This is a genomic window from Fictibacillus sp. KU28468 (genome assembly GCF_026153615.1).
GTDB classification, from domain to species: Bacteria; Bacillota; Bacilli; order Bacillales; family Fictibacillaceae; genus Fictibacillus_C; species Fictibacillus_C marinisediminis.
Genome location: NZ_CP110666.1, coordinates 3,887,359 through 3,997,655, shown reverse-complemented (window position 1 = coordinate 3,997,655; position 110,297 = coordinate 3,887,359). Strand labels below are relative to the sequence as shown.

The window sequence follows — 110,297 nt, the reverse complement described above, 5'->3', positions numbered from 1 at the left end:
TTGAGATGAATATGAAGGTGAAGAACCTGTCAGGGTCCGGCATGCCGCTTCAATACATGTGCCACACGAATTATGCGTATGTGGATGGTGCAGAGATGAAGCAGAACATTCCGGACGATTGCTTAGCGCTTCGGGAATCGATTCCAGCCCACGTGAAGCCGACCGAACAATGGCTGGCTTACAATAAGAAAATCTTGAGCGGGGAAGAAACACTGAACGTGCTGAACAAGCCGGAGATGTATGATCCAGAGATTGTCTTTTTTGCAGATCAGCTGGATGCTTACGGTGAAGAAGCAGAATTTGAGATGACATCACCGGATGGCCCGTCATTTTTCACGAAGTTCTCAACTGCGGAATTGAAATATGCGACACGCTGGCTTTTGCATAACAGCGACCAGCAGGTAGGCGCATTCGTCCTGCCTGCGACATGCCGGCCGGAAGGATTTTTGGCCGCAGAAAAAGCAGGAACATTGATCACGTTAGGTGCCGGGGAAGAGCGTTCCTTTAAGGTCGTGACCGGGAAGAAATAAGGAGGAAGAAACATGGATATTGCAGTGATCGGATCCAACATGGTGGATCTCATTTCATACATTGATAAGATGCCGAAAGAAGGAGAAACACTTGAAGCGCCGGACTTTGAAATCGGATGCGGCGGAAAAGGAGCAAACCAGGCGGTAGCGGCAGCGAAACTGGGCTCCAACGTCATGATGGTTACGAAAGTCGGAGATGATTTGTTTGCCGACAACACGATCAACAACCTGGAGAAGTACGGCATTGATACGGAATTTACCGTCAAGGTGCCTGGCACCTCAAGCGGGGTTGCGCCGATCTTTGTGGACCCTGAGTCCAAGAACCGCATCCTGATCATTAAAGGAGCGAACCAGCATCTTTCACCAGAAGATGTGGATGGGGCGGCAGAAAAGCTGAAACAGTGCTCGCTTATCGTCCTGCAGCTGGAGGTTCCGCTTCCTACCGTATACCGTGCGATTGAATTCGGTAATGAGCATGGCATTCCGGTGATTTTAAATCCGGCACCGGCCTCAAAGGAACTGGATTTTGAGTATGTCTGCAAAAGCGACTTTTTCATTCCGAACGAAAGCGAACTGGAAATCTTAACAGATATGCCGGTCGACACCGACGACCAGATTCGAGTGGCTGCCATGACCTTGATCGAACGGGGCGTGAAAAACGTGATCGTAACGATGGGAAGCCGGGGAGTGATGTGGGTGACAAAGGATGATGTTCAAACGGTCGCTTCACATAAGGTTGATGCAATAGACACAACGGGTGCCGGCGATGCGTTCATCGGCTGCTTCTCTCATTATTTTGTACAGAGCGGTGATGTGCTGGAGGCGATGAAAAAAGCGACGGCGTTTGCGGCATTAAGTGTGATGAAGCGCGGGACACAGACTTCTTATCCTGGTTTGGAAGAAGTAGAAGAGTTTTTAAAAGAGAGAGTTTAAATCTTCGGACTAGTTGACTGGTATAATAAATGAGAAGGCGGGTGTAATCACTCGTCTTTTTATTTTGGCTGTTTTAATAGATCGTTGCCTTGGATCAATCTTATTAACAATGGCGGCAGCCTGAATGAAATGATGGGATTTTTACAGGGGGAATTCGAATTCCCGTCGATGGAAGCATTTAGAGCAATGACAGATAAAGCTGTGAATGTGTACAATACGTCTACTCAGTGGTTCTTAAAAGGCCATTCTCCAATCAGCTCAAGGGAGGATGGAGGAAAGCAAGGGTCTAATATGGCAACCGTGCCAGGTTCCAATGTCATACCATTTCGGACAAGTGAAAAAACAGGCCGAAATGAGCCTTGCCCGTGAGGAAGCGGGAAAAAGTATAAGAAGTGCTGCGGGAAATGAAATTAACAGATTCATACAAAGCGCGGTACTCAAACTTCCTATCCAAGTGTGGAGGAAGTAGATGCGTTCTTTCAAACGATCGTTTAATAAGTAGAAAAACCCTGTAAAACAGCTATTTGTTTGCTGCGTGACAGGGTTTTTCTTTTAGAAATATTGGGAATTATCTCGTTTCTGTTAACGGACGATCTGGCTTAACGGCAAACCACAAAATAACAGCAACAAGGATAGGCATGATCGAAATGATAAGTGTATTTTCCCAGCCTACTGTCTGAGCCAGCCATCCGCATAGTAGAGGGGATAAAAATGCGCCAATGTTGCCCCAGAGGTTCATCCAGCCTGAAACAGAACCGGAGAACTCATTCCCTAGGTCGACGGCTGCTGCCCACGAAGTAACTACTGGAAATCCAAGAGAACCAAGTGAAATGGTTAACCAGAGTACATTCATCCAAGGCGTAGTTGCATATGCAGCCAGATACATGGAAATTGAGAAGACAATCAGTCCGCCAATGGCCAAAGCGCCGCGAGCAATAAGTTTCGACTTGCCGATTTTTACAAGATAATCAGAAATGGCACCGCCCGTCATTACGGTTACGAAAATACAGAGCCAAGGGAGACTTGCTGCAAATCCCATACTGGACAATGAGAAGTCTCTAGCTTCTTGAAGGTAAGTAGGAAGCCAAACTAAAAAGAAGGTAACAATATAAAGAACCACAAAGTACTGTATACCGAGCGCCCAAAAACGACCGTTCTTTAAAAAGAATCTCCAAGGCGCAATCTCTTTCTTCTCTTCTTGAACCGTTCGATTTTCAAGAATGTATTGGGTTTCTTCTTTACTGATATAAGGATGATCTTCTGGCTTATTGCGTCCAAGCAAGTACCATAAAAAGGCTACTATTAAGCCCAGGATTCCAAAAATGTAAAAAACAGCTTCCCATCCCCATTGTTGAAAGATAGCTACTGTAAGCACCGGCGCAATAACAGGTCCAAAATAGGAGCCGGCCAATAATGCACTGGAAGCACGCCCTTTTTCCTGCTTTGGAAACCAGTACGTATTAAACACGGCATTTCCCGGATACATTGGTCCTTCTCCAACGCCAAAAAGAAAACGAACAGCAGCTAATAGCCCGTGTGATTTTACAATGGCAGTCAAACCAGTAAAGACTGACCACCAGATTAAGGCGAAAAATACTATTTTTCTGGCTCCAAAGCGCTCAGCCAGCATTCCAGCGGGTATTTGTGATAAAGCATATCCTAATGAAAAAAAGGAAGCAAGAAGCCCAAACTGTACTTTTGTCATATTTAAATCGTCCATCATAGGTTTAGCAATGACAGCGATATTGGAACGGTCCATATATGCGATCAAACCAATAACAAAGAATAGTAAAGCGAGCCACCAGCGTACTCGTGAACGGGGCTTTGTGCTACCGCTAAATCCAATTTCCTGTTTGTTTATAGGTTGTTCCATGTTTCATTGACCTCCTCAAATTTTATACAATTCCGGCTTTCTGTCCTTTAGCACTGGCATCCTTTCACGGACTGAGGAAACGGAGTCAAGGTCTATTGTGGCATAGAGAATCGTTGGTTCTGAACCTGCTTCCGCAATAATCTCTCCTAAAGGGCTGATGATCATAGAATGTCCATTGAAAACATCATTCTCGTTTCGGCCAGCTACATTGGCTCCAATAACAAAGAATTGGTTTTCAATAGCCCTTGCACGAAGGAGTATTCTCCAGTGTTCTTCACGCTGAATGGGCCATTGTGCCGGAACAAAAAGAACCGATGCATTTTCAACCGCGTAATACCTCATAAGTTCAGGGAAACGAATATCATAACAAATAACCGAACTAGCTTTATGGCTCCCCAAATCAAATAAAGGTGAATCCAGACCACCTTTTAAGTACCGATCCTCATTCATAAGCCCAATTAAATGCATCTTGCTGTATGTATTTATTAGTTCTCCTGATGGGTTATAGCTTAGGCTTGTATTGTAAATACCGTCTCCTCGATCGGCTGTGAACGAACCGCCAATCAGCCAAATTTGATGCTGCTTGGCTTTTCTTGATAAAAAGAGGCTTGTTTCTCCATCGAGTGGTTCACTGTGTTTCCTTAAATGATTAAAATCATAACCGCTTAACCACATCTCCGGCAGGACAACAATCTCTGCTCCGTTTAGTACGGCTTCGTCAATCTTTTGTTCTGCATTTAACAAGTTGCTCTCGCGATCCCCCTGAAGCACATTTAACTGGCATACCGCTACTTTCATTTCACTGCCTCCTTTGGTAAAAGAGAATCTGATTTCTCAACAGGTACAACTTTATATTCCAGTTGGATCTCTCTATTTAAGACAGGATCAGTTAACGTCATCCGGTAGGCATCAGCATATTTAAATATACCGCCGTTGATGGGTACGGTTCCGCAGAAAAGGATTGTTCCTTCTTGATCGATGCGGTTTCTTTCTGAAGCAAACTTTAATATGTCAGTAACAGGAAGGACAGAGGAGATGCTGCCATCCTGATATGTCTCCCATTGATTTTGAGTGAAAATTTCACATTTCAGCTTCAGTTCATCCCAATGGGGAAGCAATTCTTCCAATGGCCAAGCTGCCTTTCCCACTGGCTTTGGACAGACTTGTTTTGCGTATGGAATACTTATCGTTTCAAGTGATCGGTCCGTATGGTCTGATCCTACGGTGACGTAATTTCCGTTAGGGGTAATAACTAGAACGAATTCGACTTCTCCGGATGTTTTTTCACCTAAAAGTTGAATCTGATCCTCTTGAGTTACAAGAAGGTTACTAACGGGATAGACCATAGGGATTTCTGGGGGGGCGGGAATTCCTTCATTTGCTAGCTCATCAATATGATGCTGAACCATTTCCTTGTTTCTGCCAGAATACCCAATGCATACACTTTGTTTAATCTCGATGGTTATATCCTCAGAGTTATCTACAGAAAATCTCATCATTTTTCCTCCTCGTTTAATTCTTCTAGTGCAGATTTTGTTTTCTCAAGGTGAATCCGCATGGCATCCACGGCATCACCGTTTTTTAAACCCTGAACTATTTTTTTATGTTCCGAAATGACCTCTTCACAACGGTTTTGACGGTGAATAACTTGAACTCCAATTCTGCGGAACAGATCTGATATTTGTTCAGAAATACTGATAAGCCTTTTATTTTCTGCAAGGTCATATAACGTTTTGTGAAACTCCCGGTCGAGGATAATGAATTCATCTTCATTGCCCTGACTCATTTCTCTTTCCATTAAAAGAATAATGTTCTCTAACTCTTCTAAACTCTTTTCGCTAATAGAAGAACTGATTTTTGTTACAATATGAAGTTCTACAAGCATTCTTAGCTCAAAAACATCCTCAATATCTTTTTTTGTAACAGGGCTTACAAATGTCCCCTTATAAGGGATGGATACGAGCCATCCTTCTGTTTCAAGGGATTGAACGGCTTCTCTAAAAGGTGTTCTGCTAATATTGAACTCTTCTAAAGCTCTTTTTTCTGTAATCACCTCATTTTTTTTGAAAAGCCCATTTATAATCGCTTCTTTCAGAATGTTGTAAGCTTGCACTTTTAGTGGGTTAGCATGGAAGGATCGACTTTTCATCATTTAGCACCTCAAATATATAATATATAATATATAATACAGATTATTCAGATAATTACAAGTGCATTGAGGTTTTTGCTGTAAATAAAACAAAGAAGCAGGTCCATTTTTGATCCGCTTCATCTTGTTTTTTATTCTATTTTACAGCCTATGAAGCTAGTTCCTGTTCTACCGCTAGAGTATTGCTCTGAAACGGCTAAAAGCCAGTCCTAAAACTGTATCGACAAGTGCGGGTATGATCGTACAGAAGATAGCGGCAGGGAATAACTGATTGTTTGAACAGGCCAAAAAAGCGAGAAAAAGCATGAAAAATCCTATAAAAAATTGAATTTATTCCCAGGGTTGTTATACTAGTTAATAGGAAAGTGTAAGCGCACTCAATGATTGCTGATTCTTGAAAAAATAGGAGGGAATCATGGGAAGATTAGTTCATTTTGAAATTCATGTAAGTGACATGGACCGTGCAAAGAAGTTTTATGGAGAGGTATTCGGATGGTCATTCCAGGATTGGAGTGAGTATGCAGGAATGCCTTACTTTGGAGCAGTAACTGGCAATGAGAGAGAACCTGGAATCAATGGTGCTTTGATGCAGCGGCAAAGTGCTTCTCCGGAAACCAACCAGGCGTTAAATGGATTTGCTTGTACAATGGGAGTGGAAGATTACGATTCCACGGAAGCTAAAATTATGGAGCATGGCGGCAAGGTGGCAATGCCCAAATATGCTTTGCCTGGAATGGCGTGGCAAGGATACTATATTGATACAGAAGGAAATATATTCGGAATTCATCAACCCGATGAGAATGCAAAATAGAATACTTGAAATCTGATAGAATAAATAAAACCAGAAGGTAGTGATTCCTTCTGGTTTTTAGCTGTTATTAAGAATACAACCCTTTATAAATGTCTAATGGAGCTGTTCGGCAAAAAAAGGAGAGATCAATATGTACGAATTAAAAACCAAAGAAACCGACAGCAGTGTGATCGAGTTTATTGAAAATGTGGACCTAAAAAAACGTGGACTGGGTGTATTCGTTCAGCTGGTCTTCCGGCTTTTCTCTTTTGAAACCACGGCCATCCAGCATGAGAACCTTCGGCAAACCTTTAAAGCTTAGGCTGTTTTTGAACTCCAAATTAAAATAGAAGGGGCTGTCCAGAAAGTCGAAAATTGACCTTCAGGCAGCCCCTTTTTGGCTTGAAAAATCTTCAATGAAAAGTTAATTGAAGTGGAAGATGCGAGAGTCCTCGAAAATGAACTTCACATTTTCTTCGTGCGATAAAAAGCTGCCGGAGCCTTCCTTGTCCTGCGGGACTAGCGTGACAGGTGAGACTCCCGCCGGTGCCTGCACCAAAAAGTAGGCGTTCATGCCGGTAAGGCTCACCGCACGCCCCGCGAAAGTAGGAGCTCGCGCCGGTAAAAGCGAGCAGCCTGGAACGGAAATCAACAGCTTACAGACTTCTTGGACAGCCCCTTCTTCGTATTTATGATTACTTTATGAAGCTTTCAGTTCCTCTCCTGCCGCTGAAGTATTGCTGCTGAATCGGCTAATAACCAGCCCTATAACTGTACCGGCAATTGCGGGTACGACCCATCCTAATCCTACAGAAGATAGCGGCAGGAATTCACTCATCGTTTGAACAGGACCCAGCTTCAGTCCGAACGCTTGTAACCCGCCGATGACGGCAAATAAACCTGTAGATAAGAGGGCACTTCCGTACACTTTTTTTGCATTTTTAAAGAAGCGATGGAAAAACGTCAATGTGATCAGCACGATGGTTAACGGATAAGCTGTGACAAGGAACGGCACGGAAACTTTAAGGATTTGGTTTAATCCCAGGTTTGAAAGGGTGAACCCAACCAGTGTGACGGCTAATACCACTGTCTTGTAGCTTGCTTTTGGAATCAGATTTGAGAAATATTGGCCACAGGCTGAGGTTAATCCGACCACTGTAGTAAAGCAGGCTAACGTAAAAATTAATCCGAGCAAGGTTTTACCGCTTTGTCCCAATAAAAGGGTGGAGGCCGCTGAAAGAATGTCGGTGCCATTTTCAAACGATCCGCTTGCTGCCATTCTTGCCCCCATTAACCCAAGGCTGACATAAACCAATGAAAGCAATACTCCGGCAATCAGGCCGGCTTTCAATGTATAGTTCGTCAATTGCTTTCTGTCTTTTATGCCTCTTTGCTGAATGGATGTAAGAATGACGATTCCAAATGCGAGTGAAGCAAGGGCATCCATGGTGTTATACCCTTCCAGGAAGCCTGTAGAAAAAGCCCCGGATTGATATGCCGCTGATGGTGATTGGAACGGTGCATCCAGTTTAACAAATCCGGCCACGCACAGGACAACCATCGCTAATAGCAAAGCAGGGGTAATCCAGCGGCCCATGTATTTTTCCATTTTGGATGGATTCAAGCTGACGACATAAACAAGTGTAAAGAATAGTACGGTGAATAAGAATAAAACCAATGATGAGTGTGATTGACCGAGAAATGGTTTAATCCCCATCTCATAAGCAACATTGGCGTTTCTTGGAATGGCAAGGAATGGTCCGATGGATAAATAGACGACAACCATAAATACCGTGCTGAATACCGGGTGAACACGATTGGCGATCGTTTGAGCACCTCCTTTTACAAGGGAAACGGCGTATAGTACGGCAAAGGGAAGACCTACGCCCGTAATGATAAACCCTGCCATGGCGAGCCAGTAGGATGTTCCCGATTGTGCCCCCAGGAAAGGCGGGAAGATCAGGTTTCCTGCTCCAAAAAACATAGAAAATAGCATTAATCCAATAAATAAGGTGTCCAGTTTTCTCAAAGTAATCTCTCCTTTATTGTTTTGAAAAATAAAAAAACCCGTCCCTGTAAACAGGGACGAGTTTGCGCTCGCGTTACCACCCTAATTCCGCAGCTATAATAAATAAGCATACGGCTCTCAGTCAACGTACCATCATACGTGTTCCTTTGTAACGGCGGACAACCCGGCAAAAGCTTACCATTCATCAGCTTTGCATCTCAGAGATGATTTTCGGACAAGGCCTGAACATCGGCTTTCACCAAACGCCGATTCTCTTTAGGACAGGGATCAAATCTTACTCTTCTCTTCATCGATTTTAAGTATAAAAATAATTTAGCAGAGGCAAATCAATAAGTCAATATTTTTTGACAGTTTTAACAATTCCAATTGTTTCTATTGGAACGACTGGCACCTGTTCCTTGAATAAGACATATTATGCAGTAGACCCATGCTGACAAACAAGCATGGGTCTTTGGATAAGTTTAACCATCAGCAAATAAAGCTGGTGATAGGTGGACTTAGCAGGAAATAAAAAGAAAATATGTTTTCTTATTTGTTTCCGCTTAACGATTTAAATATATCATCATCTGGAGCAGCAGGAGAAGAACAAGGAGTATCACCCTGCATAACACCAAACTCTGTTATTTCACAAATACTTATTACTAATTCTGTAAATGATATATAACCTGCCCCAAAACAACAACTCATCTTATCTGCATTCTTAAGGATAAGAACCGAATCGCACTTTACATCTTTTATAGTGCCGCGAGCTATATCGCCATTTCTTTCATAAACAACAACGAAGTCTCCTCTTCTTTTTTCTAGTTGTTCTGCAAGTTCTTCCACACAGTCACATTGACAATCTGATTTTTTATGGCTGCTTGACAAATTACCCAACTCTCCCTTCAAGAGTAATGTAAATGAAATTTCTATATTCAGGATTCTTGCCTTTTGTTTCTATGTTTAGTAGTTTAAAAGAAATTTCTATTTAAGATATTCAAGATTCATAGTTTTTGTTTGTATGCTTGTCTATTAAAATCAAAATTTGTTTACAAGATTTGTTAGGTAAAAATGCCCTTGAGAAATTGAAACTGGCAAAAAGAAAACATGCCAAAAAAGAGTGAAGGGCTGTAAGGCCAATCACTTTTTTGGAGGATTTGGTGAGATGAACGCTCGTTTTTTCCCGGCTTTTTCTCCGAGCGTGGAGGAAGTAGAAGAGTTTAATCAAACGATTGTTTAATAAATAGTAAACCCTGTAAAGCGAACATAACCAATCGCTGCTTTACAGGGCTTGAAGAATTTCATCTATTATAGGTAACCGCATCAGCCATGCAGGTTTCCCTGTAATCTGGGATGGGGCCTGAAATAGCCCAAAGGGATTTGGAGCAGGCTGGTTTTTCCCTTTTCACTCAGTTTATAGAGGTCATCATAGGATTGGACATCAAATCCGAGAAGGGGATGCCCGCCCATATTTAATGCCGAAGCTGCCAGAAGCAGGTGCTGAGACAGAATTCCAGCTTCCATGTGCTGAATACGATGTCCCCTGTATCCATAAGCGCTTTGGTAATGATCCTTATGGCCAGAGATCGTGAAGGAAAGTGGAACTTGAGTCATGTTTACAGTATCAGCAAGCAGTCCGCCTTGCAGCCGGCATCGGAAATCACCCTCCTGAATAGGTTGTAACGCATGATTGGATCCATCACAAAAATAAGCTCCGTTTGGTAAACCTTCGATGTTATACATACAGCAATAGAGTGAAACACGGTAAGGAGGTTTCTGAAAAGAATTGTCTAGATCATTTCGGTAAGAAAAAGTGGAGAAGGCTTCGAATAGAAGGGCTGATAAAGTATGTTGGTTTATGGGTTTCTGAACAAAGTCCATTCCAGGCGAATATCGATTTCGGCAGGCGGAAGAGAAATCATACGATAACCGGTCCACACGAGGCAGCAGGTGAAAGGGATGTGCTGGCTCTTCTTTCTTTTCTTTTTCCATTTGCTTATGAGTGGGGAACGAGTCCAGCATGCACGCTTCATTCATCTTAATCAGCATGGGATATTCGCAAATTTTCTTGGATCGGACGTAATGCTGATGGTCAAGTGGTTTCAGTTCACGGCATAACGAAGCAGCAGTGGAGGGTTCCTCTGTTTCATCACTCGTAAACCAGTTCATGGCTGGATCAACGGAAAGAGGAATCACCGCATATACACTTTCTTCTTGCTCGGATAGTCCTAAAAGATGATGAATGGCACGGTCAAGAAAATGGTAATACACCCCCGTCTCAAAGCCCATGCGTCTTCCTGTTTCCAGCAGCTGACCGATCACAAAGCCGCTATCCAGCCCTTGCAGACGGTAAGAAAAGTTATGGTATTTGAAAAAATTCTTCCAAAAAAACGTGGAGCTAAATACGGTACCAAAAGTGGAGGACATGTCACAGCGATTGCCCAGAGCTCTGTTCAAGTAGCTGTCAAAATTCCCTTCCCTTAAGCAAACTAAACGATGGTGTGCAGCATCATAGTGATAAATGCCTTCAGGGAGATCCTCGATTTTCAAATAGATGTAAAGTTCGGTTGGATACAGTGCACCGCCGGATGGAGCAAAGCGCCGGTATGCTGTCCATTCTTCGGTTTGTTCATCAAAAGGAAGCGTTTGGCTAACCTGTGTAAGCCCGAAGGTATATTTAAGAAAGTGACCAATTTCTTGGAGATTCGGTTTGGAGTTTCTTTTCTTTTGTTCGAGATGGAGCGGAATATCTGCGGGTAATTCCACTACAGGCAACCCTCGGTAAAGCTTATAGGGAAGGGGGGCGTCGTCCCAATTCGCCTCCCAGTCCCGGGGTTTTATTTTGTCAGATTCATAATGCAGGTTATGCAAAAATTCATCGAGGTTCATTCCTTTTCCCCCTTTGGGACTGCTATGGAAATGGATGAGGATACGGGTTAAGGCTGCTATAAGTCAGCGGCTCTCTCACATATCCGAGTTTCGCTGGTATGTTCAACACCCGATCCAATCCCTTTAGTCGAGTAAGGTGATGTCCAAATGTCATGGGCAGCATCCCGGGTATCACTACTTTTACACAATGTAACCCGTTTCGTTTCAGTTCAGGGCTTGTTTGGTCCACAACAATGACCTCCAGCTGAAGCTGTCGAAAAACTTCCAGGATCTCCACAACATCATCCAATAAATCAGCGGATTTATGAACCGGATGAAATTCCTGTTGAAAGCTCCTTTTCGGGCGCTGATCGAGAAGGAAGAATAAGCGTTCCTCCGCTTCTTTTAACCCGTATAGCATCGAATGGTCTTCCATATGATGAACGAGTAACGAATCATCATACATCTGCCTATATTTCTCCCGTTCCTTTTCCAGCTTATCGTCCATGGTGAGAAGCATGCCCGAGAGTTCTTGAACGGCTCCTTTTACAGCTCTTAATGGATCAATGTGGGCTCCAGCGGCACATAAAAGATTCATGCCCGTTTGCTTCGTGTTTTTGGCAAGTGCCCAAATGCTGGGAATGCCGTTCTCGGTCGTCGAATTAAATAAATGCACCTCATATCCGGTCACTGTGTGTATGCGCTGGATCATGAGCTGAAGCTCCTGGTCTTCTATGGAAGACAAATCCAGACGAGGAATAGGGAGTTGGCCGTACCATGTCATTAAAAATGAATCCCGCTCAACAATTTCGAAAATACCGTAAAGAATCGCTTCCTCCATGCTCCCGCCGAGTGCACAGCCGTTAGAGGTTTCATAAACAAAGCCTTCCCCGCCACCCAAGCTGTAATAGGCGAACGTCTCTGGTACCAGGATGGGCCGGTTCTGTGATAAAGAATAGCCCCAAACCCAATGAATGGGCCGGTCGGGGTCCAATGGCCTGAAAGGAAAGCCGGGCATGTCATATTGTTCTTTTGTATGAAGTCCTATTGATCGTGGGTTAAGGGCATGATTTTCCACCTTGGAATATGGTTCATAAACCATGGTCCGTTTACCCATTGGGGCATAGCCGCAGTATCTCTCCAGTCCTTCTAAGATGGCGGATTGTTCACTTTGAGCATACGAATGGGTTCGCCCACCCGTTAACTCATCGCCTGATAGTAGAGGAAGATTGACAATCGTATCGGCAAAAGGGGAAATGAAGTCATATCGTTTATGATTAAGAAGGCCCGTTCTGCTATCTAAGTAATCCTTGCCCAGAACCTTCTCCATATCTTCCAGCGAGCGGCAGCGATAGCTATCGATTGATGTCTTTGGGCTTTGTTTCAGTATGATCTCTGCGGTATCCGCTGTATCCTCTGGAAGATCGCCGCACACAGGGCAGTATGGGTCAGGCAAAAAGAAATGATAGGATAGCCGGAGCGTATTTAACTGCAGAAGAAATACATGTTCATACGTGCGGGCTTTTTCTCCTTTTAACAATCTATGGACCTCTTCTTGAATGAGATAGGAAGTTTGCAATAATCCTGAAGCGGAAGCCCAAGGATCTTGCTCGATACCAGGTTGATCCATCTTGTATTCTTTCATTTGGAATTGTTCTCTCCGGTCAGATCCCGCCATAAAACGCCGCCTATCCGCGCACTGAGAACACCCCTGTTTGTCTGGAAGAACAAGCGGTCCAATGTTGGCTTCACCAAATGATACGAATCCCCGAAGCCAAGGGATGCCAAAGAACGAAAAGGCCTCATCGGCTTCTAGGTGTTCAGCCGGAACCCAGGAATCGTGGAGCACTAATGCCAGATTTCCTTGATTCGGAACGGCTTCTTTTACAGTGGCCCAGCGTGTAATGGAATAGAGCCCGCTCAATTGTTCGCTTACGGTGTCAGCTAACATTCCGTTTCCGATGATGATGATGGATTGGCTCATGGAAGTTCCTCCCCGCTTAACGCAATCCCATAAATGCCAGCCGTATTCTCTTTAAAAATCGCTTCCAGATGAAGTTCAAAGATGTTTGCTTGTTTTTTATTCTGTCTTAATCGATGTATTGCAGAATGGAAGGTTTCGTCTAACGGCTTTTCTTCAAAAGAAGGAACCCGAACCTTCTGTTGAGCATCCTTTTGCGATGTAATGGAGGAAACCGCAACCCCATAGGGATAATGTGAGATTTCTCGATTTTGAGAATCCATCACAGCAGTTTGTAATGCTCTGCTTAAAGCCATCTGCATATTCAATCCAACGCTTCCATACCACTTGCCGTTTGATTCAACCCAAACGACAGGAAAACCCAGTACTTCACGGCCACATAAAAATTCTGGTTCAGACTTCTTGGTTCTCAGAGCCTGCAGAAAAAATTGGCAGCGATGATCATTGACAAGACTTACATCCAATGTGGCTTTTGTGACACCGTGATCTGCTTGCTTCACAAATTCTTCATGAAGTGCGTTTTGCAGTGCTCTGCATAAACCTTCTGCAGGGGTCTTGCCCATCCCGATTCCCCATGATGAAGGATGCTCACTGAAAAAGTCATTCCCAAAACTCCTGGCATATGTTTCAATTCCAATCAGACCTGCCTCCAGGCGAGCTTCTTCATGCGTGAGTCCTGAACAGACAGTCTCAGGATAGAGCTTGGCAGGGCCTTCTGAACGCGGATCAGCAACCTGGACTTTGCATTGTGATAACGGGAGCTGGAGTAAATCTGCTTCCTCCCAAAGATGAAAAACGCCACATTCTTTTGACGTAATCCGGTAAAACAGGGAATGTAAGTCCATTTGTTGATGATCGCATGTTTCAAGAAATGCAGCCGGGTCGTTAATCGGTTCGGCATAAACACGCCCAGTAACCAACGGGTGAGGGAGAAAGGTGTGCCAGCTTCCTTCGAGCGTTTCCAAGTTAAGCAAGTAAAATGGTCTTTCTCTTTTTCCCTCATGTACGCCCGTGATTTCTTTAAAAAGCTCAAAAACCGCCACATTGGCTATTAGCGCACCTGCTGTTTGTGATAAGGAGTGAGAACCATTGCCTTCTTCATTCAGCCTCTGGTGCAGTCTGCGGAAGGCAGACTCCCAGCACGAATCGGATTCAGCAAAAACGAGCGGGCCGGCAAAAGCTAAGTCTTTTAAAATAGTAACGGGAAGAACATTCTTCTTTTGTTCCTTGCAGATGGCCAGAAGGGTACGAAGTTGAGATAAATCACTGTCCTTGCATCCATATAGTATGCAATCAAACGGTTCTGCATTTTCTCTCCATGAATTTTTCCCGGAACTTAAGATGGTGATTTTGGTTTCGGGCTCTGACCTGCGTGCTTCGGCTATCATCTCATTTAACCGCTGCTGAATCGTTGGGTGTGATTCAGTGAGTATGACGCTGAAAGAAGGATGCCCTGATTGAATGAGAGATTGAACGAGAGAGAGGAGAAGTGAATCCGAACCGATTACCGCTATTTTTGCCTGACGATAGGCTTGAAATCGGTAACCGCCTGAATCACGAATATGATCTAAATATTCGATTTGGGAGGCATACTTAGCAAGGATGCGATCAGGAAGCTGATGGGGGAGATCCTGGCTTACATCACGGACAAAACCGTTCTCGTACAGAACATGTGCGATCTTATACACTTGTTCTTTATAAGCATCTGGTAAACCGTTTGTGACAGAATCAAGAGTACGGGTTCCGTCGAAAATAGGAATTAATTTTTCCAGCCATCGGTCAATGGTGCTGCCTTCCATTCTTAAAGATTTTACGTTGTTCCGGAGATATACACCTTTAGCTGAATCCGGAAAAACAAACGTGTCTCTGTTTACTTTTAAACACATAGAAGGATTTAATTTTTGCATGACCGACCTCCTCTTTAGATGCTCTACATCTTTTACATCATTTAACTCTATGGATGCCTGATGTCCATTATGCCTATCCAAACGATAAAAGCCCTGCCGAGGGATATGCAGGGCCGGTCTTTTGTTAAAATACCTATCACTGCCGATCGGAAGCTTAACTGCTTCCGCCACGACCGCAGCGGCCGCAGCCGCCACAACGGGCACAGCCGCCACAGCCGCCGCAACGGCCAAAGCAGCCGCCACAGCCGCCACAGCCAAAGCAGCGGCCAAAGCAACCGCCACAACCGCCAAAGCCACCGCATCCACCAAAGCCACCGCATACACCAACACAGAAGCCAATGCCAAAGCCAACACATAGACGAGCGGAATCACTTGTATCTTGATCCTGAGGATAATTCGGGGTAACATTGCTGACATTTACACCATCAGTGTGCAGCCCCTGAAGATCCCACTTGAATTCTTCATTCAATAAAAAAACCTCCTACTTTATTTTACGGGTTTAACGAGCTGAGAAATCGCCAGAACACAAACGTTTTTTCTGGAAAAGTACCCTCAAAATAAAATATGGGATGTGGTTGTCCCAAGTTACTGTCCATATGCCTAGTTATCATACATCAACAAATATAAACGTTTAATTCCGACAAATCTACTATGGATAGTATTGACAATGGAGGAGAATCGCTTTATTATTAGAAATGTTCTAAAAACAATAGCATAACCGTTCTTATCGAGAGTGACTGAGGGATTAGGCCCTATGACGTCCGGCAACCTCCAATTTGGAAAGGTGCCACTTCCTACAGAATGATTTTCATTCTGAAAGATAAGGTGATTGAATTTATAATCCAATGCCTCTTTCATGATGAAAGGGGCTTTTTTATTTGGAAAGAAAGAGGGGGTTGTTTCATGATTGAAGTCAAAAATCTGTTGAAGGTTTACCGTTCGAAGAAAAAAGAGATCGTGGGGGTGAACAACGTATCTCTTACGGTAAAAGAAGGAGAGATCTACGGCATTATCGGTTACAGCGGTGCAGGGAAGAGCTCTTTGATCCGATGTTTAAATTTATTGGAGAAGCCAACATCGGGTGAGGTTTGGATTGATGGGGTGAATCTTGCCTCTTTAAAAGGAGAAGATTTAAGAAAAGCCCGGTTAAAGATTGGCATGATCTTTCAGCATTTTCATCTGGTCAGTTCAAAAACCGTCTATGAAAATATTGTATTTGCCTTGAAAGCAGCGGGCAAATCAAAGGATGATGCGGAAAAGCGAGTATTGGAACTATTGGACCTCGTGGATCTTGCGGATAAGAAGGATCAATATCCGGCTCAGTTGAGCGGAGGTCAGAAACAAAGGGTCGGAATTGCCAGGGCGCTTGCCAATAACCCGAAGGTGCTTTTATGTGATGAGGCCACTTCTGCCCTCGATCCAAGCACAACAAAGTCCATCTTAAACTTATTAAAGGACATTAACCGCAAGCTGGGATTGACCATCGTTCTGATCACGCATGAGATGGAAGTAGTGAAGGAAATCTGCCATAAGATAGCCGTCATGCAAAATGGTGAAGTGATTGAGGAGGGCGAGGTCTATGACATCTTCTCTGATCCTCAGAAACCGCTGACCAAAGATTTTATTAACAGTATCCTGCAATTTGAATTGCCTAAGCAGCTCATTGAAAACCGCAAAGGGAAGATCATCAAGATTCAGTTCAAAGGCGAGATTGCCGAAGAATCAGTGGTGTCAGAGCTTTTCCAGCAATACAACGTGAAAGGAAATATTCTGCACGGGAAGATTGAGTACATACAGGATATCCCTCTGGGCATTTTCATTATGGAGCTTACAGGTGAAAATACCGAAGTAGAGAGAGCGATCGAATATATTACAAGAAAAACAAGGAGTTTGGAGGTGGTGTATGATGTTGCTTGATTCACTTGTACAGCTTCTTCCTGATTTAAACAATGCGTTCTTCCAAACACTTTATATGGTGGGCATCTCTTTAGCCGTGGCCATCATCATCGGGCTCCCGCTTGGTGTATTGCTTTTTGTAACCGATAAAGGATTATTCCTTGAAAATTCCGCTGTGAAAAGTGTTACAGGATGGATCGTCAACTTGATTCGTTCGATTCCCTACATTATTCTTTTGGTGGCGTTATTGCCGTTAACCAATTTGCTTACAGGGACAACAATTGGGCCAACTGCGGCTTCCGTATCCCTCTCTGTTGCTGCGATTCCTTTTTTTGCAAGAATGGTTGAAGCGTCACTCCGAGAAATCGATAAGGGAGTGATCGAATCAGCCGTAGCAGTTGGGGCAACCTCATGGATGATCATTAAGGATGTGCTTCTTCCGGAAGCCAAACCGGGTTTGATTCAAGGATTAACAATCACGACAATCAGCTTGGTCGGTTATTCAGCCATGGCAGGTATTGTTGGCGGGGGAGGAATCGGTGACTTGGCCATCCGATTTGGGTACTATCGCTATGATAATACCGTCATGATTACCACGGTAGTCGTTTTGATTTTACTCGTCCAAATCATTCAATTCACCGGAGATAAGATCTCCAAACTCGTAGATAAAAAATAAAACAATAGGGGAGAGAAACAAATGAAAAAGTTTACTTCAGCACTCATTCTATTACTAGCCATTGGTGTTCTGTCAGCATGCGGCTCAACTTCCAGCGGATCATCAAGCTCAGGAGACAAGAAGAACATCAGCATTGGAGCAACAGCCGGCCCATACAGTGATATGGTCAATAAAGCCATCAAACCTGAACTGGAGAAGAAAGGATATAACGTTAAAATTGTAGAGTTCAGTGATTACATTCAGCCGAACCTCTCATTAGCTAAAGGATCTATTGATGCGAACCTGTTCCAGCACAAAATCTATATGGAAAACTTCGCAAAAGAAAAGAATTTAAAGCTTTCTGAACTGATTATTGTACCAACTGCGCCAATGGGTGTATATTCCAAGAAATTCAAAAAAATTGAAGACATCAAAAACGGCAGCACGGTAGCCATTGCCAACGATCCCGTTAACCTTGCCAGAACACTGTTAATGTTCCAGGATGCCGGTCTAATTACCATCAAGAAAGATGTCAATCCATTAACCGCTTCAGAAAAAGATGTTCAAGAAAATCCGAAGAAACTTCAATTCAAGCCGCTTGAAGCTGCGCAATTGCCAAGAGCGGTTGGAAGTGCAGATGTATCGGCCGTTCCGGGTAACTTCGCGCTTGCGGCAAAAATGAAATTGCAGGATGCTCTCTTCCTTGAGAACATGCCGGATCAATACCGTAACCGGGTCGTTGTGAACACAAAAGATGTTAAATCCCAATTCGCTAAAGACATTAAAGCAGCCGTGGAATCCAAAGAGTTTGAAAAAACCATAGATAAAGAATTTAAAGGTTTTGGGAAGCCGGAGTGGATGAAGAAGTAAATTGAATGAAGAACAAGATGGGTTACATCTGCGGGTACAGGCAGAACAGGCTGGGCACTGTAACAAGATTATGCGGAGGCAGCAGCAGTATTGGCCGGAAACGGAAACGAGAATACCGTTTACGAACTTTCAGAAACTTATGACTCAAGAAGAATTGGCGTCTGCTGTTGGAACTGTATTAGGTAAAGAAGTATCCGTGCAGCAAGTCGATGATACTGCTTATGCGGCTATATGATGCTTGTCGACATCCAAAAAGGTATTCGGGATGGTGAATTAGAGGTAGAGAGCAACGATTTCGAAAAAATGCTTGGCCGCCCTGTTACACCAATAAACGAGGCTTTGAGTCAAATTGTTAATGAAATCTCTGCAAATAAGAATTAAATTTAATCAAAACAAAGGGGCTGTCCTGAAAGTCGAAAATTGACCTTCAGCAGCTCCTTTTTGTCTTGAAAATCTTCAATGAAAAGTTGATTGAAGCGGAAGATGCGAGACTCCTCGAAAATGAACTTCACATTTTCTTCGTGCGATAAAAAGCTGCCGGAGCTTCCTTGTCCTGCGGGACTAGCGTGACAGGTGAGACTCCCGCCGGTGCTTGCACCAAAAAGTAGGCGTTCACACCGGTAAAAGCGAGCAGCCTGGAACGGAAATCAACAGCTTACAGACTTCTTGGACAGCTCCCTTTTCATATAAAGGTCTTGGGTTTAAAGGAGGATTTATTGAGATTGTACGCTCGTTTCCTCCATCCAATACGCCTCCCGAATATTGATCTGCTTACGAATATCCCTGAGGATGTCATTGGTGACGTCCCCTTCTTCGTAAAGATGCTGGATTTCGTCCCTCTCTGCCTGGAACGCTTTGATCTGGAGCTCTCTTTTCATCTGGGCGTGATGGATGGATTCCTCGCTTTTTTTCGCAAGCTTGAACGTCATAATTAATCGATTGTATTCCCCTATAACCCCTAGATAAATGTGTTTATTTTCTGGCGTGATATGGTTCTTTAAATAGTGAATGGCAGCCTTCGCCATGTTGACTTTTAGCTTAATCAGTTTTTTTGTTCGCAAGCGGCGATTTTTACGGCGTTCCTTGTGTTTTGGTGTGAAAAGCTTTACGAAAGAAAGTAAACTTCTTTTAAAAAGCGTCCAAATGAACAATCTTCTATACTGCATCCGGTTTGTTTGAGCGAGCCGCCTTCGCTGGATATGTTCCTCAATGAGATTCGCCGTATCCCTGTCAATCTTTCCTGTTCTTTTTAAATTCTCAAAGTAGCGGACTTCCGCCTCAAGTGCCTTCAGCCGAACCACGGATTCTTCCAATTCCACTTGCTCCGAACTCTTTTCGCTTACCTCATTACGAATCGTATTGTAAGCGGTGATGACGGATACTGCCGCACCCCGATTCTCATCCGTTAAGGATTCCTCAACAGAATGGATGGCAGCTTCAAGGGTTCGCAGCCTGGCCGTCCGTTCCATTTCCTCTTTCAGCTTTTCACTGTTTTCTTTTTCCGTCCGTGATAGAAGCGGAAGGAAAACACTTGCAGCGATTAAGGTAACCAAGATCACTCCGGCTGCGATAAAGATGATTAATGAACGCTCCGGAAAGGGACTTCCTCCGGCGATCACATAGGGAATCGTAAACGCACCAGCGAGGGTTACCGCCCCTCGTACTCCTGAAAGGGTAAGGATGGATATGGCTCTCACAGAATGAGTTTGAGGCTGTTTCCTGTCCAGCCATCCCCAGCGCCAGGTTGCCGAAATCCAAAGGAAACGAAGAAGAATAAGGGCTGCCCATAGGATGAGGATGTAGCCTGTTGCCTGCCAATTATTAAAGGAGGGATCCTTAAATATTTCACTTGCCACCCTAGGGATCTGCAACCCTAACAGCACAAACACCAGCCCATTTAAAATATAGATGAGAACCGTCCACGTACTTTGGGAAACCAATTGCAGCTGTCCAACTGGAACCCGGCTTCGATCCTGATGGATGGTGTAGACAATCCCGGCTGCTACAACCGACAAGATACCGGAGAGATGTAAATGCTCGACAATGTAAAAAATGACAAAAGGGGTAAGAAGCTGAATGAGCATATGAATCGTAACATCCTCCATACCAAGCCTTCGAATAGATGTCTTCAACTGAATAATCAGGATGGCTAAAATGACACCGCCAAGGAATCCTCCAATCGATATGACTAAAAAACTCCAACTGGCTTGTGCCAATGAAAAAGCGCCGGTGACGGATGCGGCAAGGGCAAATTTAAAAGCAACCAATCCTGAAGCATCGTTCATTAATCCTTCTCCTTCAAGAACGTGCATAATCCGTTTCGGTATCTTCACACGGCTTGAAATGGAACCTACAGCAACAACATCGGTTGGAGAGAGAATCGCTGCAAGGGCAAAGGAGGCAGCCAATGGGATCGTAGGAATAAGCCAATGAATTAAGTTGCCAATGGCAAATACGGTGACAAAAACCAGACCGAGGGCCAGCAAAAGGATCGGTTTACGGAGTTTCCATAAAGCGTGCCTCGAAACATGTCTCCCATCGTGAAAAAGTAAAGGGGCGATAAAGAGAATGAAAAATAATTCCGGCTCCATGGGGATTTGTATTCCCAGCGGAAGGGTAGCAAGCGTTACTCCTAAAGCAATCTGAATAATGGGTACCGGTATGTAAGGGATAAAATGATTAATCAGGCTGGATAGGCCGATAAGGGACAGCAGTAATAAAATAACGAGAAAAAACTCCATGATCTACCTCCTCTCCTATCTATTTTGTAACATAATTGTATTTTTAAGTGTACCAATCGGCCTGTGGATTAAAATTTTTTAAACGGGAGTATATATCTTTATATGATGTTTTATTTCAAGGGGGCTTAGGATGAGGGAATTTCATTTCAAGCCAATGTTTTCTCTTCTATTCGGAATCTTGTCAATTATTTATATCTTGGTCTATCCACTTCTTGGTCTGTATTTTGGAATGGTTAGCTTGTTTCCTGGTTTCATATTTGGATTAATGGGTTTTTATTTTTCACGGATGTGTATCAAAAAGATAGTCATTTTTAATCAAAAGGATCAGCGGTTAGCTTCTTCAGGGAAAATTTGCAGCCTAATTGGGTTAGGGATTAATTTTTTTTATTTTCTCCCGATTGTATGGTTTGCGATCGCAGGATTTTAAGCGAAGGAAAAACTCGCCGATTTGGCGAGTTTTCTTTGTTTCTTTGATTATTGTTGAAAAGGCTGCTGCCCTTGTGCCGGCATTTGGGGCTGGCCGGTTGCTGGAATGAAGCTCTGGGTCATCTGCTGCATATCTTGGGGAGATAATTGTGGTACCTGGTAATACTGGTGCTTATTTTGGTAAAGAAAAATTTCATAAGCCATCTCGACATAGTTGGCTGCATTGTCAGCCATGACCCTTCTGACAACGGGGTTCGTTACTTCCACTGAAGTCATCGTCAGCAGGGAGGCTGTGGATTTTATGAGGCCAAGCATATGCCCAGAAAGACCTTGGTCCTTAATTTCTGAAATGGATTGATTCGGCTTTTTAGGCTGTGAAGGCTTTAGCCCATAGATAACTTTGTTGTTCTGCTTCATCCTGTATTCTGATGTCGGGTGAGAGGGATTTGCACCCGACGTAAAGCATTCACAAAGTATGTTGTAATGATCAAGAATAAACCTATATTGCCTGTCCAGGATGTCGATCAACTCTGGATCTTTCGCAAAGGATCGAAACATCATGTATTGATCAAGAACGTTGATTAACCCCGAAAGGATCTCATGAAGGTCAAACACTTCATGTCCTCCATGATTCATTTGGTTTGGTACTTGCTGTATATTGAAATTGGGCGAATTCGTTTGTTGGTTGTATTGGTTTTGCATCATAATTACCTCCTGATGTTGGTTCAAGATGAACAAGTTTATTATTCGCTTAGAGGCTTCTCTTATCATATTTGTTTTTGGTAAAAAAAGTAAAAAGGCAAGGATCTTCTTTTGAATGAACATGGTAAAATATTGGGGATTGATCGTGCTTGAAGGGAAAGAAGAATAGATATGGGGATGCTTTGCTTTTATGGAAAGGTTATTGACGAAGATTTTAGAACGTGTTACCATTAGGTCACTTATTACATGTGACCTTTTATTCACATGTTTAACCAACCTATCTATTTTACTGAAAGGATCGTTGAAATGGATGAAAACCTTTCTATTGTATTTAAAGCATTAGGACACCCGATCCGAAGGCGAATTCTCGATATTCTCAAGCAATCGCCGAAAACAACAGGTGAACTAAACGAATTCTTTCCGGAAGTCACCAGGTACGCCATCATGAAGCACTTGAAGATTCTGGAGGAAGGGAACTTGGTGCTCGTTCGGCGTGAAGGTAAATATAAAAGGAACTTTCTGAATGCGGTGCCTCTTCAAGAAGTGCATAACCGGTGGGTAGGAAAATATATGGAGACAACGGCCAGCTCGTTGTTAAATCTGCAGTCGGCTGCAGAAAAAAAGGGAGGAAAAGAAACAATGGCAAACACTAAGGATTTTCATATTGAACAAGAGGTATTTATCAGTGCATCAAGGGAAGATGTTTTCGAAGCCTTAACAGAAAAGGCTGGAGATTGGTGGGAGTTTCGTATCGCACCAAAAGGAGTGTCTTCTCATTTTACATTCGATCCGGTACCAGGAGGGCTCTTCATGGAAAAATGGGGAGAGAATGAGGGAGCAGTCTGGGGCAATGTGTATTATGTAAATGCTCCTGAAGAAATTCGTCTGCACGGACACCTTGGCATGCGGGGAGCTGTCAACAGTGCCTATACGTATCGTCTTCTCGAGAAAGAAGGAGGAACATTGCTTCAACTTTCCCATTCAGCATCTGGTATCCTGCAAGAGCAATGGGAACAAGAACACGCTAAAGGATGGGAGTATCTTCTTGGAACCCTTCTTAAAAATTACGTGGAAAATAAATGATAGCTGTGATAATCGGAGGAAGCCAAGATGGTAGACGTTTTTACCGAAATCAACATTAACCGCCCTGTATCACAAGTATCAGAGTATGCAGCAGATCCTGATCATGCGCCAGAGTGGTATGTGAATATCCATTCCGCTGAGTGGATCACGCCAAAACCGCTCAAGGTCGGTTCTCAAATCGCTTTTAAAGCGAAGTTTCTTGGCCGGGAACTTGCTTATGTTTATGAAATCATTGAATTTATTCCGGGAAGCAAACTAGTGATGAAGACAGCTAACGGACCTTTTCCGATGGAGACCATCTATACATGGCATGCGATTGATCAGGATCATACATGCATGACATTAAGAAACAAAGGCATACCAAGCGGCTTTTCCAGGATGATTTCTCCTTTTATGTCTTCCATGATGAAGAGAGCAAACATGAAAGATTTAAAGAAAATAAAAGACATGCTTGAAAAATGAACTGCAAGAAAGGCTGACCCAGGTACTCATTATGATCGGTGAGTACCTGGGTCAGCCTTCTTTTTTCTTATAGCCCCGGCACCCGGACAGGCGTATAAGACATTGCTGGATTGGAAGTATTTAAGTTATTCCATGTTACTGCATAGTAATTGGGGCAGTCTAGCCGGCTTGTTACGTTTCCGCCGCATCCTGTAATGAGGTATGGAATCTGGACGGAGGTGCCTCCGAGTGTTGTCTCGATCGTATATTCGTAGCTCGTATGACGATGATGGTTGAAGATCGCTTTTACGCTGGGGTTTATGTTTTGAAAGAAGGCATCGGTTTCGGGAGTTGAAAGAACTGCATAATGACCTTCTGGAAAGCTTCTATTTTTGCCCACTCTTAAAACAGCATGGAAATCGATGAGAACATGGCTGGATGCAGCTGTTCTTTGTTTGAGCCAGGCCAAATCGGCCGGACGAAAGTAAGGAGATCCGGCTAATCCAGGGAAATACGTCGGAATCCGAATAAGATGAACGTTTGCTCCGTGTATATGAATGTCCTGGCGGACACTTCCTATATATTTTTCAAAGATTCGAGTGGTGAGGTCGCCATTTTCCCAGATCATATCGTGGTTCCCGATACTAACAAAGATGGGGAGATTCGCAGGGAAAAGGACTTCCTTTGACACGGCCGCAAATGCTTTCATGTTTTCATCTTTATTTCCTTCTCCGATCGTATCGCCGCCATGCACAATAAAAGAGGCGGTGCTGCTGTAATTCATCGCCATGTGCTGTAAAATCCTGCGATATCTCTCTCCTGCTGTATCGAGTATATAACGATTTCGTACACGGTCATATCCTGTTGTCCTTACATGACTGTCTCCCAGCACAAGAAAGGTCAGCCGATCTGAAGGGATATCTTTATGATTCAAAAGCTGAAGAGATTCGGTAATCATTCTTGCCATCACATAACCTCGTTTCATTTCCAAAATCCATGTTGATTTATCCTATGTTCGTTTAAGGCTATTGTTTATAATAATCTGAAACCACAAGAGGAAACAGTAGAAGGTAAAAATCTAGATCGTGGCGAATTAGGAACCATAAATCAACTGACTGAAACTGAAGGGGATTAACAGGTTGTTATCGATTGTTGACATCAATGAAGAATTTGCAGTAAATATACTGAATTGGAGATATGATGCTCCTTATGATTTTTATAACAATGAAGTAAGCCCAGATTCTATGAAGGAAATGCTGGAAAACTCGTATCGAGTGATCTTGGATCGATATCAAGGTATTGCAGGCTTTTTCTGCACCGGAAGTTCGGCTCAGGTACCAGCTGGTCACCAATATGGTGCTTATTCTGATGATTTGATTGATCTTGGGATTGGGATGAATCCTGAGCTAACAGGCCAGGGTTACGGTTCTGAGTTCTTTTCGTTTATTCTTCGCCATATTCAAGCTGCCTTTAGCGGTGTTTCCATTCGTTTAACGGTTGCAGCATTTAACCATCGAGCCATTCATCTTTATGAGAAGCTGGGATTTGTTAAGCAAATACAGTTCAATAACGGTAGAACTGATTTTATTACGATGGTCAAATCCGTTTAGTGCCAGGATACGAGTTGTTTTGGCAGCTCTTTTTTTCGTAATGATATACTTTTTAAAAAAAGGGGTGATGACATGATCTTGGAAGCCGTTATGCTTCAGGTAAAGAGAGGCATGGAAGAGGAATATGAGGAAGCGTTTCGTAAAGCGTCAAACATCATTTCTTCCATGAAGGGATACCGATCTCATGAGTTGCAGCGATGTATGGAAGTGAAGGGGAAATATTTGTTACTGGTGAAGTGGGAGAGCTTAGAAGATCATACGGTAGGCTTTAGGCAATCCAGTGAGTATCAAGAATGGAAGCAGCAACTGCATCATTTCTATGATCCCTTTCCAACGGTTGAGCATTTTGAACGTGTTTCAATAGAAGATTAAGAGGGAGGTTTGATTACTATCGAATATTCCATAACACTTGAAGTCAATGGGTTAACACTGCGCGGGATGGCTCATAAACCGGAATCAGACAGCTCATCAAAAAGTCCTGTGGCTATTCTTTTTCATGGGATAACAGGTTCTAAAATTGATGATCATTTCTTGTTGGTGCGATATGCCCGTGAACTGGCAAAACAGGGGATCGGCTGTGTGCGGTTTGACTTTTCGGGTTCGGGTGAAAGTGATGGTTCTTTTTCAGAGATGACCTTCAGCGGGGAAGTGCATGAGGGAAAAGAAATCGTGAATTTCGTTAAAAAGTTGGACTGGGTGGATTCCGTGAAAGTTATGTTAGTGGGTCACAGTATGGGTGGTGCGGTTGCTGCCCAAGTGGCCAAGGAAATTCCTAATGACATACATAAAGTTTGCTTATGGGCACCAGCTGGCAACATGAATAAGCTGGCTGTTTCTTATTTTGAAAAATACCCAAAGCTTCCGAACGGAAATGTGGATTTAAATGGACTTGAGCTGGGCCATGGATTTTATGAAGATTTAAAAAATCGTAATCTCTATCATGAAATCACATCATACACTAATCCGGTCATGATTATTCACGGGACAGAGGATGAAGCGGTTCCTCATGAATATGGACAAAGGTATTACGATACGTATGTGAACAATGATCGCGGCATTCATTTAATGGAGGGTGTTAACCATGTTTTCGGAAGACTGAGCTGGATCGATGAACTGTTTAATCACAGTATTCAATTTTTGAAAAGCTAAAGAGCAACATTGAGAGACTTACCATTGAATACTAAAGTCTCTCTTTACACATTCAAATACCTTTCTTTAAGGATGTTGCAATGATGAATTTCATGGCCTGCTAAAATCGTAACAATGGCTCGTGCCGTAATTTCGCTGTGGTTCGCGGCTCCCCTGCGTTTTAATGCTTCTTCACTTAGACTATTCACTAGATATACAGTGGATTGGCGTATACTTGTTAAGTGATCTAGCAAGTCTTTGAGGGTTTGGCTATCAAAATCTGCTTCTCTTACATATTCTTCATCATGATAACTGGGCAAGGATGCCGTTTCTCCACGTGCTATACAAAGCAATCTGTAGCTCATAATCCGCTCATTATCAATCATATGCCCAATCACTTCTTTAATACTCCACTTATCAGGCGCATACCTATATTCACTTTCAGCTTCAGAAAAAGAGCTTAGCAGAGAAACGGTATCTTTTATTTGTTCCTTAAGAATGGTTACTATGTCTCCTTCAGGCACTAATTTTACATAAGAAGTGTAGTCCTCAGAGTATTCGTCAGGTTGCGGTCTGTCGATCATCATTTAGCCTCCGTTATTTGTATCTGTTTTTCAATAGTTTTCCGCTTTCTCTCATTATTAAACTCCTAAGCAGGATTCTCACATAACAAAGAGAAGTGTACACAGTGATCAAAGCTTATTCAGAAGCAAAATCTGTATTTGTATATCGTGTTGTGCATCATCCATAATGAAAGGAGACCTCATGATGCCTGAGCTATACCACACACCGGTTGTAAGAGCAGAAATGCTTATTAGAAGACCGGTGGAAGTCGTATTTGAGGCTTTTATTGAACCGGCGATTACGACCAAATTTTGGTTCACTAAAAGCAGCGGAAGAGTAGAAGAGGGAAAAAAAGTAAAATGGGAATGGGAGATGTACGGTGTATCGGATCGCGTTTTTGTAAAAAGACTAGAGGAAAACGAACGCATTCATATTCAGTCGTCGGACGGTACAGAGGTGGAGTGGACCTTTGTTTCCCGAAAAGAAAACGAGACGATGGTCACGATACTTAACTCAGGATTTAAAGGAAGTGGAGATGAGATCGTAAATACCGCCATTGATTCCATGGGAGGGTACACGATGGTCCTCTGTGGATTAAAGGCGCTCCTGGAACATAACATCATCTTAAATCTTGTGCCGGATAAAGCGCCTGACTTTCATGTTAAATAAAATATCGGTCCGTTTCGCTATATTGGTTTAAGAATGGAGTTGCTTCTGCAGCTCTTTATTTCTGTCCGTTTAAACAAGAAAGAACTGAAGGTGAATGAGTTGAACGCAAAGACTTTCTTTATGGCACTTATTACGATTATCATTTGGGGATCAACATTTGCGGCCATCCGGGCGGGGCTGCATGGCGGTTATTCGGCGGGACACTTAGTTCTCATTCGTTACTTAATAGCATCCGGTGCTTTTATCCTTTATGCTCTGTGGCCGGGTGTGAAATTTCGTCTGCCGAAAAAAGAAGATCTTTTTAGGCTTCTGCTGCTTGGATGGATTGGAATCAGCATCTATCACATAGGGGTAACGTTCGGTGAGCAGACCGTATCGGCAGGAACCGCCGGCATGCTGATTGGAGCAGCGCCTGTCTTTACGGCGCTCATTGCTTTTTTCGTATTAAACGAGCGTTTAGGGAGATTTGGATGGCTCGGTCTTGGAATCGGGTTAGCTGGCGTTATATTGATTACGTTGGGTAGTGCTGGCCCGTCCCTGACGATTTCTAAAGGAGCTTTTTTAGTATTGATGGCTGCTGTCGCTACGTCTGTCTTTTTTGTTTTCCAAAAACCGTTCTTACATCGATATACACCGATTGAACTGACGGCTTATGTGACCTGGGCGGGTACACTGCCTTTTTTCTGGTTCTCTCCTGGACTCTTTGACTCCATTCAGCACGCTACCATGGAAGCTAATATATCGGCACTTTATGTAGGGATTTTCCCGGCGGCGATCGCTTATGTAACGTGGGCGATCGCCCTCTCGTCAGGCAATGCCAGTTCTGTGGCGAGCATGATGTACCTGGAGCCGGCAATCGCCATACTTACCGCATGGGTTTGGCTGAACGAGTGGCCGAGTACTCTTTCGATGATCGGAGGATTGGTTGCCATATCGGGTGTTCTTGTCGTTAATGGCTTGGATAAGAAGTGCGTTACGGCGGAAAAGAAGACAGCATGAATGTTATATTAACTCAAGGATTAGAATCCAATGAAAGATCAACTGCTCTAAGATGGCAGCTGGTCTTTTTTTTCATATACTTTGAATATCTATGGCCTTTGAAAAAGTTTCCTTTGTTTCATATAATCAATAGCCTTCGTTTTATTCTTTTGCTTAGAAACATATTCTCCTTCGTTTTTATCTCTATAATAGTTAATAAATCTGTCTTCTGAAAGAATGCCTTCAGAAATTGCATGTTTAATTGCACAGTCATTCTCATTTGTATGAGTACAGTCAGAAAACTTACATCTCCTGGATAATTCTAATAGATCTTCGAATCCGTTATCTATGTTGTCGACAGAATCTATTATTTCAAATAGCTTTTTATTACGTTTCATATTTAACTCCTTAGACCTGTAATTTATAATATTTTACAATTTTCATTTATTCTATTATATAGCACATCCTTCGACCATGGAATTTACCAAACCGATTGCCAGAGGGTTAACGATGCATGAATGGATACGCAGCCACTGGGATGGAGTTATCGTTGGCGTAGGTGGGCTTGATGCGGAAACAGCAGAAGCCGCACTTGAAAAGGGCACGATTGATGTTGCTGCGATTGGCCGGCCGCTTATTGCCAATCCGGATTATCTGGCACGAATTAAGCAGGGTCAACAACTTGTCGAGTATGAAGCAAAGAAACATTTAACTCAATTGGTGTAATAGAGAATGTAAAGACCAGCTGCTCTAATGTAAGCTGGTCTTTTTAAATGATAAATCCTTTTCTTTTCTATTGCGAAACGTTCAGGTTAGTTAAACACGGAATAAAAGGATTTGTACCAAGAAACGCAGAATATAGACATCTATCACAGATTGAACCGGTAAGGCAGGAATATCGGCAGTAAAACTAAGACTAAAGAAAAGGAGAGAATCTAATCATGTACGAACTAAAAACCAAAGAAACCGACAGTAGTGTCATTGAGTTTATTGAAAATGTTGAAAGCCCTAAAAAACGTGAAGACGCATATAAATTAGTAGATATTTTTACAGAAGCGACAGGTTATGAACCGAAGATGTGGGGACCGAGTATTATTGGATTTGGTGCATATCATTATAAATATGAATCCGGTCATGAAGGCGATGCGCCACTCGTTGGCTTTTCACCTCGAAAAGCTAAAATCAGTTTGTATTTTGCAACGGGTGACACGAAACGTGAGGAATTATTAAAAGACTTTGGCAAACATACCACTGGAAAAGCGTGCGTGTACATAAATAAGGTAGCAGATATTGACGTTGATGTCTTAAAATTATTAATCAATCAATCTGTAAGGTTTTTGAAAGAAACCTATACAAATCATTAAATAATCGGGCAATAAGCAGGGGAATTGAGGTATAGAGATGAATAAATCGCTGCGAATCTTACGGCTTTTGTTTGGGCTTTTTTTATTTGCGTTGGGCTCTGTGATCGTTATGAAAGGAAATTTAGGCTTTGGTCCTTGGGAAGTGTTTCAGGCAGGGCTCACCAACTATCTTCCATTGACCATCGGGCAAGCGACCGTTCTAGTAAGCGTGGTTATTGTTGGTTTGATTATCCTGCTGAAAGAGAAAATTGGAATCGGCACCTTGGCCAATATGATTCTGATTGGATTTTTCATGGACTTCATTTTATGGACCGATATACTGCCGAAGGCGCCCGGTTGGCCCAGTGGCTTGGGTATGCTGATGCTGGGGCTGTTTACCACAGCGTTGGGCAGTTATTTTTACATAAGTTCTGGCTTTGGGGCGGGACCGCGTGATTCACTCATGGTGTCGATCCGTAGGCGCACGGGTCTTCCAATTGGGGTCTGTCGTTCTTCATTGGAATGTTCAGTTGCACTGGTCGGCTGGCTGCTGGGAGGGCCACTAGGGATGGGAACAGTGGTTACTGCATTTGGACTGGGAGTATTTGTTCAGTTGGTCTTCCGTCTTTTCTCTTTTGAAACAACCACAATCCATCATGAGAACTTGCGGGAAACCTTTAAAGCGTAGGCCTTTTTTGTAGTTCTTGTGTTGGGAGGATGATGTTTACTGGTCTGATGATTCATAAGGAATACCCCTTAGATTATAATCTAAGGGGTGGAATTTTCTTAGCAAAGTTGACAGCATCGCTAATACACGCGTGTGTTATGTGTGGAATAACATCTTTTTAACAATTGGAATTGGTGCGCGCATCAATAACAGTACACTGTCTGGCACCTTGGCGAATTAATCGTTTCGCTTCTTCCATGGAAATCTTTACAAATACTGCCTCATCAAAATCGTTCTCCACATCAAACAATGCAAAGGCCTGATTACGGTTAATAAATATACACTTAAACTCAACTTCAACACCGTTTCTTGATCTAGGCGCGGTGTTTTGAACTTCACACAATTCCAAACCAGCATTGTTTAATCGTCTTGCAGTCCTTTCATTTATGCGAATAATCACATATTCCTCTAGATCCACTCCAGGAACCTCTGACTCAATTTCTACTACCGCAAAAAAACGGTTTCCAAGTACCAATAGGCAATTAGCACCTATTACAAAAATTTCTTCGGTGCCCATATCCATATTCCTATTAAATAAACTCATAAACTTTTATCCCCCTTGTAGTTAAATCCGTTGAATGGATGCTGGTATAGCCACGTGGTCTTCATGGCAAAAAGATAATCTTCCTTGCATCATTCACTTTCTAATATATTCTGCACAAGCACAATTGCTACTAAAATAGTGATTTAACTATTAGGGCATTGGTTTTCCCCTATTGAAGCAGAAAGGGAGAGTTTCGTGTTAAATGTTGAAATTAGAAGACCGGCGATTGAAGATCTTTCACCGTTACATGAATTTTTCCGGATCGTCATTACAGATACCTTTGCTAAAGAGGGAATCGAAGAGAAGCTGGATGATCTAAAGGATGAAATTGAGAGTAAGAAGCGTTATTTAGAAAGTGATTTAAAAAGCGAAGGAAAGGATCGCCATTTCCTAATTGCGATAGAAAGGAATCAAATGGTTGGTTCCATCGAATACGGTCCCGCAAGTGAACTTATCTGTACTTGTACAAACGGTGCTCTAAAAGAGCTGATTGAGATCGGTACTGTATTTGTTCATCCTGACTATCAAAGAAAAGGGATAGGGAATCTTTTATTGAACACCATGTATGCCACGCTGCGGAATAGAGGCATTAACGAATTTTGTTTAGACAGCGGGTACCGCAGCGCACAAAAAATTTGGACAAAGAAATTTGGCGAACCAGATTACTGGCTTAAGGATTATTGGGAAGAAGGCTTTGACCATATGATATGGAAAGTAAATGTATCTGTTTAATAACAATAGAGGGGAAGAAAGAGTGATGACTTGATTAGGAAAGTACTACCTTTGAAAACCACACCATAAGCTTCCTTAGTAATGAAAAATACAAAAGGGGTTTTATCATGCGGCAGATAAAATTTATGCTGGAACAATTTCTAAAGGAGCCTATGTGGTTTAAATTGCTAATCATTGCAGCGTTACTTATTTCTATTATCTTTAGCAGTTCATATTTTTCACACCATGCTTATGATGAGAGCATCTCCAAATTAGCTGCGGCTATCTTTTTAGGTGCTTATGGAATTAAATTTAGGAGAAGTCCTGTAACTTCTATTATTTTATTTGTTGCAGCAGCTATAGGCATTTATCTAGCCATTTCAGCAGTAGTTTAGCAGTGAGGCGGTAAATATAAAAATACTCCGCAATTCGAATCAAGAAACTCAAATAGCCGGTAAAACCCGAACGATAAATTTATTTATGTAAATAGAATTCGTATTTTTATTGTGGTTTTTTTAGTTGTTTGCTATATTATCAAAGTAATCAACTATATATCATTACTCGTATATGCTCGGAAATATGGTCTGAGTGTCTCTACCTGGTTCCCATTGCAAGAACTGGACTACGGGTTAAAGTATTCGTTTTTCGGCTTTTTTCAGCTGATTTCATTTTTTTATACTTTGACTTTCGCCGGTCCAGTGGGTAGAACGCTACCTGTCTGGACTTTTTTCTTTGGGCCAGATCTTCGAGTATATCAAACAACCAGGAGGATCATGGATATGAAAAAGATGAAAACAGGATACGCTCTATTAGCGGTGGTTACAGCACTGTTACTTGCGGCGGTTGCAGGATGGAGATCTGATTCACCGAATGAAACAGTACAAGCCAAGTCTCATCATAAGCCGATTGTTATTCAAGGACCGATGCCGATTGAGGCTGAAAAATTTGCACAAAAGCTAAAGAATGTGAAAGTAGAAAAATCAGGCACTTTTGTATTTTATAAAGGAACTCTAAACCACTATCCTGTTATCGTTGCAAAGACAGGTAAGGGAATGGAAAATACAGCAGCCGCTACAGCGATCGCTATCGAAAAATATCATCCAATGGCCATCATCAATCAAGGAACATCAGGCGGACATGATCCAGAACTGAATGTTTTTGATATTGTATTAGGAAAACAAACAGTAAATCTAGGTTCTTTAAAAACAGGGGAGAAGGGTGAAGGCGAGGGAATGGATCCTGCAGCATGGAAGCCGATGGATCTTATGGCTTCTGAAGGAAGTGCAGGAGAAGATCCGAATGCTGAAAAACCTCGTTTCTACGCAGGGAATAAGGATTTGCTCGAAGCGGCTAATGAAGTTAAAGATAAATACACCAAGGGTAAGGTTGTGGAAGGTACAATTGGTTCTGCAGACGTTTGGAATAATGAAGTGGATCGAATCAAGTGGTTCCATTCGAAATACGGCACATCAGTTGAAGAAATGGAAGGAGCTTCAGCGGCACAAATGGCTCAAGCTTATAATGTACCATTCTTGGGAATCCGAGTATTGTCCAATAATAAAACGAATGGCGGTAAATACAACCCCAATACAGCAGAAGCATGTCAAAACTATGTTTATCAAGTAGTTGAAAAATATATTTCTACGATACCTAACAAATAATAGGTTCCAAAGGGGCTGTCCTGAAAGTCGAAAATTGACCTTCAGGCAGCCCCTTTTTATATGAACTAAAAGGAAAGTTAAATAAACATGTGCAATACAGATAGTAATATGATGTGCAGCAAAGTTGGGAGGAATAGTATGGAACATGATTTAAAAGAGTTAATTAATAAGTGTGACTTGGCAATAAAAAAGGAAGATTTTGATACGTTGATGAACTACTATACTGATGATGCAGTTCTGGTTGTAAAGCCAGGAATGATTGCACGAGGTAAAGAAGAAATCAAAAAAGCATTTATTGCCATTGCAAAGTATTTTAATAACAGTATTGTACCAACGCAGGGGGAAATGACTATTTTAGAGGCTGGAGACACTGCGTTAGTTATTTCCCAAACGCTGCTTGCTGCCGATAAAAATGATTCCGAATATTCCATGGATAGAAGAGCAACATACGTGTTTAAGAAAAATTCAAACGGCGAATGGCTTTGTGCAATTGATAACTCATATGGTACTGACTTAATTAATAAATAGAGTTTTCAACAATCAGGGAGGAAGTGGAAAGTAAAATAACTCAGCAATGGAATCAAGAAGATAGTGATTATATTTGTAATATGAAATTGCAGGTGTAGTACAAGAAAATCCTACTAAGGAACATCAGCAGTATTATTTAATGAAGAGACTCAATTAAACAAATAAAATGAAAATAAGCTGCCGAATCAGGCAGCTTATCTTCGTTAAGGTATTTTTATTTGAATTTATTAATAAGGATAGAATAGACGTTGTATTTACTGGGAGGGTTAGGAATGAATGGAGATGAAACCATATTACATCCTGATACAGGTGTAACTTCTGGAATTTTTGTTGAGCGATCATTAAATGAAATTCGTTTTTGGTCCAGAATCATGAAAGAACATTCGTTATTTCTCCGATTGGGTTTTAGAGCGGAGGATACTCAATTAATCAATGAGGCTAATCAATTTTTCCGATTGTTCGAACGCATCGAACAAACCTCACATTCCTTTACAAATCAAACAGATCCTGAGCAAATAAAAAGATTTAATACAGAAGTACAACAGGCTGCAACCAATATTTTCGGATTTAAACGAAAAGTACTGGGATTGATTCTTACATGTAAATTGCCAGGGGCAAATAATTTCCCCCTGTTAGTTGATCATACAAGCAGGGAAGCGAATTATTTTAGAAAACGATTAGGTGAATTAAATGAAGGTAAAATGAAACCTCTTCCTGATGCCATTATAAAAGAAAATGTCTTCTTCTTAAGGATTATGGCAGACCATGCTAAATTTATTGGTCATCTGCTGGATCCATCTGAAAGAAAGCTAATTGATATCGCCCGAAATTTCAGCAATGATTTTGATCAATTGATGTATCAAGCAAGAGACTTAGAATCTATGAAGCCACAATCTCAAACGGTTCCTCTTTTAGATCAATTCCTGGATCAGAATCGTGTGTCGGTCTCATCTCTTCGGGACTTCAAGAAAACGGCACGTGATTTAATCGAGCAATGTAAAATAAAGAGTATCATTCATCCGCTATTAGCAGACCATGTTTTCCGTGAAGCTGATCGATTCCTTGAAATAATAGACATGTTCGATGCTCATCTTACAAGCGGCACCCCATAACCAAAATAGTAGTCCATAAGCTGAGGGGGCTGTCCAAGAAGTCTGTAAGCTGTTGATTTCCGTTCCAGGGTGCTCGCTTTTACCGGCGCGAGCTCCTACTTTCGCGGGGCGTGCGGTGAGCCTTACCGGCGTGAACGCCTACTTTTTGGCGCTAGCGCCTGCGGAGTCTCACCTGTCACGCTAGTCCCGCAGGACAAGGAAGGCTCCGGCAGCTTTTTATCGCACGAAGAAAATGTGAAGTTCATTTTCGAGGAGTCTCGCATCTTCCACTTCAATTAACTTTTCATTGAAGATTTTTCAAGCCAAAAAGGGGCTGCCTGAAGGTCAATTTTCGACTTTCTGGACAGCCCCCTTGCCACTTCCAAAATAAATGGCTTCAGTTCGAGATATGCTCTCTTACCTTGTTTGCGAAATTGGCTTCACGTTACGCCAATCTAATATTAAATTCCTGAATTAAATCTTTAAAAGCAGGCCTTTCATTTCCATCTCTTCCGACGACATGCGTGGCTGTCACTAAAGAATTTAATACGGACTCTTCAACAGCTTCTCCAACGGCCCGAAAAGCCGTATCCATATCATCCTCATGAATCGCAGGAAGGGTTAAACAGTGATTTGGATTGTCATGAGGAATTTTAGTGGCGGTTGAAAAGCCGATGATTACTTCTCCGCTGCCATGCGTAATGATGGATCCTGTCCTTGATAGGCCGGCAACCGACCGCTTGATGATGCGATTGAGCTGACGTTCTGAAACCGGCAGATCCGTGGCAACAATGATCATAATCGATCCTTTATCCCTTTCCTCCCAAGATTGGAGCAGCTCTTCTTTCAGCTCTTGCCCAATCGCCCTGCCATTCATCATGAGATCACTTAAAATACCAAAGTTCGATAGGACGAGCACCCCAATGGTGTACTCTCCATGAGCCAGTTGAAACTGTCTTGAGGCAGTGCCGATTCCTCCTTTTAAGGAATAACAAAGCATGCCCGTTCCCGCTCCGACACTTCCTTCCCCAAATTCCGTTGAAGCGTTATGTATGGCTTGAAAAACATGTTCCTTCTCAATAAATTGAGCTCTTACATCATTGAGGAACATATCATTGCACTCCCCGATGACGGGATTGACCGTCCCAGTCGATCGGCCAATTTCCGGATTCTTCTCCAGCATGTATTGAATCAAGGCATCTGCAGCTGTACCGATACTTAAGGTATTTGTTAAAATGATTGGCGTTTCTAACACACCCAACTCTTGCATTTGAATGGTACCCATCGTTTTTCCAAAGCCATTGATAACATGGCTTGATGCTATCAGTTTTTCCTTAAACGTGTTGCCAGTGTGAGGGAGGATGGCTGTTACTCCCGTTTGCATGCTCTGATCACTAAGTGTTACGTGGCCGACTGTAACGCCTTCGACATCGGTAATTGCGTTATAGCGTCCGGTTTCCAAGCGTCCTATTTTAATTCCATAGTCGCGTATTCTTTTTTTGTAGTGCATTGAAATGATCACCATCCATCGTTAGTGTTAATAACACTTACAAATCATGAGATGATTTCCATCAGGGTCTCTAAAATTAAAATAGTGATGATGTTCAATTCCAGTGATTAAATCAACCTTCTTTTTTTTCATAAACTGATAGGCTTCTTCAATATTTTCTGTATTGAAATGAAATAAGGAGGTTTTTACGATATTTTCTTCTGAAAAAATCTTGCTGTCTAATACAATCCCTGTACCATTCATGGGTATGACATAAATATGACCAAACTGTATTTCTCCATCTGCTTGTAAACCTAATATGTCACAATACCAATCTCGAGCTTGTTCGATGTTGCTTACTGGAATAAAGACCGTTCCGATTTGAGTTAAAACAGGACTATTCAAAAAATCCCTCCTAATTATTTTCTGGTACCCTTATCTATTACATTCACTTTTTAATACAACTATCCTATCGGTTATTTGGATATTTTACATAACAATCCTGGGAAAAGTTTAATGCATTGCCTGAGGACAAGAAGCCGAAAATCTATGTTATCCCCGATCATGAAAGCGAGTTTATTAAACAGGCTGTATTATTTATTATCAAGAAGGACTATAGCCTCTTCATGCAGAAAAGGGTAGAAAAAATTTCTGACCCTTTGATTAGAGAAATGATGGAGGATGTTAAATGAATAAGTTAGTGTCTGAGCTAGAAAGTAATCTATCTTCAATGCCGAAAAGAATTAGCAAAATTTCGGATCTCGAGGCCAAACCTCTGCCGTCCAAATGGTCTAAAAAAGAAATTCTTGGACATCTTTGTGATTCGGGTAATGTGAACCACCAGCGCTTTGTTGATATCATCGCCTCAACTCAAGTGGTTACCCTGAAGAGTTATAATCAGGACTTTTTTGTGGAGATTCATGACTATCAGCATTCATTTACTGTTGAGGACATTCTTCATCTATGGATTTCAATCAATAAACAGATCGCGGCACTTCTTGTGAATGTTTCGGAGGAACAATGGAAGCTTGAATGTAAAGCAGATGCACAAAACATTCAAACGTTTGAGTGGCTGGTAAGGGATTATATTGATCATATGAACCATCATCTTGGACAAATTTTGGCGGATTGAATGAGGCCTGCCCAGAAATTGGCGATTTATTTGTGGAGAGTGAACATAAGTGTCATTTTATCCAAGATAGTGGCAATCAGGATTCCTGCTGTGTACCGAATCAGATCTACAATAAGAAAGCCTTTGCCCAGGATCAATGCACCGAGCATTGTATCACGAATAGAATTGATCCAGTTTTCCTGATACAGCTGACTGAATTCAATGCCGAAGCTGAACAAAAAACTGAGCCATAAAGCTGTGTGCAGGCTTTTACGCACCAGTAATAAACGGAATCCGAAATAGACCATCATGGCCCATAGCACATCTCCGGCGTTCTGCGCTGCAACTAACGGAAAAAGATGGCTCCACTTTCTGGAGGCGAGCCCTAAAAAAATGGTGATACCAACAGCTATACTATAAGCTATCCTCATTTTAATGTAATGCGGTTTGATCGTTGCCTTATTAGTAGTCAATCGAATCCCTCTTTAACATGATATTGATATTCATTGTACTATAATGGTTCATTTGTAAAGGAAAGTAGAGCAATCTTTTGTGTAGGGAGTGCTGATTTAAGGTTGTTATCCAACTGGAGGAAGAGTATTTAGCGAAACAGAGGGGTATTGCTATGAATCCGATATTAATGGAAGTTCCAACTCAATTAGAAACTGAAAGACTGATCCTTAGAGCTCCTTTACGTTCTGGAGATGGAGAGATCGTCAATCAAGCTATAAAAGCATCTTATCAAGAATTAAAAGCGTGGCTGCCATTTGCTCAGACCCTTCCTGCTGTAGAAGAAACAGAAATTAACTTGAGGGAGGCCCATATCAACTTCCTAAAAAGAGAGAACTTTCGTTTCCTGATTTTCCACAAGGTATCCAATGATTTTATAGGAACCACCAGTCTTCAAAGCATCGATTGGGATATCCCAAAATGCGAGATTGGATACTGGATCAATACCAAATTCAGCGGCCAAGGTTATATGACAGAAGCTGTAAAGAAATTAACGGAATTTGGTATGGAACAGCTGCAATTTAAAAGAATTGAAATCAGATGTGAGTCTACAAATACGAGAAGCCGTTCTATACCTGAAAAATTAGGCTTTTCATTAGAGGGCATTCTCAAAAACGATGATTTATCTGCAGATGGAACCAGACTGACTGATACTTGTGTTTATGCGAAAACGAGTTGAGCAGGATTATTTTTGTATGGATTTTTTTATCATGTTGAACTAGCGGATTCAGTTACAAATGGAGCTCTTCTTTATACTTCCGTCTTTGCTTATAGCCCTTTTCTAAGTATTTTACTTACTTTATTAACCTACAGGGCATACCTAAAATATGCCTCTTCAGATATGGGCCAATGACAGATGAAAACAATCGATTGCCCCAGCTTCAGGATATGCCTGTGAAAATTCTTATAAATGACTATGATGAAGTAGTTAGTATGATTAAACGTTATGCTGTGAGCTAAAGGATCAATAGTTAAACGATACGGTTGAATATGAGGGCAACCAAGTAACCATACATTGGAGCTTGTGGCATATAGCGGATCATAACAGATATGATCAAGCACATATTAACCAGCTGCTTACATGGTTTGATTATCATAAATGGGGATAATGCTTTTTTTGACAGGTACCAAAAAGTAATCAAAGAACTTAATAGTTCCTACGTCACTTTAAAGTGCGTACTTCTCATTCTGCTGTTAATATTCAATAATTATCTTGTTTGATTGGCTCTTAAACAAGAGGAGGAAAAACAGTGGCAAATCATTTACAGGATACAACCACTTTGCATAATGGAGTAAAAATGCCTTGGTTTGGATTAGGGGTATTTAAAGTTGAAGAGGGGCCGGAGCTTGTTAATGCAGTAAAAACAGCTATTCGGCATGGCTATCGCAGCATTGACACAGCAGCCATTTATGAGAATGAAGAAGGCGTCGGAAAAGGGATTCAAGAAGGTTTAGCTGAAAGCGGCGTTGAAAGGCGAGACCTATTTGTGACATCAAAAGTCTGGAATGCTGATTTGGGCTATGAATCAACAATAGCGGCTTATGAAGAGAGCTTACGGAAGCTTGGTCTGGAATATCTCGATCTTTACCTCATTCACTGGCCTGTTGAAGGTAAGTTCAAAGATGCTTGGAGAGCTCTTGAAACATTATATAAAGAGGGCAGAGTCAAGGCGATAGGGGTAAGTAATTTTCAAACCCATCATCTTAAAGATTTGATGAAAGATGCTGAAATAAAACCGATGATCAATCAAGTTGAATATCATCCTAAATTGAGCCAAAAGGAGCTTCGGGAGTTTTGTAAAGCACAGGGTATTCAAATGGAGGCCTGGTCTCCCCTCATGCAGGGGCAGCTTCTGGATCATCCTGTTCTAAAGCAGATTGCGGATCATCATAACAAGTCTGTTGCCCAAATTATTCTAAGATGGGATTTGCAAAATGGTGTAATCACAATTCCAAAGTCTACAAAGGAACACCGAATTATTGAAAATTCCATGGTCTTTAATTTTGAATTATCGGATATGGAAATGAATCGAATCAATGAGCTGAATCAAAATCTTCGTGTGGGTCCAGATCCCGATGATTTCGATTTTTAATTAAACTTTAAAGCATACAGAAAAAGACGCGAATTTCGCGTCTTTTTTGTATCCAGCCTTATATGGCGTTGAAGTTTATTAATTGCAGAATAATTGGATCTTCTTGCTCCGGCATCCTGTTTACGTTTGATCTTCGGTAAGATATGTTTTTACGGCTGGCGGTTCATAGTTGCTGAATTGATTCAGTAGGTCTTGTGGAGTGGGAGCTGTTAGTGCCATCTCACGGTACTTTTCTTGCATAAATCCTTCGGCCGTCATGTGGTTAAACAAGGAGATCAGAGGATCGAAATAGTGTTTGATATTTAACAGACCGCAAGGCTTTTGATGTAAGCCTAATTGTGCCCACGTGAAAATCTCAAAGAATTCTTCCATGGTTCCTGGTCCGCCGGGTAAAACGATGAACCCGTCCGCCAATTCAGCCATTCTTGCTTTTCTTTCATGCATGGAATCTACCACGATAAGATTGGTTAAGTTCTTATGGGAGATTTCTCTTTTTTTCAGAAAGTCTGGCATGATTCCTGTTACTTGTCCACCATGCTGCAGTACGGAATCAGCAACGGCTCCCATCACTCCTGCACTTGCCCCGCCATACACGAGTCCGATGTTGCGTTCGGCCAGTTCTTTCCCCAGTTTCGCAGCTTCTTTAACATAGATTTCCGATACACCATTGCTTGAGCCACAGAATACAGCTAGATTTTTCAAATGAATCTCCTCCTTTTATCTGCAGTTAAAATTATATCAGTTCCTTGGACTGCTAACAGGAAGGAGATTTTCACCCCTTTTGACGAATACAAGTAAGTGGAAAATAAAGGTGGAGGTTTCATAAGAATGAAGTTAGATTGGGTGAGATCAAGGATAAGATCGCTTTCGGCTGCTGAAAAAATGGAGCACATTCCTAAAGGATATTCTGGGGATCAGAAATACGCTGTGACATTAAAGGGTGGCAGTAAGGTTTTATTGAGAATTGCCGCTATAGGGGATTATGAAAGGAAAAAATCCGAGTTCCAGCTGTTAAGCAAAATCATGAGGTATCCCGTTCAGACACCGGAGCCTATTGAAATAGGAAGGCTGGAGGAGATGGACATCTGTTTTTATGTGCTTTCTTACATAGAGGGAGAAGATGCAGGTGAGGTATTGCCCAAGTACACGGAAAGGGAGCAATACGAGATTGGTCTAAGAGCGGGGAAGGACTTGTGGAATTTGCACCAGTATCCAGCACCTAAGACCATTGAGCCATGGTATGAAAGGGTGACGGACAAGTTTTACAGATATTTGGATGCCTATAAGACTTGTGGTGTCAAAATAAAAAATGATGAGAAAATCATGGCTTTTATCGAGGAGAACAAACCTTATTTAAAAAGCCGTCCAAACCAGTTTCAGCATGACGATTTCCATCCAAGCAACCTTATTGTGAAGAACAAACAATATGCAGGAGCCATTGATTTTAACCGCTTTGATTGGGGCGACCCCTATCATGACTTTTGTAAGGTCGGTTTATTCAGTAAAGAGGTGAGTGTTCCTTTTTCCATTGGGCAAATCAATGGATATTTTGAGAATATGATCCCTGAGGATTTTTGGATGATTTACTCTCTTTATATGGCTATGAATGTTATGTCTGCCATCGTATGGACGATCAGGGTTACACCAGATCAAGTCGATGAAATGGCAGACCGATTACATAAGGTGCTGGAGGATCATCAAGATTTTGAAGTGCTGGAGCCGAAATGGTATACAGCGCATTCCTTCTCGGTTAATCAGGTGTGAGCTGATGCTTATTAAACGAATATCCTCCAAAGTAAAAGAAGGACATCAAGATTTATTTTATGACTGTCAAAAACAATGGGGAACGCTTAGTCAGGTGAAAGGGTTTATCGGACAACTGGGAGGATGGAGTGATCATAAGCAATCGACTGCTTGTATCTATGCTTTCTGGGAAAGCCAACAGGATTATCAGTATTTTATGGATGAGATCCATGATCAGATTTTTTCAGCCTCAGGGCAAGGAAACACCTATACTTCGATAGAGATAGATTTTTTCCAAGAAGAGCTGAGAATCACCGGTTTGGAAAATCAATTTGCAGATGTTATAAGAAATGCCAAATATATTTATTCGGTTATACAGCAAGCTGAAAAACATGGCTGGAATGCAGGCTTGCAAAAAGCCAAGGGAATGCTGGGAGGCACATTTGCATCGTCCCAAAAAGATAGGGACACTTTCCTTGTATGGTTAGCCTGGCAGTCTGAGAAGCAGCAAAGAAGGACTCTGCCACAAGGTGGTGCGGCAGAATGGGCAGATGAAAAGTTTAGTGTCATAGAAGCTTGGCGAGTGTGTCCGAGCATTATTGATAGAGACTGAAGAATGATAAGCAGGAGGGACTGACCATGTTTCCAGGAACGCTGTACGAAACCCATGTCAAAACCAAAAATTTAGAAGCGGCTATGGAATTCTATACGAGGTTAGGGTTAGATTTGGCCCATACAATTGAAGATCGGCGTGTCGCATTCTATTGGTTTGATAAAAATAATAAGCGCGAACAAATGCTGGGCGTTTGGGAAGTACCGGAAGAAGAGTTTCATAAAAGCCATTTTGCGTTCAAGGTTACGTACGATGACATTATTCATGCAAGTGAATGGCTGCTTACTAAAGGGATAAGGCCAAGGGCTGCTTTTGGACTTGAACCTACGGAACCCATGGTGCAAACCTGGACACCTACTGCGAATCTCTATTTTTATGATCCGGATGGCAATTCATTAGAATTTCTTTGCTTGCTTCCGGAAAAGAAAAATGTGGAGAAGGATGTTATGTACTTAAGTGAATGGGAAAAACTTTCGTGAAAATGGATGAAGCAGGAGCCTTTTGGGTCCCTGCTTTTTCATGCTAGCAGTTACAGATCATTAAAACGTTGCCGTCTAAATCCTGAAAATTAAAATAGGCAAACTCTCCAATGCGTTCTATGTCCTTTACGATGGTGATGCTATTTTCTTTTATGAATTCATAGGCTTTATCAATATCCGGTACATAAAAATTAAACAGCACATGCGAAGAAGGTTTAAATACAAAGTCGGGATCAAACGTGTGGTCGTCCAATGTTAGTCCTGTTTCATTGGTAACAGGCAGGTTGTAAACGGGGGAGTCTGCGTTTTCAGGATTGAAAGGTACTCCAAGCAAATGACTGTACCATTCTGCTGATTTCTTTAAGTCCTTAACATGGATAAACACATTATTCACCTTGCAAGCAATGGGCGACACGGTTGAGTTCATGATCTTACCACCTTTTGGTTATATTTTACAATTAGTCATTCAACAATAGTAAGGGAAATCCTTTTATGAACCGATGGAAAATAAACAAAAAAGATTAAGGTGATTGAAATGCTGCTGCACGCAGAAACGAAGATAGTTATTGGGGCAGGACCCTATAATAATAATCCTGGGTGGATTCATACACAGGAAGAAGAATTGAGTTTATTGGATAAGAGGCAGTGGGAAAATGCATTTGAAAAAAATTCAGTGGCAGCCATTTTAGCTGAACATGTGTGGGAACACTTTACGTATGAAGAGGGAATAGAAGCTGCTGAAAACTGTTATGACTTTTTAATGCCGTCTGGTTACATTCGCTGTGCCGTTCCCGACGGATACTTTCCGAATGAGGAATATCAGCATACCGTACAAGTTGGCGGTCCCGGACCTGAAGACCATATCTGCGCAAGCCATAAGATTGTACATAATTATAAAACGTTATCGGCTATGTTTGAAGCAGCGGGCTATACGGTAAGGCTGCTTGAATATTTTGATGAGACTGGGAGCTTTCATTTGGAAGATTGGAACGGGGATAAAGGCGTTATTTTCCGATCAAAAAAGTACGACCCAAGGAACCAAGGAGATAAAATAGTGTTTGCTTCATTAATAGTAGATGCCATCAAGCCTCCAGCAGACTGATTTCCGGGAAAATCCAAATGAGTAAGCACCACCTTTTATTGACGAGAGGCATAAATATGATATTATAAAAATGAGTGAGTACTCACTTTAATAGGGGGCTGGTTATGAACTATAGTGTTGAAATTGAGAACGTTAGTAAAAGCTTCGGTAAAAAAGCGGTTTTAAAAGAAATCAGCTTAAATATTGAAGAAGGAAAAATTTATGGATTTATTGGCCCATCAGGTTCTGGAAAGACCACTCTGGTAAAATTGCTGGTTGGAATGGATGATCCTGACAATGGGATGGTACATGTGTTAAAGGAAAAGGTTCCAAACCTCGGACTGCTGCAGAACATTGGCTATATGTCGCAGTCTGATGCTTTGTACCTGAATTTAACGGGCAAAGAGAACCTGAAATTTTTTGCTTCACTTTACAAGATGCCGAAGTTAGAGGTGGCTGAGCGGATATCTTATGCCGCTGATCTCGTAAAGCTTACACCTGATTTAAATAAAAGAGTTTCGGCCTATTCGGGTGGTATGAAACGCAGATTATCTCTGGCTATTGCTTTAATCCAAAACCCTAAACTTCTTATTTTGGATGAGCCGACCGTGGGCATTGATCCGGAATTGCGTTTAACTATTTGGAATGAATTATTGCGGCTGAAAAACGAAGAAGGAAAGACGATCATCGTAACGACGCATGTCATGGACGAAGCGGAAAGGTGTGATTTGATTGCAATGATCAGAGAAGGCCGCATATTGGCTAACGGCACACCAGACGAATTAAAAGAGTTGTATCAAGCAGAGAATTTTGATGAAGTCTTTTTAAATGCGGGGAGGAAAAGTCATGAGAACAGCCGCTCTAATTAAACGGATCTTTCAAGAGATGTTCCGTGATAAACGAACGTTAGCGCTGTTGTTTGTTGCTCCTTTGCTGATTTTATCCCTGATGTATTTATTATTTAACTCCGACACTATCAATCCGAAGCTGGGAGTGACTGGTGCTGATCATCAGCTTGTTGAGGCACTGGAAAAAGCCGACATTCATACGGTTCACTATAAGAGAATAACCAATACGAAGAATACGATAAAAGGTGATGATCTTGATGCTATTTTACAGTATAAAGATTCTCACTGGAAATTAACCCTGCAAAATAATGACCCGACAGCCGCCAAAGCCTTGCAGATGAAGGTTCAACAAACCGTATCCCAATTTCAATCAGCACTTATGAATAAAGGGAACGCAGGCCTTCCAAAAGAAAATATCAAGACAGCATACATCTACGGAAATAGCGATACCGATTTTTTTGATGTCCTGAGTCCTACGCTGGTTGGTTTTTTTGTTTTCTTTTTCGTTTTCCTCATTTCGGGTATTGGTTTATTAAAGGAACGGACATCAGGTACATTGGAACGGTTAATGTCTACACCCATTCGCAGATGGGAAATTGTAATGGCCTATCTGGTTGGATTTGGAACGTTTGCCGTCATACAAACCGTAATTGTCGTACTGTATGCCATCAATATTTTAGATATGGTTCTGGAAGGATCCATTTGGAGTGTTATTTTAATTAACTTATTATTGGCATTGGTAGCTTTGTCATTGGGAATCCTTTTATCATCTTTTGCTGCATCCGAATTTCAAATGGTGCAATTTATCCCAATAGCAGTCGTTCCACAAATCTTTTTTTCAGGAATCATTCCCCTTAATGGCTTGGCAGACTGGCTGCAAGCCGTTGCTAAAGTGATGCCGCTTTATTATGCGGCAGATGCACTAAAAGGTATAATGTATAAAGGAATGGAATTAAGCGATATTAGTGGAGATCTTATTGCACTCGTGCTATTTGCTTCGTTCTTTACTGTACTGAATGTATTTGCATTGAAAAAGTATCGTAAATTATAAAGGTTAAAAGCTCGAAAGTAGGGATGAAAGTGTTTAAAGGCAGTCTCTTGGAGGCGATGGTTGCCCATGCATCAGATAACAAAAAACAAACGGATAAACAGCAGAAGATTTTGGAGTCGGCCATTAGAATCTTTGCAGAAAAAGGGTATACAAACACCTCGACAAGTGAGATTGCCAAAGCTGCCGGTGTAGCTGAGGGGACCATTTTCCGTAAGTATGGAACAAAGGATAATTTATTGCTCTCGGTGATCGTTCCCTTTATAAAAGACTTATTTCCTGCAATGGCTGAGGGTGTTTTTAATGAAGTGATGTCAAAAGACATTCTTAGTTTTGAAGATTTCTTGCGGGCTTTCTTGAAAAACAGAATTGTCTTCTTTAAAGAGAATATGGAAATATTCCAGATTGTTGTGAAAGAGATGCTCTATAACGTGAAATTGCGAAACGAATTACTGCCTTTTTTTAAGGGAAATGTCTCTCCGCGTCTCATTAAAGTCATCAACATCTTTAAAGAACAAGGAGATTTAGCAGATATTCCAACAGAGTTGATTCAAAAAATGGTGTTTACTTTCGTTGGCGGATATTTTGTTTCTCACTTCGTCTTGCTGCCAGAAAACTCATTTGGGGATGAGGACGAAGAAATTGAAAATATGATCAGATTTGTGATGGATGGCGTACGGAACAGGAAAGAAACTTAAATTATAAAGGCTTTACCCCTAAATTGTCCAACGCCTCATTCACATCCTGAAGGTTATAGATTTCCTTCTCCAAACAAAATTGAATGACCAGGTCTGATGTATCACTGTCAGACAAAGAGAAGCCGGCAGAGCTTAGAAGCTCACCGGCTTCTTCTATGTTTAATTGAAGAGCCAGGGCGAGTGCAATGACCGTATTTTTTCGCGGCCGGTAATCAGGATTGGAACGGATCTTTGAAAAATGGCGGCGGTCGATTCCTGCTTTTTTGTAGATTTCAGAATCACTGGCGCCTCTTTGATCGATATAGATGAACAAGAGATGGCGGAGGGAAGGTTTGCGTCTGGACTGGATAAACTCGTCAAGGTCCGATGGCTGTTGATCTTCTTCAAGGATTTCGCTCTCTAGAGGTGCACAGGCCTGTAAAATCTCTGCAGGAGAACGGTTCAGGCAGTAGTCTACATATTCTTTTAGTTCAATCAGAGTTTTTTCTGCGAGCATTGTGATAACCTCCCCAAAATGTCGCTTGCCAGGCGACCAACTGATGGCAGAATCCAGCTATTATTATAGCATGAAGAATAGAAGGGGATGGGTCGCATGAATCACAATAAAACGGAGATGATCTTTCTGCTGGACCGGAGCGGATCAATGGCAGGGCTTGAAGAGGAAACGATCGGGGGGTTTAACAGGCTGATTGAAAAACAATGCCGGCCGGAAGGAGAGACGGAAATTACGGCGATCCTTTTTGATGATCAGTATGAGGTCGTATGGACTGGCAAAAACGCCAGAGAGGCAAGGCTGTCAGACAAAGAGTATTTTGTAAGAGGCTGTACCGCACTGCTGGATGCCATCGGTAAAGCGATCGTGGATACCGGGCGCAGGCTAGCAATGACAGACGAGAGTGAAAGGCCAGGCAAGGTCATCTTCATCGTTACTACTGATGGGATGGAAAACGCGAGCACGGAATTTACCTATCCCAAAATAAAAGAGCTGATCAAGCACCAGCAGGAGATATACAGCTGGGAGTTTATATTTATGGGAGCGAACATCGACGCCGTGAAGGAAGCGGACAGCATTGGGATTTCAGTCGATAACGCCTATAACTTTGAGGCTTCATCACATGGGGTAGAGGAGATGTATGCTGTCATGTGTGAAGCGGTGGCGGAGAAAAGGGAGAAATGATTATCATATGGGCAAAGGAGCACCCACCGTTTTTTTCGGCGGGTGCTTTTTAGTTCGGATAATAGATGGTCATACTCAAGCGGGTCAAGGTATCACCGGAGTTATGGTAGACGTGGGGCCTGTCGGCTCTGAACTGGATAGAGTCCCCATTTTTCACGGTGTATTCTATGTTATTCACACGTACGGTTAATTCTCCGTCAAAAACAGTTACAAATTCTTCGGTGCCTTCTCCATGAGCGTCAGAGCTTAGAAAGCCGCCTTTGTCGATCTCGACGGAATACATTTCAAATCGGCGGTCATCCTGGAATGGAAAGTAGGGATATACTCTGTATTTTCCGTTGTCCCCTGTTAAGGCTTGTACTTCGCTTCGCAAGACTACTTTCGTATCGGGCTGCGGATCATTGATCAGGGCAGTAAACGAGATCTTTAGTCCATTGGCGATTTTCCAGATCGTCGTAATGGTAGGGCTGGATTCGCCTCTCTCAATTTGTCCGATCATTGTTTTGCTTACACCGGTCAGTTCAGCCACTTTTTCAAGGCTTAATTTTTTGTTTTCCCGAAAGGCTTTTAAATTTTTCGCAATGATAAGATGGATTTCCTCCATAAATAACCTCCAGACCTATTTACAATATAGCGACCGTTCTGTACAATATATTGAAAATCGTTATAGTGTTCAATATAGACATTATAACATACGAAACGGAGGGAAATCACAATGTCCATTTTGTCTTTTTTGTTGTACGTGTTTGTTACAAGCTTCACTCCAGGTCCGAATAACATTATGGCGATGCTGTTTGCCAACCAATACGGTTTGAAGCGAACCCTCAGATTCTGTATTGGAGTTGGAGCTGGATTCTTTATCATCATCATGCTGAGCAGCTACTTTAATCTTTGGCTGAGGAACTTCATACCAAAGATCGAGTTTGCGATGACGATCCTGGGTGCGGTCTATATGCTGTATCTGGCTTATAAGGTGTTAACCAGCAAAAGCAAGACTAAAAACAGCGAACGAGAAGACAAGAACAACAGTTTTAAAGCAGGCATGCTGCTTCAGTTTGTAAATCCAAAAGGCCTCTTATATGGCTTGACTGTCATTTCCACGTTTGTGATTCCCTTTTACCATTCCAATGCCAGCCTGCTGCTGATTTCATTATTTCTAGCGTTTATCGGCTTCCTGGCTACGTTTAGCTGGAGTCTGTTCGGTTCCATGTTTCAAGTCTTTTTATCAAAATACAGAAGAGCATTCAATGTGGTGATGGCCCTTTTGTTGGTGTATAGTGCGGTTTCGGTGGTTGTGGAATAAGATATCAATGATTTAAACGATCGTTTAAAGAGGCTGGTCATTAGGTCAGGTCTCTTTCTTCATATAATCTGGATCGATAGAAAAAAAGAGCACTGGCTGAGAAAAATGCAGCCGTGCTCTTTTGGTTACCAGAAGGATTATTTACTTTTTCGCCTTGCTGACCTTCAGTTTCTTGCCTTTAACTGTGGTATTTTCCATGGCTTGCAGGACAAGTGAGCCTTTTCCGTTAAGAATATCAACATAGGACCAATTCTCCTGGATGGTGATAATGCCGATATCATCTGCTGAGACTCCAGGGATTTTTGCGATGGTTCCAACGAAATCGACCGCTCGGATCTTCTTGTTTTTCCCGCCGCTGAAGTGGAGTTTCGTAATATCCTGGTTGATTCGGGCCGTTTTATTATTTCTCACGACTCGGCGCCCGCTGAGCTTTTCTTCAAAAGCCCGCTGCATTTTAGCCACTTCTTGTTTTGTCGGTGCTTCCGCTTCATCGATCTCAAAGCCGATGTATCTTTCGATGGCTCTAAGATATTTTCCTTCATAAGGCAATGCAAACGTAATGGCTCTTCCTTTTTTGCCGGCCCGGCCAGTTCTTCCTGTACGGTGGACATAGCTCTCTTTTTCTATAGGAACGTCATAGTTGATAACGAGGGTTACATTATCAATATCAATTCCTCTCGCAGCCACATCCGTGGCGACAAGGTAACGGAAATTCCCGATCTTGAACCCCTCCATCACTGCGAATCGATCTTCTTGTTCCAATCCTCCATGAAGCTTTTCAACAGAATACTGAGAGGCTTCGAGCTCTGCATACACGGTATCGACGTGCTCTTTCGTATTGCAGAAAATGATGCAGCTGTCCGGGTTTTCAACGACCGTCACGTCTTTCAGAAGAGCAAGCTTCGCCTCTTCCTGAACGTTGATTAAAGAATGCTCGATCGTATCTGTCGTCATCCCGGCAGAAGCTATTTCGATTTTTGCTGGATCCTTCATATATTGATGGCAGAGATTTTCGATATCTTTTGGCAATGTTGCAGAAAAGACCATGGTCACTCTGTTTGAAGGAAGCTGTTTAATAATCTTTTTGACTTCATCAATAAAGCCCATATTCAGCATTTCATCTGCTTCATCAATGATCAGGTACTTGATTTGGTCCAAGACCAGGGTTTCACGTTCGATATGGTCCATGACGCGTCCCGGTGTACCGACGACGACATGCGTTTTTTGTTTCAATTCTTCTTTTTGTTTCGCAAAAGGCTCTTTACCATATACAGCAACAGCTTTAATCCGCTTGAACCTTCCAATGTTGGTCAGGTCTTCACGAACTTGAACAGCGAGCTCGCGAGTGGGAGTAAGGATTAATGCTTGTGGCCGTTTTTCTTCCCATTCCAGCATTTCGCATACTGGAATACCAAAGGCTGCTGTTTTTCCGCTGCCTGTTTGGGATTTTACGACCAGATCTTGCTTTTCCAGAGCTAATGGTATGACTTCAGTCTGAACCTCAGTCGGAGTTTCATATTTCAACACTGTAAGTGCTCGTTTTATTTCATCGCTTATACGATAATCGTTAAAACTTCTATTATTCATGTAGGAACCTCGATTTTTTATATTATCCAGAATCAGCATAACCTGAATAGTGTTCATTATACTTGAAATGATGGACAATCGGGTTTATTTTTAAACGATTGTTTAAAGGAACCCTTCCGTACGATCGCAGGTGATAGGTAAACAATGATATAAAGAGGGCATTAAATCAAAAGTAAAAAGCTGGCAACAAAAAACAGTTGAAGGAACAACAGCGCTGTTTTATAATAACTTTTAGCGTTAACTAACTTGATATTAAAAAATCCTCATCAATCCGATGAGGTAGAGGTCGCGGCTTTTATAAGTAGGACGTACGAGATGCAGAGGACATCATAGACTCCGTGTGAAAGGAAAAGCTGCCGAAATTTGTGCTTAACTCTGGAAGTATGAATTGGGGCTGTATTCGAACAGGAACAGCACTGTCACACCCACGAATAACCGGTGGGTGGGATGCGCTATCTTACGGAAGGCATGATGCGGATTAATAATAATCGTCGCCCAATGCTTGGCGGCTTTTTTTAATTCCCACTCCTTCCTAAATCGAAAAGGAGTTTTTTTATGCGAAACACAGCACAGAATCCATCACAACCGCAGTCGCCAAACGCGGACAATGAATTAAAGCGGGGACTGAAATCCCGCCATTTAACGATGATCTCTCTTGGGGGAACGATCGGAACAGGATTATTTTTAGCAAGCGGAGGATCCATTCATACTGCAGGACCAGGCGGCGTTCTGTTTTCATATGTAGCGATTGGAATCATGGTGTTCTTCTTAATGACAAGCCTTGCAGAAATGGCGTCTTACATGCCGGTTGCGGGTTCATTCAGCACGTATGCTTCAAAATTTGTGGATCCATCACTAGGATTCGCGCTCGGCTGGAACTATTGGTACAACTGGGCAATCACCATTGCAGCTGAACTTGCTGCCGTAACATTAATCATGAAATTTTGGTTTCCAGATACCCCTTCTTTTATCTGGAGTGCACTGTTCCTAGGCATTATGTTCTTATTAAATTATTTATCAGTAAAAGGGTTTGGTGAAGCAGAATATTGGTTCTCGCTGATCAAAGTCATTACGGTCATCATCTTCTTGATCTTAGGAACACTTATGATCTTCGGCATTTTAGGCGGAGATCCGATCGGATTTAAGAACTTTACGATCGCTGACGCACCGTTCCACGGCGGATTCTTTACGACGCTTGGCGTATTTATGGCTGCAGGTTTCTCCTTTCAGGGAACAGAACTGTTAGGGGTTGCGGCAGGAGAAACAGAAGATCCGAAAAAGAACATCCCGAAAGCGATCAAAAGTGTGTTCTGGCGTATCCTTTTGTTCTATGTTCTGGCAATCTTGGTCATTTCTTTAATCATTCCCTACACAGACAGCCGATTGGCAAGCAGCGATATTACTGTAAGTCCATTCACACTTGTCTTTGATAAAGCAGGAATTGCGTTTGCGGCTTCCGTTATGAACGCGATCATCTTAACAGCAGTATTGTCTGCCGGCAACTCCGGTATGTATGCATCGACCCGTATGCTTTGGGATATGGCACGAGACGGAAAGGCACCTAAGTTTCTGGCGAAGCTGGATTCCCGCGGTGTACCGGTTCCAGCCCTAATTGTCACAGCCGCTGTTGGAGCTGTAGCTTTCTTTGCTTCACTGTTCGGTGACGGCGTCATCTACACATGGCTGCTGAATGCTTCCGGGATGTCCGGCTTTATCGCCTGGCTCGGAATTGCGATCAGCCATTACCGATTCAGAAGAGCGTATGTGGCACAGGGGCGGAATTTAAAAGAACTGCCATACTTGGCAAAATGGTTCCCAATCGGTCCGATCTTTGCTTTCGCTCTCTGTTTTGTCGTTATCCTTGGTCAAAACTATTCTGCCTTTACAGGCGGAAGCATCGATTGGAAAGGAGCCCTTGTTTCATACATTGGGATTCCGATCTTCCTGGCTGTTTGGTTAGGCTATAAATTCAAACACAAAACAAAAGTCGTACCACTTAAAGAGTGTGATTTTGAATAAGAAATAAGAGAAGCAGGAGCCTTTCGGGGTTCCTGCTTTTTTAGTGAAAAAGGTATCGTCTTCTAAACGCAAAACATATAAATTAACACTTACGTCAAGTGAAGGAGAATGGCAGCGAAAATAGAGAACGCAGGAGCATATAGGGGTTCCGAGAGTAACCTGTAGCGAAGCAAAGAGGCCAAGCTCAATATTGAGCAGGGTCTCTTTGGAAGTTGTTACCAAATGGAAGTTGTTTTACTAATTAGTAAAACAACTCTCTAAGCACATTCGGAAAATGGTAAACAGGGTTATGCATGTACCCACGTGTTTTTACATTTCTTTTGCGCTTCGATTTGAAAAGATTTTTGTTCCCGTGGTAAAGAGAGATATACCATATTTTCACCATCTGGTAGAACTCGCGATATTCACGGTTGGACAGTGAAAGATCTTGCGGAAATCCGATGTCATAAAGCCGTTCCATAAAGAAGTTTTCAGCAATCTTATCGGTTTCCTCGGAGATCTTCCCGCGCTTCACATCAAAACCTTTATGCTGCAACTGACGCTCGAATCCATTCAGTGTATTTCCTCTGCAGAGCAGCACGGCTTCATCTTTTGGAACATTTAACTGGGTGAGAAGAGACATAATGTACTCTTCTTTAGAGGTTTTTAATGATGTTTCAGAGGGGAGCGGGACATAGACAGCCGCTTGTTCTCCGGTTTCTATTCTTCTGGCTGCGAACACTTCTCCTAATATGGGGCATCCATTTCCTGCATCATCTACTTCAATCATTTAATAGATTCTCCTATTGTATATTCTTATAGAACATTAACTCTCAGCTTCAATTTCATCAGCAAAGACATTCATCTTGCTTTGAATGTGGTCGGCCAGGTCTGCATTGGTGTAGATATCTATTCCAGGCTCACCAGGACTGCCAATCTAAGCAACAATGATGAAAGCCGTCTTTTTGTTTGGCTGTTTTCGTAACCTTTGTTGCTCTTAGGGGTGGTTGATTTCCGTTTCAGGCTGCTCGCTTTTACCGGCATAAACGCCTACTTTCGCGGGGCGTGCGGTGAGCCTTACCGGCGCCAGCGCCTACTTTCCCGGCGCATGGCGCCTGTGGGTCTCACCTGTCCCGCTGCTCACGCAGGACAAGGAAGGCTGCGGCAGCGTTATATCGCACGAAGAAAATGTGAAATTCATTTTCGAGGAGTCTCGCACCTTGCACTCCAATCAACTTGTCAATGAAGGCTCTTTACAAAAATGTTCCCAAAGCAACAATCTTTTAGAAAAGAGTTTTTTGTTTTTATAGTCAACTATGAAGCGGCCCACTTCTTTTTCATCGTTGAACTTCATTTTTTTAATTCGGCTTTGTCCCGGGTTAATCTCGGTATCGGAGAATCCCCCGCTCATCAACGGTTTAATACGCTGTAAAAAGGGTTTAACGTCATTCGATTCAAAATCCAATGAAGCATCCTGAAGGTTATCTTTCTGAATCGCGTCATGAGAAGGTGTTAGAGCACACCCGCTTGTACTAAAGAGAAGCAGTAAAGCCAGGGGTAAAAACTTCACTTTCATTCTTAAAATTTCCTTTAGCATTGAAAATGTTACATCTTCCATTATACAGCAACCACTTAAATGAACAAAAAAGCAGAAGTCTTTTTTACTGACTCCTGCTTACATCGGTTTGCTTATTTTGTTTGTAATTGAGAAGAAAGAAGTTGTTCAAGTTGGAAGAATTGGAGTGGGCGCTGGCAGATACCTTGCTTTCCATACAGAAAGGGTCGCATAGCGAAAAGTGGCGAAAAGAAATTACGCTGAATGATCAGCCGTTGATAAAAACCGTCCTCTCCTTTATCCATGAACACTATGCCAGTGAACTGTCACTGGAGGAATTGGCTAAAGCATCCAGGCTGAGCAAGTATCATTTTATACGAACGTTTAAAGAGGCTGCAGGCTGCACCCCCGGCCAGTATGTTACAAAAGTCAGGCTGGAAAGGGCTATAGATCTTTTGCGTACAACTGCGCTGGATATTACAACGATTGGATTTGCCGTGGGGTTCGGCAGCTTAACGACATTTGAACGATCGTTTAAAAAGAGATATGGCTGTTCTGTATCGCACTATCGAAAGTCGCTTTAATACAAAAGAAAAGAGCCTGGAGGAATCCAAGCTCTTTATTACTTTTTGATTTGTTTTTCTAAATCAGAGACTTTCTTTTCCAGCTGCTTTATTTTTTTAGCTGCATTCATTGCCGTAACAAATCCCATTAGTCCGAAGACAAATCCTATAAGTGCGTAGGTTTGCACAATAGATCCTCCAATCGTCAGTTGATCTCCGACTGAATGCTTCGATCAAATCCAAGATACCTTGTACCCTGAAAGCTGAGTTCCCCGGTATCTCCTTCTACCAGCATACCATATTCATCACCTTTAACCTTAAGCTCTATTCTTTCTCCTTCTTCCAGCTGGAACGTTACATAGTAATGGTTATAGGCACGGGTTTCTCCGCCGCCTTGGATATCGGTTCGTTTCGTAATTACCTTGGATTTTTTGTTTGATACGGGTGAGTTATTGTTATGGCTCCATTGAGCGGCACCTTTTACAATGGAAATAACAATAGTTGAAATAACGATAATAGCAATAATTCCAATAAAAATAGGAACAAAATTAGACATGAAATCGCCTGTTGGATCGTCGAGCATCTAACATCCCCCTAATGTCTTTTTTCCTTATTTTAAACATTATTAAGTTCGTATTTGGAATAGATCCATATAATTTTGGTTTTATTTGAAACTTTTTGTTATCCTTTTCGTATAGGTAAGAGTTGAGATGTTTAAAGATTACTAAATGGAAGAAGGAATAGTGAATGCTAAAAAAGATTATTGCGGCTACCATGGTTTTGACGTTTGTGCTGATGCCGGTGAAGGACATTGTGTTCCATGACCAGTCACAAACGGTAAGTGCGAAAGGCTATCGCTCAGGGGTAAAATCCTTTAACTCTGGCGGTAAAAGCGGAGGCTCCTCATTTTTCTCAAATAAGAGCCAGCAGCCGAACAGGCAAAAAAGTTTCTTTGGCAACAATAAGAGTTATTCTGCAAAAGCTAAAAAAGGCGGCTTCATGAAAGGTCTGATCTATGGCGGTATCGCCGGTATGCTTTTCGGGGGACTGTTAGGCAACATGGGTGCATTTGGTTCATTCCTTGGGTTAATGATTAATATCATCGCGGTTCTTGTTATCATTTCCCTCATTACGAGGATCTTTGCGAACTTAAGAAACAGCCGTAAACCAAAGGATGACCGATGGAACAGATAATGCTGTACGAGCAGGACATCATTAATGCGCTTTGTTTGTTCCATGCTCATAAAAAAGAAGTAGAGGCTCAAGATGTTCAAGTCGAACTTTTGTATGATGACGATTACGGTTTTTCTGCAGAAGTGCATGTTGGCGGCAGAAAGCAAGTGTTAATTGAAGCCAACCTGATTGAAGCCATCCGCTTCTACTTGGATAACCATATGAATATTAATTCCATTTCAGCAGGCCTGGCATTGGTCCTCGATGATGAGGAAGGCATTGTGGCTAATGTTAGAACCAGATAAAACAAAGAAACACCAATCTTTTTAGGGATTGGTGTTTTTTGCGTTTTGCAGAAAAGTGTCAGGCATGACAACCGCTGTCACTTCGCCTTTGACACAAAGGGTGTTACCTGCAAAAACTTCCGTATGTACTTTCCATTTCTTCGGATGAACTTCTTCTATTGTTCCATTGGCCTTTAATGCTGTGCCGTGCGGGGTAGGCTTCATAAAATCAACCTTCAGAGAGGCGGTTACAAATCGAGGCGGCTCTGCACCGTCACCAGGTTCGTGGCCATTTTTACGATGAAGGGCGAGGGCTGCTGACCCTGTTCCATGGCAATCGATTAAAGAGGCAATAACGCCGCCGTATACAAACCCCGGTACAGCCGTATGCTCGGGCTGAGGTGTGTAGATCGTTTCGGTCTGTTCTCCATTCCATCTTGTCTTGAAATGGTGGCCATCTTCATTCAGCTTTCCACATCCATAACACCATGAATAATCGTCAGGATACACGTCCTGAACGGCCTTTTGTTCTGCCATTTTTATTCACTCCATTCTTTTCTGCTCATTTGTTTCTTTCCACAGGTTAAGGTGATATTCCTTGTATACCTTTTTTAAAAGGCTGTTTTCACAAGGTTTGTTGCTTTTAAGAGCTTCTTATAAAATAACTAGAAAAATAACAATAACTCTTATTTTATATGTAAAATAAAGGAAGAGGTTTTACATCGAAATTCCAGGAGGAGAAAATGTTAATTTTAAAGAAGAGAAATTATTATTATTTTATTGTGATTTTAGGATTTGTTTTACTGGATATATATTTAAATGTCTTTATTGCAAAAACAAGTAATATTATCTTCCAATTATTGCTTGTTTTTTTATTTTTCCCGCTATTAAAAGTGATTTTAAAAGGAACAAAGTTAAATTACTATAAAAACATTGGCATTGTTTTTCATCCAAAATGGAAGAAAAATTTGATTTTAGGATTTAGCCTCGGTTTCTCCTTTTGGTTAATAAAGTATGTTATTGTCTATTTTTTAAATGGATTTGAAATTGTTGGAGTAAAAAATTTTACCGAATCCTTAATTTTATTCTTCTTTGTTTTTTTTGCATTCTTTATCGGTTCTTTTTTAAACGATATCATAGTTAGAGGATATATATTTGGTCATTTGAAAGGTAAAATAAATGGAAAATGGATTTTTATTATTTCTATCTTTATATATGCACTAGATGATAGTTGGAATGAGGGATTCGGTTTATCGAATACATTTTTTTCTCTTGTTTTGGGTTTATCGTTAACATATGCCTTTTATCGTACAAATTCTATTTGGGCAGATACAGGCATTCATTGGGGATTAAATGTTTGTTACGGAATTTTTAATGGAATGTTAGGGAGTACAGATGGTGGAATATTTATAACTGTTGATCATCCAAATCCGCCTATATTTTTAGAACTAATTAGCTATATCATACCTCTTCTAATGTTTTTATTTCTCTATTCATTTCGAAAAAAATTAATAAAAAATAAAAACAATTAGGTGAAGGAACGAAAAGTAATCGTTTATTGATGGCGGGGCAGGGGCAATTAAAGAGTTAAAAGAACAAAATCTTATTGATGAGTACGTGATTTCAATCATTCCTGTTTTGTTAGGGAACGGAATTCGGTTGTTTGCAAAACGAAGAATGAAAGCAGACTTCAGTTTGTAGAGAGCAAGACGTTCGATACAGGACTGGTACAGCTGCATTATCGGACTGTTAAAGATTAATAATGGGGCTGTCCAGAAAGTCGAAAATTGACCTTCAGGCAGCCCCTTTTTGGCTTGAAAAATCTTCAATGAAAAGTTAATTGAAGTGGAAGATGCGAGACTCCTGCGGGACTAGCGTGACAGGTGAGACTCCCGCCGGTGCTTGCACCCAGAGGCTCACCGCACGCCCCGCGGAAAGCGAGCAGCCTGGAACGGAAATCAACAGCTTACAGACTTCTTGGACAGCCCCTATTTTTTTGAATATTCCTTTGCGAGAATATTCGATTAGGGTTATATTAGATGTGAAAGGAGAAACGATAGATGAGCGCGAACATCAATGCCACATTATCCGCACTTGCCGAGCCTAAGCGCTTACAAATGATTGAGCTATTGCGTGAAGGTCCTCTCACTGTAGGGGAAATTGCTGAACGGCTTGGGCTTCTCCAACCACAAACTTCCAAACACCTCAGAGTTTTAAATCAAGCTGGATTTGTTGAGGTTCATGCTATTGCTAATAGGCGGATCTACAAGCTGTCTCAGCAGCCTTTCAAGGATTTGAATAAATGGCTAGTATCCTTCCAGAACGTTTGGGAGGGAAGATTGGATCGTTTGGATGATTATTTACTTAAAATGCAAGAAAAAACGGATGAACCTTAAGGAGGAATTGAAATGTCTGTAAACCATGGAACAAACCCTTTAAAAACAGCCGTTGAGGGCCAGGTACTTATTATGGAGAGAACATTCAACGCTCCTAGAACTCTCGTATATCAAGCATTTTCGCAGCCCGAGCACTTGTCAAAATGGTGGGGGCCTAAAGGATGGGAAACTGAAATCCGCAAATTTGACTTTCAGCCCGGGGGCGTATGGTTTTATTGCATGAAGTGTATGGATAAGAATCAAGGAGACTTTTATGGCCAGGAGTCGTGCGGCAAAGCCGTGTATCAGGAGATTCTTGCACCTGAGAAGATTGTTTACAAAGATTACTTTACTGATGGAGAAGGAAATGAGATGGAAGGCATGCCCGAAATGCTGGTGACCCTCGAATTTGCGGAGTATGATGGCGCAACAAAAGTCATTATACGTACACAATTTGCTACGGAAGAAACCCTTCAGCAAGTCAAGGATATGGGCGTCGTTGAAGGATTCTCCTCACAAATGGAACGTCTGGATGATCTTTTGGAGCAGCTGCAATAAGCTCACAAAAGAGGCAAGAGAGAAGATCTTCTCCTTTGCCTCTTTTGTATGTATTCATTGTTAGCTGATGACCTTGAGTAACCGTTTATGATGCTGTTTCAAAAATGCCCAGACGATAAGAAGGACACAGAAGATAACAAAGAACTGCATAGGAAGCGAATAAACATCCATGTAATCCTTCATCAGTATCGAGTTGTTCATTTCATTCACAATACGAGAAGAGTCGTTATATTCATATTGAACCATCCATCCGTTCTTCGCTGATACCACCGTACCGTGGTCGTAATCACTCGGCGTAATGTTATTTTTATTAAGTTCTTTGCCGCCGTTGCCAATAACTAATGCAGCCTTTTGATAGGGAGCAGGGTAAGCATAGTCCGGTTTACTGTTTATATAATTTTCCTTCATATATTCTTGCAGATCAGGTTGTTCTTTTACATTGAAAACGGCCAGATGGTTTAAATGATGTCCATGTTCTCTGTAGATATCAAAGAATTCTCGTTTTTGCTGATAGGAAAGGTCATTTGAACCATCAACAGCAGCCAAGGCCTGGTTCATGATATCTTCTTTTTCCGTTCTAAAATCACGGATCTCATTAAATGGTTCGAAAAAGAAAAATACAGCCAACGCTAATGAGAGGAGAGAGAACAGTAAGACAAAACGAGAAAAGCGTTTTTGCATACTGAAAAACTCCGATAGCCCTTTTGAAATTTGTTTTTTATCTCCAAAATTCTCAAGAGCGATTTCAATGGCTTCTTTTTCTGATTTTCCTTTGGCTTTCCAGTCATATACTGCTTCTAGCAAGTGTGATTTCATTTCTTCTTTTAATTCATTAATTTCTTTTTTGTTTCCATCCGCATTTCGATACATTGCGTTTACATAATCATCAATTTGCTTCATACTTTTCGCCCCCGTTTAGAAAAGAATCAATGATTTTTTTAACGAATTCCCATTCTGACCGTTTGGTTTCATAGCCCTCCACACCAAGTGGTGTAAGCTTATAATATTTTCTTCTGCCGCCTGGTCCTTGTTCGTCTCCCCAATATGATTCAATCCACTCATTTTTCTCCAATCGTTTCAAAGAGAGATAAAGCGTTCCTTCTTTTAATTCAAATTGTTCGTTGCTTTTTTCGCGGACAAACTTAGCGAGTTCGTATCCATACATATCTCTGATATTTAAGAGAGAGAGGATCAATGTGTCAATATGTCCTTTTAAAACTTCTTTATTAACATCCACCAGTTTTTCCACCTCCTTCCAATATGGTAAAATATATTACTCTATAATGCAAGGTATTCATGTAAAAAAACACCTATTAAAAAATTAGTGCATTTTTCTATTCTACAAGGATCTGTATTAAAATGAGGGAGGAGACGATATAGACAGGAGCATCACTAATGAAAGAACAAGACTATGATAAATGGCTCAACATAAAAACGGTGGGGGATCAAAAATGGTTTAATCCTTCTTCCCACTATCATCGTTATGAACCAACGCCATATGCGGCATTGGAGGAATTGGCAAGCCAGTATGAACTGAAAAGCAGTGACCGGCTCGTTGATTTCGGATGCGGGAAAGGACGGGTCAGCTTTTACATCCATCATTTTCAAAAGGCAATGGTTACGGGAGTCGAGATGAATGAAGGCTTTTATCAAGAGGCTATGGAAAACAAGGAACGATACGTGGAACAGCATACAAAGAGCAAGGATGATATTCACTTTCATTGCGGGCTGGCGCAGGAGTATCCCATCCATCCGGAAGACAACCGTTTCTATTTCTTCAATCCGTTTTCCATGCCGATTTTTATGAAGGTCATCCATAATATTCTTTTATCAGTGGAAGCCTCATCAAGAGAAGTGGAGCTGATCCTGTATTATGCATCTGAAGAGTACACATATTTTTTAGAATATCAGACGGCTTTTGAATTGAAAGAGGAAGTAAGGCTGAAGGATCTTTATGAAAAGAATCCTTATGAGAAGTTTTTGATTTATAATCTTAACACATAAAAACAGGACCTGCCTCAATGAGCACGTCCTGTTATCTTTTATTCTGCAATACGTTCAATCGGTTTGTCGGACGGAAACTGGGTGATGTTTTCGTATTCACCCGGCCGCAAGACGCTTTGGTCACCTTTCATCAAATAGGTGTAGGCAAACATGGAGATAAATAAACCAAACGTCCATGCGTTATCCCATAGAAAACGAAGCCCGGGAACAATCAAGCCGAGCACGGGTATGGCGACTCCAATAATCAGTGCGTACACACCGTTTTTATTGTAGCCGGAAGTGTAGTTGTACCGGCCGTTCAGTTCATACAATTCTTTCAGGGCCATCTGTCTGCGGCGGACGAGCCAATAGTCGGCGATCGCGATACCGTCGATCGGGCCAAGCAATGCTCCGTACGTTCCGAGCCAGCCGAAGATATAGTTGCCGAAGTTGGACATGATGAACCAAGGCTGCATGAGGATGGCGAATACGCCGGTGATGAGTGCGCCGATACCGAATGTGATGCGTTTTGGATATAGATTTTCAATTGCACGGGCGGGAGCAACGATATTCGCACCGACATTGATGGTAAGGGATGCCATGGCGATAATAATGGTTCCTAAGAAGATAATGAATGGAGGGAATTTTGCAAGCAGCTGAACAGGATCCCAAATCGCTGAACCGAAAATAACAACCGTGGCTGATGTAACGGCGATTCCAATAAATGAGAAAATGCTCATGGTGAGAGGAAGAGAGAAGCTTTGTGCGATCATTTGTGATTTCTGGCTTTTGGCGTAGCGGCAAAAGTCAGGGATATTCAAGGCAAGGGTGGCCCAGAAGGCAATGACCCCTGTTAATGTAGGGAAGAACACTTTTAAGAACTCACCGGTCGTCGTGAATTTGGATGGTGTGGATAAAATCGGTCCCCAGCCGCCTGCATGAGTGAACGCCCAAATCATAAGAATAATAGCTGAGACTCCAACAACAGGCGCAGCGATCAAGCTTAAAATTTTTATTGCTTCAGGACCTTTGTAAGCCACCCCGACGTTCAACGCCCAGAATAAAGCAAAGATGATGGCGGTATGTCCGGTCAGGTTTTTCCAGGCCGGGAATGAGGCGGATAATAAGACATCGATGGCGGTTGTCCCAATCCATGTATTGATTCCGAACCATCCGGCTGCTACTACCGCACGGGCTAGGGACGGGATGTGAGCTCCCTTGGATCCAAACCACAACCGTGCAAACACGGGATAAGGTATGCCGAATTTTGTTCCGGCATGGGAGTTTAATAGAATGGGAATGAGGACAATCACATTGCCCAGAAAGATCGTTCCGATGGCTTGCCACCAGTTCATGCCGAGAGAGATCATCCCGCTCGCCATCGTGTAGGCTGGTATACACAAGCACATTCCGATCCATAACGTCGCAAAGTTCAGGCCGCTCCAGGAATGCTCCTTTTTTGTAGTAGGCCTCAGATCATCGTTCCATAGTTCACTGTCACTTAAACTTCTAGTTACATCTTCGGACAAGGTTACGATACCATTTTGTTCAATTTGCGTTTTCATCAAAGAATACCTCCTTTTTCTGGCAACTCAAATCAACTGGATCTAAAAACCGCGACGGATCAACTGACACTCCTTTCCTTTCATTATTTTGAAACTCAAACTTTTTACAAGTTCGCCATATGAAGGATAAAAACCTTCTTCCCAAAAATTAAAGGGGTATTTCCTTTGGAAGAGAATAGTATCAAGGAAGTTTCTTTAAGAAAGAGGGAAAGTGAAATTGAGCGATATCTTTACAAAAGCATTTAAACAGACAGACTATCATGTGAGCGGCCATGGTCCGAGAAACGTGCAGGTACTAAAAGAAGCTCTGGAAAGCTTTGAGGGCGGGCTGGAAAGTGATATGTACGGAAAAGGGAAGGTCATCGAAGACTTTCAGGAGAAGATGGCTAAGGTTTTAGGTAAAGAGGCAGCGGTGTTTTTTCCGAGCGGAACGATGGCCCAGCAGATTGCCCTCAGGATCTGGTGTGATGAAAAAGGACGGAAGAGGGTGGCGTATCACCCGCTTTGTCATTTGGAGATCCATGAGGAAGACGGGCTGAAGGAGCTTCATCACATCGAGCCTGTTCTGCTGGCTGATGAAAAACGGGTGATCACACTGGAAGATGTCGTGAACATGAAAGAAGAGATTGCCTGTCTATTGCTGGAATTGCCGCAGCGTGAAATCGGCGGCCAGCTGCCGGACTATACAACGCTTGAGGAGATTTCCGCTTACTGCAGGGAAAAAGGGATGAAGCTGCATATGGACGGGGCCAGGCTTTTTGAGATTCTTCCTTTCTATCAAAAATCTGCGAAAGAAGTCTGTTCGCTGTTTGATAGTGTCTATATCTCTGTGTACAAAGGAATTGGCGGAGTTGCAGGAGCGATCCTGGCTGGAGATGTGGATTTTATCGAAAAGTCGAAAGTTTGGAAAAGGCGGCATGGTGGAGATCTGATCAGCCTATATCCTTACATTCTGAGTGCGGACTATTACTTTAACCAAAGGCAAGGGAAGATGGAGCAGTATTATAAAGAAGCAAAGGAGCTTGCCGGGTTTTATAACGATTGCCATGGTGTTTCCACGAGACCTGCCGAACCTGTCTCCAATATGTTTCATGTTCATTTTGAAGCGCCGAAAGAAACGATGGAGTCTTTGTTGGCAGGCTTATATGAAGAAACAGGAATTGGTCTTAGCGGCCATATCCGAGAGGTTAATGAACAAACAAGCTATTTTGAAGTAAGTGTTGGTGATTTATACGGTAAGGTGCCAGAAGAGAAGCTGAAGGGTGCTTTTCAGAAGCTGGATGAGTTGATGAAAGGACTTTAAGATAGGAATACCAAAGATGCGCTGCATGCAGCGCATCTTTTTTGTTAAACAAATTGACTCATATAGATGTCGTCTACATAGAGGCCAGGGCGTATTTTAGCATTCTTCTTCCGTCTGCCTTCTTCTATAAAGCCAAACTTTTCGTACAGATGGAGGGCTCTTTTGTTATTGGAAAATACCTCTAGGGAAACCTTTTCGATTCGTTCGTCCTTTTTGGCCCATTCCAGAAGATGCTGCAGTAATGAGCTGCCGATGCCTTGATCGGTGTATGGCTCTTGAATGCTCATGCCAAACATTCCTTGATGGCAAAACTTCTTTCTCGTGGATAATCGAAAGTTTAAGAGACCGATCACCTTTTGCTGAACTTCAGCCACGAGCAGCAGGCCGTGCTTTTCATGAGAGGCAATCCACTGTTTTTCTTCTTCAAGAGTCGTTTTGAATTCTTCCGAACTGGTGGGCAGAAAATCAGGGTACGACTCAAAAACTTTTTTCATATGGATGAGGAGCTGTTCAGCATCTGCTTCTGTTGCCTTTCTGATCGTATAACCTTTTGACATGAAAATCCTCCTATGTAAATGGGGTAATCCTTTGCTTATAGATAATGAAGGCAGCTTAAAACCTAAACAAGAGAGCAAAAGGCAATGCCAGTAATAACAAAAGATTTGGAACCAAAGCTATAACGCTTGCGGAGGTTGTAAACGATTTTACCTGACACAATTCCGAGAATCGCGAGAAGTATAATCCGCATGTCCATCACTCATACCCCTATCTTTTTGATCTAGTGTACTTACTCTATTAAAATTCTTCGCACATTCCTCTATCCCTTTTTGAAATAGAAAGAAGGTGAAACCATATCATACGTTAGGTAAAAAAGAGCACGGGATGAGATGTGTAACATCTTCTTCCTGTGCTCTTTTTAGGACTTTTAATAGCCCTCATTGAATGTCTTTAGTTCTAATTTACATGGACAGCAGCATCATCTGTTTTAGGTTTACTTGTTGCATATTGAAAAATGATGCAGATTACAAGAATAGCCAATAAAATGGCAGAGGCGATTTGGGTACCATTTTCTAGACCCAGTCCGCCTTTTTCATGAGGTTTAATCAAGTAATCTCCGAATGTTGCTCCAAACGGACGAGTCAAAACGAATGCTACCCAGAACAAGAATACTCGGCTTATATTGGTTAGCCAATACGCTAAAAGTACGATTAAGATTAACCCGCCTGTGACCATTGCGCCTTGAGCGATGGTAAGCCCTAATCCTTGCTCGAAATAGTTGCCTCCACCGGCCAGTTTTGAAACGCCTGCAGGCTTGTGCGATAAGAAATCTCCTGCAGCGGTACCTAATGTATTGGATACAAGAATGGCAACCCAGTAAAGAACTTCAACTCGTTTTGTAGCAATACTCTTTACGTTCATTGTCGGCTCAGTGAAATACCAAAATGAAAAAATGATAGCCAGAACACTTATTAAGATAAGTGAACCTTTCATATATCCTAGACCTAATGAACGGTCCATATAGTCAGAAAATGCTGTTCCGGCTAGACTTGTTGATAAAATAACCGTCCAGTAAACAGGAGGAACATAGTTCTTAACAAACAATTGAATGGTTAAGAAGATAGCAAAGATACCTGTAAAAAACAGAAATGGAATCAAATAATTATCTTCTGTTCCTGGAACGGTAACTAAATCACTGCCGGTTTCACCTAACGTTGTTGCAGCGATCTTCATAATCCAAAATAGAAGGGTCAATTGAGGAATCTTGTTAATCGATGAGTTTACTATTTCTTTTGACATTTAAAATTTATCCCCCTTTCATTTTTAATCAACGTTTATATTCTCATAGAATGATTAAAAAAAGCTTAAAATAAGATGAAGATTTTATAAGTTTATCCTCCCCCTACACCAATTATTTGTAGCATTATAATGCGGCAGAAAAGAATGGACTAAGTAGAAATATTGGATGACTTTTTGAGAATGGCCAGAGTTCAAAGCTTTAAACTATTACGAAACAGAAGAAGAATCGGTATAAAAAAGGCGAGCGGTTATCAAAATTCCGCTCGCTTGTTGAAATATGGAGTTGGTGCCGAAATGTTAACCACAAGAGCTCAATAGTTAAAATATGGCTAGATCGAAATGGCCGGCAGGGTTTGTCCCGTTTCGAGAAAGGTTTTTAAATTACTGATGATGGCAGGCCATCCGTTGTTAAAGCCTTCAAATGTATGATGACCGTCCACTATGTCTGACTCTAAGAGATTCTCATGTTTGAGAGTAAGTTTTACAGTGTTGCCTAATGTATGTAATTCAAACGTAACAAGAGTAGGACTCTCTCGTGGGGTATTATCGCTTTTATACGTCCATGTAAAGGAAAGTAATTGATTCGGTTCACATTTTAAAATTTTGCCATAGTCCGTCACTTCGCCATTTCGGGAATAGCTGACGTCAGAACCTTCTTTCCAGTCAGATTCAACCCGGGTGCCGAAAAAATATTTCTCGGTGAATTCACCGTCTGTTAAGGCTTGCCATAGCTTTTCCGGGGTGGTGGAAATGTAAGTCACATAAACAAAAGCGGGTTTAGTCATTTTTGTTATCCTCCTCTAATCTTTTTTTCAGCTCATTCAGTGCTTCAATTTGATGGCTTTCGTATTTATGAATCCAGCGGTGATAAATCTCGCTGATCGGCAGAGGGTTGAGGTAATGAAGCTTCTCCCGCCCTTGCCAAGATATTGCTACAAGATTTGCATCTTCCAAACTAGAAAGGTGTTTTGTTACAGCCTGCCGAGACATATTAAGATGCTGGCATAGTTCGCTCAATGTCTGCCCGTTTTTCAAGTACAATTCATCCAGTAGTTTTCTCCGGCTGGCATCGGCAAGAGCCTTGAAAATCTTATCGATGAGTCTCAACCTCCCTTACTCTTATAGTATAGGCAACTAAATAGTTGCATGTCAAACGCATATAGTTATCTCCTTAAAACGTTTTTTAGTGAAAAATTTAAACATTTTTAGGTAAATACTCTTATAAAATAGTAATTTTTAGTAATTTCGTCCAATACCTTCATCTTAATTTGTTTCTTACAATAAGGAAAGATAAACAGCAAAGGATGAGGTACGTTGTTTGATAAGCAAAAAAACAGGCTGCAGGCGGAAATGCTGGAGCGGTATTATGGCAAGGTGGAGCATTTGATGCAAACGCTTGACCAGCTGAGATGGGACCGCAACCGAGTGCTGACGAAAGCACAAAGCTGGGAAAGCAGAAGCAAAGCTACCTACCAGCAGATCATGAGCGAAGCAGCCGTTACGCATTTTGCAGCCGCCAGTACGGGAGAACAGCTGAAGGATGCGTTGAAAAGAGAAGCCCGCCGGCTAAGAGACGAGGCGGACGAATTCGAAGGACGAGAGAGGCTGAAAGAGCAGAACCTTTGAAGAATAGGTGCCAGGCACCGCAATTACACAAGTGTGTAATCGTGGTGCCTGGCACCTATTTATTTTGCGATAAAACTTTGAATGTAGGGTATATCACTAGTAAATGTATATCTTGCTAGGGAGGAATTTTATGAAGTGGAAAGGCAGAAGGCAGAGTACGAATGTTGAGGACCGGAGAGGAATGGGAGGTAAAACACTGGTTGGGGGAGGTATCGGCGGTATTGTGATCGTTCTGATCGTAATGCTGTTTGGCGGAAATCCAGGTGATCTGTTGAAGGGTATGACGGAGAACGGGTCAAATCAATCTGTTCCTTATAAAGAATCAGATCAGGAAAAGGAGCTTGCTTCGTTTGTGTCTGTTGTCCTTGCTGACACAGAGGATGTTTGGACGAAGGAGTTTAAGGAAGAGGGCAAGGTTTACAAAAAGCCAAAGCTTGTCCTATATAACGGCAGTGTCCAGTCTGCGTGCGGGACTGCGGGATCGTCAGTGGGACCGTTCTATTGTCCAGGTGACCAGAAGCTGTACATTGATTTAAGCTTTTATCAAGAACTGAAGAATGAATTTCACGCTCCTGGCGATTTTGCGATGGCATATGTTATAGCTCATGAGGTAGGCCATCATGTGCAGAATCTGTTGGGAACAATTGATCAGAACTCACGCCAACACTTGAGCAAGAAACAAGCGAATGCCCAGTCGGTTCGGGTTGAACTGCAGGCTGATTATCTGGCGGGTGTCTGGGCACATCATGCACAGGGAATGGATCTGCTCGAAAAAGGTGATTTGAAGGAGGCCATTACTGCAGCAAGTGCAGTCGGTGATGACACCCTGCAAAAAAAGGCGCAAGGGTATGCTGTGCCTGAGAGCTTTACTCACGGAAGCTCCGAGCAAAGGATGCGCTGGTTTAATAAAGGGTTCATGAACGGAACAATTGAAGGTGGAGACACATTTCACGCGAAGGATCTTTAAATAACTAAAAGGTGCCAGGCACCGCAATTACACAAGTGTGTAATCGTGGTGCCTGGCACCCTTAGATTATGCGCCTTTGCGGACAGAGGCTGTTTCTTTAGCCAGCTCGTTAAACAAGTAGTCTTTGACTGGGTTGCTTGCATTCTTCGATTTCTTCACAAACAGGGGATTCAGAACGAAAACGGTCAGGAAGTTTGCAGACAGTCCCCAGAATCCTTCATAGATACCAAACGAGGTGCCGGTTGAATAGACAGTGAAAGTAACCGCTAATCCAACGATCAACCCTATGATAGTAGCTTCTCTCGTCTGGTTCCGCCAGAACAGACTGATGACGATGGCCGGGAAAATCTGCACCATGCCGGAAACGCCAAGAAGCTGCAAGGAAACGAGAGCAGTAGGGAAGACGAGGCCGAATAACAGAGCCAGTCCAATAACGACGAACACCATTCCGCGTGTGATCATTGTTAGCCGGGGCCCTTTCACCTCAGGATTAATCAAGTCACGGTAAATGTTATTGGCAAATAAATTGGATGCACCAATCGCCATTATGGAGCACGGAATGAGTGAAGCCAGTGCGATCGTTGAATACGCCAGTCCTTGAGCAACACCGCCATAAGAGGTTTGGATCAGGCTTAATAAAGCAAAGCGGGGATCGGTCCCTTTTGGCAGTACTAGAAAAGCAATAAATCCAAGGAAAACAACGAGAATCAGTACGATATTGTATAAAGGCAGAAACATCGCATTTTTCCGAAGCGCATCACCGCTTTTAGCCGTAAATACACCGGTTGCCGCATGAGCCCACATGAAGAGCGCAAGCGATGAAACTAGGGAAGCGGTAATGAACCAAGGAATTCCTTTCGGACCGGAGTTAGGAATGGTTAAGAGCTGCGGTGCTTCTTTAACAATGTGATCCACCATAGGGTTCCAGCCCCCAAAGTGAATGATCGGCAGGGATACAACCATAAACAGCATAATCGCCCAAACAAGAACATCTTTAATAATTGCCGTGTAGGTTGGACCTTTAATCCCGCTGAAAAAGGTATAAAGGGCAACCAGCAAAAACGATGTGATGACAACGACTTTTACATTAATAAAACCAGTTCCGGCTACCTGAAGCGTATCCTGAATTCCGCTTAGCTGCAGGCAGATGTATGGAATGAGCATAAGCACCCCGACAATAGCAATGAGAGCGGAAAGAAGCTTGCTGTCAAAGCGTTCTCTCGCATAATCAGCAAGAGTCGTTAATTTATGGTGATTCGCTACTTTCCAAAGTTTTGGAAGGAAAAAGTAAGAGATAAAGAATGCGAGTACGGAATATGGGATAGCAAAGAAGGCAAGGCTTCCAGCGGTATAAGCCGTGCTTGTCAATCCAAGGAATGTATAGGCCGTGTATAGATCAGCCCCTACAAGGAACCAGACGAGCAAGCCTCCAAAACGCCTTCCACCGACAGACCATTCTTCAACCGAACTTCGGACGGCCTTATCCCTTCCGGCCAGGAAACCGATTAAAACGACAGTGAGAATAACAAAGATGGTAATGGACAGTGCTGTAAGATTTCCCTGCATTTTAATGTAAGCCTCCCTTTGATTTCTGAAGATGATAGATTCCCAATGTACATATAGGGGTTAGGACGATCCATAGGAATAGCCAGAAGTGGAGAAACGGCAATCCCAGAATGATGGGGCCGATCCGATTCACAAATGGCAAAATAGCAAGTTGTGCGAGGAAAGGAAGAACAATGAATAAGATCAGTAAAAATTTTTTCATGATGCCGACTCCTTCATAGGTGATTAGTCACGAGTTTTTTTAATGGAATGTTGACTATCATATCAGCAATGCAGCCGGCAAACAAGAGAATTGTTAAAATATTTAGTATAAAAAGAAAATGATAGGGCTTACATTTAATTTATTTAATTTTTATCCATCTAAGGTATAAAAAAACTCCTGGATTCTGCATGTGAGCCACACAGATCCAGAAGTAATCATTAAGCCTATTTCTCAAAAACATACACCTTCCCATGTTCAATGCGGCGGCCGAGCTTTGGTCCGGTAAAGCCGCGCTTAAGCAATTCCTTTCGCATGAACATCATCACACCGCCATGGCAGACGATCAAAATGTCTTCGCCCTCGTTTTCAATGATTCGGTTCAGCGTTTCATTCATCAGCCGGATGATGTCTTCCTTGCCGGGGGACTGAGAAGGGTGCTTCATCAGCCAGGCGAGCCGGATGAAAAGGAGGTGAATGGCCAGCGGCAGTTTGACTTTGGAACGAAAGAAAGGCGAGAGGGGGATCTCGCGCAATTCTTTCATGAGGATAATCTCTCCATCAAACACACGGCGGGCCGTCTTTTCTGCCCTTGAAAGATTACTGGAATAACAGGTTTTCCAATCTACACCGCCAAGGTCTATCTCGCTCTCCTCAATTTCTGAAGCATCATATTCTTTAACCCATTCCATCAATTCTTCTGATGAAAAGAAACCATTTGGATACCCTCTTGTTACTTTAAAATGGCGCATCAACCCGACTTTAATAACACGCAGCCCCCATCAGCCAACCCGGCCTTATGATTTTGTGAACATCCTCATCAGCATCTCAACCCTCGGCATTTCATAGCCGTCTAATCCAGGGATGTTTAAGGTCATCAATCCTGAAATAACAGTGAAATAACAAGAAATTAATTCGCCAATGTCACCTTCTGCCAGTTCCCCGATTTTCTGGCCTTCTTCAAACAGCGGCTTGAGCATCTCAACATACATTTCCATCGAGGCGCCTTGAAGGAGCTGTTTAGCCTCCTCGGGCACTTCATCAGAGGTTCGTGCCTGATGCATCAGCATAAAATAAAGCTGGCCTTCTTCATCAAGGATCATTTCCGTCAGCCTCTTTAATTTTTCAAGAGGGGAGCCTTGCATATGATGAACCTGCTCGGTGCCAGACACCGATCCTTGGATGGCCTGCTCAACGAGTGTCGTGAAGAGTTCATCCTTTGATTTGAAGTATCGGTACATGAGACCTTGGCTGATGCCGGCCTCGGCACTGATCATGCTCATTTTTGTACCGATGATTCCCCGGCGCGCAAACACCTTTAGTGCAGCTGCAAGTATCTGTTCTCTTCGCTCATCACGGATTTGGCGGAGCTGTTCTTCGTTTAATGGTGGCAAAATAGATTCACTCCTACGTTCTCTTGTTACCAAAAGTATACCAATTTCAATCTCTAAGCTCTATTCAATTCAGCTGATCGGCTGAAAAACTTCTCCCGAGAAGGACGGAAGGATATCATCCAGGAGTTCCTCCAATGGCTTTTTGTATTCTGCAAGAAGTTCATCCAGCCATAACCGGCCTTCTGGGGAAGACGTTAGAACGGTCGAGACCATTTGAGGATTTAAAATAGCCTTTGGAGGAACTGACAAGGTGTTGACGGCCCAATACATCCCATAAAGCTTCCAATTCTGCTCTTCGGTAGCATGTTTGAGATAGAGATCCATGTATTTTTGTCCAAACTCGATACCTTTTAAAGGCTGTGAACCTTCATACTCAACATCTTCCCATTGCAGATCTGCTGTGCAATTCAGCCACCAGGCAGGGGCAATTACATCCTGGATTTTTTGAAGGACGTTCTGCTCAAAGAGAGGCTTCGGATCTGTTTGCTGTTCTCGTAGCAGCGAATGCAGGACCTCAGCTTCCATTGCTGAGACGGTCATGCCTTGGCCGAAAATCGGATCAAAATTACAGAAGGCATCACCTATAACAAGCAATCCCTCTGGCCAATGCGCCATCTGTTCGAAATGCTGGCGGAATAGTCCTGGTACACGGTAGCTCCTTGGGTTGGTCATCGGTTCAAGTTTACTGATGATTTCCGTGATGAGTGGACTTGGCAGCCTTGCGATCTCTTTTGCGTATGCCTCAGGCTCAGTTGGGGGATAGATTCCGTCGGGACGGTAAAGCAATGTTTCTGCCACCTTGTTTTCGATAAATGAAAACACGCAATGGAATGTTCCTGTAGATGGATGGCCGGCAATGACTATTGCATCCCATTTTTCTGCCAGATGAAGTAAATGCGAAGGAAGCTTATATCTGCGGGTGCTGTATCCGATGACCGCTGTCATCCGATCAGGAGCAGGTACCTCGTATCCAAGCTCCTTCAGCCATTTGGGAAGCTTGGAGGAACGCCCGCTCGTATCTATCACAAGATCGGCATGGATTTCCTTTTCTTCATTCGTTACGCGGTTTCTTCCAAGAATGCCAGTTATGGTCTGATGGTCTGCCGAGGATAACAAGTGAACAACGTCATGCTTCTGCAGGAACTGTACATTAATTATGTTCCTCACCCGCTGACGGATCACAAATTCAAGGACCGGCCTGCTGAACTTAATGTCATTCCGCGGGTATTGGGCCACCATTGTGCCATATTGATTATGCTGATGAACGGTTTTGTTTAGGGAGGAAGGCGCTCCATGAGCCTCTAAATCCTTTTCATAATCCGGAAAAAACCGGTTGATCACAGCCTTTCCGCGCCCTGTGATCCGGTGGGGATGGAAGGCCTGCGGAGTGCCTGGGCGAAGTTCGGGCTGATCGGAAAAAGCATCTTTTTCAACAATTACCACCTTGCTGTAAAACTCGGAAAGTATACGTGCAGCTAATAAGCCAGCAATCCCTCCGCCAATCACAATCGCAGAGTCCCATCTCATCGCCATCATTCAGTTTCCCCCTTCCAATACTGTTTTTAAGTTGTTCAGATCCTGTTGGCCAGTAGTGATGACCTGGGAGAATTTTTCGTGTGACATCCCGGGCATCTGAAAACCGGTTAAAAATACTTCACAGCCATCGCCGTTCGGGATGACCTGCATCGCATCACAAATTTCAACACCAGGTGCAGGGATGGAACGATGATCCAGCACGCCGAAGGAATTCTTTTGGGCAACCCTAACTTCAGAAATACAGTAAGGGGTTTCCATCATCCAGGCATCTCCTTCATCAGCCTTTTGAATCGATTGGCAAAAGGATAGGATACCCATTGAGGGAAATTCTCCATGTTGTAAGCATACTCATAAACCTCTTGGGCTGGACGGTTAATAAAAACCCTGATCGTTTGGGAAGAAAGGTAAACAGTCATTTTTAAAAGCTCCTCTCAGCTTGATGAATGAATGATTCATTCACTTTTAAGGTATGCGGTATATCGGCTCAAGTCAACCAAAATTTAGAAAAAACTAGTATTTTTTATTTTACATATTTTCAGGACAGGTGAAATTTTGGTAAGATATTAGGGAAGGATTATGAGAAACGGCGGTGGACCCTTTGGAACAGGAAAAGTTAAAGAAGGTCATTGAAGCAGCAAAGCTCTATTATTTGCTGGATTACAATCAGAACCAAATTGCGGCAGAATTGGGTATTTCGAGACCGACCGTTTCAAGGCTGCTTCAGCAGGCTAAAACCGAAGGGATCGTGCAGATCAAGATCATGGATCCCACAAATGGGATTGAACAGCTGGCCAGTGAGCTTGAAGAAAAATTTAACCTTAAAAAAGCAATTGTCGCTTCCATTCCGCAATATGAGAGTACAAGCATAAAGAAGGGTCTCGGTGAGAAAGCGGCAGAGTACCTTTATGAAATCGTAAAAGACGGAGATAGGATTGGGGTTACATGGGGAACCACTTTATATAACGTGGCCTGCCAGCTGAAGCAAAAGTTCGTCAAGGATGTTAAAGTCGTTCAGTTAAAAGGCGGCATCAGCCACTCCGAAACCAATACGTACCACTCGGAAATCCTCGATCTGTTCGGCAAAGCGTTCAACACCGTGCCGACTCATCTGCCGCTTCCGGCGATAGTTGACCACGTTGTCGTCAAGCAGGCGATGGAAGCCGACCGGCATATTAAACGAATTTTGGACATGGGGAAAGACGCGAATATCGCGCTGTTCACGATAGGACCTGTGAAGTCGGAATCCCTGTTATTCCAGCTTGGCTATTTTTCTGAAGAAGATCTGAAGCATATCCATTCAAAGGCCGCAGGTGACATTTGTTCCCGCTTTATTGATGAAGAGGGAGAAATTCTAAACGCCAGCCTCAATGAACGAACGCTTGGGATTGATTTAAAAGATTTGAAGCAGAAGGAACATTCCATCCTGGTGGCCGGCGGACAGCAAAAGATCGATGGCATTTATGGTGCGTTAAAAGGCGGATACGCGAATGTGCTCGTGACCGATCAGTTTACGGCCAGGTTTTTGCTGGATAAAGAAGAGTAAAGTTCATAAAAGTCCCTTCAACAAGGGCTTTTTTTGTTGGAAAAAAATACTTTTACATTTGTTCATTTAATTATTTACAATTGTTCAGTTGCTTGGTATAGTGTTCATGCAAGCAAGAATGCAACAGTATGACTGAAAGCGTTTTATTATATTTTCAAAATAGAAAGGAACAACCTGTATGTCAAACACAAAATTGGTTCAAATGATCGATCATACATTATTAAAAGCTGATGCAACTCAAGAACAAATTCAAGTACTTGCTGAGGAAGCAAAAGAGCACAAATTTGCTTCGGTATGTGTGAATCCGACTTGGGTTAAAACAGCTGCAGAAATTCTGAAAGACACTCCTGAAGTAAAGGTATGTACGGTTATCGGTTTCCCGCTTGGAGCATCTACTCCAGAAGTGAAAGCATTTGAAACAACAAATGCGATTGAAAACGGAGCAGACGAAGTAGATATGGTAATTAACATCGGCGCTCTAAAAAGCAAACAGTTTGCCGTTGTAGAAAACGACATCAAAGCAGTTGTTGAAGCAGCTAAAGGAAAAGCACTAACAAAAGTAATCATCGAAACTTCTTTGCTTACTGACGAAGAAAAAGTAATCGCATGTGAGCTTTCCGTTAAAGCAGGTGTGGATTATGTTAAAACGTCCACAGGATTCTCTACAGGTGGAGCAACTCCGGAAGATGTGGCGCTTATGAGAAAAACAGTTGGACCAGATGTAGGAGTTAAAGCATCCGGCGGCGTACGCAGCCTTGAAGATGCAGAGAACGTAGTAAATGCAGGTGCGACTCGTATCGGCGCTAGCTCAGGTGTTGCTATCGCAAAAGGTCAGACGTCTAATAGCTCTTACTAATATTTAAAGTGCAAGGTGCGAGAGCTTAAAAAAAAACCACTTGAATGGAGATCTGAAACATGGAAACAAAATGGTTAGTTGATCAAGCAATCAAATCCCGTCAAAAAGCATATGTTCCATATTCGAAATTCCAAGTTGGTGCAGCATTGCTGACCGAGAACGATTTATTGTTTCTCGGCTGCAATATTGAAAACGCTTCTTTTGGCATGACAAACTGTGCCGAAAGAACCGCTATATTTAAAGCGGTTTCAGAAGGGGAACACACCATTAAAGCGATTGCGGTCGTTGGCGAAACAGAAGGGCCGATCTCTCCGTGCGGCGCTTGCCGACAGGTGATTGCGGAATTTTGTAATACCGATACCAGAATCATTCTGGCCAATTTAAAAGGCGACATCAAGGAAACAACGATCAGTGAACTGTTGCCTGGATTCTTTTCTTCAAAGGACTTAACTTAATTTCAGTTCTCACACAATGATGTGAAAATAACAACTAGGGGAAATTATTATGACATATATCATTGCGATTTTAGGACTTGTTGTTGTGCTTGGATTAGCACTTCTAGCAAGCAATAACCGTAAACAAGTAAATTACAAGCCGATTGCCATTATGATCGTCTTGCAGCTTGTATTGGCCTATGTTCTTTTAAACACCAGATTCGGCTTGGTGGTCATTAAAGGATTTGCGGGTGTATTCGAAAAGCTGCTTGAATATGCAGCTGCAGGGGTTAACTTCGTATTTGGCGGAATTGCCAATGACGGACAAATGCCGTTCTTCATTAATGTTTTGCTTCCTATCGTGTTTATCTCTGTATTGATTGGGATTTTCCAATATATCAAAGTTCTTCCGCTCGTTATGAGAGGAATTGGATTCTTGCTCAGCAAAGTAAACGGCATGGGCAAGCTGGAATCTTATAATGCGATTGCTTCTGCGATGGTAGGACAATCTGAAGTATTTATTACCGTGAAAAAACAATTGGGCCGTATACCGGAGCACCGCTTATATACATTGTGTGCTTCTGCGATGTCTACGGTTTCCATGTCCATCGTCGGTGCCTACATGACGATGATTGAACCGAAATATGTAGTAACTGCTCTCGTGCTTAACCTTTTTGGCGGTTTCATTATCGCTTCCATAATTAACCCATATAAAGTGGATGACAGTGAAGATATACTTGAAGTACAAGAAGAAGAGAAACAGTCATTCTTCGAGATGCTTGGCGAATACATTATGGACGGATTTAAAGTTGCGATCATCGTTGGCGCGATGCTGATTGGATTCGTAGCATTGATGGCGGCGATCGACAGTGTGTTTAACTTGATTTTCGGCGTAACCTTCCAGCATGTGCTTGGCTATATCTTTGCACCGGTTGCCTTCATTATGGGTATTCCGTGGTCTGAAGCCGTTTCTGCCGGTGGAATTATGGCAACCAAATTAGTAACCAACGAATTCGTAGCCATGATCCAGCTTGGCAAGGTGAAAGAAGCAATGAGCCCGCGTACATTGGGTATCATATCTGTATTCCTTGTATCCTTCGCTAACTTCTCATCCATCGGTATCATTGCCGGCGCGGTGAAAGGCTTGAGCGAGAAACAAGGAAACGTGGTTGCACGCTTTGGATTAAAGCTTCTTTACGGAGCAACACTTGTCAGCGTACTTTCTGCAATCATCGTAAGTTTTATCCTGTAATTCAAAACAAAACATAAAGAGGGCATATCCCTTTCTGCACAGGCGGAGGGGATCTGCTTTTTCTTTTTTAACGAATAAAAGTGAGGTGAATAGGCTGTGAGGTGTTTTTCTCCCAGCAAACATTATGGGTGACGTCGGTTTATTTCTTTCAGGAGCGGCCCTGTTCTTAAACAGCTTTATGCTATTCGGCAAAGCGGATGGCAAGAGCGTCGGATATTTTAACTTGTTTGTCGGAGTGCTTCAGGTGGTCATTCCTTTTTACTTGATTGTGATCTCGGATCAGCAGCATTGGACGATTTTTAACCTGGCTTCGATCTTTTTATTCGGGCTGACGTATTTATTTGTTGGTGTTACGAACGTGATAGGCCTTCACGGCAGCGGCCTTGGCTACTATTCGCTGTGGGTTTCGGTTATCGCAGTCCTGTATGCTGTTGTGTCGTTCCTGAAGTTCCATGATACAGTCGGCAGCTTAACTTGGGTGGCATGGGGCTATTTATGGTTCCTGTTCTTCCTTTCCGGTGCTTTAAACAAAAAGATCGATACGTATATCGGCAAGGTAGCTTTCGTGCAATCGTGGGTGACGCTGACTTTCCCTGCGCTTCTTTCCCTGGCAGGAGTATGGAAAACACAGGCCGTATCACAGGCTTGGACGTACTTGCTGATCGCATCGTTCGTGTACTTTATCGGTTGTACTATACAGCTGATCCTGTCTACTCAGAAAGAAGAAAAACGTTTGGAAGTACAGACGGCTTCTTAAATAGAAAGAAATTCTCTCGAAGGACCGGGAGGATTTCTTTTTTCTTTGGCGTAGTACTCCATCAATGAATAGAGAGTGGAGGCGGATAGGATGGCGAAAGAAGAACTGCAGGCCGTATGGTTTGAAAGCCAGCAAGCATTGGAAGAATGGCTTGAAGAACATCATGATTCATCCCCGGGCATTCGGCTTCATATTGCGAAAAAGAATTCAGGCAAGGTGACGCCGAGCTATGCCGAAGCGGTGGAAAGCGGTTTGTGCTACGGATGGATTGACAGCCGGAAGGAAAAGTATGATGATCAAACATGGCTGCAGCGGTTCACGCCGAGAGGGCCAAAGAGCGTATGGTCAAAAGTGAATAAGGACAAGGCTGAAGAACTCCTGGCGGCAGGTAGGATGAAGCCTTCCGGACTCCGGGCCATCGAAAAGGCGAAAGAAAACAGGCTTTGGGAAAAAGCGTATTCACCGCAAAGCGATAAGTCCCTGCCGGAGGATTTTGAAAAAGAGCTTGATCAGCGGCCAAACGCAAAAGCATTTTTTGAAACATTAAACAGCCAGAACCGGTATGCCATTCTTTACAGACTTCAGACGGCAAAGAAACCGGAAACCCGGATAAAACGGATGAATCAATTTTTGGAGATGCTGGAAAAAGGCGAGAAGATTTATCCGTAAGCATAAAAATGGAAAGCAGGAAAATGATGAGGATCAATCAATACATCAGTCAGGCAATGGCCATATCCAGACGGGAAACAGACAGGCTTCTTAAAGCGGGAAGGATTACTGTTAATGGTGCAGTAAGTGAGTTGGGACAGATGGTTAGTCCGGACGACATCGTGCGGATGGATGGGAAACCGATCGAAAATAAGGTACACTCGGTATATCTTGCATTGAATAAACCGGCCGGCATCACGTGTACGGCCGCTCCGCATATTGAAGGAAATATCATTGAATTTGTGAATTACCCTGAACGTATTTTTCCGGTTGGGCGTTTGGATAAGGGTTCAGAGGGGTTGATCCTGCTGACGAATGACGGAGAGCTCGCCAATGCCATCGCGCATTCTGATCACGGCCACGAAAAGGAATATTTAGTAACACTTGATAAGACTTTCAGTGATGAGTTTATCGCGAATATGGCAGGCGGTGTTCAGATTCCGAAAGCCTTCACTAAACCATGCGATGTGAAGAGGGTGAGCGAGGATGAGTTCCTTATCATCCTGACACAGGGGCTGAACCGCCAAATCCGGAGAATGTGCCGGGCGTTTGGTTATACGGTTACGAAGCTTGAACGGGTTCGCATCATGAATATTGAACTGGGTGAACTGCCCAGAGGCGAATGGCGTGAATTAACGGATGAAGAAGTGGAGGAGCTGAAAGAACAGCTCGGCATGTAAGATAGGTAAAGGAGGGAAACAAATGAAGGCACAGCTGAAGGATATCGTATCCAAGAGCATATTGACTCCAGGTGTTGGACAGCTGGATGACTTTTCACATTCGCTGAATCCATATGCAGGCTGTACCTTTGCCTGCTCCTACTGTTATGTGAGGCAGCTGCCGATCTCTCTTTACCGTGAAGAGGAGTGGGGCACATGGGTTGATATTAAGACCAATGCGGCAGAACTGCTGAGGCACGATCTTTTAAAAGCGAGAAAAAAGGGCCCAGTCACGATCTTCATGGCGTCTTCCACGGATCCGTATCAGCCGCTCGAGCACGAGACGAAGCTGACGCGCAGCCTGCTGGAGGTTATGCTGGAAGTTCCGCCGGATTTTATTCATGTTCAAACGCGTTCGCCGTTAGTGAAGCGTGACATTGACTTATTAAAAAAGTTTGGCGATAAGGCAAGAGTGTCGATGACAATCGAAACGGATAAGGAAGAAATCCGCAAAGCATTCGCGCCAACAGCTCCTCCTATACCGGCACGTATGAAAGCTTTGAAGGAAATAAAGGAAGCAGGAATTACCACCCAGGCCAGTCTTTCACCACTTCTCCCGTGTTCAAAAGAATTTCCTCAAAAACTTCGTCCGATCGCTGACCGGGTAACGATCGATGATTTTTGGATGGGAGACGGAAGCGGCGGGAAGCGCACGGAACGTCTTGGCATCTATGAAATCTATAAACGGATGGGTATGGAAAAGTGGTACCATCCAACGGCCCATAAAGTGGTTTTGAATATGATGAAAGAACAGATCGGCGATGAGGTGGAAGTGATGCTTTCCAAGGACGGCTTTACACCGGTCGATCCCGATCGGAAACCTGCGATTGGAGAGAACTTAACATTTTTTTAGCAGAGAAAGACCAGTCGAAAAGGACCGGTCTTTTTTTTGTGAAAGAAAAAACTTCAAAAATCAATCAGTGGCCCCGGGACTTTCCTATTCAGACTAACGCACTCTTTTGTAGAATATTCTGAAAATGTATATACTTGCCGCTCTTCTCTATGAATAATGGAAATATCTTATAGAATGGAGGAAGGCATATGCGGAAGACAATGGTGCTGAAGTGGATGGGCGTTTTAGGTTTCTTGGCTGGAATCGTTTTTGGCGGAATGAATTTTACATCGGCCACTAAGAATTCGGGTGATGTGGAGTGGAACGGCAAACAGCTGAGTACGCTGGAGGTTAACGGAAAGCCTTATGTACCGGCAGAAGAACTTGCTCAGGCGTCAGGAAGTGAACTGCACAAGAAACGAAATCATTATACTGTATCCTCGAGGCTTGACCGTATTATGAAAAAAGGGGTAATCCGCGTAGGGACCACAGGGGACTATAAGCCGTTTACCTTTTATAATACCAACACGAAAAAGTTTGAAGGCTACGATATAGAGGCTGCAGAGATAATGGCCAAGGACCTTGGAGTAAAGGTCAAATTTGTAAAAACTTCATGGCCAACGCTTATGAATGACCTGCTCGCTGACAAGTTTGATATGGCGGTCGGCGGGATCAGCCGCAACACGGAACGTCAAAAGACCGCGCAGTTAACCCGGCCGTATATGAATGAAGGGAAGGCCCCTTTAATCCGTATGGAGGATAAGGAAAAATACACGAGCCTTCAAGCGATCGATCAGCCAGGTGTTACGATTGGCGTAAATCCTGGTGGCACCAATCAAAAGTTTGTGGACGCAAACATTAAACGGGCAAAAGTGGTTGTGGTGGAGAATAATCTTGAGATTCCGCACATGGTGGCAGAAGGAAAAGTGGATGTCATGATCACGGATAGTACGGAAGCGATGTACTACGCGAGCCAGGACAAGCGGCTGTATGCAGCCCTTACTGACAACACTTTTACGAAGAGCCAAAAAGGATACTTGATTCCACGGGGCGATTCCGTATTTGAAAACTGGGTCAATCTCTGGATGGATGAAATGGAGCTTCAAGGTGAGTTTACGCGGTTAAAAGAGAAATATATCTATAATAAGCAGTCTAAGTGAATGAGGTATAGGGGGAGGGCGCTAGGATTTTAAGGAATACGCGCCGATCCAGGACAAATACGAGCCAATCTCAACGAAATACGCGCCGATCTCCACAAAATACATGCCAATGTAAAAAAGCTGATCCCATTCCAAGGATCAGCTTTTTCTATGATATCAATTATTCATTAATTCTCATAAACCGTAACTTTTACGTCTTTTCGTCCCCAGTTGATCGCATCCCCGTGATCTGGGATGAACACATCAATCATTTTGCCGTTGATTCCGCCGCCAGTGTCTCCGGCAATGGCCGTGCCATATCCTTCAACATATACTTTGGATCCGAGCGGAATGACAGCAGGGTCTACTGCAATGACCTTTCCATCACTGTATTTTTGCAGATCAATGCCCATTTTGGTCTTGCCGGAACAGCCTTCACAATCTGCCGTGTAAGCAGAGCTGTTTACCGTGAAACTGCGTGTGGAGTAGGAAGGGCTCTTTTGGCGAAGCTTTTGGTATGTTTTTGGCCCTGCGATGCCGTCCGCTGTAAGGCCTTGATTTTTTTGAAAGGCTGTAACGGCCGAAACGGTGCTGTCACCGTAGATGCCATCAACCGTTGAATCGTATGTATTCCATGCTTTTAATAAACGCTGGAGCTCAATTACGGGTTTCCCCATATCCCCATTGCGCAATACTTTAATTTTATTGATGGTCGACGATCCTGCAACCCCATCAACCTTCAAACGAGACTGTTCTTGAAAACGTTCAACTGCACCTTTCGTGATAGGTCCATAGTAGCCTGTAGCTGTATGGTATGGAAAAACGCCCTTAGTGAGCAAGTATTCCTGCAGCTGTTTTACATCATTGTTGCTCGATCCTTGAGAAAGCGATTGGCTGCCTAGAGCCGCGCTGCTGTGTCCCGGAAAGAATAGACCGGTACAGAGGACAGCCATCATGAGCAACCCCGTTAGTTTTTTTAACATAACAATTTCCCCCTTTAAATTCGATTCTTGATTCATGTAAACCCTCTAGGTTTTTCGCTAAGAAATGACAAATTAGGGGGAAATCTTGAATAAACACTTCTATTTTCCTATGAACCTTACAAGAAAATCCAAAGAGCTGTTTGCGGCAAATTTCCAGCAGGGTATTTAATGAAACAGAGGAAAAATAAGAAAGACTGACCGATAACTCGTCAATCCGTTTCCATATAAGGTGAATTTTTGATATATCGATAAAAATGGTTTAAAACAATAATCCCATGACCACAGTAGAGTAATAGACCCCGTTGATGTACGTGTCGTTTCGAATCAAGCCCTCTACTTCAAAACCAAGTTTCTTGTATAAAGTGATGGCCCGGTGATTGTCTTCCCGGGTCACTAAGCTGATTCTCTTGGTGATCCCGTTATGCCTTGCCCAATCCATCAGTTCAACCATCATTTTTTCCCCAAGACCCATCCCAGTATAGTTTTGAGAGATAACAATTCCCAGGGTGCCATTATGTTTCGACCGCGCTTTTTGTGACGAGTTAATGGTGGCGATGCTGATGATGGTATCGTCTATGGTGGCAACCAGCATGATGGAGTTTTCTTCAGCAGCCACACTTTCTATGTATGTTTCATACTCTTCTGGATTTCTAGTAAACTCGTTTCCTCCAAAAGAGAGAAAATTTGTTTCACCGCCGACCACATTATAAAAATCAATGATGCTCTGTGCGTCAGCCGGAATAGCTTCTCGAATCAAAGCTTGATTACCGTTCTTCATTACATAATCCCTCATATACAAACCTCCAACAATTATTGAACGGTGCCAGGCACCGCGAACTAAGCCTTAAGTCTTAGTATTTTTACGTTTACGGGGCTATAGAGATGTTCACCATCTTAAGGTATGGTATAGATAAAGAAAAGTAAATTTTTTCTAAAAGCGAAACCCAAGTTTGTTCTATTCGTAGTATTAGAAAAGACATGATGTCAGGAGTCGATATACATGAACTGGTTTTTAGCCTTATTCGTCAAGGTGATCAGTGCGGTCAATACGATGGTCATCGTCTGGCTGCTGTCCTTTTTTGCCTTCGATCAGTCTTTCTTGATCTCGAGTGCCTTTGCGGCCGGAGGAGCGGTGATTGGCTATATGATGACAGCGATGCTATGGAATTACCGCATGCTGCGTAAATTTAAGCTGACCCGCAGTGAATTTAAATATATCAAGAAAAATTTAGATGAAGCAAAGCCAAAGATTTACAGGCTGCAGAAGACGCTGTTCTCCATCAGGGACATTCCGACTTTGAAGCAGAGAATCGAACTGACGAAAATCACAAAAAAAATCTACAGCATGACGAAAAGGGAGCCCCGGCGCTTTTTCCAAGCGGAGCGTTTTTACTTTTCTCATTTGGATTCAGCCGTTGAGCTGACGGAAAAATACGCGTTCTTATCAGGGCAGCCGAAGAAAAGCTGGGAAATTCAGGATTCTCTTTCTGAAACAAGAAGGACGTTGAAGGAACTTACCGAATACATTGAAGAGGACCTTTACCACATGCTGTCAGATGATGTGGATCAGCTGAAATTCGAGCTGGATGTGGCCAAGCATTCGATAAAAACAATCAAAGACTCAAAATTAGAAACGAAAGCAGGCGATTATAATGAGCGATAATACGTCACCTCTCTATAATCATGACGATAAACTGGATATTATGGATGATTTGCTTTCCGACCCATTCGGAGGCAATGAAAGCGTACAGGAGCTAAAGAACGAAGAACATGCCCAAAAGAAGAGGCTGATCGACGTACTGCCTGATGAAAATAAAGCAAAAGCCTACCAGCTGGCCGAACAGATCGATCCGAAGAACCACCAGGCGATGATTACATACGGAACACCGGCACAGTCTAAATTACTCTCATTCTCCAACACGATGCTGGATCAAGTGAAAAAGCAGGATGTCGGGCAAGTCGGAGAAATCATACATGACTTGATGAAAAAGCTCAGCCATGTAAACCCTGATGAGCTGCAGTCGAACAAGCCGTCCTTGATCGGCAGGATGTTCGGCAAGATTTCCGGTTCAGTTCAAGAGGTGCTTTCCAAGTATCAAAAGACTGGCTCGCAGATTGACCGGATCAGCGTCAAACTCGACAGCAGCAAGAATGTGCTGCTCGCCGACATCGTCATGCTTGAAAAATTGTATGAGCACAACAAAGAATATTTTCAGGCATTGAATGTTTACATTGCCGCAGGTGAACTGAAGCTGGAGGAATTAAACGGAAAAATCATTCCGGCTCTCCGTAAAGAAGCAGAGACAACAAACGACCAGATGAAATATCAGGAAGTTAACGATATGGTGCAGTTCGCCGATCGGCTGGACAAGCGCCTTCATGACCTAAAATTGAGCAGGGAAATTACTATTCAAAGCGCACCTCAGATCCGCTTGATTCAAAACACGAACCAGGCGCTGGTGGAAAAAATTCAGTCCTCGATCATGACCGCCATTCCGCTTTGGAAAAACCAAGTGGCGATCGCACTTACCTTGCTTCGCCAACGAAGTGCGGTAGAGGCGCAGAAACAGGTCTCCAAAACGACAAATGAGCTTTTATTGAAAAACGCCGAGATGCTTAAAGCAAATACAATTGAAACGGCGAAGGAAAATGAGCGAGGATTGATTGATATTGAAACGCTTAAGAAGACGCAGGAAAACTTGCTGACTACCCTGGAGGAGACTTTGCGGATCCAGGAGGAAGGCCGCCATAAACGCCGTTTGGCCGAGAACGAACTCGCTCAGATGGAAACAGGGCTGAGGCAGAAACTGCTTGAGATTAAGGGGCAATAATGGATTAAAAGGCTGTACCACACGACGTGGTGCGGTCTTTTTTAATGTGCATACATCTTTGTGGAATCCCCTTTTTATCCATGGAATGCGTGAACCGCATTGGCACCCGAACGCCTGGGAACTGACGCCGTTGTTTCAGGAGAAGCCATGGTATCCATTGTCGAGCAGGATTCCAAAAAGCAGCATCACGTCAAGCCAGGTAAAAGCCCACAAAGGTATGGTCTTTTACAATTCACTCTTCAGTTTTTCCACACTTTTCTATAAAATAAAAAGAAAGAATATTCTGTTAAGTGAGGAGGTTAATATGCTGACACGTGAACTGAATTCTTTTCCTTATCCGTTTAAGGGCGATCAATACCGCTATTCCAACAACTCCGTCTCCATGACTCGGCCATCCAGTATAGAAATTACTCCACGTTATACAGAAGAGGTCCAACTAAAGCGAGACCTGCTAACCCATCATCCTGAACGCTGCTTTCAATCCCTTTCTCACACGTTAAAGAGCCAGTGGGAGATCGTAGACCTGGTAACTGAAAACCTAGTAACCTATTACCCCGAGCAGTTTGCGCTTCAAAAAAAAGGGGATCACTGGACTTTTGTAAATAAGATCCTTGGAGAGATCTCTCATTTTACCTATGGCGATGAAACGACGATTCCGATTGAGCCTTTAGACTTTATCGGCAGGCATGTCCAGGAAGATCTCATTCTCATGATGGAGAGGGATGGGGATCTGTATTTGGATGCGGGGCAGCTCTGCTTTCCAGCCAATTGGTCGCTGGCGTTTAACCTTGGCATGGAATTTAAAGAGATCCATCATCCGATACCAGGGTTTAAAGAGGAAGGGCTGGACGGCCGCATTTTGCGGTTTTTAAAGAGGCTGGAGGCAGGAGCCCCTTGGGAGCGGCTGAATTGGTCTTTAATGGCGGGGAACAAGCTCGATACGTCATTGGAAACGTTTCATGAATGGGGGAAAGAACGAAAGAATGTAACAGAAGAAAATGCAGGCGAGCTCGTTCATTTGCGAGTGGAAGTCCAGAAGCTTTTTCGATTGCCGCAAAGCAACGGAATTTTGTTCACGATTCATACTCATTTATTGGCAATGGAAGACTTTACTGCCAACACAGTCTGGCTTCAGCAATTTTATCAGATTATAAAAGAACTCCCACAACATATTGCGGATTATAAAGGAATCTCCCTCTATAAAAAGCAGCTTCTGGCCTATCTGGAAGAGAAGCTAAAAAGCAGGAATCCTACATGAAGTTTGTGCCGGGAAAGCGAAAATACCTTATTTGCGGAGATACATATGGAATCAGATTGCTGCAGCCAATCACCCAAAAAATCATGGGACAAAAAACACCTTTTGAACGAATGGAGATCACTGATGAGATAAAAGTCCGCAGCTGGCTGAGCCAACAGAAAATGGGATGCTATCTTTATGTTTCGGCAGCATGGCCAGAGATTGAGAGACTTAAAAACATCACCGAAGATATCGGCTTCCTCTCTGAGGAAGAGGTGCAATTCATCGGCCATGGTGACCGCGTCATTCATGTGTTCTGCTGCCGCTGCCACAGACTGACTGAGCTGAAAGTGACCCATTCTGAGACACTTCAGGATGGGATGGAGATCACATGCTGCCAATGCGCCTTACTTCTTTCAGTAAGTGATCATTATTCATCATTAAGAAATGCGTATTTAGGCTATGTAGCCAAACTTTAATTGGAGATGAACGGTGATGCTGCAAGAAAACATGCTTCCTGTTACGGTAACAGCTATCCATCAAGAAACTCTCAAAGTGAAACACTTTGAGCTGGCTTCGCTTGACGGCCGGCCGCTTCCGCCATATAGCGGAGGTTCGCATATCGGTATTTTTATAGAAACAGAGAAAGGAGCAATACATCGCCACTATTCTTTAACCGGACATACACGCAAAAGAGGACATTATGAGATTGCTGTGGCGCTTAACGAAGATTCAAATGGAGGCTCCGCTTTTATGCACCATGGAGTAATAGAAGGAGACATGCTGTACATCAGTTACCCGAAAAATCATTTTCCTTTGAGCTTTAAAGCAAAGCTTCATGTGTTTTATGCTGCAGGGATCGGAATTACTCCCTTTTTAAGCATGATGGAAGAATTGAAAGGGAAAAATGTTCCCTTCGTATTGCACTATACCGCCAAGACCAAAGACGCCTGCGCGTTTTATTCTTTCCTGAAAAAAACTTATCCTGAACAGTGCAGCTTCTATTTTTCCCGTGAACCGTTGGGAGAAAGGCTGACTACAGATACTCTCGCTCAGCATCCTATCGGAACCCATGTGTACTTTTGCGGACCGGATTCTTTTATTACTGAATTCACTGATGCAGCAGCACAATTAGGCTATCCATCTTCCAATATTCATGTTGAACGGTTTACCCCTCTTAAATCAAATGTTCAAAACGTTTTTCACGTAAAACTGACTAACGGAACGATCCTGCAGGTAGCGGAAAACCAGACCTTGCTTGATGCTCTTCATGAGAATGGAATTAATACTCCGTATTCTTGCCGGGCAGGACGCTGTGGTACGTGTGAGATCAAAGTTAAAAAGGGGGAGGTTGATCATTGCGACTCTTTTCTGACAGAAGAGGAGAAGGGTACGAATGATACAATCTTAGCATGTGTATCGAGGGCAAAATCACGTGAGCTGGTGTTAGAGATCGAGTAACAAAAAAGAGAGTAATTCGAGTGGCTGTTTTCGGAAACAGTTTGGGCGTGGTCGTCATGACATTCATTGATTATTGGATCTATAAAGATGAAGCGGAAACGGTACGATTGGTTTAAAAAGTAGACGAACGCTCAAAAACTGCGTGTTGCTCTGGCTTTTATTATGATTCTCCTTTTCCTTATCTTACGATTTGAGAAATGATAGAAGTAATCTCAACAATTTATAAGGGGGCTGTCCTGAAAGTCGAAAATTGACCTTCAGGCAGCTCCTTTGACGTGAAAAATCTTCAATGAAAAGTTGATTGGAGTGCAAGGTGCGAGACTCCTCGAAAATGAACTTCACATTTTCTTCGTGCGATAAAAAGCTGCCGGAGCCTTCCTTGTCCTGCGGGACTAGCGTGACAGGTGAGACTCCCGCAGGCGCTTGCGCCAAAAAGTAGCGTTCACGCCGGTAAGGCTCACCGCACGCCCCGCTGAAAGCGAGCAGCCTGGAGCGGAGATCAACAGCTATCAGACTTCTTGGACAGCCCCTTTTTTTCTGTTTGTTCATGTTATTGTTTTGGTAGGGTGTGTATCACCCCTTATTTTTGGAGAAAGACTTTAGGGCTTCTTTTAAGCATCAGTATGGGATGCCCAATAGGGTTGGAAATCGATTTAAGGAATTCTTACCATGTATAATGAATAAAAAGAGTTAATATATCCCATTCAAACAAAAGGAATTTATGGAATAATATGACTTGTGTTTATTAACAAAGGAGGAGAATTCTATGAAACTAGTTAAGTCAATTTTGGTTTCAGCTTTATTATTTTCAATGTTTCTTGCTTATGGACCGAGTTCGGCAGAAGCTGCAAAAGTTAAAGGTTTTGATTACAAGCCTGGCGATGTACTGATCACAAAATCGTATAGTTCCTACAAACTGGTAGGACATGCTGGAATTGTGCTGCCTGACGGAAAGAATGTACTTTTTACAAGTACCAGCAACAACAAAAAGCCTTACGTTTGGAGTATCAGCAAATGGCTGGATCACTATGATACAACCAAAGTAGTCCGGCATAAAAGTACTACTGTAGCAGGAAAAGCAGCGAAGAACGCTTATGATAATTACTGGAAAACAGGTGCCAAATATAAAAACAGTACATACAAGGTTTCTACTGATCCTACAAATAGAAAATATCTTTATTGTTCTGAAATAGTTTGGCAGGCTTACTACTATGGAGCAGGTGTTGATTACCAAATGAAAATGTGGAATCAAGGGACTTCAAGGTACATTTATGTTAGGCCATCCATAGTAAAACCGTATTTTTATGTGGACACAGAATTACAAAAGCACAATGGATTTTCTACGGTGAAAAAAATCAACTGGAATTAAGAAAATAAGAAAAAGCAGACAACAAGTCTGCTTTTTCTTATTTTTATTTGCTTATTGTATTATAAGCAGGAATATCCAATATAAGTTTATAGGATGAAAGCAGTTTGTAAAGATTGTACATCTGGGTCGTCTGTTTGGAAGCCCAGCCGATATCGCTTGCATATTGATGAGTGGCTTTGCCTGTTAGTGAAGCAGCTAACGGATTCCATCTCATTTTATAGAGCGTATCCTGTCCTGCTTGGATATAATCGTTCGATATAAACTGAGCTCCCCCAATAATGGCAGCTTCAGGGGTAAACCAGCCTTCTTCATAGGCGCGTTTTGCACCCATGTTTATAGGGTCGCTGTCAATCGCTCCAATTCCATACATGTTGTACACCATCTTGGCACCGTTCTCGCCATTATAAAGGATTCCATTTGCCAGCTTGGAAGTGCCGTTGCCAGTTTCAAGAAGAGCATGGGAAATCAGATAGATTTCATTTACTCCATAGGCTTTCCCTGCCTCAATGAACGCATCTGCCTTTCCTGCAAGAATACCTTTGCCGGCAAGAATTCGATCATTGACTTCACTGTTAAGAACACTTGCACTTTGAGAGAGCTTTAAAAATTGAAAAGACTTTACTGCATCGCCCTTAAAATTGTTAACGTCCAGATAATATTTCACGTCATCAGGACTCGCATTGACCCACTTTTTATTGTAGACCACTTGATACCAGTTGTAGCCGTCAGCACCTTTTACAGTGTTTACGATCTGAAGGATGTCCCCATTGCTGACACTGCCTACTGCCCAGTACTGATCACCGGCACCGCCTCTGACGCGCCAGCCGGTTCCATCAACAATTCCGGATGTACTGCTCGTCAGATCAACAGCATCTTCGCGGATATACGTATTGTACTTTTTATCGGTCTGCGGGTTCACCTTCATTTGGATGGCAACCATCTCATCCAGTGTCTTTCCGTAGGCTGTATTCGTAATCCCAGGTGCTGCTTCTGCTTGATCCACAAGGTAGGAGGAGCTGACATATCCGGTATTTCCGCTTGCTGTCACTTTGGACCAGCCTTTGGTCTCCGATTGAACGGTAACCGGTGTGTTGTGCGCCAGTATGGCAAGGACAGAATAGGTAGTGGCCGGACCTGAACGCATATTAAGGCTGGAATTCACGCCAACCTTTACAAACTTAATGACAGTCTTTACTGGTTCTGCCGGCTTGCTGGCCACTGGCTTTGTCGCAGAGAGATAGCTTGAATTTACATATCCGTCCTTATTGTTGGCCTTGATCTTGGACCAGCCTTTGGATTCGGAATAAACCGTTACTTGCAGTCCGTTCACGAGTTTGGTAATGATAGCTGCATCGCCAGAAGGGCTTTTTCTCAGATTAAGTGTATCGGAATTTACCTTTACATATTTAATTGTAGTCTTTGGGGCAGCCGGTTTTGGTGCACTGACTGCCGGCTTTTTGGCAGAAAGATACACGGAGCTGACATACCCGTCTTTGCCGCTGGCTTTGATTTTAGCCCATCCTTTCGACTCGGTATAGACCGTAACCGCCAAGCCGTTCTTTAGCTTGGTTACGACCGTTGCTTTGGCAGAAGCACTTTTTCTCAAATTGAGAGTGTCTCCTGATTTCACCATAACATATTTCGTAACGGTTTTCGGTTTAGCTGCTGCTGGTGCTGCCGGTTTGGTTGTAGACAAATAGGTTGAAGTGACATAACCGGTTTTACCGCTGGCTGTAATTTTAGCCCAGCCTTTGGATTCGGAATAGAATGTAACCTTTGTTCCTTTGGCTAATTTGGCGATGACCGCGGCCTTTGAAGAAGCGCTCTTTCGCATATTCAATGTGCCCTGGCTCACTTTTACAAATTTAATGGCCGTTTTTGGTTTGACGGCACTTACTGTTGTTTTGGCTGAAGATTTGGAAATCAGATATTTCGTACTGACATAGCCATATTTTCCGTTGTACTTCAGTCTTGTCCATCCCTTGCTTTCGGAATAGACGATTACTTTGTTGCCTTTTACGAGTTTGCCGATAATGGCAGACTTTGTCGTTGCGCTTTTACGCAAGTTCAAGCTTGAGTTTGCACTGACATTCACATACTTTGTTTTTAACTCCTGAGCGGAGACGGGATTGGCATGTATACTCTGGTATAAAGAGGCTGTGGTTAGTACGGCAAAACATAACCCCGAAATTGCTAGCTTTTTCATCTCAATCTCCTCTGCACATCATTTTTTATAATCAAAACGTTTCACAATGTTTGATTCATAGATGTGTATCGGCAAATGGTCTGAATTGTTTTATTACATTTAGTTAACAATGCGATAAAATAGTTCTATTTCAGTAGTTTAATAACAAGGGATTCTAATAATCCTGGGGAAATAGTACCTAACAGGAAATAGGGGCTCTTACAACTTTTGTGATGGCATTGCTCGATTCTACTCTAAAAATAATGGGAGGAAGAATGAATGTATCCGACGATTGGAAGGTTATTTGAGCAGACGGTAAGAAAGTATCCAGGTAAAGAGGCGCTGGTCGATCTATCCCGGAGCCAAAGGTGGACGTACGGAGAATGGGATCAGTATGTAAACCGCACGGCACAGGCGTTTCTGGCAGCCGGGGTAAGGAAGGGGGATGTTGTTTCTGTTTTCATGTACAACACAAGTGAATTTGCAACGGTTTACTTCGCTTGTGCAAAAATAGGCGCGGTCATCAATCCCATCAACTTTCGGTTAAAGTCAGGTGAAGTCTCGTACATACTCAACGATTCCAAGCCTGTCCTTTTTATTTATGAAAAGGATCTGGAGCAGCAGGTGAAGGTTCTGTTTGATGAGTTTCCGCTCGTCTCCTTCTGGTCGGTCAGCGAGAAGGTTCCGGATCAGGCAGTCCGTTTTCACAATCGGGTTCAAGAAGCTCCAGCCCAGGCGCCGAATGTTGAGTTGGATGAAAACGACTTGTACGCCATCATGTATACGAGCGGGACGACCGGACAGCCGAAGGGCGTGATGCACCGCCACAGAGACATGATCGAGCAAAGTTTGACCTGCATGCAGGCGCTGCAGCTGAGACCATCTGACAGAGGGCTGACAGCAGCCCCGATGTTCCACTGTGCTGAACTGCACTGCGCTTTTTTGCCGCGTGTTCATAATGGATGTACGACAGTGATCATGCACCATTTTGATGCAAAAGAAGTTCTCCAAACGATTCAGGACGAGAAAATTTCCGTCATGTTTGCAGCGCCTACCATGTGGAATATGATGCTGCAGGAAGATCTGTCGCAATACGAGACCTCTTCCATGAGATTTGGGCTTTATGGCGGGGCATCGATGGCACCGGTTCTTGTGCGGGCACTTGGTGAAAAGCTGGGCATTAAGCTTGTACAAGCGTATGGCATGACGGAGATGGGACCGGCTATCGCCTTTTTGTTTGAAGACGAACAGGAGGCTAAAGCAGGTTCGGCGGGTAAAGCCTGCTTTAACCATGAAATTCGTGTCGTGCGCCCGGGAACTCAAGGGCCGTCTGATCCGGAAGACATTCTTCCGCCGGGAGAGGCTGGAGAGATCATCGTCAAGGGGCCGAGTATGATGAAAGGGTACTACAACCGGGAAGAGGCGACAGATCAAGCTGTACATAAAGGCTGGTACCATAGCGGGGATATCGGCTATATGGATGAGGAAGGATACCTTTTCGTTTCTGACCGGATGGACGATATGATCATCAGTGGTGGAGAAAACATCTACCCGCGTGAGGTGGAAGACCTTTTATACGAGCATGAAGGGGTTCTTGATGTCGCTGTGCTGGGAGAGCCGGATGAAAAGTGGGGAGAGCGGGTGACGGCCGTCATCGTGAAAAAAGCAGGAGAGCTGACCGAAGATGCGCTTGATGAATTCTGCAGAAACAGCCATAAGCTGGCAGACTACAAGCGGCCGAGGAAATTTATCTTTGTCGATGAAATGCCAAGAAACGCGAGCGGCAAGATCCAAAAATTCCTGCTGCGTGAAAAGTATACGAACATCTCTGCAAAATAAAAAGAAGCCGTTAGAGCTGCGGTAGAAGGGCCTGCTGGATTTTTTGGCTGACATCACCGCGGCTGATGACACCGATTTGCCGTTTTTTTTGTCTACAGCGGGAAGTTTTTTAAAATAGTGCTTTGCGAGCAGACGCAGTACTTCAAATTTGGCTTGACCACGTATACGGAAGGAAAGAAGAAAAAAGTAAAACCTGTATCGCCTTATGGCGGCACAGGTTTCTATTTTTGTATGGTGAAATGAGGCAGTGGGCTGACTTTTTTATGAAAATGAGGTGTTTTGCAAGTATATGGTAGATTCTCGCAAGTAAAGTCGGCCTTCTCGCAAGTAAATGGTGGATTATTGCAAGTAAAGTCAGTATTTTTGCAAGTAATTAGGGTTAGTAGGGTTAGTCTTAAAAGTAGACACGTCAAAATGAGAATCACGTTATAATTCAGTTAACTGATTTCAAATAAAGGACGTGTTCTTATTGGGTAAAAAACATCACACAAAAGAGTACAAAGAATATGTGGCGAAACTAGTCGTGGAGGAGGGCCGGCGGATTACGGATATGGCCTATGAACTGGACCTTACGGTATCCTCGATCTCCAGATGGGTGAAGCTTTACAAGGAAAAAAAGAAAAGTGAAGCTCCAGATGAAGGCTATGTTACGCCTACTGAACTGAAGAAAATCAAACAAGACTATGAGAAAAAGTTACGCGACATGGAAGTCGAGAATGAAATCTTAAAAAAAGCTATGCACATCTTCACGAAAAAGCCCGAGTAAAGTATGCCTTCATCTATGATCATCGCGATGAGTATACGATTGTGAAGATGTGCAAGGTCCTCCAGGTGTCAGTCAGTGGGTATTACAAATGGCTTTGTCCAAAAAATCCACAAAAGGAAGCGTATAAGCAGGAAATGAAGCAGAAGATCTGCCAGTCGTTCCATGAAAGCTTGGGGACCTACGGTAGCCCAAGAGTCTACCAGGATCTCTTGGATTGGGGCTATCAAGTTTCTCAAAAAACAGTCGGCCGCTGGATGAAAGAGATGGAACTAAAAGCCACTCCATTAGAGGCTTTTATGGTGACGACCGAATCAGACCACGAGCTGCCTGAAGGTCAATTTTCGACTTTCATGACAGCCCCTTTTCCCCTGTTAGTTATCGCGTTTTTTATTCATTGATTTCAATGCGTTGCGGTAATCGTTATCTTTCATCGAATGCTTTTCTGGAGCCTCTGCCGGTACGGCAGGCTTAGCAGGTGTTTTTAACCGCTGCAGAGCATGACGGTACTCCGTGTCACTCATAGCATTCGGGTCTTTCTCTGGTACGTTCTCTTCTATTGCTGGTGATGGTGGAGCCATATTCTCGTGATTTTCCTGGGCAGCGGCAGCTATTTCTTCTTGTACAGGCTCCTGTATCGGTTTTTCCGCAACCGGAGACTGCATGTTTTCATCCGCTGTATTCGCCTTGCCTTTAGCGGCAAAAGCCCTCGTATTAATAACAATTAAGACTGCAATTAAAATCACGGCGACTACAATAAGTAATATGCCGATCATTTTTCCATCACCTACCGTTCTGTAAATTGCTGTGCAACAAGAGCTACACGCTCTCCCAATGCGCGTCCAAGAGCCTGGTCGTCCTCGGTAATGAGTTCATTCCCTTCAATCGGACAAGTTATTCCCACTCCGTAGTAAGATCCATACAGGGCGTTTTCCGGGACATTACCTGGAAGTCCTGCGATGATCATACCTTGGTGAAGCATTGGAGTAATGAGGTTAAGAAGAGTTGCTTCTAAACCGCCGTGAGTTGTAGCTGTTGTACAGAACACAGCCCCCACTTTGTTGATTAGTTTTCCTTCTGCCCATAGATAGCCGAGCTTGTCGATCCAGCTTTTTAGCCCTGAGCTGATGGTGCCGAAATGTCCTGGGCATCCCCAGATGATCGCATCCATCTTAGGAAGGGAGTAAACATCTGCTTCATCTACATGCTGCAGATAGACATTTGCGCCGTTCACTTGCTGTGCTCCAGCTGCGATGGATTCGGCAAGTGCCTTTGTATGGCCGCCTTCACTATCGTAGACAATACATATATTCATGAAACATTCCTCCAGATTTTTATAGAGTAGGGTGTTAGGATACATTCTTTGGCGCTGGCAACAGCAGTACTTCCTCTTTCTGAGGTACTGGTGCAGCCGCTTCTCTAACCTTGTCTTTTCGGACATCACGGAGAAATAAGCTCAATACGAGACCAATGGCGGAAATAACGGTTGCTATGATGAAGGCATCGTTAATGCCGTTGATGCTGGACTGCTGGCTCGCTTTACCGAAAAGGATTTGAACTGCTTGCTGCTGGGCCTGTGATACAGGAAGATGAAGACTGACCGCTACCTTTTGAACAAAGTCATGGAATGAAGTCATAAAGAATGGATCGGCCGTATTCATGGCTCCTTCCATCTCATTCATATGGAACGTTGTTCGGTTCGTAAAGATGGTCGTGATCAAGCTGATACCGATCGAGCCTGATACTTGGCGAAGCGTGTTGGACATGGACGTGCCATGGCTGCTCAAGTGCTTCGGCAGCTGGTTAAGGCCGGCTGTCATGATCGGCATCATCAAGAAGGACATCCCAAACATACGGAACATATAGAGAACCACGATGAATGTGTAGGGGGTATCCATTGTCAGCCTTGTAAAGAAATACGTCGTTATCGTTGTGATCGCCATACCGAAAATGGCAAGCGGACGAGGCCCCAATTTATCAAACAGTGTACCTGAAACAGGTGACATGACCAGCATGATCAAAGCTCCTGGCAGCAACAGCAGTCCGGAATCAAGCGGTGAATATCCCCGGATCGTCTGCAGATAGATCGGAAGCAAGAACATCCCGGAAAACAGACTGATCGTCAAAACAACGTTAATAACGCTTGCTAATGAAAAGATTCCATAGTTGAAAATCCGCATGTCGAGCAGCGGCTTTTCAATACGAAGCTGTCTGATGGTGAAAATCATGAGCAGGACAGCCCCTGCAATCATGGTTGAAAGAACAACCGCATCATCCCAGCCGTCATTTCCTGCTTCACTGAACCCATATAGAAGCAGCGACATACCGGCAAGAGACGTAAAGACGGAAAGGCCATCAACCTTAACCTTTTTCGGCGGCTGAATGTCTTTCAGGCTGAAAAAGGCAAAGATTAATACGATGACGCCCAGCGGCACCATTCCGGTAAAGAGAAGATGCCAGTCATAGTTTTGCACGACAAAGCCAGAAAGCGTAGGACCGACCGCCGGAGCAAACATCATGGCGAGACCAAAGATCCCCATCCCCTTACCCCGGATTTCCGGAGGGAATATAAAGATGATGATGGTCATGACAAGAGGTGCTAATACACCGCCGCCAACGGCCTGGATCAAACGCCCGACTAGCATGACAGGAAATCCCGTTGAAAGCCCGCAGATCAATGAACCCAGCGTAAAGCAGAACATGGCAAACAAAAAGAGGCGGCGGACCGCGAACCGTTCAATCAGAAAAGGCGATAGCGGAATGAGCGCACCGTTGACCAGCATGTAGCCTGTCAATAACCATTGAGCTGTATTGGCAGAAACTCCGAATTCTGTGATCAAGTGGGGAATAGCCACGTTCAGCAGTGTCTGGTTCAGGATGGCAAGGAATAATCCGATCATGAGTATGACTAATAAAGGAATGTATCTTTTGATATCGTGTGAGCCTTGAGGCTGTTGAAATTCGCTTGACATTTATTCTTCCTCCTTTCTTAGGAAGTGCAGTTCTAATGATGGATTAGTTTTTAGAAATTTTTACTTCTGCGTTCATACCTGGCAATACTTTATCAGATGAGTTCGTGATTGAAATTTTAACAGGTACAGTTTGCGTTACTTTTGTGTAGTTGCTGTCATCGTTGGATTTAGGCATTAAAGAGAATAAAGAGTTAGTAGCAAAACCGATTTTTTCCACATTTCCATCAAGAGTGGTTTCATCATCACCATCTACAGTAACGTCAACTTGGTCACCCTCTTCGATATCTTTCAATTCATCTTCTTTAATGTTGGCGATCACGTATAGTTTATCCATGTTGACTTCACTTGCCAGTGTTTGGCCAGCTTGCACCATTTGGTCATTGTTGGCTTGTTTTTTAATGATGGTTCCATCGGCAGGAGTTGTGATGGACATGGATTTTTCACCACCGGAAATTTTTCCGATTTTATCATCCTTTGTTACCTTCTTGCCTTCTTCCAAGTTCCAATCTGAAAGTTTTCCATCCGTTGGAGCAGTGATGTTGTGAAGTTCACCTGTTACCTTTGCATTGTCCGTCGAAACGTAGTTGTTGTTTTGGAAATAGTAATACGCTCCTCCTGCAATTAAAACGATTACTACTAGAAATGCGATGATGTTGGTCATGAGTAGACGACCTCTAGACATTTAGTTGCCCTCCTTAATTATTAATATTATTAACTGTAGACCATAGCTAACTGTTAATGATTGATACCTTTGTGGAAGATTTACTTTTTAGAAAAGATACTTTATGATAAAGGTATTTTATAAATAAACACTTTACCACAAAAAGGTTGAAAGGCACAATAAAAATGAATTTTAAATTTTATTGGGTTAATGATACTATCATGATGTAATGCAATAACCCAGAGGGGATCAGTCATGGACCGACAATTACAAGCTCAGATCGAGCTGCTGGACCACATTAAGGATACGTTCTTTCAATTGCGAAGAGCGTTTATTGAAAATCAAATAAAGGAATTTCCGTATAGTTTAACGGCCTCCAAGTATGCGGTATTAAAGATGCTGTTTCAGAAACGCAGATGCATGGTTGTGGATATTTCGAACACGATGGGAATGACTTCAGGAGCCACAACGACACTCTTAAACCAGCTGGAGGAAGAACAGCTGATCTCTCGTATGCGGGATGAGAAGGATCGGAGAGTGGTCTGGATCGTATTATCGGAAACGGGTGAATCGTTGATTTCTGCTATTGTAGAAAAGCGAAATCACTTCTGGGCAGAGATGCTTTCAACACTGTCAAAGGAAGAGCAAGATGAATACATTCGATTGTTAAAAAAAATAGAAGCTGGAATTAAAGCCAAAGTTTGATGTATGCCAATCTATTGCATCATCATTTCCTGCGCTGCAAGCAAGGAGAATCGTTATGAAAAATAGAGAAACTCTTGTTAAGGATCTCGTGACAAACTATAGAAACCAAACAAAGAAAATCCGGGCATGTTTTCATCCTTTGCTAAAGGATTTTATTCCGCTGAATGAATATGCGGCACTAAAGGTTCTTCACTGCCAAGGTGACCAGATGGTATCGGAAATCGCTGATCAGCTGCAAGTGACGAACAGCCATATTTCCGTAACGAGCGATAAGTTGATCAATCGCGGTCTGGTCACACGCAAGCATAGTGAACAGGACCGCAGAATCGTTTATTTGTCGATCACGCCAAAAGGAGAGCAACTGGCGGATAAAATGGATGATGTGCTGCAGGATTTCTATGAAGAAACGTTCAGTGAACTTTCAGAAGAAGAAATAGAAATGTTTATCAAGTTATTGAATAAAATAAAAACGTGAAGAAACACTGGGAAAAAACCCCTATAAATAGGAAAAGCAATTGTAAATTTCCTAAAATGCATTAGTATTAAAGTGTATAGTTTACATACAAAGGACGTGTTCAATGAAAAAGCATATACCCAATCTGCTTACACTTGGAAATTTATATTGCGGCTTTTTTTCCATCGGCTATATAATAGATGGCGACAGCAAGAACGCCACGATCCTGATCTTTATCGCAATCATGCTTGATGCGGTTGACGGCAGGGTGGCAAGAATTCTTGGCGTAACCAATGAGATGGGGAAGGAACTGGATTCCCTTGCCGATGTCGTTTCTTTCGGTGTCGCACCTGCCTTTTTGGCCGCTCACACCTACTTTGCAGACTTTCATTATATATACGGTGTGGCGATGTCCGGCATTTTTCCTGTGTTCGGTGCCTACCGTTTGGCCCGTTTCAACGTGACCGCTCAGGAAGAGTCACTGAAACACTTTACAGGGATCCCAATCACACTGGCTGGAGCGATCGTTACCTTTCTCGTGCTGTTTGTAAAAGTAATTCCGTTGGGGGTCTTCATCATCGCCTTTTACGGGCTGGCCGTTCTCATGGTCAGCACGATTAAAATACCAAGCTTCAAAAACATCAAACTGCCTAAAAACGGTGTGATCGTCACTCTGTTTTTGTTCTACATGTTCTACCTCTTAGCAAAAGCAAGGTTTGAAAAAGTGCCGGTGTTCTTCTACGTTGCACTGGCCATCTATATCCTGTTCATCATCATCCGGTTCATCCGTGTCAAAGAACCGAAGCTTCCGAGGTGGAAGCGCGGGAGATGATGTTGAGAGCGCCCATCCTTTTTAGTGAAGGATGGGTGTTTTTTGTTGTGTGCTGCGTGCTTGCTTGCTGGTGTGCGTGCTGTGTGTATCGGCTTTGGTGGATGGTGGGAAATGAATGTGTCAAAAAATGTCGAACAGAGTCGTGTATAAACGGTTCGATAATAAAACACGGATTTCGATAATAAAATCAGTTTTTCGATAATAAATTGAGTTTTTCGATAATAAATCAGGATTATCGATAATAAGAAAGTTGACTGGGCTTCCATGTTCCATAATATCTCAGGATTTTAGCACCAGATCTGTAAATAAACCAAAATTACTCCGATCAAACCCCTCAGACAAGCCAGAAAACCATTATTTACTCAACATCATTTATTTTCTGCCAAAAAAGAATCCCAAAACAGGCAAAACTCATACCAATCCTTAAAAACACTTCACTGCTTGCCAACCATAAGGTTCAAACAGCTGAATTTTGTCGAAAAGTTGTGGTTGACCACACTGGTCAATGTGCATATACTGTGATTGACCGAATTGGTCAACGCGACTATATAACGTTATAAATTACGAAAGAAGTGCTGCCTGTGTTTTCGAAATTTTACAATCTGGAAGATGAGAAACAAATTAAAATTTTAAATGCTGCCATCAAGGTTTACGTGCAAAAGGGCTATGACAATGCATCCACCAATGAAATTGTGAAGGAGGCCGGCATATCCAAAGGACTGCTGTTTCACTATTTCAAGAACAAAAAGACCTTGTATCTTTTCTTATTTGATCACTGTTTCGAGGTGGTCATGGAAGACTTTTATAAAAAGGTAGTCATGGAGGAAACGGATTTTTTCAAAAGGCTTCACGACATGACGCTTATTAAGATGGAGCTGCTTCATACCTATCCTGACATCTTTCGTTTCTTTGAGAAAGCGATGCTGGAAGAGTCAGACCAAATTCGAAGCGACTTTCAAAGCAGGATTAAAACCTTTACGGCCAGCAGTTCCACTTGGCTTTTTGATGGAATTGACACCTCGAAGTTCCGTGATGACTTGGATCTCTCAAAGGTCATAAAAAGTATGCTGTGGGCATTTGAAGGGCTCAGTGAAGAAATTCTGGCCAAAGCGAAACTCCAAGATCTTGAGGTTGATTATGACGAGGTGTTTGCTGAAGCAGCTGCTTACATTGAAATGTTTAAGAAAGCTTTTTATAAATGAACAGGAGGCTGCAGCCATGAATGTGATTGAGATTAAAAATTTAACGAAAAGATATGGCAATGCCAGGGGAATCGAAGACATCAGCTTTCATGTGGAAGAAGGGGAGATCTTTGGCTTCATCGGTCCGAACGGTGCCGGTAAATCCACAACGCTCCGCACGCTGCTGTCCATCATTTATCCAACGAGTGGAAGCGCTGCGATTTTCGGAAAAGACGTCATTAAGTACGGGCCGGAGATCAAAAAGCAGATCGGGTATCTGCCTTCAGAGGTGTTCTACTACGACAAAATGAAAGTGAAGGACCTGCTGAACTATTCAGCCAGCTTCTATAAAAAAGACTGCAAGAAACGGATTCATGAACTCGCAGAAATCATGGATTTAGATCTTAATAAACGAATTGATGACTTGTCCTACGGAAATCGGAAAAAGGTTGGGATTGTTCAAGGCTTACTTCATGAACCGAAGCTGATCATTCTGGACGAACCGACCGGGGGACTGGATCCATTAATGCAGCAAAAGTTCTTTGATCTCTTGAAAGAGGAGAATAAAAAGGGAGCGACCATTCTGTTTTCCTCCCACATCCTGAGTGAAGTGCAGAAGATGTGTGACCGGGTTGCCATCATTAAAGAAGGAAAGCTCATTACGGTTGAGAAGATCAGCACCCTTCAGGAAAACAACCATAAGAAGATTAGAATTGAGACAAAACAGCCGGTGGATGCTGGATGGTTTGCAGTGGATGGCGTCACCAACATTGAGAGTGATGATCATAAGATCAGCTTCTTATACAGTGGCAACATTAACTTGATCATGAAAAAGCTTGCGGAAATTGAACTGTCGAACGTTTGGGTGGATGAGCCAGACCTTGAGGAAATCTTTCTTCATTATTATGAGAAGGAGGATGGTTCAAAGTGAATATCTTCTTGCATGAGCTTAAGGTGAATTGTAAGTCCATGCTGATCTGGGCATTTGCGCTAGCTGCAGTCACGGTGCTGTTTTTCTCGATCTACCCAGCGGTTGAAAAAGATGGAGATCAGTTTATTAAGGTCCTTCAAAATTATCCGGAAGGTGTGTTGAAGGCGTTAGGCGTTCAGATCAACACGATCACGTCACTCCTTGGATTTTACTCGTATTTCTTTTTATATGTGATGCTGTGCGGTGCCATTCAGGCGATGAACCTTGGAACCGGGATTTTATCCAAGGAAGTCAGCGGGAAGACAGCAGAGTTTATTCTCACGAAGCCAGTGACGAGAGCGCAGATCATCACCGCAAAGCTGCTGGCTGTACTTTGTACGTTAATTTTCACGAATGTCATTTTTATTGCCGTTTCATACGGTATGGCGTTTGCAGTAGCAACAGCAGATTTTAACGAAAAAACTTTCTTCTTTATGTCAGCGGCAAACTTTTTTGTACAGCTCGTGTTTGCGTCGCTTGGTTTTCTCGTATCCTCAGCTTTTTCAAGGATCAGATCAGTACTGCCGCTCTCGCTAGGTACGGTCTTTGCTTTCTTTATCCTCAGCATGTTCGGCTCTGTCATAGGGGATAAAGCGATTCGCTATATTACACCGTTTAAATATTTTGATCTGTCATATATTATGAAGTATTCCTCTTATGAGCCGGTTTATATCAGTATTGGAGCTGCCGTCGTCATGGTGGCGATCGCGGCCAGTTATGTGCTGTTTACGAAAAAGGACATCCATGCGGCCTAGCAGGATAAGGAAGAGGTGATAAACGATGAACATCTTTTGGAGAGAGTTGAAATACAGCCGGAAGTCCATGATTTGGTGGTGCGTCGGCATTCTCTTTATGGTGGTTTCAGGAATGAGCAAGTATGGGACCATGAAAAGTTCCGGTCAGTCTGTGAACGAGATTTTTGCTGCGATGCCTAAATCGCTTCAGGCCATATTTGGGTTAAGCTCACTGGATTTATCAACCTCCATGGGATTTTACGGCATGCTGTTTTCGTATCTTGTCTTGATGGCGACTATCCATGCCGTCATGCTCGGCGCCAATATTATCGCAAAAGAAGAGCGTGACAAGACGTCAGAGTTTCTGATGGTCAAACCAGTATCCCGAACACAAATTATATCATCGAAGCTTGCAGCATCCATTGTACTGCTTGTGATCTTCAATCTCGTGACCTATGTTTTTTCGGTTGCGATGGTGATGCACTATGACTCCACAGCAAATACAAGTGAGATTGGGAAATTGATGGCTGGATTGTTTTTGCTGCAGCTCTTATTCTTAGCGATCGGAATGGCCATCGCATCGGTCAGCAAACGGCCGAAGTTGGCTTCATCCATTGCTACAGGCTTCCTTCTCATCACGTATATTCTGTCCATCGTCATTGAACTGAACGACAAGCTGGAAGCTCTTAAATACATTACGCCGTTTAAATACTTTGAGGCGAAGAACCTGATAGGGAATAGCGGATTTGATGGTGTGTTTGTCGCACTGTCAGTTGTGCTTATTGCGGCGGGGGTTTTCCTGACTTACGTATCGTACCAGAAGAGGGATTTGAGAAATTAAATGAAAAACAGTTTAAGAGGCTCCTGAAAACGGAGGCCTCTATTTTTTGGGGAAAAATCTTTTATTCTAGTAAACGCTTGTCCATTCCAATCAACTCTAGCAATCATATACTATTATACTTCGCCTCTTGGTGAAGGACGCTGGTTGACAAGGGGGCTGTCACCAGATAAAAAAATACAGAATAAGCTAAAGAGACTCCCCTTGACTGCAACCAATGGAAGGAGGGGATTGCATGGCTGCCATTCAAAAGAGTGTAGACTCTTCTAGCTTAGCTGAGGTTATTGACCGTATTTTGGATAAGGGTGTGGTCATTGATATATGGGCTCGTGTTTCTTTAGTGGGAATTGAGCTGCTGACAATCGATGCCCGTATTGTTATTGCGAGCGTAGATACCTGGCTGCGGTATGCGGAAGCAGTGGGGCTTCTTCAACCAAAAGAAGAAGAAGACAGTGAGCCTGCGCCGCTGTAATAGCTTCTTGAAAGGCCAAGGCATCTTTTCGCCTTGGCTTTTATTTTACAGAAGAAAGGAAGCTGCATTGATGACTAAAAAAGAAGTTCAAGATCCGTTTGTAAACACGGCTTTTTTTAACGAGATCGTCTCAAGAACGGTCTTATATTTACGGACAGGTTATCCGGTTCACTTTGTCGGCCCGTCGGGTGTTGGCAAGACAAGCCTTGCCTTTTATGTCGCCAAACAATTAAATAGACCCGTGACCGTCATCCGGGGCCATCATGAAATGTCCAACCAGGACCTGATCGGCCAGTATGTAGGTGTATCGAAAAAACAAGTGGTTGATAACTATATCCATTCTGTGTACAAGAAGGAACAAGAGGTGAAACCGATCTGGATCAATGGACAGCTGATTGAAGCGGTTAAAAAGGGACATGTTGTCATTTATGATGAATTTACACGTTCGCGCCCGGAAACGAATAATATATTTTTATCTCTTCTGGAGGAGAGGGTTCTTCCTGTCTATGGAAACGGAAAGGTAACGGCGATTCCGTGCCATCCGGACTTTTCCGTCATTTTTACAAGCAATCCGGAGGAATACACCGGAACGTTTCATACACAGGATGCTTTAATGGACCGATTAATCACGATTCGTTTGAATGCATGCGATGAAAAAACAGAAGCAGCCATTATTCAGCACCGGACAGGAGCCACCGAAAAAGAAGCAGCTACTGTCATCAAACTGGTTAGCCGGATGCGTATTTATGGCAAAGGACATATACCCAGTTTGCGGGCATCACTCATGATTGCATCGATCGCGAAAAAAGCAGGCATAGAGATCTGTCCAAACAACGTGATGTATCAGCAGCTTTGTCTGGATATCCTTCTTCATCATGTAAAGCTATTTTTTCCTGATGAAGAAGAAAGGACAGTCCAGGAGCTAATTCTGCAAGAGATGCTAAGAGAGGATGAAATTCATTGAGTACAGAAAATGGGATCTACGTTTTTTGTGCCATCGAGGAAAAAGAAAAAAAGCCATTCGGACGCGTCACATTAAATGGCCAAGAATCCGAAGTCTACACCATTCATCATGAAGACATTGCGATGGTCGTATCAAAGGTCAACGGGGAAGTGCTCCCTGACCGCCATAATTTGTTTGCGCATCAGCACATGATTTCAGAGGTAATGAAGCAATACAGCCTGATTCCGATGAGTTTTGGCAATGTGTTTCATTCGGAGCAGGATGTTCTCTACATCACCAAGCATTTATGCAAAGAATTTACCGATTTATTCTCTCACCTGAATCACAAGATTGAGGTTGGATTAAAGGTGATTCCCAAGAAAGAATGGATTGACGCTGAAATGAAAAAAGATCCCATACTGAATGAGTGGAAAGGGGCATCCAAGGATATTTCCAACCCTGCCGCCTTCTATGACCGTATTCAACTGGGAGAACGAGCGCAGCTTTTTATCCTTTCGCTGCAGGAACAAGTGGAGAAAGAAATTTATCTCCCGCTGTTGGAACTTGCAGCTGCCGGCAAGCAGAATGATACCATTCCCGGAAAAGTCTTTTTAAATGCTGCCTTTTTAATTGATAAAAATATCGAGGCAGCGTTTGACCAGAAAGTTAACGATCTGTATGAGACATGGAAAGACAAAGCGGACTTTAAATACACAGGCCCTTGGCCGGCATATAATTTTGTAAACATACGTCTTCGAATCGAGGGATAGCCATGTTTCATAAGCTATTTACGCTTCCAATCCGGTCGATCATCAAGCTTGGGGAAAAAATACAGGAAGAAGTGGATCAGGAGCTCTACAGCATTCCCTATCTTCAGCAGCAGCTCGTGCAGCTCCATACGATGTTTGAGATGGAAGAGATCGACGAGGAATCTTATATCGAAAGGGAACAGGAATTGCTGGCACGTTACAAGATCGCTAAGGAACGTGAAAAACTGGGTTTAGAGTAGAGGTGTGAGGAGGAGCATGAGTGGCACAGACAAAAACAAAATTGCTCTACGTGTATGGCATTTCGGCAGCTTCAGATGTTCTTGAAGCCAACCTTTCCTTTGCGGAGGGAATCGGCGGCCAAGCGATACAGATCAAAGTGTATGAAGATCTAGCTGCTGTCCTGACAGAAGTGGATAGGGAAACCTTTTGCCAGGAACAGATCGATCTTCACGTGAAGGACCCTGAGTGGCTGAAGGAAAAAGCATTTCATCATCACGAATCCATCGCCGCAGTTCAGCAGCAATTCACTATTTTGCCAATGTCATTCTGCACGATTTTTGAACAGGATAAAAACCTGCAAATTTTACTTATGAATCAGCATGATGTAATCCTTCAAAAACTGAAGAAGCTGAGAGGTAAACAAGAATGGAATGTTAAAATGTTCTGCAGTTTTGACCGGTTGCGGTCTTTTGTAGCACTCAAAAACCCTGCGGTAAAAGAGCTGGAAAATCAAATGGCCTCTATGCCGAAGGGGAAACAGTTTTTAATGAAAAAACGGCTGGTGCATTTGGTTGAAAGTGAACTGGAAAGAGAGCAAGCCCAGCTTTGGTTTAAAGTGACGAAACAGCTCGAGCCTTTCGTTTGCGATCAACTTGTCCGGCAGAACTGGAAAACAGAGATGACTGAGATCGATGAGGAAATGACAGCAAATTGTGATTTTCTCATTGAAAAGGAGAAAGCGGGCGAATTCTTTCAAAAGATTGAAGAGATAGAGGAACAGATGAAGGAAAAAGGGTGCCTGTTTCATGTAACAGGTCCATGGCCGCCTTATCACTTTTCCAAGATGATGAAAGCAACAGAGTCATGAAGCAATTTTCCCCGTTTGAAAACAAAGAGATCACTCTGCTGGATTTATTGGATGGCATCATTGATACAGGAGTGGTCGTAAGGGGAGAGATATTGATTTCGATTGCCAATATTGATCTCATTATCGTCGATTTGAAGCTGCTTATTTCATCGATAGAAAGTGCCTTTGAAAACCATAGCCGTAAGATTGTAGAGGAGGCAGTTGCCGGTGGAACGGTTACCTCTGGATAAAACCAATGTTGAGCAAGGTCTGGCTAAGCTGGTGCTGACGGTCATAGAGCTTCTTCGCCAGCTAATGGAGCGGCAGGCGATGCGTAAAGTAGATAGCGGTTTACTGTCTGATGATCAGTTAGAAGAGCTGGGATTGACCTTAATGAGGCTCGAGGAAAAGATGCTTGAGTTAAAGGTCATCTTCGGTTTAGAGCATGAGGAATTGAATATTGAATTGGGACCCTTGGGAAGATTGCTATGAAAACTGCGGACAGGAGAGAATGACCATGCCCGTTCAACAACCGGTACAATCAGGAAATCTGCTGGAAGTATTAGAAAAGATTTTGGACAAAGGGGTTGTCATCGCTGGTGATATTAAAATATCGCTGGCAGATGTAGATCTGTTGACCATAAAAATCCGTCTGCTCGTCGCCTCTGTCGATAAAGCCAAAGAGATTGGCATGGATTGGTGGGAGAAGGATCCTTACTATTCCTCCAAAGGACTGATGGCAGAACAGGAGAAAGTTTTATTAGAGGAGAGGATTAACCGCCTGGAGAAGCTGGTAGAGGAGAAGCGGCCTGTTTCGCTGCCAGTGGATAGCGGGAAAAATGATAAGGATCTGGATCAGGGATGAATCTGTTCCCGAAACATAGACCACATCTATGTTTCGGTTTTTTATTTTTATGAAAAAACGCAAACAGTAAAATAAAGAATCCGATGGAAATTTAGTAGGAAGCCCTATATGGGCTTTTTTATATATTGATGAGTGAAAGAGGTTCAAGAAGGGTTAAAGAGTCTTATTCTTTCACCTTGTGAATCACAGTTATCAACTCTTTTAAGCGATAGTATTAATTTGTAATCTCGAAGTTTCCCCTAAGCAATCAAAACGTATAAAAACTGTTTAGATTAAGACCAAATTATAAAAAACAAAAACAAATTTTTAAAAAGGGATGAAAAAAATGTTTTGTTATCAATGTGAGCAAACTCCAACTGGCGGCGGCAGTTGAAACGGAGTTATTGCATTGGCCAAGAGCCCGAGATCCCTCGGGCTTATTATCTGCCGTTGGCTCCAGCCCTTCCTGTCACTTTTGGTTCTTACGGCGGCAGTCTTGGAGATTACCCATGAGTGTTTATTTTACTGGATACTTTACCGCGTTCTTCTCCATCTTGTTACGTACAATCTCGTTTACATCCACATCAAGCCTGTCCGCCAGCTGAAGGGAGTAGATGATTACGTCAGCCAATTCATCTTTAATGTTTTCCAGGTTCTCATCAACCGCTTCCTGGCTTTGTTTCCACTGAAAGTTTTCCAGCAGTTCAGCCGCCTCCAGTGAAATAGAAAGGGCAAGGTCTTTTGGATTATGATGAGGGCCCCAATTTCGTTCGTCCCGGAATTTTCGGATTTCATCTATTAAATGCTGCATGATATCGTTGGCTCCTTTATAGGTATTAATGATTTCTTTTACGATAAGTATTATAATGACAGAACGTGAAGAAGAAATATAATGATTTGATAAAATTTGATCAATGAATTGGGTGGAATGATGAGTACAGCTCGTGTAAAAATAAAATCTTCCGATAAGAGCATCAAAGGAGGATCGCCCCTGATCGTAAGCGATGCCGTCTCTTACGTGGACAAAGGTCTGGCAGAAGGAACAATCATTGAGGTTATTGATGAAAGCGGCAAATTTATCGGCAAAGGCTATTATGGCAAGCAGAATAAAGGACTGGGATGGATTTTAACCCGCAAGCCGCAGGAAAATATCGACCAGGATTTTTTCGAAAAGAAAATAAAGGCGGCCATCGAAAGCCGGCAGAGGTTGTTTGATAATCCGCTGACCACAGCATTCAGGGTGTTTAACGGTGAAGGTGACGGCATCGGCGGTGTAACGATGGATTATTTTGACGGCTACTACGTCATCAACTGGTACAGCGAGGGCATTTATCAATTTAAAGAATTTGTTCTGCAGTCGCTTAGAAATCTGACTGATTTTAAAGGAATCTATGAGAAGAAGCGGTTTGCTGAAAAAGGAACGTACATTGAGGACGATGACTTCATCGAAGGAGAACGGGCTCAGTTTCCGCTCATCGTTCAGGAAAACGGCATTCATTTTGCTACATACTTAAATGAAAGTGCGATGGTCGGTGTTTTCCTGGATCAACGAGAAGTCCGGAAAGCCATCCGGGACAAGTATTCAGAAGGCAAAAGAGTATTGAACACATTTTCGTATACCGGTGCTTTTTCTGTGGCAGCCGCATTAGGAGGAGCCGTGAAAACGACGAGCGTGGATCTGGCCAACCGAAGCCGAAGCAAGACGCAGGAACAGTTCAGCATCAACGGAATCGATTACGAGTCACAAGACATCATCGTCGAGGACGTATTTAACTATTTCAAATATGCGGTTAGAAAAAAGCTGCTGTTTGATCTGGTGATCCTTGATCCGCCGAGCTTTGCGCGATCCAAGAAACATACGTTCAGCGCAGGGAAAGATTATCCGGCTCTGCTGGAACAGGCCATTGCCATCACCGAAAAGAATGGTGTGATCGTCGCTTCGTCCAACTGCAGCACGTTTGGCATGAGCAAGTTCAAAGGCTTTATTGAAAAAGCGTTCCGCCAGACTGGAAGCAAGTATAAAATCCTTGAAGAACACAGTCTGCCTGAAGACTTTAAGACGATTAAAGAGTTTAAAGAAGGAGATTATCTTAAAGTCGTTATTCTAAAAAAACTGCCATAATATAAAAGGGGCTGTCCTGAAAGTCAAAAATTGACCTTCAGGCAGCTCCTTTTTCGCGCAAAAAATCTTCAATGAAAAGTTGATTATAGTGGAAGGTGCGAGATCCTCGAAAATGAAAATCACATTATCTTCGTGCGATGCACCGCTACCGCAGCGTTCCTTGTCCTGCGGGACTAGCGTGACAGGTGAGACTCCC

The 110,297-nt window shown here is 42.8% G+C and carries 134 protein-coding genes, 3 pseudogenes, 3 riboswitches and 1 other annotated feature (2 of these 141 only partly in view); of the genes and pseudogenes, 84 read left to right on the top strand and 53 right to left on the bottom strand.

Going from position 1 to position 110,297, the window contains the following annotated elements; all coding sequences use genetic code 11:
• The 3 genes from OKX00_RS21165 to OKX00_RS21155 form a co-directional block, all read left to right on the top strand.
• Positions 1-530: the 3' portion of an aldose 1-epimerase family protein gene (locus OKX00_RS21165; RefSeq protein ID WP_265408736.1), read on the top strand. The gene continues 493 nt to the left of window position 1, outside the view; 530 of the gene's 1,023 nt are visible here — the last part of the coding sequence; the start codon falls outside the window, past its left edge; it ends in the stop codon at positions 528-530.
• Positions 531-542: 12 nt separating this feature from the next.
• Complete coding sequence (gene rbsK, locus OKX00_RS21160; protein WP_062238998.1) at positions 543-1,463, top strand: ribokinase; 921 nt, start codon at positions 543-545, stop codon at positions 1,461-1,463.
• Positions 1,464-1,592: 129 nt separating this feature from the next.
• The gene (locus OKX00_RS21155) at positions 1,593-1,832 is read left to right on the top strand and encodes a hypothetical protein (RefSeq protein ID WP_265408735.1); all 240 of its coding nucleotides are present in this window, start codon (positions 1,593-1,595) and stop codon (positions 1,830-1,832) included.
• Between the two features lie 199 nt (positions 1,833-2,031).
• On the opposite strand, the gene OKX00_RS21150 is transcribed toward OKX00_RS21155, so the two are convergent.
• From OKX00_RS21150 to OKX00_RS21135, 4 genes are read right to left on the bottom strand one after another with little or no spacing between them, the layout of a single operon-like run.
• Positions 2,032-3,336: an MFS transporter gene (locus OKX00_RS21150; protein ID WP_265408734.1), complete on the bottom strand. Its 1,305-nt coding sequence runs from the start codon at positions 3,334-3,336 to the stop codon at positions 2,032-2,034.
• A gap of 15 nt (positions 3,337-3,351) precedes the next feature.
• Positions 3,352-4,134: a carbon-nitrogen family hydrolase gene (locus OKX00_RS21145; protein WP_265408733.1), complete on the bottom strand. Its 783-nt coding sequence runs from the start codon at positions 4,132-4,134 to the stop codon at positions 3,352-3,354.
• Positions 4,131-4,835, bottom strand: a complete 705-nt coding sequence (locus OKX00_RS21140; protein WP_265408732.1) for a DUF2848 family protein — start codon at positions 4,833-4,835, stop codon at positions 4,131-4,133. Before OKX00_RS21140 ends, OKX00_RS21145 begins: the two co-directional genes overlap by 4 nt.
• Positions 4,832-5,488 carry a GntR family transcriptional regulator gene (locus tag OKX00_RS21135; protein ID WP_082683615.1) on the bottom strand — a complete coding sequence of 219 codons (657 nt, stop codon included), beginning with the start codon at positions 5,486-5,488 and terminating at the stop codon, positions 4,832-4,834. The genes OKX00_RS21140 and OKX00_RS21135 overlap by 4 nt, the downstream gene beginning before the upstream one ends.
• A gap of 412 nt (positions 5,489-5,900) precedes the next feature.
• On the opposite strand from OKX00_RS21135, the gene OKX00_RS21130 reads away from it, so the two are divergent.
• On the top strand, positions 5,901-6,296 hold the full coding sequence (locus OKX00_RS21130) for a VOC family protein (protein WP_265408731.1): 396 nt from the start codon (positions 5,901-5,903) through the stop codon (positions 6,294-6,296).
• A gap of 130 nt (positions 6,297-6,426) precedes the next feature.
• Positions 6,427-6,501: pseudogene (locus tag OKX00_RS21125) on the top strand (DUF1801 domain-containing protein); the annotation flags it as partial.
• A gap of 198 nt (positions 6,502-6,699) precedes the next feature.
• Here the strand turns inward: OKX00_RS21125 and OKX00_RS21120 are convergent.
• From OKX00_RS21120 to OKX00_RS21095, 6 genes are all read right to left on the bottom strand, one after another.
• A complete protein-coding gene (locus tag OKX00_RS21120; RefSeq protein WP_265408730.1) occupies positions 6,700-6,927 on the bottom strand; it encodes a hypothetical protein in 228 nt (75 codons plus the stop codon).
• A gap of 48 nt (positions 6,928-6,975) precedes the next feature.
• Positions 6,976-8,304, bottom strand: a complete 1,329-nt coding sequence (gene brnQ, locus OKX00_RS21115; protein WP_265408729.1) for a branched-chain amino acid transport system II carrier protein — start codon at positions 8,302-8,304, stop codon at positions 6,976-6,978.
• 49 nt (positions 8,305-8,353) lie between these two features.
• Positions 8,354-8,603, bottom strand: a binding site (T-box leader).
• A 229-nt stretch (positions 8,604-8,832) separates the two neighbouring features.
• On the bottom strand, positions 8,833-9,171 hold the full coding sequence (locus OKX00_RS21110) for a hypothetical protein (protein WP_265408728.1): 339 nt from the start codon (positions 9,169-9,171) through the stop codon (positions 8,833-8,835).
• Positions 9,172-9,606: 435 nt separating this feature from the next.
• Positions 9,607-11,172, bottom strand: a complete 1,566-nt coding sequence (locus OKX00_RS21105; RefSeq protein WP_265408727.1) for a SagB family peptide dehydrogenase — start codon at positions 11,170-11,172, stop codon at positions 9,607-9,609.
• Between the two features lie 22 nt (positions 11,173-11,194).
• Positions 11,195-13,135, bottom strand: coding sequence for a TOMM precursor leader peptide-binding protein (locus tag OKX00_RS21100; protein ID WP_265408726.1), 1,941 nt, complete (start codon positions 13,133-13,135; stop codon positions 11,195-11,197).
• Positions 13,132-15,456: a putative thiazole-containing bacteriocin maturation protein gene (locus OKX00_RS21095; RefSeq protein WP_265408725.1), complete on the bottom strand. Its 2,325-nt coding sequence runs from the start codon at positions 15,454-15,456 to the stop codon at positions 13,132-13,134. The genes OKX00_RS21100 and OKX00_RS21095 overlap by 4 nt, the downstream gene beginning before the upstream one ends.
• 304 nt (positions 15,457-15,760) lie before the next feature.
• Positions 15,761-15,866, top strand: a riboswitch (SAM riboswitch).
• Between the two features lie 76 nt (positions 15,867-15,942).
• On the opposite strand from OKX00_RS21095, the gene OKX00_RS21090 reads away from it, so the two are divergent.
• The 4 genes and pseudogenes from OKX00_RS21090 to OKX00_RS21075 all read left to right on the top strand — a co-directional run.
• Positions 15,943-16,956 (top strand): methionine ABC transporter ATP-binding protein, encoded by a 1,014-nt coding sequence (locus OKX00_RS21090; protein WP_265408724.1) that lies wholly within the window; start codon positions 15,943-15,945, stop codon positions 16,954-16,956.
• A complete protein-coding gene (locus tag OKX00_RS21085) occupies positions 16,946-17,611 on the top strand; it encodes a methionine ABC transporter permease (RefSeq protein ID WP_265410607.1) in 666 nt (221 codons plus the stop codon). The genes OKX00_RS21090 and OKX00_RS21085 overlap by 11 nt, the downstream gene beginning before the upstream one ends.
• Before the next feature lie 21 nt (positions 17,612-17,632).
• Positions 17,633-18,460 carry a MetQ/NlpA family ABC transporter substrate-binding protein gene (locus OKX00_RS21080; RefSeq protein ID WP_265408723.1) on the top strand — a complete coding sequence of 276 codons (828 nt, stop codon included), beginning with the start codon at positions 17,633-17,635 and terminating at the stop codon, positions 18,458-18,460.
• 18 nt (positions 18,461-18,478) lie between these two features.
• Positions 18,479-18,841 (top strand): annotated as a pseudogene (locus tag OKX00_RS21075) (SDR family NAD(P)-dependent oxidoreductase); the annotation flags it as partial.
• A 332-nt stretch (positions 18,842-19,173) separates the two neighbouring features.
• Here OKX00_RS21075 and OKX00_RS21070 read toward each other — a convergent pair.
• The gene (locus OKX00_RS21070) at positions 19,174-21,201 is read right to left on the bottom strand and encodes a Na+/H+ antiporter (RefSeq protein ID WP_265408722.1); all 2,028 of its coding nucleotides are present in this window, start codon (positions 21,199-21,201) and stop codon (positions 19,174-19,176) included.
• Between the two features lie 474 nt (positions 21,202-21,675).
• Positions 21,676-22,329 (bottom strand): spore coat protein, encoded by a 654-nt coding sequence (locus OKX00_RS21065; RefSeq protein WP_265410606.1) that lies wholly within the window; start codon positions 22,327-22,329, stop codon positions 21,676-21,678.
• A gap of 306 nt (positions 22,330-22,635) precedes the next feature.
• On the opposite strand from OKX00_RS21065, the gene OKX00_RS21060 reads away from it, so the two are divergent.
• The gene (locus OKX00_RS21060; protein ID WP_248251307.1) at positions 22,636-23,412 is read left to right on the top strand and encodes a helix-turn-helix domain-containing protein; all 777 of its coding nucleotides are present in this window, start codon (positions 22,636-22,638) and stop codon (positions 23,410-23,412) included.
• Positions 23,413-23,439: 27 nt separating this feature from the next.
• Positions 23,440-23,874, top strand: a complete 435-nt coding sequence (locus OKX00_RS21055; RefSeq protein ID WP_265408721.1) for an SRPBCC family protein — start codon at positions 23,440-23,442, stop codon at positions 23,872-23,874.
• A gap of 67 nt (positions 23,875-23,941) precedes the next feature.
• Here the strand turns inward: OKX00_RS21055 and OKX00_RS21050 are convergent, their stop codons facing one another.
• Positions 23,942-24,838 carry a metallophosphoesterase family protein gene (locus tag OKX00_RS21050; protein WP_265408720.1) on the bottom strand — a complete coding sequence of 299 codons (897 nt, stop codon included), beginning with the start codon at positions 24,836-24,838 and terminating at the stop codon, positions 23,942-23,944.
• 154 nt (positions 24,839-24,992) lie between these two features.
• Between OKX00_RS21050 and OKX00_RS21045 the strand changes: the two genes are divergently transcribed.
• From OKX00_RS21045 to OKX00_RS21035, 3 genes are all read left to right on the top strand, one after another.
• A complete protein-coding gene (locus OKX00_RS21045; RefSeq protein WP_265408719.1) occupies positions 24,993-25,463 on the top strand; it encodes a GNAT family N-acetyltransferase in 471 nt (156 codons plus the stop codon).
• A 72-nt stretch (positions 25,464-25,535) separates the two neighbouring features.
• Positions 25,536-25,835, top strand: coding sequence for an antibiotic biosynthesis monooxygenase family protein (locus OKX00_RS21040; protein ID WP_062238961.1), 300 nt, complete (start codon positions 25,536-25,538; stop codon positions 25,833-25,835).
• Positions 25,836-25,844: 9 nt separating this feature from the next.
• Positions 25,845-26,612, top strand: coding sequence for an alpha/beta hydrolase family protein (locus OKX00_RS21035; protein ID WP_265408718.1), 768 nt, complete (start codon positions 25,845-25,847; stop codon positions 26,610-26,612).
• Between the two features lie 44 nt (positions 26,613-26,656).
• Here the strand turns inward: OKX00_RS21035 and OKX00_RS21030 are convergent, their stop codons facing one another.
• Complete coding sequence (locus OKX00_RS21030; protein ID WP_265410605.1) at positions 26,657-27,175, bottom strand: DinB family protein; 519 nt, start codon at positions 27,173-27,175, stop codon at positions 26,657-26,659.
• 184 nt (positions 27,176-27,359) lie between these two features.
• On the opposite strand from OKX00_RS21030, the gene OKX00_RS21025 reads away from it, so the two are divergent.
• Entirely contained in the window at positions 27,360-27,824 is a 465-nt protein-coding gene (locus tag OKX00_RS21025; RefSeq protein WP_265410604.1) for an SRPBCC family protein, read from the top strand.
• Between the two features lie 33 nt (positions 27,825-27,857).
• Positions 27,858-28,823, top strand: a complete 966-nt coding sequence (locus tag OKX00_RS21020) for a DMT family transporter (protein WP_322114334.1) — start codon at positions 27,858-27,860, stop codon at positions 28,821-28,823.
• A gap of 89 nt (positions 28,824-28,912) precedes the next feature.
• Here the strand turns inward: OKX00_RS21020 and OKX00_RS21015 are convergent, their stop codons facing one another.
• Positions 28,913-29,200 (bottom strand): P-loop NTPase family protein, encoded by a 288-nt coding sequence (locus OKX00_RS21015; protein WP_265408717.1) that lies wholly within the window; start codon positions 29,198-29,200, stop codon positions 28,913-28,915.
• Positions 29,201-29,264: 64 nt separating this feature from the next.
• Between OKX00_RS21015 and OKX00_RS21010 the strand changes: the two are divergent.
• The 3 genes and pseudogenes from OKX00_RS21010 to OKX00_RS21000 form a co-directional block, all read left to right on the top strand.
• Positions 29,265-29,528: pseudogene (locus OKX00_RS21010) on the top strand (alkene reductase); the annotation flags it as partial.
• A 215-nt stretch (positions 29,529-29,743) separates the two neighbouring features.
• Entirely contained in the window at positions 29,744-30,166 is a 423-nt protein-coding gene (locus OKX00_RS21005; protein WP_265408715.1) for a DUF1801 domain-containing protein, read from the top strand.
• 37 nt (positions 30,167-30,203) lie between these two features.
• Positions 30,204-30,833 (top strand): YczE/YyaS/YitT family protein, encoded by a 630-nt coding sequence (locus OKX00_RS21000; protein ID WP_265408714.1) that lies wholly within the window; start codon positions 30,204-30,206, stop codon positions 30,831-30,833.
• A gap of 157 nt (positions 30,834-30,990) precedes the next feature.
• Here OKX00_RS21000 and OKX00_RS20995 read toward each other — a convergent pair whose 3' ends face one another.
• Entirely contained in the window at positions 30,991-31,416 is a 426-nt protein-coding gene (locus OKX00_RS20995; protein ID WP_265408713.1) for a hypothetical protein, read from the bottom strand.
• Positions 31,417-31,611: 195 nt separating this feature from the next.
• Here OKX00_RS20995 and OKX00_RS20990 point away from each other — a divergent pair, with 195 nt between their 5' ends.
• The 6 genes from OKX00_RS20990 to OKX00_RS20965 all read left to right on the top strand — a co-directional run bounded on the left by OKX00_RS20990 (position 31,612) and on the right by OKX00_RS20965 (position 35,612).
• Complete coding sequence (locus OKX00_RS20990; protein WP_265408712.1) at positions 31,612-32,148, top strand: GNAT family N-acetyltransferase; 537 nt, start codon at positions 31,612-31,614, stop codon at positions 32,146-32,148.
• A gap of 107 nt (positions 32,149-32,255) precedes the next feature.
• Positions 32,256-32,522: a hypothetical protein gene (locus OKX00_RS20985; RefSeq protein WP_265408711.1), complete on the top strand. Its 267-nt coding sequence runs from the start codon at positions 32,256-32,258 to the stop codon at positions 32,520-32,522.
• A gap of 146 nt (positions 32,523-32,668) precedes the next feature.
• A riboswitch (purine riboswitch) is annotated at positions 32,669-32,772 on the top strand.
• 128 nt (positions 32,773-32,900) lie between these two features.
• A complete protein-coding gene (locus tag OKX00_RS20980; protein WP_416054271.1) occupies positions 32,901-33,788 on the top strand; it encodes a 5'-methylthioadenosine/S-adenosylhomocysteine nucleosidase in 888 nt (295 codons plus the stop codon).
• 138 nt (positions 33,789-33,926) lie between these two features.
• Entirely contained in the window at positions 33,927-34,316 is a 390-nt protein-coding gene (locus OKX00_RS20975) for a YybH family protein (protein ID WP_265408709.1), read from the top strand.
• A gap of 272 nt (positions 34,317-34,588) precedes the next feature.
• Positions 34,589-35,428, top strand: a complete 840-nt coding sequence (locus OKX00_RS20970) for a DUF2935 domain-containing protein (RefSeq protein WP_265408708.1) — start codon at positions 34,589-34,591, stop codon at positions 35,426-35,428.
• Between the two features lie 52 nt (positions 35,429-35,480).
• On the top strand, positions 35,481-35,612 hold the full coding sequence (locus tag OKX00_RS20965) for a hypothetical protein (protein WP_265408707.1): 132 nt from the start codon (positions 35,481-35,483) through the stop codon (positions 35,610-35,612).
• 240 nt (positions 35,613-35,852) lie between these two features.
• Here the strand turns inward: OKX00_RS20965 and OKX00_RS20960 are convergent, their stop codons facing one another.
• Together OKX00_RS20960 and OKX00_RS20955 are read right to left on the bottom strand one after the other, a co-directional pair.
• The gene (locus OKX00_RS20960; RefSeq protein ID WP_265408706.1) at positions 35,853-36,917 is read right to left on the bottom strand and encodes a DmpA family aminopeptidase; all 1,065 of its coding nucleotides are present in this window, start codon (positions 36,915-36,917) and stop codon (positions 35,853-35,855) included.
• A gap of 27 nt (positions 36,918-36,944) precedes the next feature.
• Positions 36,945-37,301: a VOC family protein gene (locus OKX00_RS20955; RefSeq protein WP_265408705.1), complete on the bottom strand. Its 357-nt coding sequence runs from the start codon at positions 37,299-37,301 to the stop codon at positions 36,945-36,947.
• A 283-nt stretch (positions 37,302-37,584) separates the two neighbouring features.
• Here OKX00_RS20955 and OKX00_RS20950 point away from each other — a divergent pair, with 283 nt between their 5' ends.
• Positions 37,585-38,028: a DinB family protein gene (locus OKX00_RS20950; protein WP_265408704.1), complete on the top strand. Its 444-nt coding sequence runs from the start codon at positions 37,585-37,587 to the stop codon at positions 38,026-38,028.
• Between the two features lie 26 nt (positions 38,029-38,054).
• Here the strand turns inward: OKX00_RS20950 and OKX00_RS20945 are convergent, their stop codons facing one another.
• Positions 38,055-38,480, bottom strand: a complete 426-nt coding sequence (locus OKX00_RS20945) for a ribosomal maturation YjgA family protein (RefSeq protein ID WP_416054270.1) — start codon at positions 38,478-38,480, stop codon at positions 38,055-38,057.
• A 152-nt stretch (positions 38,481-38,632) separates the two neighbouring features.
• Between OKX00_RS20945 and OKX00_RS20940 the strand changes: the two genes are divergently transcribed.
• Complete coding sequence (locus tag OKX00_RS20940; RefSeq protein ID WP_265408703.1) at positions 38,633-39,196, top strand: GNAT family N-acetyltransferase; 564 nt, start codon at positions 38,633-38,635, stop codon at positions 39,194-39,196.
• A 571-nt stretch (positions 39,197-39,767) separates the two neighbouring features.
• Positions 39,768-40,610 carry an aldo/keto reductase gene (locus OKX00_RS20935; RefSeq protein ID WP_265408702.1) on the top strand — a complete coding sequence of 281 codons (843 nt, stop codon included), beginning with the start codon at positions 39,768-39,770 and terminating at the stop codon, positions 40,608-40,610.
• Positions 40,611-40,730: 120 nt separating this feature from the next.
• Here the strand turns inward: OKX00_RS20935 and OKX00_RS20930 are convergent, their stop codons facing one another.
• Complete coding sequence (locus tag OKX00_RS20930; protein ID WP_265408701.1) at positions 40,731-41,312, bottom strand: LOG family protein; 582 nt, start codon at positions 41,310-41,312, stop codon at positions 40,731-40,733.
• Positions 41,313-41,438: 126 nt separating this feature from the next.
• Between OKX00_RS20930 and OKX00_RS20925 the strand changes: the two genes are divergently transcribed.
• Genes OKX00_RS20925 through OKX00_RS20915 form a run of 3 tightly spaced genes read left to right on the top strand, consistent with a single transcriptional unit; the run spans position 41,439 to position 43,445 of the window.
• Entirely contained in the window at positions 41,439-42,374 is a 936-nt protein-coding gene (locus OKX00_RS20925) for an aminoglycoside phosphotransferase family protein (RefSeq protein ID WP_265408700.1), read from the top strand.
• Between the two features lie 4 nt (positions 42,375-42,378).
• Positions 42,379-42,966 carry a DUF4937 domain-containing protein gene (locus OKX00_RS20920; RefSeq protein ID WP_265408699.1) on the top strand — a complete coding sequence of 196 codons (588 nt, stop codon included), beginning with the start codon at positions 42,379-42,381 and terminating at the stop codon, positions 42,964-42,966.
• 26 nt (positions 42,967-42,992) lie between these two features.
• Positions 42,993-43,445, top strand: a complete 453-nt coding sequence (locus OKX00_RS20915) for a VOC family protein (protein ID WP_256227987.1) — start codon at positions 42,993-42,995, stop codon at positions 43,443-43,445.
• Between the two features lie 43 nt (positions 43,446-43,488).
• On the opposite strand, the gene OKX00_RS20910 is transcribed toward OKX00_RS20915, so the two are convergent.
• Positions 43,489-43,872 carry a VOC family protein gene (locus OKX00_RS20910; protein WP_265408698.1) on the bottom strand — a complete coding sequence of 128 codons (384 nt, stop codon included), beginning with the start codon at positions 43,870-43,872 and terminating at the stop codon, positions 43,489-43,491.
• 108 nt (positions 43,873-43,980) lie between these two features.
• Here OKX00_RS20910 and OKX00_RS20905 point away from each other — a divergent pair, with 108 nt between their 5' ends.
• The 4 genes from OKX00_RS20905 (at position 43,981) to OKX00_RS20890 (ending at position 47,120) form a co-directional block, all read left to right on the top strand.
• On the top strand, positions 43,981-44,547 hold the full coding sequence (locus OKX00_RS20905; RefSeq protein ID WP_265408697.1) for a class I SAM-dependent methyltransferase: 567 nt from the start codon (positions 43,981-43,983) through the stop codon (positions 44,545-44,547).
• A gap of 104 nt (positions 44,548-44,651) precedes the next feature.
• Positions 44,652-45,395, top strand: a complete 744-nt coding sequence (locus OKX00_RS20900; RefSeq protein WP_265408696.1) for an ABC transporter ATP-binding protein — start codon at positions 44,652-44,654, stop codon at positions 45,393-45,395.
• The gene (locus OKX00_RS20895) at positions 45,373-46,425 is read left to right on the top strand and encodes an ABC transporter permease (protein WP_265408695.1); all 1,053 of its coding nucleotides are present in this window, start codon (positions 45,373-45,375) and stop codon (positions 46,423-46,425) included. The genes OKX00_RS20900 and OKX00_RS20895 overlap by 23 nt, the downstream gene beginning before the upstream one ends.
• A 29-nt stretch (positions 46,426-46,454) precedes the next feature.
• Positions 46,455-47,120, top strand: a complete 666-nt coding sequence (locus OKX00_RS20890) for a TetR/AcrR family transcriptional regulator (protein WP_265408694.1) — start codon at positions 46,455-46,457, stop codon at positions 47,118-47,120.
• Position 47,121: 1 nt separating this feature from the next.
• Here OKX00_RS20890 and OKX00_RS20885 read toward each other — a convergent pair whose 3' ends face one another.
• Positions 47,122-47,616 carry a helix-turn-helix domain-containing protein gene (locus OKX00_RS20885; RefSeq protein WP_265408693.1) on the bottom strand — a complete coding sequence of 165 codons (495 nt, stop codon included), beginning with the start codon at positions 47,614-47,616 and terminating at the stop codon, positions 47,122-47,124.
• 96 nt (positions 47,617-47,712) lie between these two features.
• On the opposite strand from OKX00_RS20885, the gene OKX00_RS20880 reads away from it, so the two are divergent.
• Positions 47,713-48,297, top strand: coding sequence for a vWA domain-containing protein (locus tag OKX00_RS20880; protein ID WP_265408692.1), 585 nt, complete (start codon positions 47,713-47,715; stop codon positions 48,295-48,297).
• 49 nt (positions 48,298-48,346) lie between these two features.
• Here the strand turns inward: OKX00_RS20880 and OKX00_RS20875 are convergent, their stop codons facing one another.
• Complete coding sequence (locus OKX00_RS20875) at positions 48,347-48,901, bottom strand: helix-turn-helix domain-containing protein (protein ID WP_265408691.1); 555 nt, start codon at positions 48,899-48,901, stop codon at positions 48,347-48,349.
• A gap of 111 nt (positions 48,902-49,012) precedes the next feature.
• Between OKX00_RS20875 and OKX00_RS20870 the strand changes: the two genes are divergently transcribed.
• Complete coding sequence (locus OKX00_RS20870) at positions 49,013-49,600, top strand: LysE family transporter (protein WP_265408690.1); 588 nt, start codon at positions 49,013-49,015, stop codon at positions 49,598-49,600.
• Between the two features lie 141 nt (positions 49,601-49,741).
• Here the strand turns inward: OKX00_RS20870 and OKX00_RS20865 are convergent, their stop codons facing one another.
• Entirely contained in the window at positions 49,742-51,187 is a 1,446-nt protein-coding gene (locus tag OKX00_RS20865; RefSeq protein ID WP_265408689.1) for a DEAD/DEAH box helicase, read from the bottom strand.
• Between the two features lie 272 nt (positions 51,188-51,459).
• Positions 51,460-51,650, top strand: a riboswitch (Lysine riboswitch).
• Between the two features lie 92 nt (positions 51,651-51,742).
• On the opposite strand from OKX00_RS20865, the gene OKX00_RS20860 reads away from it, so the two are divergent.
• On the top strand, positions 51,743-53,206 hold the full coding sequence (locus OKX00_RS20860) for an amino acid permease (protein ID WP_062238907.1): 1,464 nt from the start codon (positions 51,743-51,745) through the stop codon (positions 53,204-53,206).
• A 241-nt stretch (positions 53,207-53,447) separates the two neighbouring features.
• Here the strand turns inward: OKX00_RS20860 and OKX00_RS20855 are convergent, their stop codons facing one another.
• A complete protein-coding gene (locus tag OKX00_RS20855) occupies positions 53,448-53,975 on the bottom strand; it encodes a hypothetical protein (RefSeq protein WP_265408688.1) in 528 nt (175 codons plus the stop codon).
• A 280-nt stretch (positions 53,976-54,255) separates the two neighbouring features.
• On the opposite strand from OKX00_RS20855, the gene OKX00_RS20850 reads away from it, so the two are divergent.
• Positions 54,256-54,495 carry a hypothetical protein gene (locus tag OKX00_RS20850; protein WP_265408687.1) on the top strand — a complete coding sequence of 80 codons (240 nt, stop codon included), beginning with the start codon at positions 54,256-54,258 and terminating at the stop codon, positions 54,493-54,495.
• Between the two features lie 418 nt (positions 54,496-54,913).
• The gene (locus tag OKX00_RS20845; protein WP_265408686.1) at positions 54,914-55,324 is read left to right on the top strand and encodes a helix-turn-helix domain-containing protein; all 411 of its coding nucleotides are present in this window, start codon (positions 54,914-54,916) and stop codon (positions 55,322-55,324) included.
• Between the two features lie 38 nt (positions 55,325-55,362).
• Here the strand turns inward: OKX00_RS20845 and OKX00_RS20840 are convergent, their stop codons facing one another.
• Positions 55,363-55,491 carry a hypothetical protein gene (locus tag OKX00_RS20840; RefSeq protein WP_265408685.1) on the bottom strand — a complete coding sequence of 43 codons (129 nt, stop codon included), beginning with the start codon at positions 55,489-55,491 and terminating at the stop codon, positions 55,363-55,365.
• Between the two features lie 17 nt (positions 55,492-55,508).
• Positions 55,509-55,886: a DUF2500 domain-containing protein gene (locus OKX00_RS20835; RefSeq protein WP_265408684.1), complete on the bottom strand. Its 378-nt coding sequence runs from the start codon at positions 55,884-55,886 to the stop codon at positions 55,509-55,511.
• A 164-nt stretch (positions 55,887-56,050) separates the two neighbouring features.
• Between OKX00_RS20835 and OKX00_RS20830 the strand changes: the two genes are divergently transcribed.
• Entirely contained in the window at positions 56,051-56,497 is a 447-nt protein-coding gene (locus OKX00_RS20830; RefSeq protein WP_265408683.1) for a hypothetical protein, read from the top strand.
• Positions 56,485-56,781: a YxcD family protein gene (locus OKX00_RS20825; RefSeq protein ID WP_265408682.1), complete on the top strand. Its 297-nt coding sequence runs from the start codon at positions 56,485-56,487 to the stop codon at positions 56,779-56,781. The genes OKX00_RS20830 and OKX00_RS20825 overlap by 13 nt, the downstream gene beginning before the upstream one ends.
• Positions 56,782-56,802: 21 nt before the next feature.
• Here the strand turns inward: OKX00_RS20825 and OKX00_RS20820 are convergent, their stop codons facing one another.
• A complete protein-coding gene (locus OKX00_RS20820) occupies positions 56,803-57,297 on the bottom strand; it encodes a PaaI family thioesterase (RefSeq protein ID WP_265408681.1) in 495 nt (164 codons plus the stop codon).
• Positions 57,298-57,503: 206 nt separating this feature from the next.
• On the opposite strand from OKX00_RS20820, the gene OKX00_RS20815 reads away from it, so the two are divergent.
• Both OKX00_RS20815 and OKX00_RS23435 read left to right on the top strand, forming a co-directional pair.
• Positions 57,504-58,292, top strand: a complete 789-nt coding sequence (locus OKX00_RS20815; protein WP_265408680.1) for a CPBP family intramembrane glutamic endopeptidase — start codon at positions 57,504-57,506, stop codon at positions 58,290-58,292.
• 85 nt (positions 58,293-58,377) lie between these two features.
• On the top strand, positions 58,378-58,461 hold the full coding sequence (locus OKX00_RS23435) for a hypothetical protein (RefSeq protein ID WP_416054357.1): 84 nt from the start codon (positions 58,378-58,380) through the stop codon (positions 58,459-58,461).
• Positions 58,462-58,596: 135 nt separating this feature from the next.
• Here the strand turns inward: OKX00_RS23435 and OKX00_RS20810 are convergent, their stop codons facing one another.
• Positions 58,597-58,722: a hypothetical protein gene (locus OKX00_RS20810; protein WP_265408679.1), complete on the bottom strand. Its 126-nt coding sequence runs from the start codon at positions 58,720-58,722 to the stop codon at positions 58,597-58,599.
• 98 nt (positions 58,723-58,820) lie between these two features.
• Between OKX00_RS20810 and OKX00_RS20805 the strand changes: the two genes are divergently transcribed.
• Positions 58,821-59,156, top strand: coding sequence for an ArsR/SmtB family transcription factor (locus OKX00_RS20805; RefSeq protein ID WP_062238885.1), 336 nt, complete (start codon positions 58,821-58,823; stop codon positions 59,154-59,156).
• Between the two features lie 12 nt (positions 59,157-59,168).
• Positions 59,169-59,693 carry an SRPBCC domain-containing protein gene (locus OKX00_RS20800; RefSeq protein WP_265408678.1) on the top strand — a complete coding sequence of 175 codons (525 nt, stop codon included), beginning with the start codon at positions 59,169-59,171 and terminating at the stop codon, positions 59,691-59,693.
• A gap of 60 nt (positions 59,694-59,753) precedes the next feature.
• On the opposite strand, the gene OKX00_RS20795 is transcribed toward OKX00_RS20800, so the two are convergent.
• Positions 59,754-60,593, bottom strand: coding sequence for a permease prefix domain 1-containing protein (locus tag OKX00_RS20795; protein ID WP_265408677.1), 840 nt, complete (start codon positions 60,591-60,593; stop codon positions 59,754-59,756).
• Entirely contained in the window at positions 60,580-60,930 is a 351-nt protein-coding gene (locus tag OKX00_RS20790; protein WP_265408676.1) for a PadR family transcriptional regulator, read from the bottom strand. The genes OKX00_RS20795 and OKX00_RS20790 overlap by 14 nt, the downstream gene beginning before the upstream one ends.
• Before the next feature lie 158 nt (positions 60,931-61,088).
• Between OKX00_RS20790 and OKX00_RS20785 the strand changes: the two genes are divergently transcribed.
• Positions 61,089-61,697 carry a class I SAM-dependent methyltransferase gene (locus tag OKX00_RS20785; protein ID WP_265408675.1) on the top strand — a complete coding sequence of 203 codons (609 nt, stop codon included), beginning with the start codon at positions 61,089-61,091 and terminating at the stop codon, positions 61,695-61,697.
• A gap of 38 nt (positions 61,698-61,735) precedes the next feature.
• Here the strand turns inward: OKX00_RS20785 and OKX00_RS20780 are convergent, their stop codons facing one another.
• Complete coding sequence (locus tag OKX00_RS20780; protein WP_062238879.1) at positions 61,736-63,241, bottom strand: NCS1 family nucleobase:cation symporter-1; 1,506 nt, start codon at positions 63,239-63,241, stop codon at positions 61,736-61,738.
• A 211-nt stretch (positions 63,242-63,452) separates the two neighbouring features.
• Between OKX00_RS20780 and OKX00_RS20775 the strand changes: the two genes are divergently transcribed.
• Positions 63,453-64,544, top strand: coding sequence for a threonine aldolase family protein (locus OKX00_RS20775; protein ID WP_265408674.1), 1,092 nt, complete (start codon positions 63,453-63,455; stop codon positions 64,542-64,544).
• A 44-nt stretch (positions 64,545-64,588) separates the two neighbouring features.
• Here the strand turns inward: OKX00_RS20775 and OKX00_RS20770 are convergent, their stop codons facing one another.
• The 4 genes from OKX00_RS20770 to OKX00_RS20755 all read right to left on the bottom strand — a co-directional run bounded on the left by OKX00_RS20770 (position 64,589) and on the right by OKX00_RS20755 (position 67,448).
• Positions 64,589-65,101 (bottom strand): GNAT family N-acetyltransferase, encoded by a 513-nt coding sequence (locus OKX00_RS20770; protein ID WP_265408673.1) that lies wholly within the window; start codon positions 65,099-65,101, stop codon positions 64,589-64,591.
• A 397-nt stretch (positions 65,102-65,498) separates the two neighbouring features.
• Positions 65,499-66,341, bottom strand: a complete 843-nt coding sequence (locus OKX00_RS20765; protein ID WP_265408672.1) for a COG4705 family protein — start codon at positions 66,339-66,341, stop codon at positions 65,499-65,501.
• Positions 66,342-66,670: 329 nt separating this feature from the next.
• Entirely contained in the window at positions 66,671-67,126 is a 456-nt protein-coding gene (locus tag OKX00_RS20760) for an SRPBCC family protein (RefSeq protein WP_265408671.1), read from the bottom strand.
• A complete protein-coding gene (locus OKX00_RS20755) occupies positions 67,119-67,448 on the bottom strand; it encodes an ArsR/SmtB family transcription factor (protein ID WP_265408670.1) in 330 nt (109 codons plus the stop codon). The genes OKX00_RS20760 and OKX00_RS20755 overlap by 8 nt, the downstream gene beginning before the upstream one ends.
• Before the next feature lie 207 nt (positions 67,449-67,655).
• Between OKX00_RS20755 and OKX00_RS20750 the strand changes: the two genes are divergently transcribed.
• Positions 67,656-67,967 (top strand): hypothetical protein, encoded by a 312-nt coding sequence (locus tag OKX00_RS20750; RefSeq protein ID WP_053355850.1) that lies wholly within the window; start codon positions 67,656-67,658, stop codon positions 67,965-67,967.
• Positions 67,968-68,097: 130 nt separating this feature from the next.
• Entirely contained in the window at positions 68,098-68,934 is an 837-nt protein-coding gene (locus OKX00_RS20745) for a KPN_02809 family neutral zinc metallopeptidase (RefSeq protein ID WP_265408669.1), read from the top strand.
• A 66-nt stretch (positions 68,935-69,000) separates the two neighbouring features.
• Here the strand turns inward: OKX00_RS20745 and OKX00_RS20740 are convergent, their stop codons facing one another.
• From OKX00_RS20740 to OKX00_RS20710, 7 genes are all read right to left on the bottom strand, one after another.
• The gene (locus tag OKX00_RS20740; protein WP_091008575.1) at positions 69,001-70,500 is read right to left on the bottom strand and encodes a sodium:solute symporter family protein; all 1,500 of its coding nucleotides are present in this window, start codon (positions 70,498-70,500) and stop codon (positions 69,001-69,003) included.
• A 1-nt stretch (position 70,501) separates the two neighbouring features.
• Positions 70,502-70,702, bottom strand: a complete 201-nt coding sequence (locus OKX00_RS20735) for a DUF3311 domain-containing protein (RefSeq protein ID WP_416054268.1) — start codon at positions 70,700-70,702, stop codon at positions 70,502-70,504.
• 224 nt (positions 70,703-70,926) lie between these two features.
• The gene (locus OKX00_RS20730; protein ID WP_265408668.1) at positions 70,927-71,391 is read right to left on the bottom strand and encodes a histidine phosphatase family protein; all 465 of its coding nucleotides are present in this window, start codon (positions 71,389-71,391) and stop codon (positions 70,927-70,929) included.
• Between the two features lie 105 nt (positions 71,392-71,496).
• A complete protein-coding gene (locus OKX00_RS20725) occupies positions 71,497-72,093 on the bottom strand; it encodes a TetR/AcrR family transcriptional regulator (protein ID WP_053355846.1) in 597 nt (198 codons plus the stop codon).
• Positions 72,094-72,162: 69 nt separating this feature from the next.
• Entirely contained in the window at positions 72,163-73,629 is a 1,467-nt protein-coding gene (locus tag OKX00_RS20720) for an FAD-dependent oxidoreductase (RefSeq protein ID WP_265408667.1), read from the bottom strand.
• The gene (locus OKX00_RS20715; RefSeq protein WP_265408666.1) at positions 73,630-73,890 is read right to left on the bottom strand and encodes a hypothetical protein; all 261 of its coding nucleotides are present in this window, start codon (positions 73,888-73,890) and stop codon (positions 73,630-73,632) included.
• Entirely contained in the window at positions 73,887-74,045 is a 159-nt protein-coding gene (locus tag OKX00_RS20710; protein ID WP_265408665.1) for a hypothetical protein, read from the bottom strand. The genes OKX00_RS20715 and OKX00_RS20710 overlap by 4 nt, the downstream gene beginning before the upstream one ends.
• Positions 74,046-74,227: 182 nt before the next feature.
• Here OKX00_RS20710 and OKX00_RS20705 point away from each other — a divergent pair, with 182 nt between their 5' ends.
• The 9 genes from OKX00_RS20705 (at position 74,228) to OKX00_RS20665 (ending at position 81,890) form a co-directional block, all read left to right on the top strand.
• Positions 74,228-75,172, top strand: a complete 945-nt coding sequence (locus tag OKX00_RS20705) for a DNA-binding transcriptional repressor DeoR (protein ID WP_091008656.1) — start codon at positions 74,228-74,230, stop codon at positions 75,170-75,172.
• A 178-nt stretch (positions 75,173-75,350) separates the two neighbouring features.
• Positions 75,351-76,028 carry a deoxyribose-phosphate aldolase gene (gene deoC, locus OKX00_RS20700; RefSeq protein ID WP_265408664.1) on the top strand — a complete coding sequence of 226 codons (678 nt, stop codon included), beginning with the start codon at positions 75,351-75,353 and terminating at the stop codon, positions 76,026-76,028.
• A 59-nt stretch (positions 76,029-76,087) separates the two neighbouring features.
• Complete coding sequence (locus OKX00_RS20695; RefSeq protein ID WP_265408663.1) at positions 76,088-76,483, top strand: cytidine deaminase; 396 nt, start codon at positions 76,088-76,090, stop codon at positions 76,481-76,483.
• Positions 76,484-76,532: 49 nt separating this feature from the next.
• Positions 76,533-77,714: a NupC/NupG family nucleoside CNT transporter gene (locus OKX00_RS20690; RefSeq protein ID WP_265408662.1), complete on the top strand. Its 1,182-nt coding sequence runs from the start codon at positions 76,533-76,535 to the stop codon at positions 77,712-77,714.
• A gap of 124 nt (positions 77,715-77,838) precedes the next feature.
• The gene (locus OKX00_RS20685; RefSeq protein ID WP_265408661.1) at positions 77,839-78,471 is read left to right on the top strand and encodes an AmiS/UreI family transporter; all 633 of its coding nucleotides are present in this window, start codon (positions 77,839-77,841) and stop codon (positions 78,469-78,471) included.
• Between the two features lie 90 nt (positions 78,472-78,561).
• Positions 78,562-79,140, top strand: a complete 579-nt coding sequence (locus tag OKX00_RS20680; protein WP_265408660.1) for a YdeI/OmpD-associated family protein — start codon at positions 78,562-78,564, stop codon at positions 79,138-79,140.
• A 26-nt stretch (positions 79,141-79,166) separates the two neighbouring features.
• A complete protein-coding gene (locus tag OKX00_RS20675) occupies positions 79,167-79,859 on the top strand; it encodes a pseudouridine synthase (protein WP_265408659.1) in 693 nt (230 codons plus the stop codon).
• A gap of 22 nt (positions 79,860-79,881) precedes the next feature.
• Entirely contained in the window at positions 79,882-80,751 is an 870-nt protein-coding gene (locus OKX00_RS20670; protein ID WP_265408658.1) for an SPL family radical SAM protein, read from the top strand.
• A gap of 188 nt (positions 80,752-80,939) precedes the next feature.
• Positions 80,940-81,890, top strand: coding sequence for a transporter substrate-binding domain-containing protein (locus OKX00_RS20665; RefSeq protein WP_265408657.1), 951 nt, complete (start codon positions 80,940-80,942; stop codon positions 81,888-81,890).
• 167 nt (positions 81,891-82,057) lie between these two features.
• Here OKX00_RS20665 and OKX00_RS20660 read toward each other — a convergent pair whose 3' ends face one another.
• Both OKX00_RS20660 and OKX00_RS20655 read right to left on the bottom strand, forming a co-directional pair.
• A complete protein-coding gene (locus tag OKX00_RS20660; protein ID WP_322114333.1) occupies positions 82,058-82,852 on the bottom strand; it encodes a peptidoglycan-binding domain-containing protein in 795 nt (264 codons plus the stop codon).
• Between the two features lie 259 nt (positions 82,853-83,111).
• Positions 83,112-83,645 (bottom strand): GNAT family N-acetyltransferase, encoded by a 534-nt coding sequence (locus tag OKX00_RS20655; protein WP_265408656.1) that lies wholly within the window; start codon positions 83,643-83,645, stop codon positions 83,112-83,114.
• A gap of 207 nt (positions 83,646-83,852) precedes the next feature.
• Between OKX00_RS20655 and OKX00_RS20650 the strand changes: the two genes are divergently transcribed.
• The 5 genes from OKX00_RS20650 (at position 83,853) to OKX00_RS20630 (ending at position 88,381) form a co-directional block, all read left to right on the top strand.
• Complete coding sequence (locus OKX00_RS20650) at positions 83,853-84,515, top strand: 5-bromo-4-chloroindolyl phosphate hydrolysis family protein (protein ID WP_265408655.1); 663 nt, start codon at positions 83,853-83,855, stop codon at positions 84,513-84,515.
• Entirely contained in the window at positions 84,505-85,683 is a 1,179-nt protein-coding gene (locus tag OKX00_RS20645; RefSeq protein ID WP_265408654.1) for a toxic anion resistance protein, read from the top strand. Before OKX00_RS20650 ends, OKX00_RS20645 begins: the two co-directional genes overlap by 11 nt.
• Positions 85,684-85,987: 304 nt before the next feature.
• A complete protein-coding gene (locus OKX00_RS20640) occupies positions 85,988-86,941 on the top strand; it encodes a heme-dependent oxidative N-demethylase family protein (protein ID WP_265408653.1) in 954 nt (317 codons plus the stop codon).
• Positions 86,938-87,399, top strand: coding sequence for a hypothetical protein (locus OKX00_RS20635; RefSeq protein WP_265408652.1), 462 nt, complete (start codon positions 86,938-86,940; stop codon positions 87,397-87,399). Before OKX00_RS20640 ends, OKX00_RS20635 begins: the two co-directional genes overlap by 4 nt.
• Positions 87,400-87,415: 16 nt before the next feature.
• Positions 87,416-88,381, top strand: a complete 966-nt coding sequence (locus tag OKX00_RS20630; RefSeq protein ID WP_265408651.1) for a PDR/VanB family oxidoreductase — start codon at positions 87,416-87,418, stop codon at positions 88,379-88,381.
• A gap of 183 nt (positions 88,382-88,564) precedes the next feature.
• Here the strand turns inward: OKX00_RS20630 and OKX00_RS20625 are convergent, their stop codons facing one another.
• Entirely contained in the window at positions 88,565-88,930 is a 366-nt protein-coding gene (locus OKX00_RS20625) for a hypothetical protein (RefSeq protein WP_265408650.1), read from the bottom strand.
• A gap of 217 nt (positions 88,931-89,147) precedes the next feature.
• Here OKX00_RS20625 and OKX00_RS20620 point away from each other — a divergent pair, with 217 nt between their 5' ends.
• Entirely contained in the window at positions 89,148-89,750 is a 603-nt protein-coding gene (locus tag OKX00_RS20620) for a YiiX/YebB-like N1pC/P60 family cysteine hydrolase (RefSeq protein ID WP_053355826.1), read from the top strand.
• A 43-nt stretch (positions 89,751-89,793) separates the two neighbouring features.
• Here the strand turns inward: OKX00_RS20620 and OKX00_RS20615 are convergent, their stop codons facing one another.
• Positions 89,794-91,956 carry an SH3 domain-containing protein gene (locus tag OKX00_RS20615; RefSeq protein ID WP_265408649.1) on the bottom strand — a complete coding sequence of 721 codons (2,163 nt, stop codon included), beginning with the start codon at positions 91,954-91,956 and terminating at the stop codon, positions 89,794-89,796.
• A gap of 258 nt (positions 91,957-92,214) precedes the next feature.
• Between OKX00_RS20615 and menE the strand changes: the two genes are divergently transcribed.
• The 3 genes from menE (at position 92,215) to OKX00_RS20600 (ending at position 94,938) form a co-directional block, all read left to right on the top strand.
• Complete coding sequence (gene menE, locus OKX00_RS20610; protein WP_265408648.1) at positions 92,215-93,774, top strand: o-succinylbenzoate--CoA ligase; 1,560 nt, start codon at positions 92,215-92,217, stop codon at positions 93,772-93,774.
• A gap of 460 nt (positions 93,775-94,234) precedes the next feature.
• Positions 94,235-94,540, top strand: coding sequence for a transposase (locus tag OKX00_RS20605; protein ID WP_265408647.1), 306 nt, complete (start codon positions 94,235-94,237; stop codon positions 94,538-94,540).
• A gap of 47 nt (positions 94,541-94,587) precedes the next feature.
• Positions 94,588-94,938 carry an IS3 family transposase gene (locus OKX00_RS20600; RefSeq protein ID WP_265410601.1) on the top strand — a complete coding sequence of 117 codons (351 nt, stop codon included), beginning with the start codon at positions 94,588-94,590 and terminating at the stop codon, positions 94,936-94,938.
• Here OKX00_RS20600 and OKX00_RS20595 read toward each other — a convergent pair.
• The 4 genes from OKX00_RS20595 to OKX00_RS20580 are packed head-to-tail and all read right to left on the bottom strand — an operon-like array spanning position 94,912 to position 98,191.
• Positions 94,912-95,313: a hypothetical protein gene (locus tag OKX00_RS20595; RefSeq protein ID WP_265408646.1), complete on the bottom strand. Its 402-nt coding sequence runs from the start codon at positions 95,311-95,313 to the stop codon at positions 94,912-94,914. The genes OKX00_RS20600 and OKX00_RS20595 overlap by 27 nt on opposite strands.
• 11 nt (positions 95,314-95,324) lie before the next feature.
• The gene (locus tag OKX00_RS20590; RefSeq protein ID WP_062238815.1) at positions 95,325-95,852 is read right to left on the bottom strand and encodes an NAD(P)H-dependent oxidoreductase; all 528 of its coding nucleotides are present in this window, start codon (positions 95,850-95,852) and stop codon (positions 95,325-95,327) included.
• Between the two features lie 34 nt (positions 95,853-95,886).
• On the bottom strand, positions 95,887-97,509 hold the full coding sequence (locus OKX00_RS20585) for a DHA2 family efflux MFS transporter permease subunit (RefSeq protein ID WP_053355821.1): 1,623 nt from the start codon (positions 97,507-97,509) through the stop codon (positions 95,887-95,889).
• A 43-nt stretch (positions 97,510-97,552) separates the two neighbouring features.
• Entirely contained in the window at positions 97,553-98,191 is a 639-nt protein-coding gene (locus OKX00_RS20580; protein ID WP_265408645.1) for a biotin/lipoyl-containing protein, read from the bottom strand.
• Between the two features lie 234 nt (positions 98,192-98,425).
• Here OKX00_RS20580 and OKX00_RS20575 point away from each other — a divergent pair, with 234 nt between their 5' ends.
• The 15 genes from OKX00_RS20575 to OKX00_RS20505 all read left to right on the top strand — a co-directional run bounded on the left by OKX00_RS20575 (position 98,426) and on the right by OKX00_RS20505 (position 108,000).
• The gene (locus OKX00_RS20575) at positions 98,426-98,875 is read left to right on the top strand and encodes a MarR family winged helix-turn-helix transcriptional regulator (protein WP_265408644.1); all 450 of its coding nucleotides are present in this window, start codon (positions 98,426-98,428) and stop codon (positions 98,873-98,875) included.
• A 55-nt stretch (positions 98,876-98,930) separates the two neighbouring features.
• Positions 98,931-99,350, top strand: coding sequence for a MarR family winged helix-turn-helix transcriptional regulator (locus OKX00_RS20570; protein WP_265408643.1), 420 nt, complete (start codon positions 98,931-98,933; stop codon positions 99,348-99,350).
• Positions 99,351-99,453: 103 nt separating this feature from the next.
• Entirely contained in the window at positions 99,454-100,161 is a 708-nt protein-coding gene (pssA, locus tag OKX00_RS20565) for a CDP-diacylglycerol--serine O-phosphatidyltransferase (protein ID WP_053355817.1), read from the top strand.
• 581 nt (positions 100,162-100,742) lie between these two features.
• Entirely contained in the window at positions 100,743-101,363 is a 621-nt protein-coding gene (locus OKX00_RS20560) for a TetR/AcrR family transcriptional regulator (protein ID WP_265408642.1), read from the top strand.
• A gap of 16 nt (positions 101,364-101,379) precedes the next feature.
• Complete coding sequence (locus OKX00_RS20555; RefSeq protein ID WP_053355815.1) at positions 101,380-102,273, top strand: ABC transporter ATP-binding protein; 894 nt, start codon at positions 101,380-101,382, stop codon at positions 102,271-102,273.
• Entirely contained in the window at positions 102,270-103,067 is a 798-nt protein-coding gene (locus OKX00_RS20550; protein WP_265408641.1) for an ABC transporter permease subunit, read from the top strand. The genes OKX00_RS20555 and OKX00_RS20550 overlap by 4 nt, the downstream gene beginning before the upstream one ends.
• A 25-nt stretch (positions 103,068-103,092) precedes the next feature.
• On the top strand, positions 103,093-103,887 hold the full coding sequence (locus tag OKX00_RS20545; RefSeq protein ID WP_265408640.1) for a DUF2705 family protein: 795 nt from the start codon (positions 103,093-103,095) through the stop codon (positions 103,885-103,887).
• A gap of 232 nt (positions 103,888-104,119) precedes the next feature.
• Positions 104,120-104,356 carry a gas vesicle protein GvpJ gene (gene gvpJ, locus OKX00_RS20540; RefSeq protein ID WP_265408639.1) on the top strand — a complete coding sequence of 79 codons (237 nt, stop codon included), beginning with the start codon at positions 104,120-104,122 and terminating at the stop codon, positions 104,354-104,356.
• A 70-nt stretch (positions 104,357-104,426) separates the two neighbouring features.
• The gene (gene gvpN / locus OKX00_RS20535) at positions 104,427-105,320 is read left to right on the top strand and encodes a gas vesicle protein GvpN (protein ID WP_265408638.1); all 894 of its coding nucleotides are present in this window, start codon (positions 104,427-104,429) and stop codon (positions 105,318-105,320) included.
• Entirely contained in the window at positions 105,317-106,069 is a 753-nt protein-coding gene (locus OKX00_RS20530; RefSeq protein ID WP_265408637.1) for a GvpL/GvpF family gas vesicle protein, read from the top strand. Before gvpN ends, OKX00_RS20530 begins: the two co-directional genes overlap by 4 nt.
• A 2-nt stretch (positions 106,070-106,071) precedes the next feature.
• The gene (locus tag OKX00_RS20525) at positions 106,072-106,308 is read left to right on the top strand and encodes a gas vesicle protein GvpG (RefSeq protein WP_265408636.1); all 237 of its coding nucleotides are present in this window, start codon (positions 106,072-106,074) and stop codon (positions 106,306-106,308) included.
• A gap of 20 nt (positions 106,309-106,328) precedes the next feature.
• Positions 106,329-107,156: a GvpL/GvpF family gas vesicle protein gene (locus OKX00_RS20520; RefSeq protein ID WP_265408635.1), complete on the top strand. Its 828-nt coding sequence runs from the start codon at positions 106,329-106,331 to the stop codon at positions 107,154-107,156.
• A complete protein-coding gene (locus tag OKX00_RS20515; RefSeq protein ID WP_265408634.1) occupies positions 107,153-107,386 on the top strand; it encodes a gas vesicle protein in 234 nt (77 codons plus the stop codon). Before OKX00_RS20520 ends, OKX00_RS20515 begins: the two co-directional genes overlap by 4 nt.
• Positions 107,364-107,627 (top strand): gas vesicle protein K, encoded by a 264-nt coding sequence (locus OKX00_RS20510; RefSeq protein ID WP_265408633.1) that lies wholly within the window; start codon positions 107,364-107,366, stop codon positions 107,625-107,627. The genes OKX00_RS20515 and OKX00_RS20510 overlap by 23 nt, the downstream gene beginning before the upstream one ends.
• Before the next feature lie 25 nt (positions 107,628-107,652).
• Positions 107,653-108,000, top strand: a complete 348-nt coding sequence (locus tag OKX00_RS20505) for a gas vesicle protein (RefSeq protein ID WP_265408632.1) — start codon at positions 107,653-107,655, stop codon at positions 107,998-108,000.
• Between the two features lie 496 nt (positions 108,001-108,496).
• Here OKX00_RS20505 and OKX00_RS20500 read toward each other — a convergent pair whose 3' ends face one another.
• Complete coding sequence (locus tag OKX00_RS20500; protein WP_416054267.1) at positions 108,497-108,790, bottom strand: nucleotide pyrophosphohydrolase; 294 nt, start codon at positions 108,788-108,790, stop codon at positions 108,497-108,499.
• A gap of 117 nt (positions 108,791-108,907) precedes the next feature.
• On the opposite strand from OKX00_RS20500, the gene OKX00_RS20495 reads away from it, so the two are divergent.
• The gene (locus OKX00_RS20495; RefSeq protein ID WP_265408631.1) at positions 108,908-110,101 is read left to right on the top strand and encodes a class I SAM-dependent rRNA methyltransferase; all 1,194 of its coding nucleotides are present in this window, start codon (positions 108,908-108,910) and stop codon (positions 110,099-110,101) included.
• Here the strand turns inward: OKX00_RS20495 and OKX00_RS20490 are convergent.
• Positions 110,084-110,297: the 3' portion of a hypothetical protein gene (locus OKX00_RS20490; protein WP_265408630.1), read on the bottom strand. The gene runs 110 nt beyond the window's last position; only the last 214 of its 324 coding nucleotides appear in the window; its start codon lies beyond the right edge, outside the window; its stop codon occupies positions 110,084-110,086. The two genes, OKX00_RS20495 and OKX00_RS20490, sit on opposite strands and share 18 nt — an antisense overlap.

What these genes read in the sequence shown, in the direction of transcription:
- rbsK (WP_062238998.1), top strand. Translation starts at nt 543, where the DNA reads ATGGATATTGCAGTGATCGGATCCAACATGGTGGATCTCATTTCATAC.
- OKX00_RS21155 (WP_265408735.1), top strand. Translation starts at nt 1,593, where the DNA reads ATGATGGGATTTTTACAGGGGGAATTCGAATTCCCGTCGATGGAAGCA.
- OKX00_RS21150 (WP_265408734.1), bottom strand. Translation starts at nt 3,336, where the DNA reads ATGGAACAACCTATAAACAAACAGGAAATTGGATTTAGCGGTAGCACA.
- OKX00_RS21145 (WP_265408733.1), bottom strand. Translation starts at nt 4,134, where the DNA reads ATGAAAGTAGCGGTATGCCAGTTAAATGTGCTTCAGGGGGATCGCGAG.
- OKX00_RS21140 (WP_265408732.1), bottom strand. Translation starts at nt 4,835, where the DNA reads ATGATGAGATTTTCTGTAGATAACTCTGAGGATATAACCATCGAGATT.
- OKX00_RS21135 (WP_082683615.1), bottom strand. Translation starts at nt 5,488, where the DNA reads ATGATGAAAAGTCGATCCTTCCATGCTAACCCACTAAAAGTGCAAGCT.
- OKX00_RS21130 (WP_265408731.1), top strand. Translation starts at nt 5,901, where the DNA reads ATGGGAAGATTAGTTCATTTTGAAATTCATGTAAGTGACATGGACCGT.
- OKX00_RS21105 (WP_265408727.1), bottom strand. Translation starts at nt 11,172, where the DNA reads ATGAACCTCGATGAATTTTTGCATAACCTGCATTATGAATCTGACAAA.
- OKX00_RS21100 (WP_265408726.1), bottom strand. Translation starts at nt 13,135, where the DNA reads ATGAGCCAATCCATCATCATCATCGGAAACGGAATGTTAGCTGACACC.
- OKX00_RS21095 (WP_265408725.1), bottom strand. Translation starts at nt 15,456, where the DNA reads ATGTCAGCAATGTTACCCCGAATTATCCTCAGGATCAAGATACAAGTG.
- OKX00_RS21090 (WP_265408724.1), top strand. Translation starts at nt 15,943, where the DNA reads ATGATTGAAGTCAAAAATCTGTTGAAGGTTTACCGTTCGAAGAAAAAA.
- OKX00_RS21085 (WP_265410607.1), top strand. Translation starts at nt 16,946, where the DNA reads ATGTTGCTTGATTCACTTGTACAGCTTCTTCCTGATTTAAACAATGCG.
- OKX00_RS21080 (WP_265408723.1), top strand. Translation starts at nt 17,633, where the DNA reads ATGAAAAAGTTTACTTCAGCACTCATTCTATTACTAGCCATTGGTGTT.
- OKX00_RS21070 (WP_265408722.1), bottom strand. Translation starts at nt 21,201, where the DNA reads ATGGAGTTTTTTCTCGTTATTTTATTACTGCTGTCCCTTATCGGCCTA.
- OKX00_RS21065 (WP_265410606.1), bottom strand. Translation starts at nt 22,329, where the DNA reads ATGCAAAACCAATACAACCAACAAACGAATTCGCCCAATTTCAATATA.
- OKX00_RS21060 (WP_248251307.1), top strand. Translation starts at nt 22,636, where the DNA reads ATGGATGAAAACCTTTCTATTGTATTTAAAGCATTAGGACACCCGATC.
- OKX00_RS21055 (WP_265408721.1), top strand. Translation starts at nt 23,440, where the DNA reads ATGGTAGACGTTTTTACCGAAATCAACATTAACCGCCCTGTATCACAA.
- OKX00_RS21050 (WP_265408720.1), bottom strand. Translation starts at nt 24,838, where the DNA reads ATGAAACGAGGTTATGTGATGGCAAGAATGATTACCGAATCTCTTCAG.
- OKX00_RS21040 (WP_062238961.1), top strand. Translation starts at nt 25,536, where the DNA reads ATGATCTTGGAAGCCGTTATGCTTCAGGTAAAGAGAGGCATGGAAGAG.
- OKX00_RS21030 (WP_265410605.1), bottom strand. Translation starts at nt 27,175, where the DNA reads ATGATCGACAGACCGCAACCTGACGAATACTCTGAGGACTACACTTCT.
- OKX00_RS21025 (WP_265410604.1), top strand. Translation starts at nt 27,360, where the DNA reads ATGCCTGAGCTATACCACACACCGGTTGTAAGAGCAGAAATGCTTATT.
- OKX00_RS21020 (WP_322114334.1), top strand. Translation starts at nt 27,858, where the DNA reads ATGGAGTTGCTTCTGCAGCTCTTTATTTCTGTCCGTTTAAACAAGAAA.
- OKX00_RS21015 (WP_265408717.1), bottom strand. Translation starts at nt 29,200, where the DNA reads ATGAAACGTAATAAAAAGCTATTTGAAATAATAGATTCTGTCGACAAC.
- OKX00_RS21005 (WP_265408715.1), top strand. Translation starts at nt 29,744, where the DNA reads ATGTACGAACTAAAAACCAAAGAAACCGACAGTAGTGTCATTGAGTTT.
- OKX00_RS21000 (WP_265408714.1), top strand. Translation starts at nt 30,204, where the DNA reads ATGAATAAATCGCTGCGAATCTTACGGCTTTTGTTTGGGCTTTTTTTA.
- OKX00_RS20995 (WP_265408713.1), bottom strand. Translation starts at nt 31,416, where the DNA reads ATGAGTTTATTTAATAGGAATATGGATATGGGCACCGAAGAAATTTTT.
- OKX00_RS20985 (WP_265408711.1), top strand. Translation starts at nt 32,256, where the DNA reads ATGCGGCAGATAAAATTTATGCTGGAACAATTTCTAAAGGAGCCTATG.
- OKX00_RS20980 (WP_416054271.1), top strand. Translation starts at nt 32,901, where the DNA reads ATGGATATGAAAAAGATGAAAACAGGATACGCTCTATTAGCGGTGGTT.
- OKX00_RS20975 (WP_265408709.1), top strand. Translation starts at nt 33,927, where the DNA reads ATGGAACATGATTTAAAAGAGTTAATTAATAAGTGTGACTTGGCAATA.
- OKX00_RS20970 (WP_265408708.1), top strand. Translation starts at nt 34,589, where the DNA reads ATGAATGGAGATGAAACCATATTACATCCTGATACAGGTGTAACTTCT.
- OKX00_RS20960 (WP_265408706.1), bottom strand. Translation starts at nt 36,917, where the DNA reads ATGCACTACAAAAAAAGAATACGCGACTATGGAATTAAAATAGGACGC.
- OKX00_RS20950 (WP_265408704.1), top strand. Translation starts at nt 37,585, where the DNA reads ATGAATAAGTTAGTGTCTGAGCTAGAAAGTAATCTATCTTCAATGCCG.
- OKX00_RS20940 (WP_265408703.1), top strand. Translation starts at nt 38,633, where the DNA reads ATGAATCCGATATTAATGGAAGTTCCAACTCAATTAGAAACTGAAAGA.
- OKX00_RS20925 (WP_265408700.1), top strand. Translation starts at nt 41,439, where the DNA reads ATGAAGTTAGATTGGGTGAGATCAAGGATAAGATCGCTTTCGGCTGCT.
- OKX00_RS20920 (WP_265408699.1), top strand. Translation starts at nt 42,379, where the DNA reads ATGCTTATTAAACGAATATCCTCCAAAGTAAAAGAAGGACATCAAGAT.
- OKX00_RS20915 (WP_256227987.1), top strand. Translation starts at nt 42,993, where the DNA reads ATGTTTCCAGGAACGCTGTACGAAACCCATGTCAAAACCAAAAATTTA.
- OKX00_RS20910 (WP_265408698.1), bottom strand. Translation starts at nt 43,872, where the DNA reads ATGAACTCAACCGTGTCGCCCATTGCTTGCAAGGTGAATAATGTGTTT.
- OKX00_RS20905 (WP_265408697.1), top strand. Translation starts at nt 43,981, where the DNA reads ATGCTGCTGCACGCAGAAACGAAGATAGTTATTGGGGCAGGACCCTAT.
- OKX00_RS20900 (WP_265408696.1), top strand. Translation starts at nt 44,652, where the DNA reads ATGAACTATAGTGTTGAAATTGAGAACGTTAGTAAAAGCTTCGGTAAA.
- OKX00_RS20895 (WP_265408695.1), top strand. Translation starts at nt 45,373, where the DNA reads ATGAGAACAGCCGCTCTAATTAAACGGATCTTTCAAGAGATGTTCCGT.
- OKX00_RS20885 (WP_265408693.1), bottom strand. Translation starts at nt 47,616, where the DNA reads ATGCTCGCAGAAAAAACTCTGATTGAACTAAAAGAATATGTAGACTAC.
- OKX00_RS20880 (WP_265408692.1), top strand. Translation starts at nt 47,713, where the DNA reads ATGAATCACAATAAAACGGAGATGATCTTTCTGCTGGACCGGAGCGGA.
- OKX00_RS20875 (WP_265408691.1), bottom strand. Translation starts at nt 48,901, where the DNA reads ATGGAGGAAATCCATCTTATCATTGCGAAAAATTTAAAAGCCTTTCGG.
- OKX00_RS20870 (WP_265408690.1), top strand. Translation starts at nt 49,013, where the DNA reads ATGTCCATTTTGTCTTTTTTGTTGTACGTGTTTGTTACAAGCTTCACT.
- OKX00_RS20865 (WP_265408689.1), bottom strand. Translation starts at nt 51,187, where the DNA reads ATGAATAATAGAAGTTTTAACGATTATCGTATAAGCGATGAAATAAAA.
- OKX00_RS20860 (WP_062238907.1), top strand. Translation starts at nt 51,743, where the DNA reads ATGCGAAACACAGCACAGAATCCATCACAACCGCAGTCGCCAAACGCG.
- OKX00_RS20855 (WP_265408688.1), bottom strand. Translation starts at nt 53,975, where the DNA reads ATGATTGAAGTAGATGATGCAGGAAATGGATGCCCCATATTAGGAGAA.
- OKX00_RS20835 (WP_265408684.1), bottom strand. Translation starts at nt 55,886, where the DNA reads ATGCTCGACGATCCAACAGGCGATTTCATGTCTAATTTTGTTCCTATT.
- OKX00_RS20830 (WP_265408683.1), top strand. Translation starts at nt 56,051, where the DNA reads ATGCTAAAAAAGATTATTGCGGCTACCATGGTTTTGACGTTTGTGCTG.
- OKX00_RS20825 (WP_265408682.1), top strand. Translation starts at nt 56,485, where the DNA reads ATGGAACAGATAATGCTGTACGAGCAGGACATCATTAATGCGCTTTGT.
- OKX00_RS20820 (WP_265408681.1), bottom strand. Translation starts at nt 57,297, where the DNA reads ATGGCAGAACAAAAGGCCGTTCAGGACGTGTATCCTGACGATTATTCA.
- OKX00_RS20815 (WP_265408680.1), top strand. Translation starts at nt 57,504, where the DNA reads ATGTTAATTTTAAAGAAGAGAAATTATTATTATTTTATTGTGATTTTA.
- OKX00_RS20805 (WP_062238885.1), top strand. Translation starts at nt 58,821, where the DNA reads ATGAGCGCGAACATCAATGCCACATTATCCGCACTTGCCGAGCCTAAG.
- OKX00_RS20800 (WP_265408678.1), top strand. Translation starts at nt 59,169, where the DNA reads ATGTCTGTAAACCATGGAACAAACCCTTTAAAAACAGCCGTTGAGGGC.
- OKX00_RS20795 (WP_265408677.1), bottom strand. Translation starts at nt 60,593, where the DNA reads ATGAAGCAAATTGATGATTATGTAAACGCAATGTATCGAAATGCGGAT.
- OKX00_RS20785 (WP_265408675.1), top strand. Translation starts at nt 61,089, where the DNA reads ATGAAAGAACAAGACTATGATAAATGGCTCAACATAAAAACGGTGGGG.
- OKX00_RS20780 (WP_062238879.1), bottom strand. Translation starts at nt 63,241, where the DNA reads ATGAAAACGCAAATTGAACAAAATGGTATCGTAACCTTGTCCGAAGAT.
- OKX00_RS20770 (WP_265408673.1), bottom strand. Translation starts at nt 65,101, where the DNA reads ATGTCAAAAGGTTATACGATCAGAAAGGCAACAGAAGCAGATGCTGAA.
- OKX00_RS20765 (WP_265408672.1), bottom strand. Translation starts at nt 66,341, where the DNA reads ATGTCAAAAGAAATAGTAAACTCATCGATTAACAAGATTCCTCAATTG.
- OKX00_RS20760 (WP_265408671.1), bottom strand. Translation starts at nt 67,126, where the DNA reads ATGACTAAACCCGCTTTTGTTTATGTGACTTACATTTCCACCACCCCG.
- OKX00_RS20745 (WP_265408669.1), top strand. Translation starts at nt 68,098, where the DNA reads ATGAAGTGGAAAGGCAGAAGGCAGAGTACGAATGTTGAGGACCGGAGA.
- OKX00_RS20740 (WP_091008575.1), bottom strand. Translation starts at nt 70,500, where the DNA reads ATGCAGGGAAATCTTACAGCACTGTCCATTACCATCTTTGTTATTCTC.
- OKX00_RS20735 (WP_416054268.1), bottom strand. Translation starts at nt 70,702, where the DNA reads ATGAAAAAATTTTTACTGATCTTATTCATTGTTCTTCCTTTCCTCGCA.
- OKX00_RS20730 (WP_265408668.1), bottom strand. Translation starts at nt 71,391, where the DNA reads ATGGAATGGGTTAAAGAATATGATGCTTCAGAAATTGAGGAGAGCGAG.
- OKX00_RS20720 (WP_265408667.1), bottom strand. Translation starts at nt 73,629, where the DNA reads ATGATGGCGATGAGATGGGACTCTGCGATTGTGATTGGCGGAGGGATT.
- OKX00_RS20715 (WP_265408666.1), bottom strand. Translation starts at nt 73,890, where the DNA reads ATGATGGAAACCCCTTACTGTATTTCTGAAGTTAGGGTTGCCCAAAAG.
- OKX00_RS20710 (WP_265408665.1), bottom strand. Translation starts at nt 74,045, where the DNA reads ATGACTGTTTACCTTTCTTCCCAAACGATCAGGGTTTTTATTAACCGT.
- deoC (WP_265408664.1), top strand. Translation starts at nt 75,351, where the DNA reads ATGTCAAACACAAAATTGGTTCAAATGATCGATCATACATTATTAAAA.
- OKX00_RS20695 (WP_265408663.1), top strand. Translation starts at nt 76,088, where the DNA reads ATGGAAACAAAATGGTTAGTTGATCAAGCAATCAAATCCCGTCAAAAA.
- OKX00_RS20690 (WP_265408662.1), top strand. Translation starts at nt 76,533, where the DNA reads ATGACATATATCATTGCGATTTTAGGACTTGTTGTTGTGCTTGGATTA.
- OKX00_RS20685 (WP_265408661.1), top strand. Translation starts at nt 77,839, where the DNA reads ATGGGTGACGTCGGTTTATTTCTTTCAGGAGCGGCCCTGTTCTTAAAC.
- OKX00_RS20680 (WP_265408660.1), top strand. Translation starts at nt 78,562, where the DNA reads ATGGCGAAAGAAGAACTGCAGGCCGTATGGTTTGAAAGCCAGCAAGCA.
- OKX00_RS20675 (WP_265408659.1), top strand. Translation starts at nt 79,167, where the DNA reads ATGAGGATCAATCAATACATCAGTCAGGCAATGGCCATATCCAGACGG.
- OKX00_RS20670 (WP_265408658.1), top strand. Translation starts at nt 79,882, where the DNA reads ATGAAGGCACAGCTGAAGGATATCGTATCCAAGAGCATATTGACTCCA.
- OKX00_RS20665 (WP_265408657.1), top strand. Translation starts at nt 80,940, where the DNA reads ATGCGGAAGACAATGGTGCTGAAGTGGATGGGCGTTTTAGGTTTCTTG.
- OKX00_RS20660 (WP_322114333.1), bottom strand. Translation starts at nt 82,852, where the DNA reads ATGTTAAAAAAACTAACGGGGTTGCTCATGATGGCTGTCCTCTGTACC.
- OKX00_RS20655 (WP_265408656.1), bottom strand. Translation starts at nt 83,645, where the DNA reads ATGAGGGATTATGTAATGAAGAACGGTAATCAAGCTTTGATTCGAGAA.
- OKX00_RS20650 (WP_265408655.1), top strand. Translation starts at nt 83,853, where the DNA reads ATGAACTGGTTTTTAGCCTTATTCGTCAAGGTGATCAGTGCGGTCAAT.
- OKX00_RS20645 (WP_265408654.1), top strand. Translation starts at nt 84,505, where the DNA reads ATGAGCGATAATACGTCACCTCTCTATAATCATGACGATAAACTGGAT.
- OKX00_RS20640 (WP_265408653.1), top strand. Translation starts at nt 85,988, where the DNA reads ATGCTGACACGTGAACTGAATTCTTTTCCTTATCCGTTTAAGGGCGAT.
- OKX00_RS20635 (WP_265408652.1), top strand. Translation starts at nt 86,938, where the DNA reads ATGAAGTTTGTGCCGGGAAAGCGAAAATACCTTATTTGCGGAGATACA.
- OKX00_RS20630 (WP_265408651.1), top strand. Translation starts at nt 87,416, where the DNA reads ATGCTGCAAGAAAACATGCTTCCTGTTACGGTAACAGCTATCCATCAA.
- OKX00_RS20625 (WP_265408650.1), bottom strand. Translation starts at nt 88,930, where the DNA reads ATGAACAAACAGAAAAAAAGGGGCTGTCCAAGAAGTCTGATAGCTGTT.
- OKX00_RS20620 (WP_053355826.1), top strand. Translation starts at nt 89,148, where the DNA reads ATGAAACTAGTTAAGTCAATTTTGGTTTCAGCTTTATTATTTTCAATG.
- OKX00_RS20615 (WP_265408649.1), bottom strand. Translation starts at nt 91,956, where the DNA reads ATGAAAAAGCTAGCAATTTCGGGGTTATGTTTTGCCGTACTAACCACA.
- menE (WP_265408648.1), top strand. Translation starts at nt 92,215, where the DNA reads ATGTATCCGACGATTGGAAGGTTATTTGAGCAGACGGTAAGAAAGTAT.
- OKX00_RS20600 (WP_265410601.1), top strand. Translation starts at nt 94,588, where the DNA reads ATGTGCAAGGTCCTCCAGGTGTCAGTCAGTGGGTATTACAAATGGCTT.
- OKX00_RS20595 (WP_265408646.1), bottom strand. Translation starts at nt 95,313, where the DNA reads ATGATCGGCATATTACTTATTGTAGTCGCCGTGATTTTAATTGCAGTC.
- OKX00_RS20590 (WP_062238815.1), bottom strand. Translation starts at nt 95,852, where the DNA reads ATGAATATATGTATTGTCTACGATAGTGAAGGCGGCCATACAAAGGCA.
- OKX00_RS20585 (WP_053355821.1), bottom strand. Translation starts at nt 97,509, where the DNA reads ATGTCAAGCGAATTTCAACAGCCTCAAGGCTCACACGATATCAAAAGA.
- OKX00_RS20580 (WP_265408645.1), bottom strand. Translation starts at nt 98,191, where the DNA reads ATGTCTAGAGGTCGTCTACTCATGACCAACATCATCGCATTTCTAGTA.
- OKX00_RS20575 (WP_265408644.1), top strand. Translation starts at nt 98,426, where the DNA reads ATGGACCGACAATTACAAGCTCAGATCGAGCTGCTGGACCACATTAAG.
- OKX00_RS20570 (WP_265408643.1), top strand. Translation starts at nt 98,931, where the DNA reads ATGAAAAATAGAGAAACTCTTGTTAAGGATCTCGTGACAAACTATAGA.
- pssA (WP_053355817.1), top strand. Translation starts at nt 99,454, where the DNA reads ATGAAAAAGCATATACCCAATCTGCTTACACTTGGAAATTTATATTGC.
- OKX00_RS20555 (WP_053355815.1), top strand. Translation starts at nt 101,380, where the DNA reads ATGAATGTGATTGAGATTAAAAATTTAACGAAAAGATATGGCAATGCC.
- OKX00_RS20545 (WP_265408640.1), top strand. Translation starts at nt 103,093, where the DNA reads ATGAACATCTTTTGGAGAGAGTTGAAATACAGCCGGAAGTCCATGATT.
- gvpJ (WP_265408639.1), top strand. Translation starts at nt 104,120, where the DNA reads ATGGCTGCCATTCAAAAGAGTGTAGACTCTTCTAGCTTAGCTGAGGTT.
- gvpN (WP_265408638.1), top strand. Translation starts at nt 104,427, where the DNA reads ATGACTAAAAAAGAAGTTCAAGATCCGTTTGTAAACACGGCTTTTTTT.
- OKX00_RS20525 (WP_265408636.1), top strand. Translation starts at nt 106,072, where the DNA reads ATGTTTCATAAGCTATTTACGCTTCCAATCCGGTCGATCATCAAGCTT.
- OKX00_RS20515 (WP_265408634.1), top strand. Translation starts at nt 107,153, where the DNA reads ATGAAGCAATTTTCCCCGTTTGAAAACAAAGAGATCACTCTGCTGGAT.
- OKX00_RS20505 (WP_265408632.1), top strand. Translation starts at nt 107,653, where the DNA reads ATGCCCGTTCAACAACCGGTACAATCAGGAAATCTGCTGGAAGTATTA.
- OKX00_RS20500 (WP_416054267.1), bottom strand. Translation starts at nt 108,790, where the DNA reads ATGCAGCATTTAATAGATGAAATCCGAAAATTCCGGGACGAACGAAAT.
- OKX00_RS20495 (WP_265408631.1), top strand. Translation starts at nt 108,908, where the DNA reads ATGATGAGTACAGCTCGTGTAAAAATAAAATCTTCCGATAAGAGCATC.